General features: G+C 41.0%; 74 protein-coding genes and 1 tRNA gene. 46 read left to right on the forward strand and 29 right to left on the reverse strand.

The window, feature by feature from the left end:
• Positions 1 to 124 precede the first annotated feature (124 nt).
• The 4 genes from GQR47_RS07180 (at position 125) to GQR47_RS07195 (ending at position 6,156) form a co-directional block, all read left to right on the forward strand.
• Positions 125 to 1,186 (forward strand): OmpA family protein, encoded by a 1,062-nt coding sequence (locus tag GQR47_RS07180; protein WP_165723671.1) that lies wholly within the window; start codon positions 125 to 127, stop codon positions 1,184 to 1,186.
• A 292-nt stretch (positions 1,187 to 1,478) separates the two neighbouring features.
• Positions 1,479 to 4,076 carry a bifunctional aconitate hydratase 2/2-methylisocitrate dehydratase gene (gene acnB / locus GQR47_RS07185; protein ID WP_039488618.1) on the forward strand — a complete coding sequence of 866 codons (2,598 nt, stop codon included), beginning with the start codon at positions 1,479 to 1,481 and terminating at the stop codon, positions 4,074 to 4,076.
• 200 nt (positions 4,077 to 4,276) lie between these two features.
• Entirely contained in the window at positions 4,277 to 4,909 is a 633-nt protein-coding gene (locus tag GQR47_RS07190) for a 2OG-Fe dioxygenase family protein (RefSeq protein WP_002958808.1), read from the forward strand.
• 11 nt (positions 4,910 to 4,920) lie between these two features.
• A complete protein-coding gene (locus GQR47_RS07195) occupies positions 4,921 to 6,156 on the forward strand; it encodes a cysteine desulfurase-like protein (RefSeq protein ID WP_165723672.1) in 1,236 nt (411 codons plus the stop codon).
• A gap of 20 nt (positions 6,157 to 6,176) precedes the next feature.
• On the opposite strand, the gene GQR47_RS07200 is transcribed toward GQR47_RS07195, so the two are convergent.
• Complete coding sequence (locus GQR47_RS07200; RefSeq protein ID WP_165723673.1) at positions 6,177 to 6,881, reverse strand: 2OG-Fe(II) oxygenase; 705 nt, start codon at positions 6,879 to 6,881, stop codon at positions 6,177 to 6,179.
• Positions 6,882 to 6,914: 33 nt separating this feature from the next.
• Between GQR47_RS07200 and GQR47_RS07205 the strand changes: the two genes are divergently transcribed.
• The 7 genes from GQR47_RS07205 (at position 6,915) to GQR47_RS07235 (ending at position 18,065) form a co-directional block, all read left to right on the forward strand.
• Complete coding sequence (locus tag GQR47_RS07205) at positions 6,915 to 7,313, forward strand: acyl-CoA thioesterase (protein WP_024597218.1); 399 nt, start codon at positions 6,915 to 6,917, stop codon at positions 7,311 to 7,313.
• A gap of 363 nt (positions 7,314 to 7,676) precedes the next feature.
• A complete protein-coding gene (locus GQR47_RS07210) occupies positions 7,677 to 8,651 on the forward strand; it encodes an aldose epimerase family protein (protein ID WP_024597219.1) in 975 nt (324 codons plus the stop codon).
• A gap of 187 nt (positions 8,652 to 8,838) precedes the next feature.
• Positions 8,839 to 11,586, forward strand: a complete 2,748-nt coding sequence (locus tag GQR47_RS07215; RefSeq protein ID WP_024597220.1) for a TonB-dependent receptor — start codon at positions 8,839 to 8,841, stop codon at positions 11,584 to 11,586.
• 192 nt (positions 11,587 to 11,778) lie between these two features.
• Complete coding sequence (locus GQR47_RS07220) at positions 11,779 to 13,305, forward strand: tryptophan halogenase family protein (RefSeq protein ID WP_154903749.1); 1,527 nt, start codon at positions 11,779 to 11,781, stop codon at positions 13,303 to 13,305.
• A gap of 12 nt (positions 13,306 to 13,317) precedes the next feature.
• Positions 13,318 to 14,079 carry a SapC family protein gene (locus GQR47_RS07225; RefSeq protein ID WP_024594649.1) on the forward strand — a complete coding sequence of 254 codons (762 nt, stop codon included), beginning with the start codon at positions 13,318 to 13,320 and terminating at the stop codon, positions 14,077 to 14,079.
• 53 nt (positions 14,080 to 14,132) lie between these two features.
• Positions 14,133 to 15,611 carry an SLC5 family protein gene (locus tag GQR47_RS07230; protein ID WP_002958818.1) on the forward strand — a complete coding sequence of 493 codons (1,479 nt, stop codon included), beginning with the start codon at positions 14,133 to 14,135 and terminating at the stop codon, positions 15,609 to 15,611.
• Between the two features lie 321 nt (positions 15,612 to 15,932).
• The gene (locus tag GQR47_RS07235; RefSeq protein ID WP_024595829.1) at positions 15,933 to 18,065 is read left to right on the forward strand and encodes an alpha-galactosidase; all 2,133 of its coding nucleotides are present in this window, start codon (positions 15,933 to 15,935) and stop codon (positions 18,063 to 18,065) included.
• 160 nt (positions 18,066 to 18,225) lie between these two features.
• On the opposite strand, the gene recG is transcribed toward GQR47_RS07235, so the two are convergent.
• From recG to asnC, 3 genes are read right to left on the reverse strand one after another with little or no spacing between them, the layout of a single operon-like run.
• A complete protein-coding gene (recG, locus tag GQR47_RS07240) occupies positions 18,226 to 20,307 on the reverse strand; it encodes an ATP-dependent DNA helicase RecG (protein ID WP_024595830.1) in 2,082 nt (693 codons plus the stop codon).
• Positions 20,308 to 20,365: 58 nt separating this feature from the next.
• A complete protein-coding gene (trmH, locus tag GQR47_RS07245; protein WP_007580009.1) occupies positions 20,366 to 21,052 on the reverse strand; it encodes a tRNA (guanosine(18)-2'-O)-methyltransferase TrmH in 687 nt (228 codons plus the stop codon).
• Positions 21,053 to 21,093: 41 nt separating this feature from the next.
• A complete protein-coding gene (asnC, locus tag GQR47_RS07250) occupies positions 21,094 to 21,552 on the reverse strand; it encodes a transcriptional regulator AsnC (RefSeq protein ID WP_024595831.1) in 459 nt (152 codons plus the stop codon).
• Positions 21,553 to 21,749: 197 nt separating this feature from the next.
• Here asnC and asnA point away from each other — a divergent pair, with 197 nt between their 5' ends.
• On the forward strand, positions 21,750 to 22,745 hold the full coding sequence (gene asnA, locus GQR47_RS07255; protein ID WP_165723674.1) for an aspartate--ammonia ligase: 996 nt from the start codon (positions 21,750 to 21,752) through the stop codon (positions 22,743 to 22,745).
• 39 nt (positions 22,746 to 22,784) lie between these two features.
• On the opposite strand, the gene GQR47_RS07260 is transcribed toward asnA, so the two are convergent.
• The 5 genes from GQR47_RS07260 to gmk all read right to left on the reverse strand — a co-directional run bounded on the left by GQR47_RS07260 (position 22,785) and on the right by gmk (position 28,462).
• A complete protein-coding gene (locus tag GQR47_RS07260; RefSeq protein ID WP_165723675.1) occupies positions 22,785 to 24,392 on the reverse strand; it encodes a FapA family protein in 1,608 nt (535 codons plus the stop codon).
• A 151-nt stretch (positions 24,393 to 24,543) separates the two neighbouring features.
• Positions 24,544 to 24,936, reverse strand: coding sequence for a RidA family protein (locus GQR47_RS07265; protein WP_002958826.1), 393 nt, complete (start codon positions 24,934 to 24,936; stop codon positions 24,544 to 24,546).
• Between the two features lie 12 nt (positions 24,937 to 24,948).
• Complete coding sequence (spoT, locus tag GQR47_RS07270; RefSeq protein ID WP_002958827.1) at positions 24,949 to 27,054, reverse strand: bifunctional GTP diphosphokinase/guanosine-3',5'-bis pyrophosphate 3'-pyrophosphohydrolase; 2,106 nt, start codon at positions 27,052 to 27,054, stop codon at positions 24,949 to 24,951.
• Between the two features lie 387 nt (positions 27,055 to 27,441).
• Positions 27,442 to 27,717 carry a DNA-directed RNA polymerase subunit omega gene (gene rpoZ / locus GQR47_RS07275; protein WP_002958829.1) on the reverse strand — a complete coding sequence of 92 codons (276 nt, stop codon included), beginning with the start codon at positions 27,715 to 27,717 and terminating at the stop codon, positions 27,442 to 27,444.
• 124 nt (positions 27,718 to 27,841) lie between these two features.
• Entirely contained in the window at positions 27,842 to 28,462 is a 621-nt protein-coding gene (gene gmk / locus GQR47_RS07280; protein WP_024596677.1) for a guanylate kinase, read from the reverse strand.
• A 239-nt stretch (positions 28,463 to 28,701) separates the two neighbouring features.
• Between gmk and GQR47_RS07285 the strand changes: the two genes are divergently transcribed.
• Positions 28,702 to 30,177, forward strand: a complete 1,476-nt coding sequence (locus tag GQR47_RS07285; protein WP_165723676.1) for an NAD(P)H-hydrate dehydratase — start codon at positions 28,702 to 28,704, stop codon at positions 30,175 to 30,177.
• Between the two features lie 22 nt (positions 30,178 to 30,199).
• On the opposite strand, the gene GQR47_RS07290 is transcribed toward GQR47_RS07285, so the two are convergent.
• The 4 genes from GQR47_RS07290 to GQR47_RS07305 form a co-directional block, all read right to left on the reverse strand.
• Entirely contained in the window at positions 30,200 to 30,616 is a 417-nt protein-coding gene (locus GQR47_RS07290) for a VOC family protein (RefSeq protein ID WP_165723677.1), read from the reverse strand.
• 510 nt (positions 30,617 to 31,126) lie between these two features.
• Positions 31,127 to 32,767: a chaperonin GroEL gene (gene groL / locus GQR47_RS07295; RefSeq protein WP_165723678.1), complete on the reverse strand. Its 1,641-nt coding sequence runs from the start codon at positions 32,765 to 32,767 to the stop codon at positions 31,127 to 31,129.
• 48 nt (positions 32,768 to 32,815) lie between these two features.
• A complete protein-coding gene (locus tag GQR47_RS07300) occupies positions 32,816 to 33,103 on the reverse strand; it encodes a co-chaperone GroES (protein ID WP_002958836.1) in 288 nt (95 codons plus the stop codon).
• A gap of 110 nt (positions 33,104 to 33,213) precedes the next feature.
• Positions 33,214 to 33,690: an FxsA family protein gene (locus GQR47_RS07305; RefSeq protein ID WP_002958838.1), complete on the reverse strand. Its 477-nt coding sequence runs from the start codon at positions 33,688 to 33,690 to the stop codon at positions 33,214 to 33,216.
• Between the two features lie 178 nt (positions 33,691 to 33,868).
• On the opposite strand from GQR47_RS07305, the gene cutA reads away from it, so the two are divergent.
• The 5 genes from cutA to accC all read left to right on the forward strand — a co-directional run bounded on the left by cutA (position 33,869) and on the right by accC (position 38,569).
• Positions 33,869 to 34,189, forward strand: coding sequence for a divalent cation tolerance protein CutA (gene cutA / locus GQR47_RS07310; RefSeq protein WP_002958839.1), 321 nt, complete (start codon positions 33,869 to 33,871; stop codon positions 34,187 to 34,189).
• Positions 34,189 to 36,018 (forward strand): protein-disulfide reductase DsbD, encoded by a 1,830-nt coding sequence (locus tag GQR47_RS07315; RefSeq protein ID WP_165723679.1) that lies wholly within the window; start codon positions 34,189 to 34,191, stop codon positions 36,016 to 36,018. Before cutA ends, GQR47_RS07315 begins: the two co-directional genes overlap by 1 nt.
• A gap of 228 nt (positions 36,019 to 36,246) precedes the next feature.
• Positions 36,247 to 36,699, forward strand: a complete 453-nt coding sequence (gene aroQ / locus GQR47_RS07320; RefSeq protein ID WP_002958841.1) for a type II 3-dehydroquinate dehydratase — start codon at positions 36,247 to 36,249, stop codon at positions 36,697 to 36,699.
• 38 nt (positions 36,700 to 36,737) lie between these two features.
• Positions 36,738 to 37,202 carry an acetyl-CoA carboxylase biotin carboxyl carrier protein gene (gene accB, locus GQR47_RS07325; RefSeq protein ID WP_002958842.1) on the forward strand — a complete coding sequence of 155 codons (465 nt, stop codon included), beginning with the start codon at positions 36,738 to 36,740 and terminating at the stop codon, positions 37,200 to 37,202.
• Positions 37,203 to 37,228: 26 nt separating this feature from the next.
• The gene (gene accC / locus GQR47_RS07330; RefSeq protein ID WP_002958843.1) at positions 37,229 to 38,569 is read left to right on the forward strand and encodes an acetyl-CoA carboxylase biotin carboxylase subunit; all 1,341 of its coding nucleotides are present in this window, start codon (positions 37,229 to 37,231) and stop codon (positions 38,567 to 38,569) included.
• Positions 38,570 to 38,777: 208 nt separating this feature from the next.
• Here accC and GQR47_RS07335 read toward each other — a convergent pair whose 3' ends face one another.
• Positions 38,778 to 39,479, reverse strand: a complete 702-nt coding sequence (locus GQR47_RS07335; protein WP_024596672.1) for a FadR/GntR family transcriptional regulator — start codon at positions 39,477 to 39,479, stop codon at positions 38,778 to 38,780.
• 199 nt (positions 39,480 to 39,678) lie between these two features.
• On the opposite strand from GQR47_RS07335, the gene GQR47_RS07340 reads away from it, so the two are divergent.
• Positions 39,679 to 40,437, forward strand: a complete 759-nt coding sequence (locus GQR47_RS07340) for an SDR family NAD(P)-dependent oxidoreductase (RefSeq protein ID WP_165723680.1) — start codon at positions 39,679 to 39,681, stop codon at positions 40,435 to 40,437.
• A gap of 3 nt (positions 40,438 to 40,440) precedes the next feature.
• A complete protein-coding gene (locus GQR47_RS07345) occupies positions 40,441 to 41,391 on the forward strand; it encodes a 2-dehydro-3-deoxygalactonokinase (protein WP_165723681.1) in 951 nt (316 codons plus the stop codon).
• Between the two features lie 59 nt (positions 41,392 to 41,450).
• Here the strand turns inward: GQR47_RS07345 and glpD are convergent, their stop codons facing one another.
• From glpD to galE, 7 genes are all read right to left on the reverse strand, one after another.
• On the reverse strand, positions 41,451 to 42,956 hold the full coding sequence (gene glpD, locus GQR47_RS07350; protein ID WP_165723682.1) for a glycerol-3-phosphate dehydrogenase: 1,506 nt from the start codon (positions 42,954 to 42,956) through the stop codon (positions 41,451 to 41,453).
• Positions 42,957 to 43,167: 211 nt separating this feature from the next.
• Positions 43,168 to 44,667, reverse strand: a complete 1,500-nt coding sequence (gene glpK / locus GQR47_RS07355) for a glycerol kinase GlpK (RefSeq protein WP_033013631.1) — start codon at positions 44,665 to 44,667, stop codon at positions 43,168 to 43,170.
• A gap of 207 nt (positions 44,668 to 44,874) precedes the next feature.
• Complete coding sequence (locus GQR47_RS07360; RefSeq protein ID WP_165723683.1) at positions 44,875 to 46,197, reverse strand: dienelactone hydrolase family protein; 1,323 nt, start codon at positions 46,195 to 46,197, stop codon at positions 44,875 to 44,877.
• 29 nt (positions 46,198 to 46,226) lie between these two features.
• Positions 46,227 to 47,231 (reverse strand): Gfo/Idh/MocA family oxidoreductase, encoded by a 1,005-nt coding sequence (locus GQR47_RS07365; RefSeq protein ID WP_165723684.1) that lies wholly within the window; start codon positions 47,229 to 47,231, stop codon positions 46,227 to 46,229.
• A gap of 19 nt (positions 47,232 to 47,250) precedes the next feature.
• A complete protein-coding gene (gene galK, locus GQR47_RS07370; RefSeq protein ID WP_165723685.1) occupies positions 47,251 to 48,399 on the reverse strand; it encodes a galactokinase in 1,149 nt (382 codons plus the stop codon).
• Positions 48,389 to 49,453 (reverse strand): UDP-glucose--hexose-1-phosphate uridylyltransferase, encoded by a 1,065-nt coding sequence (locus GQR47_RS07375; RefSeq protein WP_165723686.1) that lies wholly within the window; start codon positions 49,451 to 49,453, stop codon positions 48,389 to 48,391. Before GQR47_RS07375 ends, galK begins: the two co-directional genes overlap by 11 nt.
• Before the next feature lies 1 nt (position 49,454).
• Positions 49,455 to 50,468 (reverse strand): UDP-glucose 4-epimerase GalE, encoded by a 1,014-nt coding sequence (gene galE, locus GQR47_RS07380; RefSeq protein WP_165723687.1) that lies wholly within the window; start codon positions 50,466 to 50,468, stop codon positions 49,455 to 49,457.
• Between the two features lie 267 nt (positions 50,469 to 50,735).
• Between galE and GQR47_RS07385 the strand changes: the two genes are divergently transcribed.
• Positions 50,736 to 51,566: an SDR family NAD(P)-dependent oxidoreductase gene (locus tag GQR47_RS07385; RefSeq protein ID WP_165723688.1), complete on the forward strand. Its 831-nt coding sequence runs from the start codon at positions 50,736 to 50,738 to the stop codon at positions 51,564 to 51,566.
• Complete coding sequence (locus GQR47_RS07390) at positions 51,566 to 51,922, forward strand: antibiotic biosynthesis monooxygenase (RefSeq protein ID WP_165723689.1); 357 nt, start codon at positions 51,566 to 51,568, stop codon at positions 51,920 to 51,922. Before GQR47_RS07385 ends, GQR47_RS07390 begins: the two co-directional genes overlap by 1 nt.
• Before the next feature lie 61 nt (positions 51,923 to 51,983).
• Here GQR47_RS07390 and GQR47_RS07395 read toward each other — a convergent pair whose 3' ends face one another.
• The gene (locus GQR47_RS07395; protein WP_002958856.1) at positions 51,984 to 52,226 is read right to left on the reverse strand and encodes a YdcH family protein; all 243 of its coding nucleotides are present in this window, start codon (positions 52,224 to 52,226) and stop codon (positions 51,984 to 51,986) included.
• A 549-nt stretch (positions 52,227 to 52,775) separates the two neighbouring features.
• Between GQR47_RS07395 and GQR47_RS07400 the strand changes: the two genes are divergently transcribed.
• The 8 genes from GQR47_RS07400 to speD all read left to right on the forward strand — a co-directional run bounded on the left by GQR47_RS07400 (position 52,776) and on the right by speD (position 60,614).
• Entirely contained in the window at positions 52,776 to 53,357 is a 582-nt protein-coding gene (locus tag GQR47_RS07400; RefSeq protein ID WP_024596662.1) for an aminodeoxychorismate/anthranilate synthase component II, read from the forward strand.
• Positions 53,358 to 53,400: 43 nt separating this feature from the next.
• Positions 53,401 to 54,561 (forward strand): HDOD domain-containing protein, encoded by a 1,161-nt coding sequence (locus GQR47_RS07405; RefSeq protein WP_165723690.1) that lies wholly within the window; start codon positions 53,401 to 53,403, stop codon positions 54,559 to 54,561.
• 379 nt (positions 54,562 to 54,940) lie between these two features.
• Positions 54,941 to 56,146 carry an aspartate aminotransferase family protein gene (locus GQR47_RS07410; protein ID WP_165723691.1) on the forward strand — a complete coding sequence of 402 codons (1,206 nt, stop codon included), beginning with the start codon at positions 54,941 to 54,943 and terminating at the stop codon, positions 56,144 to 56,146.
• 85 nt (positions 56,147 to 56,231) lie between these two features.
• Entirely contained in the window at positions 56,232 to 57,248 is a 1,017-nt protein-coding gene (gene astA, locus GQR47_RS07415; RefSeq protein ID WP_165723692.1) for an arginine N-succinyltransferase, read from the forward strand.
• 15 nt (positions 57,249 to 57,263) lie between these two features.
• Positions 57,264 to 58,733, forward strand: a complete 1,470-nt coding sequence (astD, locus tag GQR47_RS07420) for a succinylglutamate-semialdehyde dehydrogenase (protein ID WP_165723693.1) — start codon at positions 57,264 to 57,266, stop codon at positions 58,731 to 58,733.
• Between the two features lie 132 nt (positions 58,734 to 58,865).
• Positions 58,866 to 59,213, forward strand: coding sequence for a DUF3802 family protein (locus GQR47_RS07425; RefSeq protein WP_002958862.1), 348 nt, complete (start codon positions 58,866 to 58,868; stop codon positions 59,211 to 59,213).
• A gap of 86 nt (positions 59,214 to 59,299) precedes the next feature.
• On the forward strand, positions 59,300 to 59,713 hold the full coding sequence (locus GQR47_RS07430; protein WP_002958863.1) for an OsmC family protein: 414 nt from the start codon (positions 59,300 to 59,302) through the stop codon (positions 59,711 to 59,713).
• A gap of 88 nt (positions 59,714 to 59,801) precedes the next feature.
• Positions 59,802 to 60,614 (forward strand): adenosylmethionine decarboxylase, encoded by an 813-nt coding sequence (gene speD / locus GQR47_RS07435; protein ID WP_024597058.1) that lies wholly within the window; start codon positions 59,802 to 59,804, stop codon positions 60,612 to 60,614.
• Between the two features lie 103 nt (positions 60,615 to 60,717).
• Here the strand turns inward: speD and GQR47_RS07440 are convergent, their stop codons facing one another.
• On the reverse strand, positions 60,718 to 62,001 hold the full coding sequence (locus GQR47_RS07440; RefSeq protein ID WP_024603811.1) for an aromatic amino acid transport family protein: 1,284 nt from the start codon (positions 61,999 to 62,001) through the stop codon (positions 60,718 to 60,720).
• A 446-nt stretch (positions 62,002 to 62,447) separates the two neighbouring features.
• On the opposite strand from GQR47_RS07440, the gene GQR47_RS07445 reads away from it, so the two are divergent.
• Entirely contained in the window at positions 62,448 to 63,245 is a 798-nt protein-coding gene (locus GQR47_RS07445) for an alpha/beta hydrolase (protein ID WP_165723694.1), read from the forward strand.
• Positions 63,246 to 63,630: 385 nt separating this feature from the next.
• A complete protein-coding gene (locus GQR47_RS07450) occupies positions 63,631 to 64,116 on the forward strand; it encodes a hypothetical protein (RefSeq protein WP_165723695.1) in 486 nt (161 codons plus the stop codon).
• Between the two features lie 131 nt (positions 64,117 to 64,247).
• Here GQR47_RS07450 and cysQ read toward each other — a convergent pair whose 3' ends face one another.
• The 6 genes from cysQ to cysG are packed head-to-tail and all read right to left on the reverse strand — an operon-like array spanning position 64,248 to position 71,210.
• Positions 64,248 to 65,018: a 3'(2'),5'-bisphosphate nucleotidase CysQ gene (cysQ, locus tag GQR47_RS07455; RefSeq protein WP_165723696.1), complete on the reverse strand. Its 771-nt coding sequence runs from the start codon at positions 65,016 to 65,018 to the stop codon at positions 64,248 to 64,250.
• Between the two features lie 9 nt (positions 65,019 to 65,027).
• Positions 65,028 to 65,621, reverse strand: a complete 594-nt coding sequence (gene cysC, locus GQR47_RS07460; protein ID WP_007378439.1) for an adenylyl-sulfate kinase — start codon at positions 65,619 to 65,621, stop codon at positions 65,028 to 65,030.
• Between the two features lie 32 nt (positions 65,622 to 65,653).
• The gene (locus GQR47_RS07465; RefSeq protein WP_165723697.1) at positions 65,654 to 67,378 is read right to left on the reverse strand and encodes an SLC13 family permease; all 1,725 of its coding nucleotides are present in this window, start codon (positions 67,376 to 67,378) and stop codon (positions 65,654 to 65,656) included.
• Between the two features lie 31 nt (positions 67,379 to 67,409).
• Positions 67,410 to 68,834, reverse strand: a complete 1,425-nt coding sequence (cysN, locus tag GQR47_RS07470; RefSeq protein WP_024603862.1) for a sulfate adenylyltransferase subunit CysN — start codon at positions 68,832 to 68,834, stop codon at positions 67,410 to 67,412.
• The gene (gene cysD, locus GQR47_RS07475) at positions 68,834 to 69,733 is read right to left on the reverse strand and encodes a sulfate adenylyltransferase subunit CysD (RefSeq protein ID WP_002958873.1); all 900 of its coding nucleotides are present in this window, start codon (positions 69,731 to 69,733) and stop codon (positions 68,834 to 68,836) included. Before cysD ends, cysN begins: the two co-directional genes overlap by 1 nt.
• A gap of 49 nt (positions 69,734 to 69,782) precedes the next feature.
• Positions 69,783 to 71,210 (reverse strand): siroheme synthase CysG, encoded by a 1,428-nt coding sequence (gene cysG / locus GQR47_RS07480; RefSeq protein ID WP_165723698.1) that lies wholly within the window; start codon positions 71,208 to 71,210, stop codon positions 69,783 to 69,785.
• Positions 71,211 to 71,660: 450 nt separating this feature from the next.
• Between cysG and deoC the strand changes: the two genes are divergently transcribed.
• From deoC to GQR47_RS07550, 14 genes are all read left to right on the forward strand, one after another.
• On the forward strand, positions 71,661 to 72,404 hold the full coding sequence (deoC, locus tag GQR47_RS07485) for a deoxyribose-phosphate aldolase (protein WP_165723699.1): 744 nt from the start codon (positions 71,661 to 71,663) through the stop codon (positions 72,402 to 72,404).
• A gap of 148 nt (positions 72,405 to 72,552) precedes the next feature.
• A tRNA-Trp gene (locus GQR47_RS07490) sits at positions 72,553 to 72,629 on the forward strand.
• Between the two features lie 132 nt (positions 72,630 to 72,761).
• On the forward strand, positions 72,762 to 73,139 hold the full coding sequence (gene secE / locus GQR47_RS07495) for a preprotein translocase subunit SecE (RefSeq protein ID WP_002958877.1): 378 nt from the start codon (positions 72,762 to 72,764) through the stop codon (positions 73,137 to 73,139).
• Positions 73,140 to 73,143: 4 nt separating this feature from the next.
• On the forward strand, positions 73,144 to 73,707 hold the full coding sequence (gene nusG / locus GQR47_RS07500; RefSeq protein WP_002958878.1) for a transcription termination/antitermination protein NusG: 564 nt from the start codon (positions 73,144 to 73,146) through the stop codon (positions 73,705 to 73,707).
• Positions 73,708 to 73,921: 214 nt separating this feature from the next.
• Positions 73,922 to 74,350, forward strand: a complete 429-nt coding sequence (gene rplK / locus GQR47_RS07505) for a 50S ribosomal protein L11 (protein WP_002958879.1) — start codon at positions 73,922 to 73,924, stop codon at positions 74,348 to 74,350.
• Between the two features lie 3 nt (positions 74,351 to 74,353).
• A complete protein-coding gene (rplA, locus tag GQR47_RS07510; RefSeq protein WP_165723700.1) occupies positions 74,354 to 75,058 on the forward strand; it encodes a 50S ribosomal protein L1 in 705 nt (234 codons plus the stop codon).
• Positions 75,059 to 75,381: 323 nt separating this feature from the next.
• Complete coding sequence (rplJ, locus tag GQR47_RS07515; RefSeq protein WP_002958881.1) at positions 75,382 to 75,876, forward strand: 50S ribosomal protein L10; 495 nt, start codon at positions 75,382 to 75,384, stop codon at positions 75,874 to 75,876.
• 76 nt (positions 75,877 to 75,952) lie between these two features.
• On the forward strand, positions 75,953 to 76,315 hold the full coding sequence (rplL, locus tag GQR47_RS07520) for a 50S ribosomal protein L7/L12 (protein WP_002958882.1): 363 nt from the start codon (positions 75,953 to 75,955) through the stop codon (positions 76,313 to 76,315).
• A gap of 271 nt (positions 76,316 to 76,586) precedes the next feature.
• Positions 76,587 to 80,612 carry a DNA-directed RNA polymerase subunit beta gene (rpoB, locus tag GQR47_RS07525; protein WP_024597281.1) on the forward strand — a complete coding sequence of 1,342 codons (4,026 nt, stop codon included), beginning with the start codon at positions 76,587 to 76,589 and terminating at the stop codon, positions 80,610 to 80,612.
• A gap of 104 nt (positions 80,613 to 80,716) precedes the next feature.
• Entirely contained in the window at positions 80,717 to 84,892 is a 4,176-nt protein-coding gene (gene rpoC, locus GQR47_RS07530) for a DNA-directed RNA polymerase subunit beta' (RefSeq protein ID WP_002958884.1), read from the forward strand.
• 195 nt (positions 84,893 to 85,087) lie between these two features.
• On the forward strand, positions 85,088 to 85,462 hold the full coding sequence (rpsL, locus tag GQR47_RS07535) for a 30S ribosomal protein S12 (RefSeq protein WP_002958885.1): 375 nt from the start codon (positions 85,088 to 85,090) through the stop codon (positions 85,460 to 85,462).
• Between the two features lie 97 nt (positions 85,463 to 85,559).
• Positions 85,560 to 86,030 carry a 30S ribosomal protein S7 gene (gene rpsG, locus GQR47_RS07540; RefSeq protein WP_010555004.1) on the forward strand — a complete coding sequence of 157 codons (471 nt, stop codon included), beginning with the start codon at positions 85,560 to 85,562 and terminating at the stop codon, positions 86,028 to 86,030.
• Positions 86,031 to 86,057: 27 nt separating this feature from the next.
• Entirely contained in the window at positions 86,058 to 88,172 is a 2,115-nt protein-coding gene (gene fusA, locus GQR47_RS07545; protein ID WP_002958887.1) for an elongation factor G, read from the forward strand.
• A gap of 62 nt (positions 88,173 to 88,234) precedes the next feature.
• Positions 88,235 to 88,323, forward strand: an 89-nt coding sequence (locus GQR47_RS07550; protein WP_233997923.1) for a GTP-binding protein, incomplete at its 3' end; no start/stop codon positions are given.

Here is an 88,323-nt window from a genome sequence, read left to right on the forward strand (position 1 = left end):
AAAAAGTAATAAACTTTATTTTTCGTTAAGTATTGATTAACAAAGGCTCAGTTAGTCTATATAAAACTGATTGAGCTAGTATCGATTAGCTACAATTTACAATTGTTCAAATGGGAAGAAAACAATGAAATTAAAATCACTTACAATTGCAATCGCGTTGGCTGCAACTAGCGCATCTACATTCGCTGCTGATAAAGAAGAAGGTTTCTACATTGGCGCATTTGGCGACTACTATGACGCATCTTGGAAAAACATGCGTGACCAAGCTGGTCTTGACGTAAACGAATCAACTGGCTGGGGTGTTGAAGCTGGTTACCGTTTCAGTGATTACTGGAGCGCACGTCTTGAATATGCAGACATGGATTTTAATGCTTTTGATAAAGTTGCTGGCAACCGTAACAATATTGATGGCGAGCGTTACGGTATTGATGCTCTTTACCATTTAGACGGCGGTCCTTTCTATGGTCTTTTCGGTATTAAAGAAATTGACGTAGTTGATGACAACACATTCTTAAATGCAGGTGTTGGTTACCAACATTTCATTACAGATGGCTTATTTGTAAATGCTGAAACAGCTGTATACCAAGGTCTTGATCGTGGTTACACAGATGTTGGTGCTAAAATTGGTATTAACTACTTATTTGGCCAAAACTCTGCTCCTGTAGAGCCAGTAAAACCAGCTCCAGAGCCTAAAGTAGTTGAAGTAGCTGTAGCTCCTGTAGACAGCGACAACGATAACATTCTTGACGCAGATGATAAGTGTCCTAACACACCTATGACTGATGCTGTAGATGGTACTGGTTGTACTTTATATGAAGATAAAGAAGTAACAGTAAGTTTATTAGTGACTTTCCCTAACAATGCTTCAGCAGTATCTACTCAATATTTAGATGATATTGAAAAAGTATCTGCATTCTTAAAAGAGTACCCAGATACAACAGTACTATTAGAAGGTCACACTTCTGCTGTAGGTAAAGCAACTTACAACAAATGGTTATCTAAAAAACGTGCTGATGCTGTAGCTAAGCAACTTGTTGCTGATGGTATTGCTGAAGACCGTATTACTACAGTTGGTTTAGGTGAAGAGCGTCTTAAAAATGATGCAAACACTAAAGCTGCAAACGCAGAAAACCGTCGTGTAGAAGCGCATATCAAAACTATCAAAAACGTTAAAGTTTTACGTTAATTAAATAGTTTGTAATAAAAACCCAGCCAAGTGCTGGTTTTTTTTATGCCTGTAATAAATTAATATTAGTTAATGGTAATGATTCTTACTTAATAAGTATTCATGAAAATAGTTTTTACCACAACCACTATTCATAGTATTTATAATCGGTATAATCAGTTGCGCAACTGGATGGATTTTCATCTATCCATAAAAGCTTTATAATTACGCGTTAGAATACTATAAGTATTGGGTAACTTATTTGCGCCCAAAGCGCTACCGGATACTTTCACGTCACCAAGAGGGCAATATTGTGCTACAAGAATATCGTAAACACGTAGAAGAACGTGCCGCGTTAGGTATCGTACCAGCGCCATTAGATGCTCAGCAAACTGCTGATCTTATTGAATTAATAAAAAACCCACCTGCAGGTGAAGAAGAATTCATTTTAGATTTGTTCATTCAGCGTATACCAGCTGGTGTTGATGATGCTGCTTATATTAAAGCGGGATTTTTAGCAGCTGTAGCTAAAGGTGAAGCTAATTCTCCACTTGTTTCTAAAGAAAAAGCGGCAGAATTATTAGGTACAATGCTGGGCGGTTACAATATCGCGCCAATGATTGACCTACTTGATGACGAAACACTTGCACCAATCGTAGTTAAAGGCCTTTCAAATACATTACTTATGTTTGATGCGTTCTACGATGTTGAAGAAAAAGCAAAAGCGGGTAATACATTCGCTAAGCAAATTATTGAGTCTTGGGCAAATGCAGAATGGTTTACTAATAAGCCAGCTGTTGCTGAAAAGATCTCAGTTACTGTATTTAAAGTAACTGGCGAGACAAATACTGATGACTTATCACCAGCACCAGATGCATGGTCTCGTCCAGATATCCCACTTCATGCTTTAGCAATGCTAAAAATTGAACGTGATGGAATTACACCAGACAAACCAGGCGAAGTAGGTCCAATCTCTCAGCTTGAAGAATTAAAAACTAAAGGCTTACCACTTGCATATGTAGGTGATGTTGTTGGTACTGGTTCTTCTCGTAAGTCTGCAACTAACTCTGTACTTTGGTTCATGGGCGATGATATCCCATTCGTACCAAACAAGCGTGTTGGCGGTGTATGTCTAGGTAATAAAATTGCTCCAATCTTCTTCAATACAATGGAAGATTCAGGCGCATTACCAATCGAATTAAATGTTGATGAGCTTAACATGGGTGAGCAAATCGATATTTACCCGTACGAAGGTGTTGTTAAGAGCCACGGTACTGACAAAGTAATCTCAACTTTTGAACTTAAATCTGATGTAATTTTAGATGAAGTTCGTGCTGGTGGTCGTATACCACTTATCATTGGTCGTGGTTTAACTGATAAAGCACGTACATCACTTGGCCTAGGTCCAACTGATGTATTTAAAGTACCAACAGTGACAGAAGTGTCTGAAAAAGGCTTCACACTAGCGCAAAAAATGGTTGGTAAAGCGTGTAACGTTCCAGGTATTCGCCCAGGCCAATACTGTGAACCTAAAATGACAACTGTTGGCTCGCAAGATACAACAGGTCCTATGACACGTGACGAACTTAAAGACTTAGCATGTTTAGGTTTTTCTGCAGATTTAACAATGCAGTCTTTCTGTCATACGTCGGCTTACCCTAAACCAATCGATGTAAACACTCACCATACGCTTCCTGATTTCATCATGAACCGTGGCGGTGTGTCACTTCGCCCAGGTGATGGTGTAATTCACTCATGGTTAAACCGTATGTTATTACCAGATACTGTAGGTACTGGTGGTGATTCACATACACGTTTCCCATTAGGTATTTCATTCCCAGCAGGTTCGGGTGCAGTAGCATTCGCAGCAGCTACAGGTGTTATGCCTCTTGATATGCCTGAGTCAATTTTGGTTCGCTTTAAAGGTGAAATGCAACCAGGTATCACTTTACGTGACCTTGTACATGCAATCCCTTACTTCGGTATTAAAGAAGGTTTATTAACAGTTGAGAAAAAAGGTAAAATTAACGAATTCTCTGGTCGTGTACTAGAAATTGAAGGCGTTGAACACCTAACTGTTGAGCAAGCGTTCGAACTATCAGATGCATCTGCAGAGCGTTCTGCAGCAGGTTGTGCGGTTAAACTTTCTAAAGAGTCTATCGCAGAATACCTAGAATCAAACATTGTTATGCTTAAATGGATGATCTCTGAAGGTTACGGCGATGTACGTACTATTGAGCGTCGTATTACTGCAATGCAAGATTGGTTAGCTAACCCAGAACTAATGGAAGCTGACGCTGATGCAGAGTACAAACATGTACTTGAAATCGATTTAGCAGATATTAAAGAGCCAATCCTTTGTGCTCCAAATGACCCTGATGATGCACGTTTATTATCTGATGTTACTGGCGAGAAAATCGACGAAGTATTCATCGGTTCTTGTATGACTAACATCGGTCACTTCCGCGCAGCAGGTAAGTTACTAGATGGCTTTAAAGGTCGTATCCCAACTCAGCTTTGGGTTGCCCCGCCAACTAAGATGGATAAAGATCAGCTTACAGACGAAGGTTACTACGGTATCTTTGGTCGTGTAGGTGCACGTATCGAAACTCCAGGTTGTTCACTATGTATGGGTAACCAAGCACGTGTTGCAGACAAAGCAACGGTTGTGTCTACCTCTACACGTAACTTCCCTAACCGTTTAGGTAATGGCGCGAACGTATTCTTAGCTTCAGCAGAACTTGCTGCAGTAGCGGCTATTTTAGGTAAACTACCTACTCCAGCTGAGTACCAAGAATACGCAGCGAAGATTAATGCAACGGCTGCAGATACTTACCGTTACTTAAACTTCCACCGTATGCCTGCTTACACTAAAAAAGCAGACAACGTGATTATTCAACAAGCTGTATAACTTTTAGAGTTTGTTTAAAAACCCGCTTCGGCGGGTTTTTTATTGGCTAAAACAAATATTAGATAGTTCATGCTTCTTTTTTTATATTATTGTATTAACTCTAGTCTTAAATTGCTTTTAAAGTAATTAATCGCGCAAAAATTCCTATCAAAATGCATTAAAATCCTTATCAATATTCTCATTATTTTAGGCGAGATTTTATGACAGCATTAAACAACCAGAATTTATTGCAACTACGTTTTGTTAACCAAGCAAATATTGATTTGGTTAAACCTTCTTTTGATAACCTTCCTGCAAACCTTTATGCAGATGGTGCCTTTCGTAAACGTCGTTATTCAGTAGTAAAAATGCAAAATGGTGAAATAAAGCTACAGCAAGCCAAAGCATTTGTTCAAGATGATTCAATTAATACTTTTCAAGGCAATGTAGAGCGTACTTACGAAAATTTAGAGCAAAGTTTACTTGAGTCAGAGGGCATGAAAAGCATTGTAAATGAGTTTCGCCAACTTACCGGTATTGATGAGCAGCGTGATATTGAAATTCATCAGTTCCGTATGCTTGCCATCGATAGCGATACACCTGCAGCGCCAGAAGGCGTGCATCAAGATGGTTTTGACCATGTATGTATATGCGGTGTTTCTCACGAGAACTTAGAAGGTGGCGAACTGCTTGTATACGAAAACAAGCAAGCTGAGCCTTGTTTTAAAATGGAAATAAAAGACGGCATGTTTGCATTAATAAACGACCGTCAAGTGTGGCATAACGCAACACCTATGAACAAAATTGATGCTAGCAAACCAGGTTACCTGGATTGTTTTGTATTAACGTCTTAAGGAAGTTAGGCATGAACATAACGCAATTACGTGAGCAGTTTCCAGCATTAATGCAGAACGTTGATGGTAAATCGCCAATATTTTTAGACGGACCAGGTGGCTCGCAGGTACCAACATCGGTGCTTACTGCGATGACAGCTTATTTAGGTCATTATAATTCGAACTTAGGTGGCGCGTTTTTTTCAAGTGATAAAACGGTTGAGTTGATGGCGAATGCGCGCCAAGCCGCCGCTGACTTACTTAATGCACCTAGCTCACAACAAATTGTGTTTGGTCCAAACATGACCAGCCTTACGTTTAGTTTTAGCCGTGCAATTTCACGCGACTGGCAGGCTGGCGATGAAATAGTTGTAACCAATGCCGATCACTTCTCGAATGTATCGTCGTGGCAACAAGCTGCAGAAGATAAAGGCGTTAAAGTTAATACGGCTTTAATTAACGAAGCTGATTGCAGCTTAGATATGGCGCAATTTGAAAGCTTATTAAACAGCAACACTAAGCTTGTAGCGGTAACGTATGCGTCAAATACCACAGGTTCAATTAATAATATTAAACGTATTGTTGAGCTTGCTCACGCTGTAGGCGCACTTGTTTATGTTGATGCCGTACATTATGCACCGCACGAACTTGTTGACGTGCAAGCACTTGATTGCGACTTCTTAGCGTGCTCTGCGTATAAGTTTTTTGGCCCGCATTTAGGTATGGTTTACGGTAAAAAAGAACATTTAGACGGGTTTACGCCTTACAAGGTTGAGCCAGCTAAAGACGTAGCACCAGGTCGCTGGGAAACCGGCACGCAAAGCTTTGAAGCAATGGCTGGTTTTATCGCGGCTGTTGATTACATTGCGGCGATTAGTGAGCTTGATAATAGCCACTCACGTCGCGAAAAGTTAAGTGTGGCTTTTGCTAAAACTAAGCAGCACGAAATGGCGCTTAGCGAACACTTTTTAACGCGCTTAGTTAATTATCCACGTATTAAGTTATTTGGTATTGATGATTTTGATCGCTTAAATGAGCGTACACCTACTTTTGCTTTAATTTTTGAAGGGCTTGAGCCACGCGCCGTTTCAGAATTTCTAGGTAAGCAGCATATTTGCGTGTGGGATGGTAATTTTTACGCGCAAGGGTTGTGCAAGCAATTAGATGTGCTTGATAAAGGCGGTGTAGTGCGCATTGGTTGTATGCACTACAACACCATTGAAGAGCTAGATCAGTTGTTTAATTTATTTGATGAACTGCTTGGTTAAATAATACTGATTTTGGTGCGCTAACTCTTAGGCGCACCATATATTTGTTCTGCACGGTTAAACAGTACCCACGAGGTTAAAATATACTTATCGTTTGATACTGGCTTATTGCCTCTATGAGTATGTGTAAAGTAGCCAGGTGCTATTACCATAGTGCCTTTTTTAGGGGCGATTTTACGGTTTTGATAATAAAACTCTGTTTCACCACCTTTCTCTACATCGTTTAAGTAAAACATAAATAACAACACGCGATGCAAAGCTTCATTGTGCTGGAGCTGCGGATAAACCTCACTGTGCCAGTAAGGGTAGCCACCTTTGTTTACTTCGTATTTTTGCGCTTGAATGTTACCGAGTCTAAAAATTTGCTGAACTAAAACGGGTAACTGCGGTTTACCCACTTCTTCAAAATTCTCTTGGGTTAAATCGACTACCTCACCTGTTTTTGGATGGTAAACCTTTAAGCCAAATGCCCCAATCATCATAAAAATATGCTCTTCAACATACTTAAAAACATGCTGTGCAGTCGTTTGTTGTATATGTTTTAATTGTTGTGCATATTCGGGGTGATTATTTAAGTGTAGGTCGTGGCTGTCTTTTTTCTTTAAGTCGACACCGCCCGATGTTACCCCTTGTCTTACATGCGGGCTTTGCGCGAATGTGGAAATAAATTCATCGCAAAACTCATCGCTTAATGCGTTATCAATAACGCGTATAAAGTCCGTCATGGTTTACCTTTGTATAATTATTATTGGATTTTTATGTTTATTGAAAAAGTGATGCCGCGCTTTAGCGAAACAGATGCACTCGGACACATTAACAATACCGTACTCCCTGTATGGTTTGAAGTCGCACGTGGACCTATTTTTAAGTTTTTTACACCGGACTTAAATCCACATGATTGGAAATTGATTATCGCCAAAGTTGAAGTGTCGTTTGTAGGCGAATTATTTTATGGCCACGAAGTGACCGTAAAAACCTCTGTAGAGCATATAGGGATTAGTTCTTTTACACTTAGGCAAGAAGCATGGCAACACGATAAATGCTGCGCAATAGGAAAAGCTGTGATGGTGAGGTACGATTTTATTGCTAAATCAAAGCAAGCGCTTAGCATTGACGAAAAAGCGGCGCTTAACGAGCATATTTACCAAGGGAGTTAACCTTACAAAGCTTATATTTTATATAAGCTCATGCTGAGCTGGATTAGTGTAAATAAATAATGGCAGCTGTAATACCTATCCTCAATAATACTTAATCAATTTGAGGGATTAAATCTGACGATAACTGCGTTAAAAATTTCTGATATAGAACAATTAAATAACGAAATTTTTGCCTTGTTATCAACACGATTTTCTTTCCTCAAAATAGATCACTTAATTAAGTGAAGAGGTATAAATTTTTGTCGAGAAATTTTAACGCATTTAGATTGAGTTACAGGCTTCAGTTATATACTATTTATAATATATATTGTTGCGCCGTTATAACAGGAAATGTTAATTCGGTAATTTGATTGGAGTATGCGTGTGACATCTATTGCCAGTGACCAACCTTTACAAGTTATTCAGCTTAGTGATGGTCAAAATTTAATAGCTGAAATTTTGCCATTTGGCGCAATAATAAAAAGCATTAAATTTAAAAAACAAGAAATGACGCTTAGCGTCGATGACCCTCAATACTATCTTGAAAACCCATTTTACTTAGGCGCTACAGTAGGTCGATACGCTAATCGTATTGCAAAAGGGCGTTTTAGCTTATCTGGTACGCAGTATCAACTAGAGGCAAATAACGGTCCTAATAGCCTACATGGCGGTGTTAAAGGTTTTAATAAAGTACTTTGGCAAGTAACCAAACAAACTGAAAGTGAAGTTGAGCTTTATTATTGCTCGCCCGACGGCGAACAAGGTTTCCCCGGTGAGTTGCAGGTTTGGCAAACTATTAGCGCTAAAAACGGCGAGCTTACTCTGCACTTTAAAGCGATAACGAATAAAGAAACGCTCGTTAACTTTACCAACCATTGCTATTTTAATCTTGATGGCAGTGAGTCAATTAATGAGCATTTCGTTCAAATTAATACCGATCGTTACCTTCCTATTGATACAACTAGTATTCCACTTAATGAAGCCGCTTTAGTTTGCGGTACCTGCTTTGACTTTACTAAGCCAGCTCAAGTTGGTGAGGCCTTAAGCGCCGTTCATCCTCAGCTAGAAGCTGGAAATGGCTTTGATCACTGCTATATTTTTAATGATGACAGCAGCTTAAAGACGATGGCTACATTAACTTCGCCACACACGAACGTTAGTTTAACCCTTAAAAGTACGCAGCCAGGCATGCAGCTTTATACCGCAAACTTTGTTGGTTCGCCTTTTAAAGCACGGCAAGCTTTGTGTTTTGAAGCGCAAAATTGGCCAGATGCGCCAAATCGTGAAAATTTTCCAAAGGCTAATTTATTGCCAGCAGAGAAATACGAACAGGTTATTATTTACGCTTTTTCTGAGTGAATACAGCTCTTTAATGTTAATTAAAAGAAAATCAAAAGAAAATATACGGTAATTAAATGCTATCCATAATTAAGGAAAAGGTTGCACTTTTTGCCGGTTTAAAGTATTTATAATATAAATAGTATTTGAAACTATACGCACTACCACAACGACACAACGACTACACACAATCAGGAGTTTTTAAAAAATGATAATTAACAATAAGTTATCGTTCAACAAGAAAACCGCGCTCAGTATTGCTATCACTAGTATATTGGCAAGCGGAAGCGTTGCAGCTCAAGGCGCTGAAGGCAATACGCCTACAGTAGTAAATGAAGATGTTGAAGTTATCGCAGTAACGGGTATCCGCAGCAGCTTACGTTCATCAATGTTAGATAAAAAAGCATCTAATGTTGTTACAGACGGGATTAAAGCAGAAGATCTTGGTAAATTTCCTGATTTAAACGTAGCAGAGTCTCTGCAACGTATTACAGGTGTAGCAATTGACCGCAGTGGTGGTGAAGGCCAAGCGGTAACTATTCGTGGTTTTGGTCCACAATTTAATACTGTACTTGTTAATGGTCGTCAAATTGCGACAGACAGTGCAGGTCGTGAATTTAATTTTGATGTATTAGCGGCAGATCAAATCACCGGTGCTGATATTTATAAAAGTAATACAGCAACGCTTCAAGAAGGCGGCATTGGTGGTACGGTTAACGTAACTACAGCACGCCCTTTTGATTTTGGTGGTTTACATATTTTAGGTTCAGTTAAAGGTATGTACGAAAGCCTTTCTGAAGAAGTATCTCCATCAACATCATTTTTAATAAGTAATACGTTTAACGATGACAAGCTAGGTGTGCTTTTTGCCATCACTAATCAACAACGTAAACTTCAAAATAACCAAATTTTAACGGCAGGTTGGCGCGGTGGCCAAACAATATCTAACCCAACTGATGGTGTATTGTTTGAAAATGCCTACATTCCACGTAACTGGGACCAAGTAGTTGATGAGCAAGACCGTGAACGTACAAACGCAAGTTTAGTACTTCAATATGCACCATCTGACGATGTTACGATTACGGTTGATGGAATGATTTCAAAATTTGAAGTTGATTCGTCAGTGCGTGATTTAGCATCTTGGTTCGAACCAGACCGTGTAGGCAGCGCAACAATTGATGCTGAAACGGGTACGCTTTTAACTTTCTCTCAAGAAGTTGGCTTAGGCGCACCAAGTGGCGACCCTGCAAGCGACTTTGTATCACATACACGTAACTCACGTGACGTAACTAATAAAGCATTTGGTATTAATGTAGATTGGCAAGTAAACGAGTCACTAAAAGCAAAATTTGATGTATCTCGCTCAACAGCTGAAAACGACCGTGCAGGTAATGATCGTTTTAACGTAGTGGGTATTATTAACAGCTATACTTTTGACGGTACAGGCAGCATTCCTACCGTACAGCATGATGGCTTTGAAAATGGTTCATTGCCAGATCCAAGCCTAGCGCGTCTTCACTACAACGAAATTGGTAATCAATTTACTGATGAAGATGAAATCACTGAAGTAAAAGCCGATTTTGAATACGTGCCAGATAAAGGCCCAGTAGAGCGTATTAACTTTGGTGCTTATCGCCAAGAGCGTGAAAAATCTAGCTTCCAAATTTTTGGTAGCCAATGTCAATTTTGTGGTTACGGTACACAAGCACCGCTTGATGAAATTGATTTTGAAGCATACACAGCGAGTAATTACTTCCCTGGTTTGATCGATACATTTTATAGCTACGATGGCGATAAAATGCTTGATTACTTAGCCGATCAAGGTTTCCCAGTAGAGCCAACGCTACAAAATAACCGTTACACAATTAACGAAGACATCACTAGTTTATACATGGACTTTACGCTTGGTTTTGATTTAGCTGATATGCCAGTAACCGTTAATATGGGTGCTCGTTACTCAGAAACTGATATTGAAGTTGCTGCAATACAAAGCTTTATTAGCGATGTAGTTCCAACTTCAGATGCAACATTGTTTGCTAACGTATTTGGCCCTGCGACTAATATTGAACAAGGTACTAGCTACTCAAACTTACTACCGTCTTTCAACGTTAAGCTTGAGCTACAAGATAATATGATTTTACGTTTTGCCGCGTACGATAGTATTACTCGTCCAACTATGTCTCAGTTATCTCCTGCGACAAACTTTAACGAACCACGTCGTCAAAACTTAACGGCAAGTGGTGGCAATCCAGCACTTAAACCATTCCAATCAGAAAACTGGGATATCTCTTACGAGTGGTACTACAACGATGCTAACTTATTTAGCTTTGCAGTATTTAGTAAAGAAGTTGACGACTTTATTGTTACGTTAACGGGTGCAGAAACATACGAAATGTCTGACCGTTCAGGTCCTGATTTTGCGTGTACTACATGTACAGACCAAACAGATGACGAACTTATTGGTAGCTCAGAAGTTTACACTGTAAGCCGTCCTCAAAATGGTGAGTCTGCAACCGTAACAGGCTTCGAAGTGGGTGTTACTCACATGTTTGAAAATGGCTTTGGCTTTATTGCCAATGCGACTGTTGTGAATAGCGACATTAGTGTAGGTGATGATACAACTCAAACATTTGCACTTGAAGGTTTGGGCGATTCACAAAACTTAGTATTGTTTTATGAGCAAGACAACTGGCAAGCACGTGTTGCATTTAACAACCGTGAAGGCTTTTTACGCTTAGTTGATAACGGCTTCAATGGTGAACCAGTGAACGTAGAAACGTACGGCCAGTGGGATATTAGTGCAAGCTACGATATTAACGAAAACTTCACTATTTTTGCAGAAGGCATCAATATCACTGAAGAAGAGTTAGTACAAACAGGTCGTTTTGCTAACCAAATTTATTCAGTGGAAGATAATGGCTCACGTTACGCGTTTGGTATTCGCGGATCGTTTTAATTAATGTTTGAGGCGAACTTCTCGCCTCTTGTTTCATTGCAGTACATTAGTGCTAATACCAATTAGGTTAATTTAACAGTAATGTATATTAGTTAACCTAATTGGCTAAAATGAAGCCACATTAAATCCAAATGCCCTACCGGGCATTTGTTGTATAAAACGTTATCAAAGATACTCAAAGAGTAGTCCATTATGAATAAAACAATAAAAACAATCGCAGTAATTGGTGGCGGCACAGCAGGATGGTTGAGCGCTGCAATTATAGCTTCGTATCACCAAGGTAAAAATGGTGATGGCTTAAAAGTGATGTTGGTTGAATCGTCAGATATTCCAACAATTGGTGTAGGTGAAGGTACCTGGCCCACGATGAAAAACACACTTCAGCAAATAGGTTTGCGTGAAGTTGATGTATTTAAAGCCTGTAACGCTACCTTTAAGCAAGGTGGTAAATTTGTAAATTGGACGCACGGCAACAACGACTTTTACTACCATCCATTTACTGTACCGCTAGGCTACGGCCGCATAGATTTAGCCCCTTATTTAGATAATGTTGAAGACTTTGCACAGCAAACTAATTTTCAACATGATATTTGCGAAGCAAGCTTAGCCCCAAGAGGTATAGCGCAAGGTGAATATCAAGGTAACTGTAATTACGCTTATCACTTAGATGCCGGCGCTTTTGCAGAAATGCTTAAACAACATTGTAAAAGTAAGCTTGGTGTAGAGCATATTATTGGTACTGTTGATCAGGTAAAACTTGATGACGATGGTGCAATAAATGAGCTTACTCTAAAAGATCAAACCCGCATTATAAGCGCCGATTTATTTATAGACTGTACTGGTTTTTCATCATTGTTATTAGGCCAAGCGCTCAACGTACCGTTTAAAAAAATGGACCACGTGCTATTTAACGACAGCGCACTGGCGATGCAAGTCCCTTACGATGAAAACGATGACTCCTTAGCCAGCCATACCATAGCAACAGCGCAAAACGCTGGATGGATTTGGGATATAGGTTTAACGCATCGCCGTGGTGTAGGGCATGTATATTCAAGCAAATTTTTATCAGACGATGAAGCAGAGCAAAACTTACGAAACTATTTAGGCGATGCAGCAAACGGTTTAACTGCCCGTAAAATTAGCTTTGAGTCGGGCTACCGTGAGAAGTTTTGGCATAAAAACTGTGTTGCAGTGGGTATGTCAGCAGGGTTTGTAGAGCCGCTTGAAGCAACCGCTATTATGCTTGTTGAAATTTCAGCACGCTTTGTAGCAGAGCACATGCCAGCAGATACACAAGTAATGCCTATAGTAGCTAAACGCTTTAACGAGCAGATGGATTACCGCTGGCAGCGTATTATCGACTTTTTAAAGCTGCATTACATGCTAACCAAGCGCCCAGAACCTTACTGGCAAGCACATGTACAGCCCAATACTATTCCACAAACCCTGCAAGAAGATTTACTGCTTTGGGGAAGCCGTGGCCCGCTTATTCAAGATTTTCATGGCGCATTAGAGTTATTCCCAGCCGCCAGCTACCAGTACGTTTTATATGGTATGGGCTTCAAACCAGACTTTACTAAACAGGCTTATTTGTATTCACAAGACGCGCAAGCCAAACAAATAATTGAACGTAACAGCCAGCTTACACAGCAGATGTTGCAAACTTTGCCGCCACACCGCGCTTATATTGAGCAGTGGTTAGCGGCTAACCCAGTTTAAGGATGTGTAACTATGGCTATTAGTGAACTAGTAAACACCAAACACCAAACATTAAAAATTAACCCTAATGCAGGTGTTGAATATGCAAAAACGCAGCATTTAGTTAATTTAAGAGCTAACGAAGTGGCAAAAGCAGCCTGCGACTTACCTATTTTTTTAGCACGTAATACACAAAATGGTAGTTATACCGTATCAGCGTTAACCAGCTTTAGTGCAGGTCAAAGTTTATTGGTTAATAACAACCAATGGCAGGCACTTTACACACCGGTATGTATACAAACTCACCCTCTTTATTTAATGACCCGTGAAGCAAATAGCAGCGACTACTTTATTGCGATTGATGATCAAAGCTCAGCCGTAAATACGCAGCAAGGCGAGGCACTATTTGATGCTAAAGGTAAGCCAAGCTTATTTTTAAATTCACAGCAAAAGCTACTTGAGAGCGATTTAAAAAATGATTATCAAACGTATCAATTTACCCAAGAAGTAGCGCGCTTAGGGCTTATTAAAAACATAGATATTGTATTGCAGTTTGAACAAGGCGAAACCCAAACTATTCAAGGTTTGAGCACCGTTGATGAAGACAAACTGCAAACTTTAGATAGCGATACCGTTGCAAACTTACACAAGCAAGGTTACCTAAGTGTGCTTAACAGTATGCTTATTTCACTGTTTCAGTTAAATGCATTGGTAAAGCTGCACAACCAACGTCCCGAACTTATGCCTTTAAAGCAAATTAAGTTAGAACTAAGTCGAGATGCGCACGCGCTGTAGCGTGCACTTTTTTATTACACAGACATTGCGCGTAACGCGTAGGAGACACACACATGTCAGATAACATTTTACAGCTGGTGGTTTTTGTTTTTGTCACCGCTTTAATTGGTGGCCTTACTTATTGGAAATGCCGAGGCCAAAATCGTAATAACGGACAAAGCCAAACCAAAGAGTATTTTTTAGCGGGCGGTGGCCTTACTTGGATGTTTGTTGCAGGTTCAATAACACTTACTAACTTAAGTACCGACCAACTAGTGGGTATGAATGGTAACCAAATGGCTTTGCTTGTTTGGTGGGAGCTTGCGGCGATTATTGGCTTAATTATTTTAGCCAAAGTGTTTATTCCTGTTTATTATAAATACAACTGTACAACGACCACAGAGCTTTTAGAAAAGCGCTATAACAACAAACATATTCGCGCTGTTATTGGGGGATTATTCTTTTTAGGTAATGCACTTATTTACATGCCAGCGGTAATTTACTCAGGTGCGCTGTTTATGCAAACCATGTTTAAGGTTGATATTCCGCTAATGTATATTGCCACCGCATTTGCCATTGTAGGTGCTATTTATGCGTTTTTTGGTGGTCTACGTGCAGTTGCAGTGTCTGATACTTATAACGGCTTACTGGTACTGGGTATGGCTGTTTTAGTGGTGTTTTTAGCACTAAATGCGATTGATTATGACTTTACGGGTATTCCTGAGGAGCGCTTAACACTCATCGGCGATGCTGATTCACCTATTCCATGGCCAACACTTTTAACCGGTATGATCTTTATTCAAATGTATTACTGGGGTACTAACCAAACAATTACGCAACGAGCCATGGCTGCTCCTAATGTTAAAGAAGCGCAAAAAGGTATATTTGCCGCAGCGGGAATTCGTTTTTTAATCGTCCCTGCCATTGTGGTATTACCGGGTATCATTTCGTTTAAACTTTACGGCGATATTGGCGACGCTGCTTATGGTCGAATTGTAGGTGATGTAATGCCAGCATGGTTAACCGGTGTGTTTGCAGCGGCAATGGCAGCCGCTGTACTCTCTACTTACAACAGCTTATTAAATTCAGCTACAGCACTATACGTGTGTGACATTCACGAAGCTTACTTTAATAAAGAGCCAAGTGTTGTAAAGCTAAGCGGTTACGTAACATTGCTACTAACAAGCTTAACACTGGTACTTGTACCAATTTACCAGCAAGCAGACAGTATTATTAACTTGCTACAGCAATTAAACGGCTTATTAAGTATGCCTATATTCTCAATTTTTGTAGTGGGCTTATTATTTAAAAATGTTGATGCACGTGCAGGTATTGCAGCAGTAATTTTAGGTGTTGTAATGTACGGCATGCTTACGTTTGCAAACTCACCACTACATACTGACATTCATTACATTCATTTAATGCCAATTACACTGATTGTATGTGTAGCTTTTGCATTGATAGTAAATAAAGTGGTATTTGGTTTGAATGCGCAGTGGGCAGGTAAAACACCGGCACTTGATGACGCAGGACAAGTACAAGTACAAAAATAGATTGTAAATAGTTTAAGCTGACAAAATCGGTCATGGGGCAACTCTGGCCGATTTTTTATATATATTAAAAGCAATAACAGAATTTTAAAGTAAAGGTTAGTTTAATAACTTTTATTACAGTGGTACTTCCAGTGAGTTTATCTGACTATTTGCGATGTAAAGACTATCAAAACCTAATTTGTATGATATATACTATTATTATTGAGTGTCACCATCTGATAGATTGTGGCTCAAGCAAAGAGATACATTTAGTAAATAGTGTAGCTTACTAATTTTCGTTATATTTATAACTCACACAATGAACAAGAGGATAGGAAAATCATGGCCGACACTAAATCATTTTATCGATTAGACAGTGTAAACAGCACCGTTATTTTCGACTGCCAGAGCAAAACACCGGCGTTACTGTACTTTGGTAAACGCCTATCTGAGCAAACAACAGAAACAATGCTTACTCAGCTTGCTACCCGTCAAGAGGTAAAATGTGCCGTGGTTGAAGAAGCGCCTATTTCTCTATCTCCTTTATTAGGCGAAGGCTTTACTGGCGCGCCAGGGCTTGAGCTAGTAAATGATTCAATCGCATGGTCAGTTGGGCCAGAGCTTCAAGAAGTGCGTCAGCCTTCAAGTGCGACTGTTGAGTTTGTAAGTGTAGATAAGCTTCGTGGTATTGAAGTCGTGCACAGCATTACGCTTGACAATAACAGTGACGTACTAAGTGCACATACTGTATTAACTAATTTAGGTGACTCACCACTGAGCGTTAATTTTTGCGCCGCGCCAACATTTCAATTGCCAGATAGCGTAAGCAAAATAGTGAGCTTTGAAGGTCGTTGGTCAAACGAATTCCAGCGTCAATCTGTTGATTTAGTGCTCGGGAGTTTTGTACGCGAAAACCGTAAAGGCAAAACATCACACGATGTGTTTCCTGGTTTATTAGTGCATAACGAAAATGCAGGCGAGCAACACGGCGAATGTTACGGCTTTCATTTAGGTTGGAGCGGCAACAATAAACTACGCGCAGAGCTTTTAGCTGAAGGTCGTCGTTATGTACAAATGGGTGAGCTATTACTTCCTGGTGAGCTTACACTTGCTAAAGGTCAAACGTATCAAAGCCCGAGCATTTATGGCTCGTTTTCAAGTGAAGGTTTTAGTGCGCTTTCTCGTAATTTCCATCGTTTTGTTAAAGCTAATTTACTTAGCCAAGCTCAACGTGAAAAAGCGCGCCCTGTGCATTACAACACGTGGGAAGGTATTTACTTTGATCACGACGTAGACACGCTTAAGCAACTAGCCGACAAAGTAGCGCCGTTAGGTATTGAGCGTTTTGTACTTGATGATGGCTGGTTTAAAGGCCGCCGTGGCGACAATGCAGGCTTAGGTGATTGGACAGTAGATTACAAAATTTACCCTGATGGTTTATCGCCAGTCATTGATCATGTTAATAGCTTAGGTATGGAGTTTGGTATTTGGTTTGAACCAGAAATGGTTAACCCAGATAGTGATTTATACCGCGCGCATCCTGATTGGGTTTTAGGCTCAGAAAATAACGAGCAGTTAAGCTTTAGAAATCAGCTAGTACTTGATTTAACGCGCTCTGAGGTTGTTGAGTACCTATACAAAGCGATTGACGATATTTTAGTTGAATACCCAACTATTAAGTACATTAAATGGGATATGAACCGCGATATTAACCATGCGGGTAATTTTGATGGCAAGCCTGCTGTGCATCAGCAAACATTGGCACTTTATCGTTTAATTGACCGTATTAAAGCGGCGCACCCTGGTCTTGAAATAGAAAGCTGTTCGTCAGGTGGTGCACGTGTAGATTACGGCGTACTTGCACACACAGATCGTGTATGGACGTCAGATTCAAACGATGCGCTAGATCGCCTTGAAATACAGCGTGGATGTTCTTTCTTTTTCCCATCGTCGGTTATGGGTGCACACGTAGGCCCACGCGATTGTCATATCACAGGGCGTAATGTAAGTATTGAAATGCGTGCTGCGGTATCAATGTTTGGCCACATGGGAATCGAAATGGACCCACGTGAACTGACCGATCACGAATACAATGCACTTAAAGCGGCAATAGCACTTCATAAAGAGCATCGTGAGTTTATTCATGCTGCCGATTTATACCGCCTAGATAGCGACGATTTATCAATTAACTTTGGTTTAATTGATGCGCAAAAAACAAAAGCGTTATTTGCCTATAACAGCGTTCGCGAAACACCGCGTACAGCGCCTAATAAGCTTCGTTTTGTTGGCCTAGATGCCGATGCGCAGTACACGCTTAATTTAGTGTGGCCGGTAAAATTTGAAGAGTATCGCCCATCTTCTATTGCTGCGGTAAATGGTCAAACATTTACAGGTGAAGCGCTAATGCAGTTTGGTTTACAAATGCCAATTTCATTCCCGCAAACATCGCTTATATTTGAGCTTAATAAAGCTTAAATTTAACTAAGAGCAGTAAAGGGCGAAAATCGCTTTTATGCTGCTCTATTGAGATATCAGAAGTCAGCTCTATATTGTTTAGAGCTGACTTTTTTATATCCTTAGTAAGCTAATTTAGTAAATTAACTTAGTAAACTCAAAAATATAGAAAATAGAGTGGTTACGCTTGCGCGTAATTTTGCTTATTACCCAACCAACGTTGAATTAGCGGGTCAACAACCTCTGGGTGTTGCTTAAGCATTTGCTGTGCAATCGGTCTAACTTGGTTGAGGATGTGCTTATCGCGGGTAAGATCGGCAATTTTAAACTCGGCTAACCCTGTTTGTTTTGTACCAAGTACTTCACCAGGGCCACGAATTTCTAAATCGCGCTCTGCTATCACAAAGCCATCGTTACTATCGCGTAGTACACCTAATCGCTTTTGAGCGGTATGAGACAGTGGTGCGTGGTATAAAAGCACGCAATGCGATGCAGTAGCGCCACGGCCAACTCGCCCACGTAACTGATGCAGCTGTGCTAAGCCTAAGCGCTCAGGGTTTTCTATAATGATTAAGCTCGCATTAGGGACATCTACACCAACTTCAATAACCGTCGTGGCAACTAAAACATGTATATTACCTGCCTTAAACTCGCTCATAATGGCTTGTTTTTCAGCTGATTTCATTCGCCCATGTACTAAGCCTACGTTTAGCTCTGGTAATGCTTCTTTTAACTGTAGTGCACTGTCTTCGGCGGCTTGGCATTGCAGTACTTCAGATTCATCAATAAGTGTACACACCCAATAAACTTGGCGGCCTTGCTCGTTACACGCTAATTTAACGCGGGCAATAATATCGTCTCTGCGAGTATCAGGAAGTGCCACTGTTGTGATTGGCGTACGCCCAGGTGGCAGCTCGTCAATCACAGAGGTTTCTAAGTCGGCATAGGCGGTCATAGCGAGTGTACGTGGGATAGGTGTTGCGGTCATAACTAGTTGATGAGGGTAACAATCACCAAACTTACCCTTTTGGCGTAGTGATAAACGCTGGTGGACACCAAAGCGGTGTTGTTCATCAATAACGATAAGCACTAAGTTATTAAACTTAACTTCATCTTGAAATAAGGCGTGAGTACCTACAATCATTTGCGCTTCACCAGAGGCTATTTTTTCAAGTGTTGCTACGCGCTCTTTGCCTTTTGTTTTACCGCCAAGCCAAGCAACTGTTATACCTAGTTGATTAAACCACGTTGTAAAATTAACACCATGTTGCTCTGATAAAATTTCAGTAGGAGCCATTAAAGCGACTTGAAAGCCCTGCGCAATGGCTGTTAGTGCACTAAGTGCTGCTACTAGGGTTTTACCAGAGCCTACATCGCCTTGTACTAAACGCATCATGGGATACGCGTGTTGCATGTCACCTTTAATTTCAGCAACTACGCGGCTTTGCGCATTTGTGGGTGCAAAAGGAAGTTGCTCTAAAAACTGGCTTTCTAATGTGTTTACCGGATTTAATGCCACGGCTTTAACTTGTTGTCCTTGCTCTCGTACTTTTAATAAGCTGAGGTTTTGAGCAAGTAACTCCTCAAATACAAGGCGCTGTTGAGCAGGGTGAGTACCTTGCTCTAATGCAGTTACATCAACATCATTTGGTGGGCGATGCAGTAATAATAAGGCGTCACTTAGCGGCATATTTGATGGCTGCCACTGTGAAGGCAGTAGTTCTTCTACTGAGTATTTATTTAGTAAATCAATAGCCTGTTCGCTTAAAGCTCTAATCGATAGTTGCTTTAAGCCTTCGGTTGTTGAATAAACGGGCGTTAATGTTGTCGCTACCGGCTGCTCGTTAGAGGTATCGCTGATGCTGTATTCAGGATGACTCATTTCAAAGCCAACACGGCCACGGCGCACTTCACCAAAACAACGTATTATTTTGCCAGCGCTAAATGCGTTTTTTTGTGCGGCGGTAAAATTAAAAAATCGTAGTGTTAGCCTGCCAGTACCATCATTGATTTGGCAAACAAGCATGCGCCTTTTTCCAAACGTGATTTGGCTTGTTTCAATTGTTGCTTCAACACTCACGTGGCTCTGCAGTGACAACTCATTAATCGCGTATAAGCGAGTGCGATCTTCGTAGCGAAGTGGCAAATGAAAAAGCATATCTTGCACAGTTAAAATACCTAGCTTTAACAAACGCTCAGCCATTTTTGGGCCGACCCCTTTGAGCTCTGTAATTGGGTATTGATTTAAGCTAGGTTTAGACAAATTATATCAATCTTATTATTTGTGAATAAGTTAAGTGTACTTACAGAGCTTTAGTCCATCAAGTATGTTTTAAAGCTTGCCAAAATTGCTCGTCAGCGACTATTTCGCCGTTTTCATCAAGTGCAGGATAAGGTAATTTTTTTTGTTTACACTGCCTTGCGATAATAGGGTGGCAGCCTTCAAAGTAGAGTGGATGTTTAACTTCGGCGCTCAACATATCTCTATTATATAAACCAGCCAGCTCGCGTTGGCGCTGTGCTTCAAACAATATTAGCGCAGCAGCAACTGAAACATTTAGCGATTGCACCATGCCTTGCATTGGAATAATAATATTTTGATCGGCATATTCTAGGGCTTTTTCTGATATTCCTGTTTTTTCTTGTCCAACAATAATAGCCGTTGGCTTGGTGTAATCTACTTCTCTAAAATCAACGGCATCTTCTGATAAGTGAGTCGCTAATATTTGTATTTCTGGATTGCGTTCACGCATTGCAGTAACTGCATCATCAATATTTCTATGTAAGTGCGTCTCTAGCCAGTTTTTACTGCCACCTGAGGTATTATTTGTTAGCCATTTTTGCTTTTCAGGCCATACAGCATGTACGTGATGACAACCAACCGCATCAGCACTTCGTACTATTGCAGATAAGTTATGGTGTTTGTGCACGTCTTCTAAGCACACGGTTAAGTCTGTTTGACGGCGCGAAAGTACGTCTTCGATTCTTTGATAGCGAGTTTGCTGCATGGTTATCCTCTTTTTTCGGCAATTATACGAGATTTTTGCAGTTAAGGCATTACCGTACGGCTAATTGGATTTTGTAGAGAAATCAGTGTTTCTGTTGATTGAATGGCTTCTATTGCCTGTATTTTATTAATCAGCACATCTTGTAAGTGATCAATAGATTTTGTCATTACCTTTATAAATATACTGTAGTTACCTGTTGTGTAATAAGCCTCTACCACTTCCTCCAATGCTTCTAGCTTTATAAGTGTTTGTGGGTAATCACGTGCGTTATTTAAATTAATACCTATAAAACAACACACATCGTAGCCTAGCTGTTTAGTATTAATCGTTAATTGGGTGCCTGTAATGATTCCTGCTTGCTTCATTTTTTCAATTCTTACGTGAATTGTCCCAGCGCTTACATTAAATCTTTTTGCTAATTCGGCGTACGCAGTACGGGCATTCTCCATTAATGCATGAAGTATCTGTTTATCGAGATTATCGATTAAATAATTTTCCATTATATTTTTCTCATAAAATTATCGAATATATGATTTTTATACCACTTAATTGATGATTTTAATATGTTAAGGCTATTTTTATTGTGGGATGTTGAATTAATTCATCAAATCGTTACATTAACCTCATTAAAGGCGCTCGTTAGGGCGCTTTTTATCAATTAAGCAAGTAACAATAACTGGGAATGAGGCCAATTATTATGAGTTCACACTATGTGCAGCAACAGCAGCAAATAAGTAAAGTTAAGCAATTTTTTTCACAGCAACTAGAAACCCAACTTGGGCTGGTTGAGGTTCAAGCCCCTATTTTGGCTAAAGTAGGTGACGGCACGCAAGATAACTTAAGCGGCCATGAAAACGCAGTTGCTGTAAATGTAAAAGCGATTACAGATAGCCGCTACGAAGTGGTGCATTCATTGGCTAAGTGGAAACGTAAAACACTAGCAACTTATGGCTTTGGTGTTGGTGAGGGTATTTACACTCAAATGAAAGCTTTGCGCCCAGATGAAGATTCATTAAGTCCTATTCATTCTGTATATGTTGATCAATGGGATTGGGAAAAAGTAATTAACGAAACCACAGAGCGTTCGCTGGCAACACTAAAGCAAACTGTTCAATCTATTTATAAAGGGATAAAAGAGACGGAAGCTTTTGTAAGTGAGTCTTATGGTTTGACGCCTTTTTTACCGGACGACATTAAGTTTGTGCACAGTGAAGAGCTACGTAAAATGTACCCTGACTTTAGCGCTAAACAGCGCGAAAAAGCCATTGCACAAGAATATGGTGCTGTATTTTTAATTGGTATTGGTGGCGCGCTTGGTGATGGCAAAATCCATGATGTAAGAGCCCCAGATTACGATGATTGGTCTACGCCAACATGCGAGCAATACATGGGTTTAAATGGTGATATTTTAGTATGGAACCCAGTACTTGAAGACGCATTTGAAATTTCATCAATGGGTATACGTGTAAGTCCTGAGGTTTTAAAAGCGCAGTTAAGTACAACTGGAGATGAAGACCGCTTAGAGTTTGATTGGCATAAAGCGCTACTACAAAGTAAATTTCCGCAAACAATTGGCGGTGGAATAGGGCAGTCGCGCTTGGCTATGCTCTTGCTACAAAAACAGCATATTGGTCAAGTACAAGTGGGTGTATGGCCGCAGCAAACACATGCTGAGGTAAGCGGTTTACTTTAAATGTGAATAAATTTGAGTGCTCAATAGAGCACTCAGTTATTAGCTTGTTTTGAACTCTATTTCAATTTTGTTATTCAAAAGTTTAACGTTGCACGGAGGGTAATTGCGGATTGTTTTAAGTACTTTATCAAAAATATGAATCTCTACACCTGAATGCAAAACAGAATTTACCGCTAAATTAGCGTCGTTAAGTAAATCGTGTAAGTCGTGATCTAAGTTTGAAAGACGTTTTTCTAATTGCTCTGCCTGCTCACAATAATGCTTTTGAGTAGCACCAATTTTAGTAATTAATAGTTTTTTCTTTTCGGCATCTTTCACTAAATCAGTTTTTTCTAGCGCTGCTTGCAACGTGTCTAGCTGTGCATCTGTTTTAGCTAAGTCTTTAAAGCAATTATCAGTATCAGCGGTTATTTCGGCGCCAGAAGCCGCTAGGTTAATAATCATTTTAGCGCCTGATTCATTCCCTATTTCGCCAGCAATGAGGGTCGTTGCATCGAGTATTTCGCCACCAAATATTTTACCCTTAGGTAAGTCGGATTGACCAACTTGCAGTAAGCGTTTAGCTTTCATTACACAGTGGCTTGTTTGGCGATCAATAAAAATATTATTTGCTTCTAGGTAGCAATACTGTGAATGAGAGACGTGAATATCACCTTGCGCAATAAGCTTACAAGACAGTGATTGTTCGTCGGCTTTTTGATGGCCAATAATGCCTTGTTTAACGGTGATGTTTCCGCCTGCGGTAAGCTCTCCTGATTCAACAGTGCCAAATATAGTAATATCGCCTTTGGCTGTTACTTTCATTCCAGGGTCTATATTGCGGGTAACAATAACACTGCCTTGAAAGTCAATGTGGCCGCTTTTTACGTTTACATCTGAAATGGTAAAAATATCGTCGACACGCATACCATTATTAATTTCAACCGGAACACCTGAAATAGTAGAGACTAGTTCAAGCGGATTTAGCTTTGATATTTCGGTGCCTTCGCCTGCTACTAATTGTTTATTTTCTCCGGGTTTTGCGGGCAGTATGTCACCTATTACGGTGAAGCCTTCTTTACCAGGGGTTGCTGGTTGTTGGCGAATAAGCACAGAGCCTGGCTCTACGCTTGCAAGCTTGCCAAAGTCGCGCATATCCACGCTGCCATCTTCTTTGAGCTTGGGAGTTTTTAAACGGTCTTTTAAAGTCTCTACGGTTGTTATTAGTTTAGTGGCCAAACCATCACTTGGTAGCCTACCTTTAGCTAATACTCCCTTAACGACAGAACCCGCTGTATGCTCAAACTGTTTTTGCAGTAGCAACTCTAAAAATGCTTGCTTATAGCCACGCACAATTCCTGCTTTAACGAGTTGTTTTTTTGCATCTTCTAAACTTAATAATTTTCCGCCTTGGGCAAGGGTTAGCTCGCCAATGGCCAGCATTTTATCGTCGCTAATTGTTACATTTAAAGTGGCATTGTGTTTTGTTGCTACAACCAGAGTGTGTTGTGTGTTTTCGTTTTTAAAAAAATCATTAATAGCGTCATGATCTATTTTGCAGTCGCAAAAAGCTGACTTTTCGAGAGCCTCTAAAATAAATGCAGCGCTGGGAGGAATATGTTCTTTTACATCAAGTAAAACATTTCCATTGTTGGCAAGCTTAAACACGAGTTAATCCTTTTTTACTACTTAAGTTAAGTTTGTTTTTTAAAACACAACTACAGATTGCTAGAAATTTACATTTGAGTCAAGAAGTCACAGAGAACGAAGTGCTAAGAGGGAAAAAAAGGCTATAGAGAGGCTCTATAGCCTGTAATACTTAATTGGTAGAAGGAAGTTCCATTATTCCATCTATTTCAACTTGTGCACCTTTTGGAAGTGCACGAACACCTAATGCAGCTCTCGCTGGGTAAGGTTGCTTAAAGTATTGGCTCATAACTTCATTTACAGTCGCGAAGTTAGATAAATCAGTTAGATAAATATTTATTTTCACTAAATCTTGAATTTGCCCGCCAGCTTCTTCACATACCGCAGTGATATTTTTAAATACCTGATGCGTTTGCTCACTAAAGTCTTCTGAAATCATTTCCATCGTTTCTGGCACTAATGGAATTTGACCAGATAAATAAACAGCGGTGCCTACTTTAACTGCTTGGCTGTAAGTGCCAATGGCAGCAGGTGCTTTGTCGGTAGAGATAAATGCTTTATTCATGTGTTTCCTATTTTACTTTTTACGATAGACTTTTTGTACATCAGGCATAACGCGAATGCGGCGCATAATGTTAGCAACGTGGATACGGTTTTTAACGGTAACCCCTAAATCTATCACGTATAAATTACTTTCTTTTTCATCGGTGGTTATTTCTACAATATTGGCTTGGGTTGTAGTAACAACATTGGTTAATTTAGCCAGAGCCCCCTGATGATTAATAATTTCAACTCTCAGAGCTGCAATATATTCTTTCTCTGGGTTATCGTCCCATTTTACAACTAAGTATTTAGAGCGCTCATTTTCCCAGCCACGGATGTTTTTACATTCTTGGCGGTGAACGGTCAGGCCCTTACCTTGGCTTACATGAGCTGTAATAGCATCGCCAGGTACAGGTCGGCAACACTTAGAGTAATTAACTAGCATGCCCTCAGTACCAATAATGGTCGCTTTGGCTTGGCTGGTAATATCAGTTAAGTCGTCGCTGTCATTTTGTAATAGGCGTTTGGCAATTAACATGCTCATTAGGTTACCAGAGCCAATTTCTACAAGTAATTCAAGAAGCGTTGTTAGTTCGTGCTCCTCAAGTACTCTCGCTATATTTTCATCAGCAATGCTATCTAGTTTGTTTTCACCTAATGCTGAATCAAGTAAGCGGCGCCCTAAAAGCATAGCTTCTTCATGATGCTGGCTTCTAAGGTAGTTACGAACGCCCAAACGCGCTTTACCAGTAACAATAAAGTTTAGCCATGTTGCATTAGGGTGAGCGCCTGAGCTTGTTATTATTTCTATAGTTTGCCCTGTATCTAAGGGCCTACTTAAAGGGTGCGGCTTGCGATTAACGCGAGCGCCTACGCAGGTGTTGCCTACATCTGTATGCACGGCATAAGCAAAATCGACTGCGGTAGCACCCATTGGTAGCTCAACAATACGCCCATCTGGTGTAAATACGTAAATTTCTTCTGGGAATAGCTCAGTTTTTACATTTTCAATAAATTCAAATGATGAACCCGCACTTTGCTGAAGCTCTAATAAGCTCTGCATCCACTGGCGAGCACGTTGCTGCGAAGTATTACCTGCGCCATCACCTGCTTTTTTATACATCCAATGCGCCGCTACACCTTTGTCGGCCATATGATCCATATCATGAGTACGAATTTGAATTTCAACAGGTATACCGTGAGGACCAACTAATGAAGTATGAAGCGATTGGTAACCATTTGTTTTTGGTACTGCAATATAATCTTTAAAGCGTGTTTCAATAGGTTTATAAAGACTATGAGCTACACCTAATACACGATAACACGTATCCATAGAGTCAACTGCAATTCTAAACGCGTAAATATCCATAACTTCGTTAAATAGCAGTTCTTTATTAAGCATTTTTTTATAAATACTATATAAATGTTTTTCACGGCCTGACACAGTTGCTTTAATGCCTGATTCTTCAAGACGTGCTTCTATTTCATGTTGGATATTAGTAATAACTTCTTTGCGATTACCGCGTGCTTTAGCAACTTCCGATTTAAGTGCGCGATGACGCATAGGATATAAAGCTTGAAAACCTAAGTCTTCAAGTTCATTTTTAATATCGTGAATACCTAAGCGGTTTGCAATTGGTGCGTAAATTTCTAGTGTTTCACGCGCTATTCTGCGGCGCTTATCTGGGCGCAATGCGCCTAAAGTACGCATATTGTGTGTTCTATCAGCAAGCTTGATTAAAATGACTCGAATATCTTGAGTCATTGCCATAATCATTTTGCGGTAGTTTTCAGCTTGGAATTCTTTTTTATCTTTAAAGCTAAGCTTATCGAGCTTACTCACACCTTCAACTAGCTCTGCAACAGTTTCGCCAAATATCTCGGCTAAATCTTGTTGACTAAAATCAGTATCTTCAATTACATCATGCATTAGCGCGGCCATGAGCGTTTCATGGTCAAGATGCATGCCTGCAAGAATTTGGGTTACTTCTACTGGGTGCGTTATGTAAGGTTCGCCACTCGAGCGAGTTTGTCCTTCATGGGCCTCTCGGGCTACCACGTAAGATTTTTGAACCAGCTCTACATCAGCAGCGGGCAAGTATTCTGAGATTTTCTTTTTAAGACCTTCAAAAAGATACATTCACACTCCAATGTTCTAGGGCCTGTTGACCTTTCAGGATTAAAATTTGTTCAATCTAGGGGCGATTTAATTGTGGCGCGAGGTTTTTAGCCTAGCGGGCTAAGTAAAAATCGAGCAACAAAGAGTAAAGTGCCCCTAGGCAGAACCCTTTAGGCAGCGCATGTTTTGCATTTATGCTGCGTTATCGCCTATTTATGGGGAATAACCACACTACATAGGCTCTGCCTTGCCTAAATACCAAACATACTACTGCAAATTTAACCTCGAAAGATAAACAGCCCTAGTGAAGCAAATTAGGTAAGCTACGAATATACGATGAAAAGAGAGGATTGCCAACGGCTATAGTAGAAATACTGCGCCGTTGGCTAAATCAGACCGGGAGGTCGATTATTGGTTGCCACCAACAATAGCAGCAACAGCAGCTAATTCAGCTGCTTCTTGGTGTTGTTGTTCTTCACGGTCAATTAAGTCCATTGAAGAGCTATCAACTAAACCTAGTTCAATTTCACGTAAAGCAACTACCGTTGGCTTATCGTTTTCAGGGTCTACTAGTGGAGTTTTACCACCAACAGCAATTTGGCGGGCACGACGAGCCGCAACTAAAATTAAGTCAAAACGATTACCAACTGCATCTACTGCATCTTCAACTGTTACGCGGGCCATCACAGCACTCCAAAAATAATTTAAATCAAAGACGTAGTTTACTGCAAGCAGCCACTTTCGCCAATAGCCAGTGTTCAATTTTTATCAGTTTTACTTGTCTAAGCCTGATTTAAATAGACTTAAATTATTTAAGCAGGCTATTTAGTAAAACTTGATGGCGTTCTTCTTGCGCTTTTAGGGTTAAGCGCTGAGCCATTACAATCATTTCTATGTCGCCAAGCGCGCTCTCAAAGTCATCATTAACAATTACATAGTCGTATTCGTTATAATGTGATGTTTCAGATTGTGCTTTTGCCATACGAGAGGCAATAACCTCAGCCGAATCTTGGCCACGATTATTTAAGCGTTGCTCTAACTCTTCTTTTGAAGGAGGTAGTATAAAAATAGTTTTCACGCTTGGCATTATTTCGCGCACTTGTTGCGCGCCTTGCCAATCAATATCTAAAAACACATCAATACCCGCATCAAGTTGCGACTCAATAGCCTGCTTTGATGTGCCGTAGTAATTGTCAAACACTTGGGCCCATTCAAAAAAGTCATCTTTGGCAATAAGCGCTTTAAACTCATCTGTAGATGCAAAGTGATAATGCACACCATTTTCTTCGCCTGGGCGAGGGGCGCGAGTTGTATGTGATACAGATACTTTCATATCAGCGTGTTTTTTTAATAACGCATTGATTAAGCTTGATTTACCAGCACCTGAAGGGGCTGATAAAATAAATAAGTTACCGCGAGTTTGTGCCATGCTTTTCTCTACCTAAAAATAAACAGGCTTGGATTACAAGTAAACCAAGCCTTTAATTAACTGCATTATACTTTAATTAGCTCACCTTGCTCAAGTTAGGCGTGCTCAAGTGAGCTATGCCCAAGTTGAAGCGGGAGTGTTAGACTTTAAATAAAATTGCAGTTTAAATTTATCAACAGAACTAGCCGCTAGATATAAGTATTTGATAAGGTGAAGTATCACCTAGTAAAGGAGCCTTTATGCTTAATAAAACCTTATTTACCGCACAACAAGTAAGAGACAATGAAGCTTTAGCGGCTAAAAACAGTCATTGTGATTTATTTACCCTAATGCAGCGAGCAGGAGAGGCTGTATATAAGCAATGGCAGTTATTTGATGCGCAGCATACATTAGTCATTGTTGGCCATGGTAACAACGCTGGAGACGGTTACGTTGTAGCTAGGCTTATTATGCAATCAGGTAAAAAGGTAACAGTATGCGCTGCTGAACCCGAAAAAACATTAAAAGGTGATGCTGCAAAAGCGCAGCAGCTATGGATAGAAGCGGGTGGGGTGGTTTCTCATTTTACAAAAGATGCTCTTAATGAGTGCGATATCGTTATTGATGCGCTCCTTGGTACTGGGCTTAATAGCGCCGTGCGCGATAATTTTGCGAATATAATTAACGCTGTAAATAACAGTGGTAAGCCTGTAATAAGCATTGATATTCCATCAGGCATTGAAGCAAATACAGGACAGCCTTTAGGGTGCGCAGTACAAGCTACTTCAACCGTTACTTTTGTAGGTATAAAGCAAGGGCTCACAACGACGGCAGGTAAACAATATAGCGGTAAGTTAGTTTTTGATGATTTAGCAATTGGCGATGCGTTTACTTGTATAGCTCAATCATCAGGAACCTTGATAAATATTAATAGCTTTAAAGGAATTGCCACGCGGGCAATCAATAGTCACAAAGGCAGCCATGGCAAGCTTTTATGTGTTGGTGGCAATCAAGGTACTGCAGGTGCAATTAGGTTAAGTAGTGAAGCAGCTCTTAGAACGGGTGCTGGCATGGTAAGGGTGTATACACACGAAAGCTCAATAACACCTATTAGCATTGGCAGACCAGAGCTTATGGTAAGCAGTAATAACCTACATCAAGCGCTAGAGTGGGCAAGCTGTGTTGTTATTGGCCCAGGGCTTGGGCAAGACGAGTGGGCACAACAAACATTCGATGAAGTAATGCAATATTGCCAAAACAATAAAATGCCATTGGTTATAGATGCAGACGCCCTTAATTTACTCGCTAAGCAAGCCTCATCGTATGTGTTAGAGCAATGCGTACTTACGCCACATCCAGGCGAAGCTTCGCGACTGCTAAGTGTTAGTACCAGCGACATAGAATCAGACCGCTTTAATTATGCTCGCCTTTGCGCCAAGCGCTATAACGCGACTTGTGTATTAAAAGGCGCAGGAACATTAATAGATAATGCCCAGCACACGTGGGTGTGTGAAGATGGCAACCCAGCACTGGCCGTTGGCGGTAGTGGCGATGTACTCACTGGTATTATTGGGGCATTACTTGCTCAAGGTTTAACTATTGATGAAGCAGCACGCTATGGCGTAACACTGCACGCTAAAGCTGGTGATATCGCAAGTGAGCGAGACGGGCAAAGAGGAATGCTACCCAGTGATTTATTCGCAATTGTAAGAGAGTTAGTTAATAAAGTGACGTGAGTTAAAGCGTCACTTTACATAACTAATTATTAGGCTGCAGTAAATCCCATTTTGTACCATAGAGGTCTTCAAAAACCACTACGGTGCCATAGGGTTCTACTCTAGGCTCTTCGTTAAATGTAACGCCTTTAGAAAGCATTAAATTATAATCTCGCCAGAAATCATTAGTATGCAAAAATAAAAACACGCGACCACCCGTTTGATTACCAATAGCGCTCATTTGTTCGGGTGTTGTGGCTTTAGCAAACAGTAGATTAGTCCTGCTCGAATTAGCCCTGTTTGAATTTGGAGGTGAAATTAACACCCAACGTTTACCATCTCCTAAGTTAGTATCCTCGACTAATTCAAAATTTAGCTTTTGAGTATAAAACTCAATGGCATCGTCGTAGTCCTTAACAACTAATGCAATGCTGCCGATATGCTGTTGAACGTTAGTCATATTTGGTTTACTCCGTACTATTAAATAAATGTGCTTTTTATCATATTTAGCAAACGATCAAGTAGGGTATATGCCCGCAGTATGTAATATGAATTAACTTACGAGTTCGTCTTCATCATCGGGTGGATCACCTGAGTCTTCTTTGCGTTTTTTTTGTTCTTGTTTTGCTTTTTGTACATTTTCGTATGTAGGCGGTGGGATAGGAATAATAGAAATAAGCGGAAAGAATGCTAAAAATAAATAAGCCCCTTAGACATACTTTTACCCCACGTGACCATTTTGAGCATAGCCCAAACTACGAATGAAAATAACCCAGTTACAAGGGCAACAAAAACAAAGAAGATGAATATTGTGTTATTACTTAATAAATCCATTTAATATAAATCTTAGTTATACGTAACTTAGGTATGGGTATAAATTAAACAATATCAATGATTTTTATACTAAAAAGCAAAAAACCAGCCGAAGCTGGTTTTTTATATAAGGGAGGTGCTTAAACGGTGATGTTTATCACATCATTCCGCCCATACCACCCATTCCGCCCATATCAGGTGCACCAGCAGATTCGTCTTTAGGGATTTCAGCTACCATTGCTTCAGTAGTGATCATTAGACCCGCAATAGACCCTGCAAACTGTAGCGCAGAGCGTGTTACTTTAGTTGGATCTAGGATACCCATTTCAATCATGTCGTTGTATTCGCCAGTTGCTGCGTTGTAACCGTAGTTACCATCGCCGCCTTTAACTGCGTTAATTACAACTGATGCTTCGTCGCCTGCGTTAGTTACGATTTGACGAAGTGGTGCTTCCATCGCACGAAGTGCAACTTTAATACCGTGGTTTTGATCTTCGTTGTCGCCAACTAAATCAACTAGCTTGCTAGCAGCACGTACAAGTGCAACACCGCCGCCAGGTACTACGCCTTCTTCAACCGCTGCACGAGTTGCATTTAATGCATCTTCAACGCGGTCTTTTTTCTCTTTCATTTCGATTTCAGTAGCAGCACCTACTTTGATAACTGCAACACCGCCAGCTAGTTTAGCCATGCGCTCTTGAAGTTTTTCTTTATCGTAGTCAGATGTAGCTTCTTCAATTTGTGCTTTAATTTGAGAAACACGACCAGTAATACCCGCTTCTTCGCCAGCACCATCAATGATAGTTGTATCATCTTTAGTGATAATTACGCGTTTAGCTGTACCTAGGTCTTCAACTGTTGCTTTTTCAAGCTCTAAGCCGATTTCTTCAGAAATAACAGTACCGCCAGTTAATACAGCAATATCTTGTAGCATTGCTTTACGACGATCGCCAAAGCCAGGTGCTTTAACAGCTGATACTTTAACAATACCGCGCATGTTATTAACTACTAATGTAGCTAGTGCTTCGCCTTCAAGGTCTTCTGCAATGATTAGTAGTGGTTTACTTGCTTTAGCAACCGCTTCTAATGTTGGTAATAATTCACGGATGTTAGATATTTTTTTATCTACAAGTAGAATAAATGGGTTATCTAGTTCAACAGTGCCTTTTTCTGGGCTGTTGATAAAGTAAGGAGATAAGTAACCACGGTCAAACTGCATGCCTTCAACAACATCTAGTTCGTTTTCAAGTGATTGACCTTCTTCTACAGTAATAACACCACTGTTGCGGCCTACTTTTTCCATTGCTTGAGCAATGATATTACCAATCTCTTGATCAGAGTTAGCTGAAATAGTACCTACTTGTGCAATTGCTTTAGTATCAGAACAAGGAACAGATAACGCTTTAAGCTCTGCAACAGCAGCAATAACTGCTTTGTCGATGCCGCGCTTAAGATCCATTGGATTCATGCCTGCTGCAACAGCTTTAAGGCCTTCATTAACAATAGACTGTGCAAGTACTGTAGCGGTAGTTGTACCATCGCCGGCTGCATCATTTGCTTTAGATGCAACTTCTTTAACCATTTGTGCGCCCATGTTTTCAAACTTGTCTTCAAGTTCGATTTCTTTTGCTACAGATACACCATCTTTAGTGATAACTGGAGAGCCAAATGATTTATCTAGTACAACGTTACGGCCTTTAGGACCTAATGTAACTTTTACTGCGTTTGCCAGGATGTTTACGCCAGTTAGCATTTTAGCGCGTGCGTCACCTGCAAAAAGTACTTCTTTTGCTGCCATGTTTTAAATTCCTCTAAATTCTTAAATGTTTATAAACGAAAAGTAGGTTTAGCCTACAATGCCTAAAATATTATCTTCACGCATGATCAGGTACTCTTGACCTTCGATCTTTTCAACTTTTTCAACATATGAGCCAAATAACACAGTGTCACCGGCTTTAACTTCTAACGCTCTCACGTCACCGTTATCTAAAACGCGACCATTACCTACGGCTACAACTTCTCCGCGAGTTGATTTTTCAGCTGCAGAGCCAGTTAATACAATACCGCCAGCAGATTTTGTTTCTTCTTCTAGACGTTTAACGATTACGCGATCTTGTAAAGGACGAATGTTCATGTTTTTTAGTTCTCCTAACAGTTTCTGAACAGTACAGAAAAAAGCTTTTCTAATTTGCATTCATTAATGGGGGTAGAGTGTGAAATTCCAAGAGAAAAAATGATAAATTTTTAATCTTTTCGCTCATATTCGCCATCAATAGTCGTTGGTCGTTCCATTTGCCCTTGCTCTCGTTCAGCATGTTGCTGCCCAGCAAACGGCGATGGCCCTTGTTGCCTACCTGCGCTCATTCTAACAGTTGCTTGGCTAGCAAGGCCTGCGGCCAGTTTGTTACGAATTGCAGGCGTTAATAATAGTAACCCAAACACGTCGGTCATAATGCCAGGGGTAAGTAATAATACCCCTGCAATTACAACGCATATTCCGGTAAATAATTCTTTGGCTGGCATTTGCCCTTGCGCCATTTGCGCTTGTACGTTTTGCAGCGCACCCATACCTTGTGTTTTAACCATTTTGGCACCTAAAATCGCGGTAATAACAACAAGTGCAATTGTTGCAAATCCGCCAATCACATCGCTTACTTGAATCAGCAAAGCGATTTCGATAATAGGGATGATGATAAACAACACAAATAAAAATCTAAACATAGCGCTCTCTAAATAATGACACTCAAAAGAGTTGATGAAATATAAATGAGGGTGACTAGGTCTCTTTTCAAGGTTAGGGCATAGGTATAGTCATTTTACTGATATTTAAGCGTCTACACATTGTATCGGCTATCAGATACTATGAAGCTAGACACTGTCCAATAAGAATAGGTTCATAATGACTACGCATTTTAAAATGATTTTTACGACTTGCAAAGACGAAGCAGAAGCACGCAGCCTAGCAAGGGCGTTGGTAGAAAAAAAGCTAGCAGCTTGTGTAAATATTTTACCTAACATGGGCTCTATTTATATGTGGGAGGGCGAAGTAGCAGAAGCAACTGAAGCCAAGCTACTTATAAAAACAAAAGCAGATAAAATGAACGATGTGTTTTTAACAATAAAAGAGCTACATAGCTACGAAGTGCCGGAGATTCAGGTTGTAGAAGTTTCAACCGGTAATTTGGCGTATTTTAATTGGATGGACGAGGTACTGAATTAATGCGTTTTTTCTTTTTATTGTTGGTTACATTATTAACTGTACCCGTAAAGGCTGCGACTAATAATGTGCTTGGTGATCTACTTGGGCCTCCGCAACAGACTTTTTTACCTGTAGACCAAGCGTTTGTTTTTGATTTTGACCAGCAAGGCAGTACCTTGTTTGTAGGTTGGGATATAGCGCCAGACTATTATTTATATAAAAAGAAAATAGAAATTATCGCCAAAGGTGCAAACATTCAAGTAGGCGACTCTGGCCGTGGCGAAATTATTGAAGATGAATTTTTTGGTAAAACAGAGGTTTTTTTTAATTCCGCGAGTGTTATTAGTAAGCTAAGTAATATAACCGAAGGCGCCGTGGTTAAAGTTCGTTACCAAGGCTGTGCAAAAGCAGGGCTTTGCTATCCACCAGAAGTAATTAGCATCCCACTTAGTGTTATTAGTGGCGCACAGGTTAAAAATGTAGATCAAAATAGCGCCACTGATGAAGCGGCAACTGCGCAAAGTACATTTGCAGCACTCAACGAGCCAACTACTGAACCTACAACAAATTCGGATGATACCGAAAAAGAGCTCACTTTTACTGAGCAATTAGCAAGTCAGGGCTTAATAACTAATTTACTCATATTTTTTGTTGTTGGTGTAGGCCTTGCTTTTACGCCCTGCGTATTCCCTATGTTTCCTATTTTGTCGAGCTTAATTGCGGGTCAGCAAAACCTTTCAACTAAAAAAGCGTTTGCGTTGTCGTTTGTATATATACAAGGTATGGCAGTTACCTATGCAGCGCTTGGTTTAGTTGTTGCGGCGCTTGGTGGGCAAGTTCAGGGGTATTTACAGCATCCATTTGTACTAGTTAGCTTTAGTTTACTATTTGTATTATTGGCTATGTCGATGTTTGGTTGGTACGAAATAAAACTGCCAAGCAGTATGATGAGCAAGCTAACCCAAGTAAGTAACAATCAAAAAGGCGGCAACTACGTTGGCGTATTTTTAATGGGCGTACTGTCGGGGCTAATTGCATCACCGTGTACTACAGCGCCACTGTCGGCGGCGCTCTTATTTGTTGCGCAAAGTGGTGATTACTTAGTAGGTGGTTTAACACTATACGTGCTTAGTTTAGGTATGGGGTTACCACTTTTATTACTTGGTACATCTGGCGGTAAATTGCTGCCTAAAGCAGGTGGTTGGATGGAGCAAGTTAAAACCTTGTTTGGTTTTGTGATGCTCGTTGTGCCGCTTATATTACTTGAGCGACTAGTGAGCGCCGACATTATATTATTAATGGCCGGTGTGCTTGCATTAGCAACGGCACTTTACCTACATCACTGGCAAAGTAGCCAAACACAAAGCAAGTTAAAAACTGCATTGTGGTTTGTTGCAACGCTATTAGTTATGACAGGGTTTACGTTAACTAAAAACTACTTTTGGTCAGTACAAGCTGTGCAAGTAAACTCACAAAGTAATGAGTTTAAAAAGGTGGCGGATTTAGCTGAGCTAAAAGAGGCCGTAGCGCAAGCGAGTAATGAAGGTCGAATGGTTATGGTCGACTTATATGCTGACTGGTGTGTGGCGTGTAAAGAGTTTGAGCATTACACGTTTCCAGATGCCAAAGTGCAAAGTGAATTTAGCCATTATCAGCTAATTCAAGTTGATTTAACTAACAGTGACAATAAAACAATTGAGTTAATGGAAGAGTACACCGTGTTTGGTTTACCTAGTATTTTGTTTTTTAACAGCCAAGGTAAAGAGCTAACTACACAACGTGTAACCGGCTTTTTAAACGCAGAAGATTTTGCTAAACACCTTGCTACAGTGCGCGCCAGCGCACAATAATAGTGCAATAGAGCCACTTGGATATACCAAGTGGCTTACGACTCCCTCCTAGTTATTCGTTCCCAAAATAGAGATTGGACCAGTATTTTGCTGCTATTTACATCGAAATCACTATAATAGTTGGTTAACGTGAGAATTTGTTGCTACATTACTTTTTTCTGCTTACTTAAAAGCGAAAAACTACTTAGCAACCGCTTAACTCATTACTTATAGGATATATCGCGTATTATGGCTGCAAAATTTAACCTTTTAGTTATAAATGGTCCAAATTTGAACATGCTTGGCAAACGTGAACCGGATAAATACGGTTTTCAAACGCTAAGTGAAATTATGAGCGAACTAACCAGTGCCGCTGATAGTCTAGATGTTGAGTTAGCACATTTTCAAAGTAATAGTGAGCAAGCCCTCATTGAGCGAATACACAGTGCTTGGCAAGCGGTTGATTACATAATAATTAACCCTGCTGCATTTACGCATACAAGCGTTGCATTACGTGATGCATTGCTAAGTGTTGATATTCCGTTTTTTGAAGTGCACTTAAGTAATGTGCACGCACGTGAAGCCTTTCGTCATCATTCGTATTTTTCTGATGTGGCACAAGGCGTGATATGTGGATTAGGTGCAATGGGTTACCACGCAGCATTAAATGCAGCTGTGAGCCGGTTGAAAAACTCGATTTAATTTTAAATTAACACACAAACAAACAGGCGGGTCGTGTAATGGATATTCGCAAGATAAAGAAGCTTATCGAATTAGTAGAAGAATCAGGTATTGCTGAGCTAGAAATCACTGAAGGTGAAGAATCAGTACGTATTAACCGTAACAACATGAGCGCAGGCCCTGGTTACCCGCAATTTGCTCCACAGCAATATGCACCAGCGCCAGCAGCCCCTGCTCCAGTTGCAGCAGCTCCTGTAGCAGTTGAAGCAGCAGCTCCAGCAGAACCTACTGGCCATCAAGTTAAATCACCAATGGTTGGATCTTTCTATGCAGCAGCGTCTCCTGAAGCTCCAGCGTATGTAGAAGTTGGTCAGCAAGTTAAAGTTGGCGATACGCTTTGTATTATCGAAGCTATGAAAATGATGAACCAAATTGAGTCAGATAAAGCCGGTACAGTAAGAGCTATCTTAGCTGAAAATGGCGAGCCAATAGAATTTGATCAACCTCTATTCATCATTGAATAATAGCGTAACCTAAAAGGCCAACTCTAATGTTAGATAAAGTAGTCATTGCAAACCGAGGTGAAATTGCACTTCGTATATTGCGCGCCTGCAAAGAGCTTGGGATCAAAACGGTTGCTGTGCATTCAACGGCGGATCGCGATCTTAAGCATGTATTGCTTGCAGATGAAACCATCTGTATTGGTAGACCATCAGCAACTGAAAGTTATTTAGATATCCCGCGCATTATTGCTGCGGCTGAAATAACTGACGCTGTAGCGATTCATCCAGGTTACGGTTTCCTTGCAGAAAACGCTGATTTTGCCGACCAAGTTGAGCAAAGTGGTTTTGTATTTATTGGTCCAAAAGGTGACACTATTCGCCTTATGGGTGATAAAGTTTCTGCTATTTCAGCAATGCGTAAAGCAGGCGTTCCATGTGTACCAGGGTCTGATGGTCCGGTATCAGATGATAAAGAACGTAACATGCAAATCGCTAAACGAATCGGTTACCCGGTAATCATCAAAGCCGCTGGTGGCGGTGGTGGTCGTGGTATGCGTGTTGTTCGTAGCGAATCTGAACTTATTGATTCAATTGCATTAACACAGCAAGAAGCTAAGCAGTTCTTTGGTAATAGCATGGTTTACATGGAGAAATTCCTTGAAAACCCACGCCATATCGAAGTTCAAGTATTAGCAGATGGCCAAGGTAATGCAGTACATTTAGGTGAACGTGATTGTTCTATGCAACGTCGTCACCAAAAAGTAGTTGAAGAAGCACCAGCGCCAGGTATTACTGCAGAAACACGTAAATTTATTGGTGAACGCTGTACACGTGCATGTATCGAAATCGGTTACCGCGGTGCAGGCACGTTTGAGTTTTTATACGAAAACGGCGAGTTTTACTTCATCGAAATGAATACACGTATTCAGGTTGAACACCCTGTAACTGAAATGGTTACTGGTATTGATTTAATCAAAGAGCAGTTAAAAATTGCTGCGGGTCAACCATTATCATTCACGCAAGACGACGTTGTTATTCGTGGTCATGCTATTGAGTGTCGTATTAATGCTGAAGACCCTGAAACGTTTATCCCTTCACCGGGTAAAATTACACGTTTCCATCCTGCTGGTGGCTTAGGTATTCGTTGGGACAGCCATATTTACGCTGACTATACGGTTCCACCACATTACGATTCAATGATTGGTAAGTTAATCACTTACGGTGAAAACCGTGACGTAGCTATTGCCCGCGCGCGCAATGCACTTAACGAGCTAGTAATTGACGGAATTAAAACTAATACTCCTTTGCATAAGAGAATTCTTGCAGATGAAAACTTCCAAAATGGTGGTACTAACATCCACTATCTTGAGAAGAAATTAGGATTGTAATTCTAGCTTGTAAAAAGGCGTTTTATCTTAGTTAATAACCCGAGTTATTAAGCTGATTTAAATAATTGAAAATCCGATATCAGGAGATTGATATCGGATTTTTTAATGCCTGTAATTTAAGTTTTATAGGCAATAAAAAAGTCCATAAAATATACTGAAAAGAGTAAATTCGATGGACTCAATATTTATATAATATGTTGAACTAACATTACACTAATTTAGATTCAATTAACTGTAGTGCTTCTTCTAAAATTGTTTCTACTGCTTTTTTAGCGCGCTCAGGATCGCGTGACTTTATAGTCTCTAAAATATCAGCGTGCTTAGCAACATCTGCGCCCGGTACACCTTTAATGTGGTTTGTATAACGAATACTTACTCTAAGAGCTGTACTAATAAACTCAGTTAACTGCACAAAAAAGCGATTGTTACTGGCCACTAATATGCTGGTATGAAAAGCAATGTCGGCTTCTAATGGGTCGTCTAAGCCTTCGTCTGCTTCAGCCATACGGGCTAAGGCACTATCTATATCAGCGAGTTGTTCAGCAGTTGCATTTAGTGCTGCAAGAGCGGCCGCTTGTGGTTCAAGGGCTACGCGTACTTGAGTAAACTCTTTTAATAACGACAGTGATGGCTTACTGCTTAAAATCCAACGTAGTACGTCGGTATCAAACATGTTCCAGCTACTTTCAGGTAATACACGAATACCTTGCTTAGGACGCGATGAAATTAACCCTTTAGCAGAGAGCATTTTTACCGCTTCGCGGGTAGCGCTGCGACTTACATCATACTTTATACATAAATCGGCTTCAGAAGGCAGGCCTTCGCTTACAGGGTAAACACCACGCACAATAGCAAAACCCAAATCGTGGGTTAATTGTTGTGTTAAATTTTGACGGGGTTGGCTTTTCATTGCGCAGGATTCCGAGTTGATATATTGCTTTATTATATATCATATATCATATTAATGTACTTAAGGATATGATATAAACTTTTAATTAGTTAAATATTTTAGCACAGCAATAACAACTTAGTTTGGCTCTTTATACTGTAAATGTAAGTTTATAAAGGGTTTAATTAAAATTGAAAATGCGCTGTATGGAGAGTTGAATTTGAACACCCTAGCTCAATATCATAGTCTTTCTGGTAAAGTTATTTTTATTACAGGCGGTGCATCAGGCATTGGTAAAGCAATGGTTAAATCCTTTGTAAACCAAAATGCAAAAGTAGCATTTATAGATATTGATGATAAGGCTGCGCAATCGCTTATTCGTGATTTACCCAATGCAAAACTATGGTATAGGCAAGTTGATGTAACTGACTCTCATGCACTTCAGCAATCACTTGTGGATGCATGCGCCGCTTTTGGTGCCATTAATGTACTAGTTAATAATGTAGCGAACGATCGCCGTCAAGCAAGCGAAGACGTTACAGTGCAAGACTGGGATCAGTGCTTACAAATAAACTTAAACCCTGCATTTTTTGCCTCTCAAGTTGCTATGTCTTTTATGAAGGGCGATGGAGCGGGCAGTATCATTAACTTTAGTTCTATTAACGCTATTATGGGGCAACCTCAAATGGCAGGCTATGTAACCGCAAAAGCAGGCCTAATAGGTATGACTAAGGCACTGGCTCGCGATTACGGCGAGTTTGGTATTCGCGTTAACGCTATTTTACCAGGGTGGGTGGCTACCGACCGTCAACTAGCAAGCTGGTTTACCGAAGAAGAGCAAGTTAAGTGGATGGAAGCCATGGCGCTTAAAAAATTAGTAACTCCTGAAGATGTTGCCAATTTGGCACTCTTTTTAGCCGCCGATGAAAGCAGTATGATCACAGGGCAAAGTATTAAAATTGACGGTGGGAGGCTTTAAAGCTTGGCTACTTCATCTCTTTTTATTGCTGTTGACTGGGGCACGAGCCATTTACGCGCTTATTTGTGCGAAGTACAAGCGCAATCAACACTTAAACTATTAGCACAACGTGATGGCCCTGGCGTTGTTAAGGCAAATCAAAATTTTGAGCAAACCCTAATCGACACCATTGCAGTGTGGAAGCAAGAATATGGCAGCTTACCTATATATATTGCTGGGCAAATTACCTCAAGCATCGGCTGGCACGAAACACCTTATTTAGAATGCCCAATTAATCCCGAAGGGTTACTTAATGCTGCGGTTAGCTTTGATTGCGATGGACATATTATTAAAGCGTTACCTGGCACAAAGTGTACGCTGCAAAATGGCTTGTTTGATGTAATGCGCGGTGAAGAGCTGCAAATTTTAGGGTTTTTAAAGCAAAACCCAGAGTATCAACAAGGTAAAATATTACTCTGTTTGCCTGGCACACATACCAAATGGGTGCTTATAAACAATGGCGAAATCATTTGCTTTAAAACAGCCATGACCGGTGAGTTATATGATTTGTTATGTCATCAAAGTGTTTTAATTCCTAACGACTGTGCAGAAGGTGAGTTTGACTTTAAAGCATTTGAGCAAGGCTGTGAGCTAACTTTAGGTAGTGATAGCGGTAACTTGGCACATGGTATTTTTAGTGTGCGTACCCGCCAGCTTTCAAAGGAGTTAACGCCAGTACAAGCTAAAGCCTATTTGTCGGGTGTATTAATTGGCAGCGATGTACGAGCAGCTCGCCACGCTAGTGAATGGCAATTATTAAGTGATACACAAGTTGTGGTGATTGGCACAAAGCAGCTGAATAAGTGTTTTACTACGGCGCTTAACCAAATAGGTGTGAAGTGTGTTGAATTTGATATTAAAACAGCGACGCTTAGTGGCTTTAATTATTTATTTAATTTAGAGTCAAAAAAATAAACCCCTTTATAACGGTTAAATTATAAAGGGGTTAACAGGAAGCTATTATAACTTGATAGTTAAGCGCTTTTAGCTGCTTGGTTATGCTCAATATAATCATTAAGCGCAGCAACTTGCGCCTCATTAAAACGTAGTCCTAATTTACTGCGGCGCCATAAAATATTGTATGCGTTTTCTGCCCACTCTTCATTTAGCAAGTAATCTACTTCTGCTGCAAATAAACCATGGCCAAAATCCTGGCCTAAATCACTCAGCCCAGTTGCACTACCTAAAATATGTTTAGCACGAGTACCATAAGTGCGTACAAAGCGTTTAAGTGTTATTTCAGGTAGCCATTCGTATTTTGCTTTTAGCTCTGATTTAAGTGCTTCTACAGAGCTAAAATCACCACCAGGGAGCGGACTATGTTTGGTCCACGCATTGCTCATTTGCGGATAAAAATCTTCAAGCTTATTAACCGCAGCTTCGGCAAGTTTGCGATAAGTTGTAATTTTTCCGCCAAACACACTCAGTAGAGGTGTTTGCTTAGCATCACTCGAAAGCTCTAATTTATAATCGCGAGTAACGGCTTGTGCATTAACTGATTCGTCATCAAGTAATGGGCGTACACCAGAAAAGGTATGTACTATGTCTTCGCGTTTAATCGGTTGTTTAAAGTAGGTATTAGTAATATCAATTAAGTAATCAATTTCTTCATCACTAATTTTAACGTCTTGTGCTTCACCTTTGTGTTCTACATCGGTTGTGCCAATAAGTGAGAAGTCATCTTCAAACGGAATAACAAACACAATACGCTGATCTTTATTTTGTAAAATATAAGCTTGTTTTTCATCGTGAATACGAGGCACTACAATGTGGCTACCTTTTACAAGGCGAATATTTTGTGGTGATTTTTCTGTTAGTGCTTCGTCAAATAATTTAGCAACCCAAGGACCCGCAGCATTAACAATCCCTTTGGCAGAAATGGTGTATTTAGCTTTACTCTTTTGTTGCTCAAGGGTTACCTGCCATTTACCTTGCTCACGTTTAGCATGTACACACTTAGTTTGCGTGGTAATAACAGCACCTTTTTGCTGCGCTGCTAGGGCGTTTAAAACGACTAGGCGAGAGTCATCAACCCAGCCATCTGAGTATTCAAAACCTTTAGTAATAGAGGGTTCTAAAACGCTATTTTCACCAAATTTAATGCTTCGAGAACCCGCTAGTGTTTCGCGTTTTGCTAGGTTGTCATACATAAACAAGCCAATACGAATCATCCACGCAGGGCGGAGGTGTTTTTGATGCGGCAATCTAAAGGTTAGCGGCCACATAATATGAGGTGCGTTTTTAAGTAGCACTTCACGCTCTGCTAGCGCTTCTTTTACTAATCTAAATTCGTAATGCTCAAGGTAGCGCAGACCGCCGTGGATCAGCTTAGAACTGTTTGAAGATGTTGCACAGGCAAGGTCTGATTGTTCGCACAATAGAACTTTTAACCCTCTGCCAGCTGCATCAGCTGCTATTCCAGTGCCGTTTACACCGCCACCGATGACTAGTAAGTCATATTCGTTATCTGCTAATTCCACCGAGCTAACCTTTTTATTTGTAATATAAATAAGATATAAACATCATAAAGCTGCTGTTTTCATTTGACAATAGAAAACCCAGTTTTTTATTCGTTAATTTTGACGCCAATCCATTTTCAATTTAAAGCAGTAAAACATGCCTTTTAAATCTAGCATGTAGCTAAGTTAAAAAAGCAAAGTGGCTAAAGTACTGGCCTTAACCACTTAGTATTTACTGCGGGCAGTTTTTATTCGTTAAGCACACTTGAGCTACGCAGTGCTGCCATTTTGCGTATAGATCGTTACGCTCGTCGGCACTCATGGTGGGCTCAAAGCGACGGTCGCATGTCCACATTTTAGATAACTGTTCAGTTGACTCGTACACACCTGCTTGCAAGCCTGCTAAATAAGCGACCCCTAAAGAGGTGGTTTCGGTCACTGTTGGTCGCTCAACTGTTGCACCTAAAATATTTGATAAAAAGGTCATAACCCAATTATTTTTTACCATACCGCCATCTACACGAAGCACACTTGGGCGAAGGCCATCACGCTCCATCGCTTTTTGTAAATCTTTGGTCTGGTAGCCAACTGATTGCAGCGCTGCAGCAACAATAGTGCTAATACCAGAGTCGCGTGTTAGCCCTAAAATAGCGCCACGTGCATTAGGGTCCCAATAAGGAGCGCCTAAACCAGTAAACGAAGGCACTAAAAATACACCATGATCGAGCGGTACATCTTTAACCATCGACTCACTTTCGCCAGCATGGCTAAGTAGTTTTAAGCCTTCAACAATCCACTGCATAGTTGCGCCAGCCATAAATATACTGCCTTCAATGGCGTAAGTTGGCTTGCCGTTTAATCTATAAGCAACAGTGGTCAGTAAGCGGTTTTCTGAGGTCAGTGCTTTTTCGCCAGTGTTAAGCATTAAAAAACAGCCAGTACCGTAAGTACTTTTAGCCATGCCTTGTTCAAAACATGCGTGTCCTACAAGCGCAGCTTGTTGATCGCCTGCAATACCACAAACACGAATTGGCGCGCCAAAAATGTCAGCGCTGGTTGAACCAAACTCGTCAGCTGAATCCATTACTTCTGGCAGCATAGATTCTGGAATATCGAATAACTCTAAAAGCTCTTGATCCCACTGCTGGGTATGAATATTAAATAACATGGTGCGCGATGCATTGGTTGCATCGGTTCGGTGCTCTTTACCGCCAGTTAGCTGCCAAAGTAGGTAAGTGTCAACCGTACCGAAGGCGAGTTCGCCTGCAAGGGCTTGTTCGCGTGCGCCTTCAACGTTATCTAAAATCCAACGAACTTTAGTGGCCGAAAAATAAGGGTCGAGTAATAAGCCTGTTTTATCGCTTATTGTTTGGCAAAGCTCATCAGTTGTTAGGCTTTCGCAATAGTCACTGGTGCGACGGTCTTGCCATACAATAGCGTTATAAATTGTTTTGCCTGTTTTTTTGTTCCATACCAAAGTGGTTTCGCGCTGATTGGTGATACCAATGGCAATAATTTCTTCAGGCTTTACATCGTTTTTAGTTAACACTTCGCGACTAGTGCTAAGCACTGTTTGCCAAATATCGTTAGGGTCGTGTTCTACCCAACCATTTTGTGGAAAATGCTGCGAAAATTCTTGTTGTGCTGTACCAAAAACGTCTGCATCTTTTGTAAACAAGATGGCCCGAGAGCTTGTGGTTCCTTGATCAATTGAGAGTATGTATTTGGACATGATATTTGTGTTATTTATCTTATCTTATATATGACTAGATTGCCTTTAACCGAAGTTAATGGCAATGGTTTTTTCTTAAAATAGCAGATTAAAAAATAAACACGCCAATATTTGCTGGTAACTCTTTTATATAAAAGGCGTTTTATTTTTGCATTATTTTAAGGGCGTATGCGGCTATTGATTAAAACAACCGCTTAAAGCTTATTATTACTTGGTGTGAGGTTTAGCTTGTTGCCAATCCATACCGGTAGAAAAGCGATTATCAAACCCGCGCCACTGTGGCAGCGGCTTACCATCAACAACAGCTTGGTCGCCGTTTTGTGGTAAATCTAAGTATTTACACTCGCTGGCTATGCCTTTTACGTGGCAATCCATCATGGCAAGTACAAAGTGTTTGTTGGTCTCGTTTAGTGTGCGCATAGACCACGAAGGCTCATAGTAATGGCCTATATCTAGCTCACTGCTGCTTTGTGCAATAGCAGGGGCTGGGTGTGGTGCTATATTATGGCGTGCATTTTTGTAAGTAAGCATGTACTTATCTTTGCTGCCTGTTTGTTCATAAAGACTTTTAATGCCTTCATAGCCTGAAATGTCATCTAAGTCACCAGCTACATAAAGCGAAGGTACTTTAATATTTTCCATTGCTTTGGCATCAAATATAGCGTGCTGTCCGCCCCATGGTGCAAAGGCCACCATCGCTTTTATACGAGGGTCTATTTTTGGGTTTTGGTATTGTCCACCAGCGCAGCTGTTTAGTAATTGCTGTACTTTTTTAATTTGAGCTGGGTCTTTCATACCCGTAAACATAGCCGTAGTTTGCTCATTAAAAGCGTAACAACCACCTATCGTATTTACCGCGCCATAGCCACCCATTGAGTAACCAATTACACCTGCGCTTTTGTTATCTACCTGCTTGCTGGCAAAGTTGTTTTGCTCATTAAAGTAATTAATTACAAACTGCTGATCGCGTGAGCGATTTATAAGCGTGCTAAAAAAGCCAGAAAACGGTGCGTTTTCAAAATCAACATCGGCATTGGTTGAGTCAGTATGGTCAATAGCTACCACAATGTAACCGTGCGACGCTAAATGCTCGCCAAGGTAGTACATAATTGTACGGTAACCGGTATAACCGTGCGAAAGCACTATCACAGGGTAGTGCTCTTTATTATTAATGGCGACATCACGCATTGCATCGGCTTGCAAAGTAAACTCTTTACCTGAGCGAGTTTCATCTGTGTAGCTGCTAAGTGGCGCTTTTGCTGTATTTGCAGCCGGATACCACACCTCTACTTTTAAAGGACGATCTTTTTGACCTTGTGTAGCGGGGTCAAATTGCGCAGGGTTAACTAAATCAAGTGTTTGCACACCTACATTGTAGCTACCTTTAGCTGCAAGCTCTGGCAGTACTTCGCTAGTGATTGGCGGGTATAGCTGCTCTGGTTTATTAGATTCAGCAACAGCTACACTGGCAGATAAACTGCACGTTGCAAGTAATATGGCTTTTGAAAGCGCCTTGAGTGTGTGTGTCATTGTGTGTCCTTGTTGTGTATTTTTATTTTTTAATTTGTCAGTTCAGCCGACTCGACGACATTGCTATATTGCAGCAGCCACTGTGCTCGCAAGGTATCCATTATGTTCATAACTCGTAAGCTAGTACTGAGGGGCAACACGCTGCTTTGGGTTTGTTTTTGTAATATACACTGCGTTACATGTGCAATTTCAAACTTAAAGTTTTCATCGTCACTAAAGTTGTATTCAAAGTACTGAGGGTCTTGGTCTTTTATGTGTAGCTTTAGCGTTTGTGCACCTACAAACTGAGGTATTCGAATATAGCCAAGCTCACCATTAATACATGCTTCTGTTGGGCCATTTTGCTGCAGTGCGCTGGCAAGAGATGCAAATTGCCCGTTACCGTAATCAACTATAGCAGTGCTTCGCTCATCAACGCCGGTTGTGCTTTTATGTACAAAGGATTTGATGTGTTCAGGGGTTTTATTAAATACCACATCAGCAATCGAAATAGGATAAATACCTAAATCGAGCAGGGCGCCACCCGCTGTTACAGGGTTCATTAATCGGTGAGTGTCGGCAAAGCTGCCAGGTAAACTAAAGTTGGCATTAACACTGTGCACATTACCAATAACACCTTCACTTAGGAGCTGTTGTAATTTTACTATGGCTGGTAAAAACCGCATCCAAACGCCTTCCATTAAAAAGCAGTTTTGTTGCTTGGCAAGCTCAGTGAGACTTTGCAACTGCTTAGCATTAACGGTGATTGGTTTTTCGCTTAGCACGTGCTTATTGTGTTTTAAGCATTGGGCTATCGTTTTAAAGTGTTGATCGTGGGTATTGGCAATATAAATAGCATCTATATTTGGGCATTGCATAAGAGCTTGATAGCTTTCATAGCCTTGAATATTGTACGGTGTGGCAAATTCTTTAGCGCGCTGTATACTCGTTGATGCCGCGCCAATAAGCTGTGCATCACTGCAATGCGCAATGCTTGTAGCAAAGGTGTGAGCTATATTGCCACACCCAATAATTCCCCAATTAACCTTTGCCATGCTTATTCCTTAAGTTTATTTAAAAAGACGTAATTTGTAATCCTGAACCCGCTGAACATACGTAAATATCAGCATTTAAATTAAAGCGTTCAAAGTAATGCTTTTCTACCGCTGCTTTAATTAGTGGTACTTCCGCATCACGACATAAACATACAATTGCGCCACCAAAACCACCCCCTGTCATACGAACTGCGCCACGCTCGCCCATCGCTTCTTTACAAATTTCTACTAAGCCATCGGTTGCAGGTACGGTTACTTCAAAGTCGTGTTTAAGTGATTGATGCGATGCAGCCATTAGCGTACGAAGTGCATCCATATCGTTATTTTGTAGTGCAGTAGTTGCTGCAATTACACGGTCGTTTTCGCTAATTACGTGGTGTGCACGTTTATATTCGTTTTCGCTTAATGTCGCTTTTACTGCTTGCAGGGCAGTCATGGTTGCTTGGCGAAGTGTTTCTACACCCATTTTTACAGCAGCTTGTTCGCAGTCAATACGGCGCTGGTTGTATTCGCTATCAACTAATTTACGCGGGTAGTTAGAGTTAACAATAACAATATTTAAATCATCAGGAACTTTAACTGATTTAGTTGCTAGGTTTTCACAATCAATTAATAGCGCATGCCCGTTTTCGCCTTTGGCTGAAATAAGCTGATCCATAATGCCGCATTGGCAATGCATAAAGTCGTTTTCGGCTTCTTGACCAAATAGCGCAATTTGCTCTGGCGGTAAACCAAGCTGTGCAATATGGTTAAACATACCGCCTACAGCAACTTCTAGTGCGGCCGATGACGACAAGCCACTACCTTGCGGTAAGTTACTGTCAATTAGTAGGTCGGCACCACGCAGAGTGTAACCCGCTCTTTTAAGAACGTAAGTAACAGCACGAATGTAGTTACCCCATTGCGATTGGCCTTCAGTGATTTCTTCATCAACACTAAAGCTGTCTTTTTCGCCTGGGTAATTTAAAGAATGCACAGTAATAATATTGTCGTCGCGCTCTTTAAACATTACTTGGGTACGAAACTCTAACGAACACGGTAAAACAAAACCGTCGTTGTAGTCGGTAAATTCGCCAATGAGGTTTACACGCCCCGGTGCTGCTGCAATACCTTGAGCAGGCGCGCCATACAGTGACAAAAATTGTTGTTGGAATTCGTTAAGCTTCATCTGTGTGTCCTGCTGTATCTTTATAGTGTGTTGTACTGGCTGCTTTTAAAATAGAAGCAGCGGTTTCTGCGCTTAAATCGCGTTGGCTTTCGCCTAGCATTTCGTAGCCTACCATGTGTTTTTTAACAGTAGCAGAGCGAAGTAGCGGCGGATAAAAATGGGCATGCAAACGCCAATGTTGCTCATCAGAGCCTCTATTAGCCGGTGCATTGTGCCAACCCATTGAGTATGGGAAGCTGCAATTAAATACGTTGTCGTACTTAGTGGTTAATACTTTAAGTGCCTGGGCCAAAGAGTCGGTTTGCGCATCGTTTAGCTGGCTAAAGTTTTGAATGTTATCTTTAGTTACTAGCATTGTTTCAAACGGCCACGCTGCCCAAAATGGCACAACAACAAGCCAATGTTCGTTTTCAAATACAACACGTGTTTGATCTGCTTGCTCTTTTTGCGCGTAATCGGCAAGCATGGCTGTGCCATGCTTTTTATAATAGCTAAGCTGCTGGTTATCTTCTGCTTCTATTTCGGTTGATAAATGCGCATGTGCCCATACTTGGCCGTGAGGATGAGGTTGCGAGCAACCCATTATCTCGCCTTTATTTTCAAAAACTTGTACGCATTCGTACTGCTGTGCAAGCTCTGTGTAATTTTGTTTCCAGGTTTTTACTACTTCGTGCAATGCGTTTTGGCTAAGCTCTGGTAGTGTTTTATTATGCTCTGGCGAAAAACAAATTACGCGGCATTCGCCACTGGCTTCGTCGGCAATAAATAAATCGCTGTCTGATTCTAAGCTTTGTAATTGCTCGCTGGCATTAGGTGTGAGTGCACCAAAGTCATTTCTAAATACGTGTGTGTATTTATAATCTGGGTTACTGTCGCCATTTGCACGGGTATTACTTGGGCAAAGTGGGCAGCTTTCATCGTGTTTTGGTAATACGTTTTCGTTAACGGCTTCTGTTGCGCCTAACCATGGGCGGTTATTACGATGTGGTGAAACTAATACCCAACGACCCGTTAGCGGGTTTTTACGTCTGTGAGTACTTTCTAATAAAGCCATGTTAACTCTCCAACCCACTTGGGTAATTAGTTTGCCAGCGCCATGTGTCGTTTGTCATGTCGCTAAGTGTTAGTTCTGCGTGCCAGTTAAGTGTGTTTTGCGCTTTTGTGGCATCGGCGTAATTACAGGCAATATCGCCTGCTCGGCGCGGTGCACTTTTATAAGGAATATCTTTATTGGCTGATGCGCTAAATGCGTTGATCATATCAAGCACTGAATAGCCTTGCCCGGTGCCTAGGTTATAAGCATGAAAGGCGGTATCTGTTTTATGCTGCATAAAAGCGGCAACGTGGCCTTTAGCTAAATCTAAAACGTGAATATAGTCGCGTACGCCTGTGCCATCTTCGGTGTCATAGTCGTCACCAAAAATATTAACCACGTCGCGTTTACCTACCGCTGTTTGAGCAATAAATGGCATTAAGTTGTTAGGAATGCCATTAGGACTCTCACCTAATAAACCACTTGGGTGTGCACCTACAGGATTGAAGTAACGCAGCGCAATGCCCATAAATTTACTGTTGGCATTACATACGTCTTGCATGGCTTGTTCAACCATGACTTTAGTCCAACCATAAGGGTTAGTTGCGCGTATAGGGTGCTTTTCGTCAATAGGGAGGTAGTCGGGTTCGCCGTACACAGTAGCCGATGAGCTAAATATAATGTGGTTAACGTCTGCCTCTTGCATGCTTTGTAACATACTTAATGTGCCCGACACGTTATTTTGATAATAACGCAGCGGTTGCTCGGTAGATTCGCCAACGGCTTTTAAAGCTGCAAAGTGAAAAACAGCTTCGGCTTTAGTGTGTTTTAGAGCGAGCTTAAACTGTTGCTCGTCTTGTATGTCGCCCAAAATAAACTCAAACCGAGTACCCGTAATCTTTTCGAGTTGGTCAAGTACCCGCGCACTTGCATTAGACAAGTTATCATAAATAACAGGCGTAATACCTGCTTCATGCAATGCAATACATGTGTGGCTACCTATGTAACCCATGCCGCCAGTAACTAAAACTTTCATGTTATTTCTCGAAAAGTGTATTTATATGATAAATACTACTATTAAGGTGGTTTAAAAACAATAGTTATGATTGCTGAGTAATTCAAATAAAAGCATAAAAAATATTCAGCTTAAACACTCATCTGCCTTTTAAAGGAATACTTTTATATTAACTAACATAGGCTTAGCTTTATCAATTAATTCTATAAACTGATTCAACTATTGGCCTAATTATCAGCAGTAAGTCGGGGTGCTAATATAGCGAAAATAAAGTAAGGAGAGATCAACATGAACAAAACAATTTTACTTACCGGCGCAACCGATGGCATTGGGCTAGAAACTGCAAAGATGTTATTAGCACAAGGTCATACCGTATTATTACATGGCCGCAGCCAAGCAAAGCTCAATGCGCTACAAGTAGCTTTAACCGAGCAATACCCAAATGCAAGTACACATACTTATATTGCTGATTTAAGCGATATGAGCCAAGTTCAAACTTTGGCAAAAAATGTATTAGCCGATTTGGCCGAAAATAATAACCAGCTTGACGTACTTATTAATAATGCAGGCGTTTATCAATTAGTTGATGCTACAACAATTGACGGCCTTGATGCCCGCTTTGTTGTAAACACGATTGCGCCATATCTTCTTACAAAACTATTATTACCTGTCCTTGGTCATGATTCGCGAGTGGTTAATGTGTCATCAGCTGAGCAATCAAGCGTTAACTTAAATGCACTTATGGGTAACACTGAACTTTCTGATAGTGCGGCTTATACACAAAGTAAATTGGCTATTACTATGTGGTCGCGTCATTTAGGGCTTGAGCTTAAAGATACTGGACCATTAGTTGTATCGGTAAACCCTAAATCTTTACTGGGAAGCAAAATGGTAAAAGACGCTTACGGTATAGATGGTGGGGATTTAAAAATTGGCGCAGATATTTTTTGTCGCGCAGCGCTTAGTGATGAATTTAAAGATGCCGCAGGCCTGTATTTTGATAACGATACAGGACGCTTTGCTCCTCCTCATGTTGATGCACTTGATAATGCTAAAAATCAACAACTAGTAGATACGTTAGACAGTATTTTAGCACAGCTTAAATTAGGTAAAGCATAATGAAAAATCATGTTACCTGGACAGTACAAGGCCAAATTAAAGAAGGTAAATACGATGAGTTTTTACTGGTAATGGCACAATTAGTTACTTTGGCTAAAAGTGAAGCGGGCACTTTAATGTATGAGTGGACAGTAAGTGAAGACAAGCGCAATGTACATATTTACGAGCGTTACCAAGATGAAGATGCTGCTAAAGCGCATCTTGCTGGTTGGGGCGAAGGTGGCCCACTATTTTTAAGCGTAGTTGATATGGATAAAGTAACGGTATTTAGTCAATTATCAGAAGAGTTTGCACAAGCCTTTGCAGGCCCAAGCAGTGTATTTATGAAACCTGTGGGTGGCTTGGTAAAGTTTTAGAGAAAATACCCATTGTTGATCTAAAGAGCTCACCTCATCAGTGAGCTCTTTTTTAGTGGCATTACTGCTCTTGCTGCAAGCGCTCGTATAACCAATCTTTTAATTCTGTACGTTCGTGTTTTAATAGATGCATTTGTTCATCGCTTATGGGCGCATCTTTGAGCTCTAACACTCTAATCTCTTTATCTAGCTTGTCGTACTTATCTGCTTTTTTTGCAAATTCAGTATCGCTTTCATTTAACTCGGCAATGGTCTTTAAGTACTCTGGAAAGTCATTTGTTAATGAGTGGTCTTCGCCTAACATATTCGCTCCTTAGTAGGATATAAATGAGCTCACAAGTAAGTGAGTTGTATAAGTGAATTACTGCCTTTCATATAATACACTGGGGCTTACATAGATATAATTCAACCATCGAGCCGCTAATTTGATGTAGCACAAGCAATCTGTTTATTTTGCTCAGTAAGGTATTTCACCAAAGTATTTAATAGTGCGATCAATAAATGCACGTACTTTAGAGGTCAATAATTTATTGTTGGGGTATACAGCCTACGTAGGTGTATTAACTAATCGTAAAAAGCTTAGGGTTCGATATTATTGCTCAAGGTGCAAGGAATCTCTGGCTAGAGAAAATAAATTTAAATATCATCATGATTCAATACGTTAGTAAATCTCTTAACCAGAGTTCAAGTTAGTAAACCAATACCCGCTAAAGGCTTTTAAGCATTTTAGCTAAAAGAGTTAATTTTTAACGCTTTTTGCTAATTTATGTTGGTTAATTAATAGTGGTAGAATGCAGCGCTTAGTACCACTTGTGTAAAGTAGTGGTCAATAATTTATAAGGTCTGTTGTGTAATGCTGTTGATGATCGACAACTACGATTCGTTTACTTACAACTTAGTGCAATATTTTCAGCGTTTAGATCAAGACGTTTTAGTAAAACGTAATGATGAGCTAAGTATTGCACAAATAAAACAGTTAAACCCGCAGCACATCGTGTTATCGCCAGGGCCATGCACCCCTAACGAAGCGGGTATTTCACTAAATGTTGTTGAGCAACTAAAAGGGCAATATCCTATTTTAGGGATTTGCTTGGGGCATCAAACTATCGCACAAGCTTTAGGTGGAGATGTAATTCGTGCTAAAAAAGTAATGCACGGTAAAACATCACCCATAGTTCATACTAATAAAGGGGTGTTTAAAGGCTTAGCTAATCCGTTAACGGTATGTCGTTATCATTCTTTAGTGGTTAAAGCGCAAACTCTGCCTAAAGAGCTTGAAGTAACCGCATGGACTCAAACTGAGCAAGGCGAGTTTGACGAAATTATGGGGTTGTTACACAATGAACTTGCTATCGAAGGTGTGCAGTTTCATCCCGAAGCTATTTTAACTGCTCAAGGCTTAGAACTGCTTGATAACTTTTTAACTCGCTTCTAATGTTATAATACACATAGCATTTTATACTTTATTAATGGATGTCATGACTGAACTTGTAGCCCAGCAGCGTACTGCCAAAATACTAAGCCAACGAGCTCATGACTTATTGCTTGGGCATAGCTTTGCGCATCAGCAAATTGGTTTCATTCATACATTAGATATAGATTACGGCGAACCCATGAAGCAGCGTACCTTGCTTCAGGTTGAAGTGGCCGCACAGAATAAACGCCAGCAAAGCAGTACTGCACATCATAAGTACCGCGCTCAAGCCAGTGAGCAACTGCACAAAACAATTGAAACAGCTATATATAAGCAGCTCGAAGATATAGATGGCGTAATTCATAGCACCATAGGTATTGAAGATGGCATTGCCAATATACTCGATATATTAGCGGTAAAGTCAGCGTCGGTAGGGCGTTTAGAGCCATTGGTTAATGATATAAGCTGGTTGGGTAGGGAGTTAGTAACGCTCGTTAATTTACCTTACTATCGTAATCAACGTAGTAAAAACACGTCTGTAAAAGTAGATAAGCCATCGCTCGCCCTTCGTTATATTGGCCTTGATAACTTACAGCTAGTTATTCCTACATTTGCTGCCCGCCATTGGATGCCACATAGCACCGAACCATTTTCGTTATTAAAACGTCGGCTACGCGACAGCGCGATGGCAAACGCCATTGCTGCGCAAAAAATTGCACAAATTAATAATGTAAATGACGTACATGCATTTACCCTTGGTATGCTTTTAGATGTAGGGCGAATTGCATTAGTGCGCTTGTACTTAAAAACGTTTGAGCAAATATGGCAACGTAAAGTACAGCTAGCCCGAAATGAAAACCAAAAAGATTTACACACCGCTTTATTAGAGCTTCAGCCCGACCCGCTATTTTTAACTACTCTACTTAGTAATAAATCGATAGAAGTAAGCGCTAAGGTAATAGACAAAATGGCTTTTAAATATTTACCGTTTAAAGGGGTAATGCAGCAGCTAGTAAATGGGGTAGATAAGGGCGAGACATTACTGCCATTAACAGAAGTAATGCTAAAGGCACGGTGCTATTCTCAATATCTTAATTTAAAAGAACATCAACTTATTGAACCTGATGAAGCTCTAAGCTGGTTTTCGCACTTTAAGTTCACTAAAAAGGAACTAAAAACCCTTCAATCGAGTAATTTTACCAATTTAGCTATTCAAATTGACTAAAAATCTGAATTTTTTGTTAATTTTTTTGCGACTAACCATTCATTTTCATCTTATTGTTATATTACATATTTGCCGATTAAAGCGTGTGCGCCTCTGTACTCATGCGGTTAGTTGCCTAAAAATAAGCATAAATAGCTATGCAAATAGTTATTCACTATCTATGAAATAATATCTTTAGCCCTTTATTTTCAAGGGATACATGAAAGTTTTTAACGAGACAGATATCAGTAATTCTGAAATAATGTGCGTCTGAAAATTGAACCACAAAGCAATTTTGCGCAATTATCAGGTTACTGATCTTGCCTATAAAGTTGGTTACAAATATTAACCAAACACCTATTTTGATGTTTTGTGTTGCTCACAATTAAGAGGAAATAAAATGACAGTCAATCGCGAATTATTTGATCACGTAATGGTTCCTAACTACGCACCTTCAAGCGTAATTCCTGTTCGAGGCGAAGGCTCTCGCGTATGGGATCAACAAGGTCGAGAGTTTATCGACTTTGCTGGTGGTATTGCAGTTAACTGTCTTGGCCATTGCCACCCTGCATTAGTAGGCGCATTAAAAGAGCAAGGCGAAAAAATCTGGCATCTATCTAACGTAATGACCAATGAGCCGGCACTTCGCCTAGCTAAAAAAATGGTTGATGCGACATTTGCTGAAAAAGTTTACTTTGCCAACTCTGGCGCAGAAGCAAACGAAGCCGCGCTTAAATTAGCGCGTCGTTTTGCACTTGATAAGTTTGGCGCAGAAAAATCACAAATCATCGCGTTCAACAAAGGTTTCCACGGTCGTACATTCTTTACCGTAACTGTTGGCGGCCAAGCTGCATATTCAGATGGTTTTGGTCCTAAGCCTGGCGACATTGTACATTGTGATTACAATGACCTTGCTGCATTTGAAGCACTTATCAGCGATAAAACATGTGCCGTAATGATGGAACCTCTACAAGGTGAAGGCGGTATTGTTTCACCAACTGATGAGTTTGCTCAAGGCGTTCGCGATTTATGTACTAAACATAACGCACTGCTTATTTTTGATGAAGTTCAAACAGGTGTTGGTCGTACTGGCGATTTATATGCATACCAAGGCTTAAACGTAGTACCTGATATTTTAACTTCGGCTAAAGCACTTGGCGGCGGTTTTCCTATTGGCGCTATGATCACAACAACTGAAATTGCACAGCACCTTAAAGTAGGCACACATGGTTCTACTTATGGCGGTAACCCGCTTGCCTGTGCTGTTGCAGAAGCGGCATTTGATACAGTAAATACCCCAGACGTACTGGCTGGCGTAAAAGAAAAAGCAGCATTATTTAATGAACTACTTAGCGCGGTTAACGAAAAATACAACGCATTTAGCGAAATCCGTGGCCAAGGTTTATTAATTGGTGCAGTAGTGAACGAGCAATACAAAGGTCGTGCAAAAGAGTTTTTAGTGGCAGGTACTGAGCAAGGCCTTATGTCACTAGTTGCCGGTGCAGACGTAATACGTTTCACTCCATCTTTAGTAATTCCTGAAGCGGACATTCGCGAAGGTATGGCACGCTTTGAAAAAGCAGTAGCAAGCGTAGTAAACGCATAAGCGACTTAAGCCAACCAATTAAGGGCAAGCACCGCTTGCCCTGCAATTCCTATTTACCGTTATTTATAAGGGAGCAAGCGGACTCATGATGATCCTTCGCCCAATCCAGCAAAATGATTACTCAGCATTACTGAAAATTGCCCACGAATCTGGGCATGGTTTTACGTCTTTGCCATTAAACGAAGAACTATTGCAAAAGAAAATAGACCATTCTGTAAGTTCATTTGCTAAGCAAACGTCACAACCCGGTGACGAAGGCTACCTGTTTGTTCTTGAAGATAGCGAAACCGGTGATGTTGTAGGTACGTCTGCAATTGAAGCTGCGGTAGGGCTTGATGATGCATTTTATCATTATCACTTAAGTAAAGTGATTCACTCTTCGCGCACATTAAACGTATACAAAGCGGTTGATATTTTAACGCTATGTAACGACTACACAGGCGCTACAGAGCTTTGCACATTGTTTTTAAAAGATGGCTATCGTAAAAATTGTAACGGTAAGCTACTTTCAAAAGCGCGCTTTATGTTTATAAAGCAGCATCAAGAGCGTTTTGCACAAACAGTGATTGCAGAAATGCGCGGTGTGTCTGACGAAAACGGCAGTAGCCCTTTTTGGCAGTGGCTTGAAGAGCACTTTTTCTCAATGGATTTTCCAACAGCCGACTACCTAACAGGTATTGGCCAAAAGGTTTTCATTGCTGAACTAATGCCTAAATACCCAATTTATGTAAATTTGCTAAGTAAAGATGCGCAAGCCGTAATAGGTAAAGTACACGACAACACACGCCCAGCAATCGAGTTATTAAAAAGCGAAGGCTTTACGTTTAATGGCTATGTAGACATTTTTGACGGCGGCCCAACGGTTGAAGCAAAAGTAGATAACATTGCGACGATTCGTAATGCAAATAACTTTAACGTTGAAATTGGCGAAATGACTGGCGACACCATGGTGTTACTAGCTAACGAAAAGCTTGAAGATTTTAGAGCAACCGTTGCACCAATGACATTTGACGAGCGCGCAAAAAGCCTTATTTTATCGCAAGAAGTAGCAGGTGCATTGCATTTGCAAACTGGCGATATTGTTAGTGCAACCACGATTTAATTTAGGAGAAAGTATATGACTCATCCTGCACAATTTATTAATGGTCAATGGTCACAAGGCCAAGGCACAGAATTTAATTCAGTAAACCCTGCAAATAACGACGTTATTTGGCATGCATCATCAGCAACTGCGGCGCAAGTAGACACCGCAGTAAATGCAGCGCGCGAAGCGTTTTATGCATGGGCTGATAAAAGCTTTACTGAGCGTTTAGAAATAATTAAAGCATTCGCAGCGCAATTAAAAGAAAACAGCGAAGAGCTCGCTATTACTATCGCACAAGAAACAGGTAAGCCACTGTGGGAAACGCGCACAGAAGCGGGTGCTATGGTTGGTAAAATTGCCATTTCTGAAAAAGCATTTTTAGAGCGCACTGGCGATGTAGAAAACGCAATGCCACTTGGGCGCGCGATGATTCGTCATAAGCCACATGGGGTTGTAGCCGTATTTGGTCCGTATAACTTTCCGGGTCACTTACCTAATGGCCACATTGTGCCAGCGCTTTTAGCAGGTAACACAGTGGTATTTAAACCGTCTGAACTGACTCCTAAAGTTGCCGAGCTTACGCTTAAACTGTGGGAAAAAGCAGGCTTACCAGCCGGTGTAATCAACCTTGTTCAAGGTGAAGTAGAAACGGGTAAAGCCCTTGCTGCTCACAAAGGGATTGATGGCTTGTTCTTTACGGGTTCTTCGCGTACTGGTCATATTTTACATGAACAGTTTGCGGGTCAACCGGGTAAAATTTTAGCGCTAGAAATGGGTGGTAATAATCCACTTATTATTACTGACGTTGAAGACACTAAAGCGGTTGTTCACGATATTATTCAATCAGCGTTTATCTCAAGCGGCCAGCGTTGTACATGTGCACGTAAACTGTTTTTACCTAAAGGTAGCAAAGGCGATGTAATTTTAGAGCGCCTTATCACTGCAACTAAAGCGATTAAAGTAGGTAACTACGATGATGCAGACCAGCCATTTATGGGCTCTATGATCTCATCAGCGGCAGCAGCGGGCATGGTTAAAGCGCAAAACGAGCTTGTTGAGCTTGGCGCTCAAGTATTAGTAGAGCTTGAGCACACAGCTAATACTGGCTTTGTAACACCAGGTATTATTGAGTGTACAAATATTAGTGACTTCCCAGATGAAGAGCATTTTGGACCACTTTTAAAAGTATTCCGCTTTGACGACTTTGACCAAGCCATTGATAAAGCAAACGATACAACCTTTGGTTTATCGGCTGGTTTATTAAGTGATAGTGCAGCAGATTACGACCATTTTTTACGTCGTATTCGCGCTGGTATTGTTAACTGGAACCGCCCAATTACTGGCGCATCAAGCGCAGCACCATTTGGTGGTATTGGCGCATCGGGCAATCACAGAGCAAGCGCGTATTACGCAGCTGATTACTGTGCATACCCAGTTGCTTCAGTAGAGCTTGAAAAAGTAGCGATGCCAGCAACACTAAGCCCAGGCTTAAAAATAGATTAAGCAGTAATACTACTTAATCATTATAAAAGCAGCTTCGGCTGCTTTTTTTGTATTGCTATCGTACAAGGCTAGTAATTATCGGCTCTTTCTGCTTAAATCAGCATAATTAAATATATTTAGGTGGTTCGCATAATGGTTTTAGATAGGCAAGGGTACGATGATTTGATCATGTATCTAACTCAAAATTTAGCATTGTTTGAGAAGCCAGGCGAAATAAAACCAGGCGCTCCAACAGTAATGGAATTAATCGAAGACGTCATTGCACAAAATGTGATGCTTATTTGCGAGCAGCACACAGACCTCAACACAGAGCAGCGTAGTCAAATTGTACGTGAAGTTGATGGCATAGTTTACGATTTAGAAGAAGTCCTCAGCAGCATCACCTCACAGCCTGTCACGGTTGAACAGCATGCCTTTATAGATGAATTTGCAGGTTTAGTGAAAAACCTCTTTGATAGCGCATTAGCACAACAATCTTAGCCATTTTATAGCCCTGCGTTGCATTTTCATTTGCAACTACGGCTAAGTTGCTTACAATCAAGAAAATATTTTTTTGAGATATAACAATGCAAGCAAATGTAAAATGGGTTGAAGGCGATACGTTTATTGGCCGTTCTAATTCTAACCACAATGTTGTGTTTGATGGCGGTAGCGATAGCGCAGCACCAAGCCCAATGGAAATGGTTTTAATGTCAGTTGGCTGTTGCTCATCAGTTGATGTGGTTAGTATTTTAAAAAAAGCTAAACAAGATTTTTCAGACGTACAAGTGCAACTCAGTGCAGAACGCGCCGAAACAGCACCGCGCGTGTTTACCAAAATCAACTTACACTTTGTTGTTAAAGGCAATAATGTGTCTGAAAAGCACCTTGCACGTGCAGTTTCACTCTCTGCTGAAAAGTATTGCTCGGTTGCATTAATGCTTGATAAAACAGTAGAAATTACGCATAGCCACGAAGTTGTGCAAGATCAAGCAAAATAACGCTTTTTCCACGAGAAGAATTCGTATAAAATCCGCGAACTTTTCATTCTGCAGGTGCAGAACCCACTAATTTATAGGTTGGTTTATTATGAACAAACCCTTCGATAAACTTAAACTTCATGGCTTTAACAATTTAACCAAAAGTTTAAGCTTTAGTATTTATGATATTTGTTACGCAAAGACCGAGCAACAACGTAAAGAATATATTGAATATATCGATGAGCAGTACAGTGCAGATAGACTAACCGATATTTTAGGTGAAGTTGTTGATATTATTGGTGCTAACATTTTAAATGTAGCGCGCCAAGATTATGAACCGCAAGGCGCAAGTGTAACTATTTTGGTTTCAGAAGAACCAGTAGAAGAGCAGCAAAATTACGATGCTGACGAAGCACCAGGCCCATTACCTGATTCAGTTGTTGCACACCTAGATAAAAGCCACATTTGTGTACACACATACCCAGAAGCTCACCCTGATGATGGTATTTGTACATTCCGTGCTGATATTGAAGTATCTACCTGTGGCATTATTTCGCCACTTAAAGCGTTAAACTTCTTAATTCATAGCCTTGAGTCAGACGTAGTAACAATAGACTACCGCGTTCGTGGTTTTACCCGCGACATAAACGGTGTTAAGCACTACATTGATCATGCTATTAGCTCGATTCAAAACTTCATGACAGAAGATACCAAAGAAGCGTACCAAATGATGGACGTGAACGTGTATCAAGAAAACCTGTTCCATACTAAAATGATGTTAAAAGAAACCGACTTAAATACCTATTTATTCGGCCTTTCTACTGATGAGTTATCGGATGAAGAAGAAGACGAAATTCGCTCTAAGCTGACTCGCGAAATGCAAGAAATATTCTATGGCCGTAACCTGCCAGATACAGAATAATAGCAACGAATTAAATTAAAAATGGCGCTCAGTGAGCGCCATTTTTTTATGGCTAAAAAAGCCCAGCTAATTAAATTAGCTGGGCTTTTGAATATATAGCGTATTAATTAATCATGCTGTAAATAAGTGCAAATACAGCAAGTGAGCCAACCGCTAATATAAATAGCGTGCTTAATCGGTTGCGGTATTTATGAAGTGCAGGCACTTTATAAACTGCAATCATTGGCATGATGAATAAAATCATTGCGATGATAGGGCCCGATAACTGATCCATCATGTCTAAAATACTTGGGTTTTTAACAGCGCAAAACCAAATAGCTAAAAACATAATTAACACACCAATTTTATCAGCCGCTTTTGCGCTTAAGCTTGTTTGCTTAGTTACTAAACCCGTAAAGCTTTCACGTGCCCCTAAAAAGTGACCCAAAAACGACGATGTAATAGCAATAAAGGCAACAAGCGGCCCAAGTGTGGCAATAAACGAGTTATCAGTAATATTAGCAAGGTAGGATAAAACCGATACGTTAGCTGCTTTAGCCGCTGCCATTTGCTCGCCTGTAAGCGACAGCACGCAAGAGAACACAAATAACAGTACAAAGGTAATAAGTAGTAAGCTAGTGCGCTTTAAAATCGCCTCAGACTTATGTGTAGCTTGTTCTCCGTAATGACCGCGTTGCACGTTTACAAAGCTTGAGATAGCCGCTGCGTGGCTAAACGAAAATACAATAATAGGAATCGATAACCACAACGTTTTTCCAAAGCTGCCCATTTCAGGCAGTGTCATATCTGGCATTTGCCAGCTTGGGATTAAATAAAGTGATAAAAAGAACAATATACCCACAAGCGGGTAAACTAAAATAGCAAAGGCACGCAGCATTAAGCGCTCGCCGCCCATCATTAAGCTAATCATACCTGCAACTAATACACCCGAAAGCAACACGCGAGAAGGTGATTCCATCCCCATTTGATTAACCATAAAGCTATCAACGGTATTAGTTAAGCCCACACCGTAAATAAGCAAAATTGGGAATATAGATAAAAAGTACAATAAAGAAATTAACCGCCCCGCAGTCACACCAAAGTGCTCTTCAACTACATCGGTAAAATCGGCATCTTTATTTTTTGATGAAAGTACAAAACGCGCTAATCCACGGTGTGCACAAAAGGTCATTGGAAATGCTAAGCATGCCAAAATAATTAACGGCCAAAAACCGCCAATGCCAATATTAATAGGTAAAAATAAAATACCCGCACCAACGGCGGTACCAAAAAGGCTTAAAGTCCACTGCGTATCGTGCAGGTTCCATTTAGAAGTGGGTGTGTTTGAAGGTGTGTGTGCACCTGTTGTTGATGCATTTGAAAGCGTTGCATCTTGAGATGTTGTCATGTGTGTGTTTATCCATTATTTAAATAATAATCGCGCGCAAGAATATAGTTTTTAGCTAAAAATTTCATGTTTTGAGAGGATTTGTAGACTAATTAATTAGACCAAATTGAAGGGTAAGTGTCATGAATACGAAACAGCGGTGTAAAAGTGAGCAACACCCTTAAGCGGCAGCACCACATTATAATTTTAAAGTAGGTTGGTTTGAGGGCAGCGAAACCCAACACGCTATAGTGTCACGCGAGCAGCAAAGCCGAGGTAGGCGGTTTTCATAACGTAAAAATAGGGACTGGTCATTTTTATTAGTTTTCATTTAAAAATCAGAATCTGCACCGAAAAGCTGTTAAGTAGAAGCCATTGATCTGAACTTCATAAGAGATTTTTATTAAACTCCGTTATACTTCCTGCAATTGAATATGCCAAACGAAGTAAATAGGCCACTAACTGCAATGAGCAAAGAGATTCTCTTCCATACTACTTTTGCGCACGAAACCAGTAAAACATGGGTTGTATTTGTCCATGGAGCAGGTGGTAGCTCGGCAATTTGGTTTCGTCAGCTTAAAGCCTATAAAAAAGAATATAATGTATTGCTGCTAGATCTTCGTGGTCACGGTAAATCGAATAACTTAGTACAAAACTTTGTTGATAATAATTATTCATTTAATAATGTCTCTAAAGACATCATTGATGTGTTAGATCATAACAATATCTCCAGCGCACACTTTGTTGGTATTTCATTGGGTACAATTCTTATTCGAAATATTGCTGAAATTGCGCCGCAATATGTTTCTAGCATGGTGCTAGGTGGAGCGGTTACTCGTTTTAATACTCGCAGTAATACATTGGTTTATTTAGGTAATACTTTTAAACACTTCTTGCCTTATATGTGGCTGTATCGTTTATTTGCTTTTATTATGATGCCTAAAAAGCGCCATAAAGAATCTCGACTTTTGTTTGTTCGTGAAGCAAAACGCTTGTGCCAAAAAGAGTTTATAAAATGGTTTAAATTAGCCATGGACGTAAACCCCTTAATGCAGTACTTCAAAGAAAAAGACATTGATATTCCCATTCTGTACATTATGGGCAAAGAAGATCATATGTTCCTTGGCCCTGTTAAAGAAATGGTAAAGCGCCATAAAAATAGCGTACTGCAAACTATTCACCATTGCGGCCATGTTTGTAATGTGGAACGCCCTGACTTATTTAATCAGCACTCGCTTGCTTTTATCGCCCAGCAAAATCGTTAAGGGTTGTTGCTTTTAAAAAGTGTGCAATGAGGGGTAAGTACTTAGTAAATTGGATTAGATCATTCTTTTTGGCTTTCGTCCTAAACTAAAAACAAGACCTAAAGTAATAAAACCCAACACGCCATAGCTCCCGTCAATTCTTACTTTATTTTATAGTTTTTTAGATTTTATCTGAGTAGGTGTGGCAACGGATATCTAGAAGCTTGAGTGTCCTTACTTATTAGGTTTATTTAATTAATAATTATTACTTAACTAATTAAGGGGGAATAGTATGAGTAATAATTCAATAAAGTGGTACGAGAAACCAAGTGGTATATTAGCGTTAAATACTTTAGGTAGCATAATTGCTGCATTCATTTTTACAGTAATATTTTAAAGGTTGGCTATGAAGAGTAAATATCTAGATATTAATGAGCAAACCATTAATGAATTAGAGGAGGCGTGGAAGTACCTCAATAAACATTTTTATAGTGAGTTAAATTTAGAAAGTAATCGCCCTATAGAGTCGGAAAATCCACTTGGTAAACTTGCATATTTTATGGAATTTGGGATTTACCCACCACCTGAATTACTACTAAAAATATCAGAGATTTATGAAGTGTATATGTTACAAGCTGGTAAAGTTGATCTTGAAGAATCATTTTATGGGAAGCCCATTAAAGGTATTGGAAACTTTTCTGGGCGAGAAGCAAAAAAGGAAGACGTTAAATTTTTAGAGATGACATTATCTATGGAAGCCATTGGTAACAAAAAGAAAAAACGTTCGCAATATGAAATAGCCGAAGAATATTTGAGAGCTAAAGGCTCTGACGAAGATCCCGAACACTTGTTAAGAAAGTTGCGAAGATACAGAAATAAGCCTGCAAACTAGAGGCATATAATAAGCGCTTTCAACAGGGTAATAGTCTTCTCAACGTGTAGTTGTCACCTTTTCATAATATGAAGAGAAAAAGCTACCAATTGTCTTTTTAACAACTGATAGCTAACCACTCAAAACTGCTCTTATCCCTCTAAAGCCGAAACCACAAAATACGGATTTAAGTATTCATCTTTGGTGTTATAAATAAGCGGGCTGCCATCAAGCTTAGTGACTTTAGCACCGGCTATTTCGGCGATGGCGTGGCCTGCGCCTGTATCCCATTCGCACGTTGGGCCTAAGCGCGGGTAAATGTCGGCGCTGCCCTCAGCGACTAAACACAGCTTTAGTGAGCTGCCTTTAGACACCATTTCAACCTCGTCAAAGCGTTTTACAAACTCGGCTAAATCGGGTGATGGGTGAGAGCGACTGCCTACAACTCGAATTAACCCTTTGTTAGGTTTGGTAGTTACCTTAAGCTCAATTCGCTCATCGCCTTTATCTTTAAATGCGCCAATGGCTTCGGCGGCTAAGTACGATACGCCAAGGGCAGGTGCATCTACTACGGCTAAAATAGGAATGCCGTTTTTAATTAGGGCGATGTTTACGGTAAATTCACCGTTCTTTTTAATAAATTCTTTAGTGCCGTCGATTGGGTCAACTAACCAGTAGCTTTTCCACGTTTGGCGTACATCCCAGCTTATGTCGGCGTTTTCTTCACTAAGTATTGGAATATCAGGTGTGAGCTGTTGAAGCCCTGCCACAATCACTTTATGAGCTGCTAAATCGGCGTCGGTTACGGGGCTTTCATCGGCTTTGTACTCAACGTTAAAATCCTTTTCGTAAATTCCCATTATCGCTTGGCCTGCTTTGCGGGCAAGGATGAGGGTTTCTTCTAGCAGTTCGGTTTGATTCATGGGGTTAACCTATATTATGTGCTTTTGTTTTAGATACGTTATCAGTTGTGTAACCGATTGGTCTAGGGTGTTTTTACTTGTATCTAAAATTATTTCTGGATTGTTTGGCACTTCGTAGCTTGAATCGATACCAGTGAAGTGTTTTATCTCTCCAGCGCGGGCTTTTTTGTATAAGCCTTTTGGATCGCGGCTTTCGCATACATCCAGTGGGGTATCGATAAATACTTCGATAAATTCGCCTTCGTCTACTAAGCTGCGCACCATGTCGCGTTCTGCTCTAAAAGGCGATATAAACGCAGTAAGTACTAACAAGCCAGCGTCGGTCATTAGTTTTGCGGTTTCGCCTACGCGGCGTATGTTTTCAATGCGGTCTTCGTCGCTAAAGCCTAGATCTTTACACAAACCGTGGCGTACGTTGTCGCCATCGAGCAGGTAAGTGTGCGTACCTTGCTGATTAAGCGCCGCTTCTAGTGCGTTTGCTACGGTGCTTTTGCCAGAGCCTGAAAAGCCGGTAAACCATAAAATAGCGGGCTTATGTTTTTTTTGCTCACTACGCTGTGCTTTTGTAGTTGCGTAGTTATGCCAAACTATATTTTCATCCATAGTGAGAGTCTCTTATGCTGTGAGCGCAGGTATTAAAACGGAAATACCAGCGGGATCAGGGTTAATACCGTGATTGAATAAATAATAGAAAGGGGTAAGCCCATCACTATGTAATCTTTTAAGCGATAGTTACCCGCGCTATAAACCATTAGGTTAGTTTGATACCCAAATGGCGATATAAAGCTGGCTGATGCGCCAAAGGCAACCGCCATAATAAACGGTAGTGGGTCTACATTAAAACCAACCGCGAGCGAGTAAGCAACAGGGAACGACAAGGCAGCTGCTGCGTTATTAGTAATAAGCTCGGTAAATAATACGGTCATTAAAAATATGGCAATAAACGCGCCGTACGGACCAAAGTCGCCAAGTACCATAAACATGGCGTCGGATATTTGCCCGGCAAGTCCGGTGCCTATCATTAATTTAGCAAGGCCAATGGCGCTACCTACAACCACCAATAACTCGATAGGGAAACGGCGTTTTACTTCGTTAAGTTTTATGGTGCCGCTGAGCATTAAGCCAATCAGTAATACTAATAAGCCTTTAACCAGCGGCACTATGCCAATAATGCTTAAACCCAGTACTGCGGCAAAGCTTAGTAGCACAATATTTGATTGCTTAGGTGCAAGGTGGGCTTGTAAGTCAAACCCTGAAATATACACAAATTCGCGCTTTAAATTAGGCAAAGTGTAAAAGTTTTTGCCTGGTGCGAGTATAAGTGAGTCGCCAGCTTGTAATTGCACTTGCCCAAGGCCGCCTTGTAAGCGGTCATGTCCACGGCGAATGGCAATAACAGCAGCATGAAACTGCTCTCTAAAGCGGGCTTCTTTTACGGTTTTACCAATAAATTTTGAAGATTGACTTACAACTACTTCTACTAAGTGTTCTATGTCTTTTTGATGATTTTCGTGTACTACTTTTAGGCCGTCGAAACGGGTAAGTAATGGCACCGATTTTATATCACCTACAAACAGCAGCACGTCGTCTTTTTGAATAATTTGCAGCGGGGTGACTGCGCAAATGCGGCTGCCAGCGCGAATGATTTCAGCAAGGAATAAGTCTTTTAAATCACGTAGGCCGTTTTCTTCTACGGTTTGGCCTATTAATTTTGAGCTTGCTTGTACTTTACCTTCTAGGTAAAAAGGCACGACTTCTTGGTCGCTTTTACCGTTGTCGGGTAAGTATTTAAGCATCACTAAAATGGTAATTAGGCCTACGCTTAACGCGCCTAAACCCACTAAGGTAAAGTCAAAAAAGCCCAGCGGTTCCATACCCGCATCTACTGCAAAGCCATTAACGATTAAGTTGGTTGATGTACCAATAAGCGTGATAGTGCCGCCCAAAATAGCAGTGTACGACAGCGGTAATAATAGCTTTGAAGGGGAGTGATTAGGATTGTCTTTTATCGCGGTAATAAGCGATGCAACAACGGCGGTATTGTTAGTGAACGACGATAAAAAGGCGGTTGATAACCCCAATTTTGTTACCGATTTTACTAAACTACCTTTAGATAGCGATTGCGCTAACTTTTGAATTAGGGTGGTTTTTTCTATTGCGGTCGACACTAACACCAATAGTACTAAAGTGATAAGCGACGGGTTAGCGTAGTTAACTAGCATACTTTCAAGATCGATTAGCCCTGCTAAGTAGCTGGTGCCAATAGCGCTTACAAATAACCATGCTGGATTAATACGGGTGCCAAAAAGGCACCCGACTAAGGTAAGCATAATGCCTGTTAAAACGAGCTGTTCTACCATGCTTTTAAATTCCTAACAGGCTAAAGTTAACTTATAACTTAGAAATATCAAGCGCTTGCCAATGCGGGAAGTGCTTGCGTACTAAGCTGTTAAATTCAACTTCAAATTCGCTAAAGTTACTTTGCTTTGTTTGGCTTTGCAGTACTTGCTCAATCATACCGGCAGCAACAGTTAGGTTTGATAAGCGATCGATTAGGATAAACGAGCCTGTTTCGTGATTGCTGTGGTACTCGTCTGCCAAAATAGTTTCGGTTAGTTCAAGCGTTACAATCGCAATTTCGTTTAACTGCAGTGAGTCGCTAGTGCCGTGCTCAAGCGTGTTTACATCAATTGTGTAGTCAATCTTTTTAACAATAGCTGAGGTGTTTTTGCTACCTAGTTTTAGGTTATAGCTTTTACCTAACACTAATGGCGATTCATGCATCCACACAATTTTAGCTTGCAGCTGGTTAGTTACAGCGGCCGTTGAATTTGCAGGTACGATTACATCCCCTCGGCTAATATCAATTTCGTTATTTAGGGTAACGGTAATTGCTTGGCCTGCTTCGGCGCTGTCCAGATTACCATCAAAGGTAACAATTTCTTTAATGCTTGATGTTTTACCTGACGGTAATACTTTTATAGCATCGCCTACGTGCATCTTGCCCGATGTCAGTGTGCCCTGAAAACCACGGAAGTTTAAGTTAGGACGCACGACATATTGCACCGGTAGGCGCGCTTCAAAGCCTGTATCTGTTTCGGCTGCTGGCGAATCTTCTAGTAATTCTAGTAGCGGCTTGTCGGTGTAATACGGTGTATGTGCAGAGCGTGTTACTACGTTGTCGCCTTTAAGCGCCGACATAGGCACAAACTTAATGTTTGATACGTTAAGTTGCTCAGCAAATTTAAGGTAATCGGCCTTAATTTTTTCATACACGGTTTCGTCAAAATCAACGATATCCATTTTATTAACGGCAACAACAAACTGTTTAATGCCCAGCGAGTCACAAATAAAGCTATGGCGCTTAGTTTGTACTTGTACGCCGTAACGCGCATCAACCAAAATAATGGCGACATCGCTTGTTGATGCACCAGTTACCATGTTGCGCGTGTATTGCTCGTGCCCAGGCGTGTCGGCAATAATAAATTTACGCTTAGCCGTTGAAAAGTAACGGTACGCTACGTCAATCGTAATGCCTTGTTCACGCTCAGCTTGTAGGCCATCAACTAATAAAGCAAGGTCAAGATCTTCACCTGCATTACCTACTTTCTCGTTATCTTTATGAAGGGCTGCTAGCTGATCTTCATAAATTTGGTGGCTGTCGTGCAGTAGGCGGCCAATCAGTGTTGATTTACCGTCATCTACGCTGCCACAAGTAAGCATGCGTAATAAGCTTTTGTCTTGTTGGCGTGCTAGGTAGGCGTCTATGCCTATTTCTTTTACTTCGTTAAATGTATCGTTATTTTGGCTAGACATTAAAAATACCCCTCACGTTTTTTCTTCTCCATTGAGCCGGCTGAATCATGGTCAATAACACGACCTTCACGTTCAGATGACGTAGATAGCAGCATTTCTTCGATGATTTCGGTTAAAGTACTGGCTGTTGATTCAACTGCACCGGTAAGTGGGTAGCAGCCTAATGTACGAAAACGTACAGATTTCATTTGCGGTACTTCACCTTCATTAAGAGGCATACGCTCATCGTCAACCATAATCAAAGTACCGTCGCGCTCAACTACTGGGCGATCTTTAGCTAGGTACAATGGCACCATTTCGATGTTTTCTTGATAAATGTATTGCCAAATATCAAGCTCAGTCCAGTTAGATAATGGGAAAACACGAATGCTCTCACCCGGATTAACTTGGCTGTTGTAGGTATTCCAAAGCTCTGGGCGTTGGTTTTTAGGGTCCCAACGGTGGTGTTTGTCGCGGAACGAATAAACACGCTCCTTTGCGCGTGACTTTTCTTCGTCGCGGCGTGCGCCACCAAATGCAGCATCAAAGCCGTATTTATCTAGCGCTTGTTTTAAGCCTTGGGTTTTCATTATGTCGGTATGTTTACCCGAGCCATGCGTAAACGGGCCTACACCCATTTCAATGCCTTCTGGATTTTTGTGTACCAGTAGATCAAAGCCATATTCTTTAGCTATACGGTCGCGAAACTCGATCATTTCACGAAACTTCCAGTTGGTGTCTACGTGTAATAACGGAAACGGAATTTTTGCAGGGTAAAATGCTTTACGCGCTAAGTGCAAAAGTACCGACGAATCTTTACCAATAGAGTAAAGCATTACTGGGTTCTCAAACTCAGCGGCGACTTCGCGCATGATTTTGATACTTTCAGCTTCAAGTTGCTGAAGGTGAGTTAAAGCCATTGTTAGTCGTCCTACTAAAATGATTAAAAGTTACAAATTTAAAATTCGGTTATGTATTTGATACATCTGTTAGCGGCTGTGCAAAGCTGCTTGTTTGCTCGTTTTTCCCAAACCACGCTAGTTGCGAGTGCAGGGCGGCTACTTCGCCAATAATGAGTAGTGCAGGCGATATAATGCTGTTGCGTTCAATTAAGTCGGCAAGTTCGCCTAATTGGCCTGTTACTACACGCTGATTTTTACGTGTACCGTTTTCGATAATGGCAACAGGGGTGTCGGCTTTGCGGCCATGTTTTAAAAGCTCGCTTTGTATGTGCGGCGATTTAATTACGCCCATGTAAATAGCCAGCGTTTGATTTGCTTTTGCCAGCGATTGCCAATCAAGTTCTTGACCGTCTTTTTTACAGTGGCCAGTTACAAATTGAATGGCTTGTGCATGGTCACGATGCGTTAGCGGAATACCCGCGTAAGCACTACAACCTGCAGCGGCTGTAATACCCGGTACAATTTGATAATTTACGTTGTTAGCAGCCAGTACTTGTACTTCTTCGCCACCACGGCCATAAATAAACGGGTCACCACCTTTAATGCGGCACACTTTTTTGCCTTGTTTAGCAAGGTCGACCAGCATTTGGTTGGTATCTTCTTGAACAACACTATGATCGCCTAAGCGTTTACCTACACAAATAAGGTCAGCATCACGGCGCACTAGTTCCATAATTTCGTCAGAGACTAAAAAGTCGTAAACAACCACATCGGCTTGTTGCATAAGTTGCAGTGCTTTAAGTGTTAAAAGCTCTGGATCGCCAGGGCCTGCACCTACTACGTATACTTCGCCTTCAGGTTCTGCTTTTGCATCTAGCATTTGCTCTAGTTGCTGCTGTGCGGCTTGGGTATCGCCGGTTTGTACTTTACTCACGACAGATGAGTCGAACACGCCTTCCCAAAATTGGCGGCGGTCTGAAAAATGCTTAAAGCGTTTTTTTACTTTTTCTCTAAAGCCACCGACAAGTGTTGCAAGTGGGCCAATATGATGTGGAATAAGTGTTTCGAGCTTTTCGCGTAAGCGACGTGCAAGTACGGGCGCTGTGCCAGCACTTGATATAGCTATCGTAATTGGGTCACGGTCAACAATGGATGGGAATATAAACGTACATTTAGGTTGGTCATCAACCACGTTTACAAACACATTGCGGGCATTGGCAAGTTCAAATACGTTGTTGTTTACTTCATCGCGGTCGGTTGCTGCAATAACGAGCATTTTGCCATCAAGGTGCGATTCATCAAAATAAGCATCAATAAGCGTTACTTCATTATTATGTGCATGCTCTTTTAGTTCGTCGCAAAACCAAGGTGCTACTAAAGTAACGCTTGCTCTCGCTTTTAAAAACGCGCGACATTTGCGTAATGCGACCTCTCCACCGCCAACAACCAATACTGGTTTGTTGTCGAGTTTGGTAAAGATAGGTAAATACTGCACGTTAATAAGACCCCTAAACAAATTCAAATATAAGAAAACGCTTTATTCTGATAAGCAGAATATAGCGGCTATCAATAAGTAAAAAATAATTAAAACCAAGTTGATATAACCAAAAGTTATAATAGGTGGGCTTTTTAGGCCTAAGAGCTAGTTAACAAGGGATTGCGACGAGTTACAAGTAAAATAACCAGCTTATAGTGTTTGGTTATGAGCTATAGCGAGTTTGGTTTAATTTGTTAATATGGATGCATATCAAATTTTGTACTTATACCAATTGCATTAAATTAGTGATCTATTATAGCGACGAGAAAATAGCTCAATAGCAAGGCTAAAATTATGATACATAGTTGTTCTATATAAATAGTTTTTAACGTAGTTAGTGCGTTATTTAATACGCTAAAATGATCATGTTTTTAATAAAATTGGTATTACATAAGCAACGGAGCTCTAATGACACAACACCAAAAAGATGCCGCATTAGCAGTCGCACTGATGGATTTAACAAGCTTAAACACCAGCGATACCACCAAAAGCATTCAAGCACTTGTTGATAGCATAAATCCTACCTTAGGCACGCCTGCCGCTGTATGTGTTTATAGCGACTTTGTTGATGATGCAAAAATAGCACTCGCAGCGCGTGAGCTTAACCATGTTAAAGTCGCAACAGTTACTAACTTTCCAACAGGTGATGCACCACTGAGTGATGTAATTAACGAAACACTTATTGCTATAGAGCGCGGCGCAGACGAAATTGATTTGGTTATTCCTTATAAAAAACTAATAGCGGGCGATGCTCAAACTGTACTTAGCTATGTAAGCGAAAGTAAAAAAGCGTGTGGGTCGCGCGCGCAACTTAAAGTAATAATAGAAAGCGGCGAGCTAAAAACTGACGCGCTTATTACTCAAGCCACGAAACTTGCAATTGAAGGCGGTGCTGATTTTGTAAAAACCAGTACGGGTAAAGTGGCTGTAAATGCCACGCTTGAATCAACAAAAATTATGCTAACAGCCATTAAAAACTCAAACAAACGTGTGGGCTTTAAAGCGGCTGGCGGTGTTAAAACTGTTGCCGATGCTAGTGATTATTTAGCACTAGCACGCGCAATAATGGGTGATGATTATTTGCAAGCAAATACATTTAGGTTTGGCGCTTCAAGCTTGTTAAGTGACGTTTATAAAACCATAGGGAAATAATCAATATCTTTGGATTGTAGGTTTATCTAACCGATTAAATTATTAGCAGTTTAAACAATAATGTAATTAATTAATTAGATTTTCCAATGTGGGTATCTTTTAGGCTTGTGTTAATGAACTGCGTAAGTATAATAGGCATCCACTTTGCAGGGGCGTAGTTCCAATTGGTAGAACAGCGGTCTCCAAAACCGATGGTTGGGAGTTCGAATCTCTCCGCCCCTGCCAGTTTTACTTGTTATTTGAGTAGTCTGAGATTAAAAACCGGTTTAAATTAAGTCTGTTTTTAAGTTTAGATTTTAATGGATTAACCCTGCCGTAGTGTAGGGTTGTTGTGTCTGTAGTTAAGGTAATAATATTATGAGCACGAATGTAGAAACACCATCAAGTGCGATGGAGTCAGTAAAGTGGTTAGTAGCAATCGCGCTACTTGCAGGCGCAGTTGTTGGTAATCACATGTATGCAGATCAATCTGTATTACTACGTGCTATTGGCGTTGTTGTTGCAATAGCGGCCGGATTAGCAATTGCCTCGCAAACATTTAAGGGACGTAACTTTCTTGCTTTCGCTAAAGAAGCTCGAATTGAAGTACGCAAAGTTATTTGGCCAACGCGCCAAGAAACTACCCACACGACATTAATTGTAATGGTTGCAACAGTGATTATGGCACTTATCCTTTGGGGATTAGATGGCATTTTATTCCGCGCTGTAGGCTTTTTAACTGGATTGGAGATCTGATCCCATGTCGGATGAGAACGAGAACAAAGAAATTAAGTTACGTTGGTATGTAGTACAGGCCTTTTCTGGTTACGAAAAGCGTGTAGCTCAAACGTTAATTGAACATATTAAAATCGAAGGTCTAGAATCGAGCTTTGGTGAGATATTAGTACCAACTGAAGAAGTTGTTGAGATGCGCGCTGGCCAAAAGCGTAAATCTGAGCGTAAATTCTTCCCAGGTTATGTATTAGTACAAATGGATATGAATGACGCAAGCTGGCACTTAGTGAACAGCACAGAACGCGTTATGGGCTTTATTGGTGGTACGTCTGATCGTCCTGCTCCTATCAGCCCTAAAGAAGCTGAGCGCATTCTTAATCGCCTACAAGAAAATGCTGAAGCACCTAAACCTGCTACATTATTTGAACCAGGTGAAGTTGTACGCGTTACAGATGGTCCATTTGCAGATTTCAGTGGTGTAGTTGAAGAAGTTGACTACGAAAAGAGCCGCGTAAAAGTATCTGTACTTATTTTTGGTCGTTCTACGCCAGTTGAGCTTGAATTCGGTCAAGTTGAGCAAGATAAGTAATTGATTAAAAAAGCTTCGCTAATTTTTATTTAAATTTTGGCATGAAGCTTGAAAAAGGCCGCTGATTAACTTATAATCAGCGGCCTTTTTGTATTAAGGTAAAATTTATTTTTTACTGTGCAAAAAGTACGAAACCAATTTTTAAACTGGGAAGCCGTTAGAGTACGCGTCCTCGCGCGCACAAGGCTGAGACCCACCAAATGAGGTATTTATAATGGCTAAAAAAGTTGAAGCTCTAATCAAGCTACAAGTTGCCGCTGGTATGGCTAATCCTAGTCCTCCAGTAGGTCCTGCACTAGGTCAACACGGTGTAAACATCATGGAATTCTGTAAAGCGTTTAACGCACGTACAGAGTCTATCGAAAAAGGCGCTCCAGTTCCTGTAGTGATCTCTGTTTACGGTGACCGTTCATTTACGTTCGACATGAAAACGCCACCTGCTGCTTACTTACTTAAGAAAGCTGCTGGTATCAAGTCAGGCTCAGGCCGTCCTAACACTGATAAAGTAGGCACAGTAACTCGTGCTCAACTTGAAGAAATTGTTGAGACAAAACGAACTGACCTTACAGCTGCCGATATGGACGCAGCGGTTCGCACTATCGCAGGTTCTGCGCGTGCGATGGGCTTGAACGTAGAGGACTAAGAAATGGCTAAATTAACTAAACGTATGCGTACTATCCGCGAAAAAGTGGAAGTAACTAAAGATTACGAAATCAATGAAGCAGTTGCTCTTTTAAAAGAGTTAGCGACAGCTAAATTCGTAGAAAGTGTTGACGTTGCCGTTAACCTTGGTATCGATGCTCGTAAATCTGATCAAAACGTTCGTGGTGCTACTGTACTACCTAACGGTACTGGTCGTGACGTTCGTGTTGCTGTATTCACACAAGGCGCTAATGCAGAAGCTGCAAAAGAAGCTGGTGCTGAATTAGTAGGTATGGAAGATCTTGCTGAACTAGTTAAAAAAGGCGAGATGAACTTTGACGTTGTTGTTGCATCACCAGACGCTATGCGTGTTGTTGGTCAACTAGGTCAAATCTTAGGCCCACGTGGTCTAATGCCAAACCCTAAAACTGGTACTGTAACGCCTAACGTTGCAGAAGCAGTTAAAAATGCTAAAGCAGGTCAAGTACGTTACCGTAATGACAAAAATGGCATCATCCATACTACTATTGGTAAGGTTGATTTCACTGCAGAGCAGTTACAACAAAACCTTGAAGCTCTAATTGTTGCGCTTAAGAAGGCTAAACCTTCTCAAGCTAAAGGTGTTTACTTGAAGAAAGTAACTATCTCTACAACAATGGGCGCAGGTGTTTCTGTTGACCAAAACACTTTAAGCACTATTGTTTCTTAATTGAGTGTTTACATGGCGTGAAATTTGTACTATAATTTCGCGCCATTTTGTTGATTAATTTATTAATTTGCAAAGTAAAGAATTCGGGTTGAAGTCCATAATTTCGTTAAGCCTTCGGGGTTAACGATAAATTGGGCTTCCGTCCAAGACCGTAGGTGGCTTCGGCCTTAATATTCACCTACGTAGACGGTGTAGACCCCAGATAGATTTTTCCTAATCCTTCTGGCTCTCGCCGTAAAAAGCATCTCTACCTTGTTTGGTAGGGAAGAGTAGAACAGGGGAATCCGATAATCGGTACCCCCATTAAACCAGGAGTAACACCCATGGCTTTAAATCTTCAAGGCAAAAAAGCAATAGTTGCTGAAGTCAACGAAGCAGCCAATGGTGCTCTATCTGCAGTTGTTGCAGATTCTCGTGGTGTAACAGTTGGCGCAATCACTGCCCTTCGTAAAGAAGCTCGTGCAAATGGTGTTTGGATGAAAGTTGTCCGTAACACTTTAGCAAAACGTGCTCTTGAAGGAACAGATTTTGAGTGTCTTTCTGATTCATTTGTTGGTCCAAGCTTAATCGCTTTCTCATCAGAGCACCCAGGTGCTGCTGCGCGTATCTTTTCAGATTTCGCGAAAAAGAATGAGAAATTCGAGCTTAAAACGGCCGCTTTTGAAGGAAATGTTGTTGATGCAGCAATGCTTGCTACATTACCTACATACGATGAAGCTGTTGCACGCTTAATGAGTGCTATGAAAGAAGCGTCTGCTGGCAAATTGTGTAAAACAATTGAAGCAGTACGTGTACAGAAAGAAGAGCAAGCTGCTTAATTTTAAGCTGTTTAATCTCACTTTCGGTGTAAAATTTATTTGGACTTAATGTCCGTTAATTATTAGGAAATTTGTAATGTCTGTATCTAAAGACCAAATCCTTGACGCAATTGCTGAAATGTCAGTAATGGACGTTGTTGCTCTTATCGAAGCAATGGAAGAAAAATTCGGCGTAACTGCTGCAGCTGCAATGGTAGCTGGTCCAGCTGCTGAAGCTGCTGAAGAGAAAACAGAATTTGACGTAATCCTTACTGGCGCTGGCGCTAACAAGGTTTCTGCAATCAAAGCTGTTCGTAGCGCAACTGGCCTAGGCCTTAAAGAAGCGAAAGCTCTTGTTGAAGCTGCTCCTACACCTGTTAAAGAAGGTGTATCTAAAGAAGAAGCTGAAGCACTTGCAAAAGATCTTACTGAAGCTGGTGCTGAAGTTGAGGTTAAGTAATTTAGCTTTTGCTAAGTTCGCTGCCTGAGAAATCAGGCAAGGGCTGGTGATTATTTAATCACCGGCCTTTTTGCGCTATAGAGTGATGCACTCTTTTAGTTCAAATAAAATCTGATTTTTTCTTTACTTTCAACGCTTTATAGTTTGCTAGTGTTAAAGTGGGATCTAATTAGAACAACAGTTAAATGTTGTAAAATCTTGGCATAGCTGCCAGTTAAGTCTGTTCTTACAAGAACAGGTCGGGTCAAAGATCAGCAAGCTGAGGAACCCCATGGCTTACTCTTATTCTGAAAAGAAACGTATCCGTAAGGATTTTGGTAAACGTCCACAAGTTTTGGATATACCTTTTTTACTGTCTACACAGTTAGAATCGTTTAAAAAATTCTTAGTGCCGGACGCTGATGGCGATCATGGTTTGGAAGCTGCCTTCCGTTCTGTGTTCCCTATTAAAAGCTACTCGGGAAATTCTGAGCTTCAATACGTAAGTTACCGTATTGGTGAGCCAGTTTTCGATGTAAAAGAATGTCAAATTCGCGGTGTGACTTATTCTGCTCCACTTCGCGTGAAACTGCGTCTTGTTGTTATGGACAAAGAAGCACCAGGCACAGTTAAAGACATTAAAGAGCAAGAAGTTTACATGGGCGAAATTCCGCTCATGACAGATACCGGTACTTTTGTAATCAATGGTACAGAGCGTGTTATCGTTTCTCAGCTACACCGTAGCCCTGGTGTATTCTTTGATAACGACCGCGGTAAAACCCATTCATCGGGTAAAGTATTATATAACGCACGCGTTATACCTTACCGTGGTTCATGGTTAGACTTCGAATTTGATGCAAAAGATAACTTATATGTACGTATTGACCGCCGTCGTAAATTACCGGCGTCTATCATCCTACGTGCACTAGAGTATTCTAGCGAAGAAATCCTAGATATGTTCTTCGATAACACTACGTTTGAAGTAACGAATGGTAAAGTTCTTATGGAACTTGTACCTTCGCGTTTACGTGGTGAAACTGCCGCTTTTGATATCAAGAGCGAAGACGGTGAAGTATTTGTTGAAAGCGGTCGTCGTGTTACGGCTCGCCACATCAAGAGCATCGAGAAGAAAGGCATTAAGCAATTAGAAGTACCACATGAGTACATCATTGGCCGTATTGTAGCTAAAAACTATGTTGATGAATCAACTGGTGAAGTTATTGCAAATGCAAATGACGAGCTAACTCTAGAGCTAATGGCTGAATTGGTTAAAGCCGGTCACACTAAAATTGATACGTTATATATCAATGAAGTGGACAGCGGTGCTTACATGTCAAATACATTGAACATTGACTCTTCAAGCAGCCGTTTAGAAGCACTAGTAGAAATTTACCGCATGATGCGCCCAGGCGAGCCACCGACGAAAGACGCGGCTGAAGCCTTATTCCAGAACTTGTTCTTCTCTGAAGAGCGTTATGACTTATCTACTGTAGGTCGTATGAAGTTCAATAGCCGTGTTGGTTACGATACAGACACAGGCCCAGGCACATTAAGCAAAGAAGACATCGTGTCTGTTATGAAAGTATTAATTGCTATTCGTAACGGTCAAGGCGATGTTGATGATATCGATCACTTAGGCAACCGTCGTATACGTAGTGTTGGCGAAATGGCTGAGAACCAATTCCGTGTTGGTCTAGTACGTGTTGAACGTGCTGTACGTGAGCGTTTAAGCTTAGGTGACCTTGACGCGATAATGCCACAAGATCTTATTAACGCTAAGCCTATTTCGGCAGCGGTTAAAGAGTTCTTCGGCTCGTCTCAGTTATCACAGTTTATGGACCAAAATAACCCACTATCAGAAGTTACGCATAAACGTCGTATCTCTGCATTAGGTCCGGGCGGTCTAACTCGTGAACGCGCAGGCTTTGAAGTACGTGACGTTCACGTAACTCACTATGGTCGCGTATGTCCAATCGAGACTCCTGAGGGTCCAAACATCGGTCTAATTAACTCGTTGTCTACGTACGCACGTACAAATGACTACGGTTTCTTAGAAACACCTTACCGCAAAGTGGTAGATGGTGTTGTAACTGATGAAGTTGATTACTTATCAGCCATTGAAGAAGGTCAGTTTGTTATCGCACAGGCGAACTCAAACTTAACTGAAACCAATGAGTTTGTTGATGAACTTATTCCATGTCGTCACAAAGGTGAATCTACCTTTATGGGTCGCATGGACCAGCAGTATATGGATGTATCACCACAACAGGTGATCTCTGTAGCGGCAGCACTTATCCCGTTCCTAGAACACGATGATGCTAACCGTGCATTGATGGGTTCAAACATGCAACGTCAAGCAGTACCAACATTGAAAGCGGATAAACCGTTAGTAGGTACTGGTATTGAGTTAACACTAGCGAAAGACTCTGGTGTAACTATCGTTGCTAAACGTGGTGGTGAAGTAATGTATGCTGACGCAAGTCGCATCGTTGTAAATGTACATGAAGAAGAACGCATCCCTGGTGAAGCGGGCATCGACATCTACAACTTAACCAAATACACACGTTCTAACCAAAATACATGTATTAACCAAAAACCAACTTGTATGGTTGGCGAACCGGTTACTCGTGGTGACGTGTTAGCAGATGGTCCTTCGACTGACTTAGGTGACTTAGCCCTTGGTCAAAACCTTCGCGTGGCATTCATGCCATGGAACGGTTACAACTTCGAAGATTCAATCTTGTTATCAGAGCGCGTAGTTGAAGAAGATCGTCTAACGACTATCCATATTCAAGAACTACAGTGTGTTGCCCGTGATACTAAATTAGGTCCTGAAGAGATCACTGCAGATATCCCGAATGTGGGTGAGTCTGCGCTAGGCAAGCTTGATGAATCAGGCGTTGTATATATTGGTGCTGAAGTTAAAGGCGGCGATATCCTAGTAGGTAAAGTGACTCCTAAAGGCGAGACACAGCTTACACCTGAAGAGAAGCTACTACGTGCTATCTTCGGCGAAAAAGCGTCTGACGTTAAAGACAGCTCTTTACGTGTACCAAACTCTGTAACTGGTACTGTAATTGACGTGCAAGTTTTCACCCGTGATGGTGTTGAAAAAGATAAACGTGCGTTAGAAGTTGAAGATATGCAGCTTCGCGAAGCGAAGAAAGACTTCAACGAAGAGTTCCGTATTTTAGAAGCAGGCGTTTTAGACCGTGCACGCAAGCTACTTATAGCTGCTGGTTTTGATGAAGAAAAACTTGCATCTCTTAATGCTGAAAAAGTACTTACGCAAAGCCTTGCTGAAGAAGACAAGCAAGCTGAGCTTGAGCAACTAGCTGCACAGTACGATGAGCTTAAAGCTGAATACGATAAAAAGTTTGAAAACAAACGTCGTAAAATTACCCAAGGTGATGATTTAGCACCAGGCGTACTTAAGATTGTTAAAGTATACCTAGCTGTTAAACGTCGTATCCAACCGGGTGATAAAATGGCGGGTCGTCACGGTAACAAAGGTGTTATCTCGACTATCGTACCAGTAGAAGATATGCCTTACGATGACAAAGGTCGTACGGTAGATATCGTATTGAATCCACTAGGTGTACCATCGCGTATGAACATCGGTCAGATCCTTGAAACACATATGGGTCTTGCTGCACGTGGTATCGGTGAACGTATTGAAGAGATGATGAAAGAACAACGTGAGCTTCATGAGCTACGTGAATTCATCAAGCAAGCTTACGAAATTGGTGAATCTCGCCAAGTTGTAGACATTGCTAGCTTCACTGATGACGAAATTCGTCGTCTAGCTGAAAACTTAAAAGGTGGTTTACCAATAGCTACTCCTGCATTTGATGGCGCGAAAGAAAGCGAAATCAAAGACATGCTTGAGCTTGGTGGATATCCTCGAAGTGGTCAGGTTACACTTTATGATGGCCGTACTGGCGATCAGTTTGAACGTCAAGTAACTGTTGGTTACATGTACATGCTTAAACTTAACCACTTGGTTGACGATAAAATGCACGCACGTTCTACTGGTTCTTACAGCCTTGTTACTCAGCAGCCGCTGGGTGGTAAAGCACAGTTCGGTGGCCAGCGTTTTGGTGAGATGGAAGTATGGGCACTTGAAGCTTACGGTGCTGCTTACACTCTACAAGAAATGCTAACAGTGAAATCGGATGACGTGAACGGTCGTACTAAGATGTATAAAAACATCGTTGATGGTAACCATAAAATGGAGCCAGGTATGCCAGAATCGTTCAACGTATTGTTGAAAGAAATCCGCTCACTGGGTATCAACATCGAGTTGGAAGAAAATTAAGCCAATTAGATGCTGCAGTTAACGCTGCAGCATCTGTTACGGCTGAATAGAATGTAGGGACGAGACTATCCGTCCTCAAGATTAACTCCGACAGGAGAGCTAAGGTGAAAGACTTACTTAAGTTTCTGAAGCAACAAAATAAGACCGAAGAATTCGATGCAATTCGCATTGGTCTTGCTTCACCAGACATGGTTCGTTCATGGTCATACGGTGAAGTAAAGAAACCTGAGACTATTAACTACCGTACTTTCAAGCCTGAGCGCGACGGCTTATTCTGTGCCCGTATTTTTGGCCCAGTGAAAGATTATGAGTGTTTATGTGGTAAATATAAACGCCTTAAACACCGTGGTGTGATCTGTGAAAAGTGTGGCGTTGAAGTAACACTCACTAAAGTGCGACGCGATCGTATGGGTCATATCGACCTTGCGAGCCCAGTTGCACATATATGGTTTTTAAAATCATTACCGTCACGTATTGGCTTAATGCTAGATATGACGCTTCGTGATATTGAACGTGTTCTTTACTTCGAATCATTCGTAGTAACTGAGCCTGGTATGACAACGCTTGAGCGTGGTCAACTATTAGGTGAAGAAGAATACTTAGATTCACTAGAAGAGCACGGTGATGAATTTGAAGCGAAGATGGGTGCTGAAGCAGTTTTAGACTTGCTTCGTGAACTTGATCTTGCTCAATTAATTGCTGAGATGCGTGAAGAGTTACCAACAATTAACTCTGAAACTAAGCGTAAAAAAATCACTAAACGTCTTAAGTTAATGGAATCGTTCCACCAATCAGGTAATAACCCTGAGTGGATGATCATGACAGTACTTCCAGTATTGCCACCTGATCTACGCCCATTAGTACCATTAGACGGTGGTCGTTTTGCGACATCTGATCTAAACGACCTTTACCGTCGTGTTATTAACCGTAATAACCGTCTTAAGCGCCTACTAGATTTAGCAGCACCAGACATTATTGTACGCAACGAAAAACGTATGTTACAAGAAGCGGTAGATGCGCTACTTGATAACGGTCGTCGTGGTCGTGCAATTACAGGTTCTAACAAACGTCCTCTTAAATCTCTTGCTGATATGATCAAGGGTAAGCAAGGTCGTTTCCGTCAGAACTTACTTGGTAAGCGTGTAGATTATTCAGGCCGTTCTGTAATCACAGTAGGTCCTACTCTTAAGCTTCACCAATGTGGTCTTCCTAAGAAGATGGCACTAGAGTTATTCAAACCATTCATCTATGGCAAATTAGAGCGTCGCGGCATGGCTACGACAATCAAAGCAGCTAAGAAGATGGTTGAACGTGAAGTTCCGGAAGTATGGGATGTACTTGACGAAGTAATTCGTGAACATCCAGTATTACTTAACCGTGCACCAACACTTCACCGTTTGGGTATCCAAGCGTTTGAACCTGTGCTTATCGAAGGTAAAGCGATTCATTTGCATCCATTAGTATGTGCGGCCTACAACGCCGATTTCGATGGTGACCAAATGGCGGTACACGTACCGTTAACAATCGAAGCACAGCTTGAAGCTCGTGCCTTAATGATGTCAACAAACAACATTCTATCTCCTGCGAATGGTGAGCCAATCATCGTTCCTTCACAGGATGTTGTATTGGGTCTTTATTACATGACTCGTGACCGCATTAACGCTAAAGGCGAAGGCGCGATATTTAAAGATCCAAAAGAAGCAGAAAAAGCATACCGCAGCGGCAATGCAGACCTTCACGCAATCGTGAAAGTACGTATTAGCCAATCAGTTAAAAACGAAGACGGCATAGTAGAAGACACTGTTACTGTTATCGATACAACTGTTGGTCGTGCAATTCTGTCTCTAATTTTACCTAAAGGCATGCCGTTTGCGTCAATCAACCAGCCGCTAGGTAAAAAGCAGATTTCTGGCTTATTGAATGAGTGTTACCGTCGTCTAGGTCTTAAAGATACAGTTATCTTTGCTGACCAAGTTATGTACACCGGTTTCCATTATGCAATGAAGTCAGGTGTTTCTATCGGTATTGATGACTTAGTTATCCCACCGATTAAAGCACAGATAATTGAATCAGCTGAAGCTGAAGTGACTGAAATCAACCAACAATTCCAATCAGGTCTTGTAACGGCTGGTGAAAAGTACAACAAAGTTATCGATATCTGGTCACGTGTAAACGAAAACTTATCACGTGAGATGATGGCTAACTTGTCAAAAGACACAGTTATCAATGCAAAAGGTGAAGAAGTAGAGCAACCGTCATTTAACTCAGTGTTTATGATGGCCGACTCAGGTGCTCGTGGTAGTGCTGCACAGATTCGTCAGTTGGCGGGTATGCGTGGTCTAATGGCACGTCCAGATGGTTCAATCATCGAGACGCCAATCACAGCTAACTTCCGTGAAGGTCTAAACGTACTTCAGTACTTCATCTCAACGCATGGTGCGCGTAAAGGTCTTGCCGATACAGCACTTAAAACAGCAAACTCGGGTTACCTAACGCGTCGTCTAGTAGACGTTGCACAAGATTTGGTAATCAATGAAGATGACTGTGGCACAGAAGATGGCTTAACAATGAAACCGCTTATTGAAGGTGGTGATGTTGTAGAAGCACTTCGCGAACGTGTTCTAGGTCGTGTTGTTGCTGAAGATATTGTAATTCCAGGTACTAATACTGTACTTGTTGAACGTAATGTTATGCTTGACGAAAAACTGTGTGACCTTTTAGAAGAGCACTCAGTAGATGAAGTTCGCGTACGTTCTGTTATCACATGTGATAATGACTTTGGTGTTTGTGCTAACTGTTACGGTCGTGACCTAGCACGTGGTCACATCATTAACGCTGGTGAATCAGTGGGTGTTATCGCGGCTCAATCAATCGGTGAGCCGGGTACACAGTTAACAATGCGTACCTTCCACATCGGTGGTGCGGCATCTAGAGCATCTGCAGAAAATAATGTACAAGTTAAAACTAACGGTACATTAAAACTTCATAACTCTAAGTACGTATTAAACACAGACGGTAAGATTGTTATTACCTCTCGTTCTACGGAAATTACTATCATCGATAGTCATGGTCGTGAGAAAGAGCGTTATAAAGTACCTTACGGTGCGGTACTAACAGTGCAAGACAATGCAGAAGTTCAAGGTAACGACATCGTTGCTACTTGGGACCCGCATAGTCACCCAATCGTTCTTGAGCATAAGTCAAAAGTATCGTTCAGCGATATCGATGATTCAAATACTGAAGCACAGACTGATGAACTAACCGGTTTAACCCGTGTAGTTGTAAAAGATCTTGCTAAAGTAAATACGAAAGAACCAAAGCTTATCATTGAAAGTGAAGAGCGCGGTCTGCAAGAAACACGTCTTCCTTCATTCACTACGATTGAAGTTATTGACGGCGTTACAGCAAACCCAGGTGACGTGTTAGCACGTATTCCGCAAGAAGGTTCGAAAACTCGTGATATCACGGGTGGTCTACCACGCGTAGCCGACTTATTTGAAGCTCGTAAGCCAAAAGATCCAGCTATATTAGCTGAAGTAACTGGTACAATTAGCTTCGGTAAAGAGACTAAAGGTAAGAAGCGTTTAGTTATTACTCCAGCTGAAGGTGATCATTACGAAGAGATGATTCCTAAGTGGCGTCAACTTAACGTGTTTGAAGGTGAGCAAGTGTCTAAAGGTGAAGTTATTGCCGATGGTCCTGAATCACCGCATGACATCTTACGCCTACGTGGTGTGACTCATGTTGCTAACTATATCGTTAACGAAGTGCAAGAGGTTTACCGTTTGCAAGGCGTTAAGATCAATGACAAGCACATTGAAACAATTATCCGTCAAATGTTACGTAAATGTACCATTATGCACGGCGGTGATACTGACTTCTTAGCCGGTGAACAAATCGAAGTGGCGCGCGTTAATATCGCAAACCGTGACCTTGAAAAACAAGGTAAGATACCAGCTAAGTTTGAAATCCAGTTAATGGGTATCACAAAAGCATCACTAGCAACAGAATCTTTCATCTCTGCAGCGTCTTTCCAAGAGACAACACGTGTTCTTACAGATGCGGCAGTGAATGGTAAGAGCGATGAGCTTCGCGGTCTTAAAGAAAACGTAATTGTGGGTCGTTTGATCCCAGCCGGTACCGGTTTTGCGTATCATCAAGAACGTATGGCTCGCCGTAAACAAAGCAAAGTAGTAGTAGAAGAGCAAACAGTAAGTGCAGAAGAGGCGACTCAAGCACTTACAGACGCTCTAAATGCTGATTTGTCTGGAAATCAATAAACTGTTCTTAATCAATAGATTAAGTGATCGTAAGGCAGTTATATGCTGTCTTACGATTAGTTTAGGTTGACAGGTTAAACTTTGCTCATTAAAATTCCGCCACCCATTTACTTGTGTGCTTAATGCAGGCTCGTAAATAAAGGGCGGATTTTTTTATTTTTTTCAGTAGTAATTTTAATTTCAGGAGCTATTTAAATGGCAACTATTAACCAGCTAGTGCGTAAGCCACGCCGTAGCAAGGTTACGAAAAGTAACTCAGCTGCACTAAAAGCGTGTCCGCAAAAGCGCGGTGTATGTACTCGCGTATATACAACTACACCTAAGAAACCAAACTCGGCGTTACGTAAAGTAGCACGTGTACGTTTAACTAACGGTTTCGAAGTAACTTCATACATTGGCGGTGAAGGTCATAACCTTCAAGAGCATAGTGTAATCCTAATCCGTGGTGGTCGTGTTAAAGATTTACCAGGTGTGCGTTTTCACACTGTTCGTGGTGCACTTGACTGTGCAGGCGTTAGCGATCGTCGTCAAGCTCGTTCTAAATACGGTGCAAAACGCCCTAAAGGGTAATTGTATTCCGTTAGTAAGGCCAAGCACTAAATATTTATAATTATTGTTTTGGGTGATTGACTCGAAAGAGCAAACCTGAATAAACCGGAGATACAAAATGCCTAGAAGACGCGTAATCGGTCAACGTAAAATTCTTCCAGATCCTAAGTTCGGATCGGAACTTCTTGCTAAATTCGTTAACATCGTGATGTTAGACGGCAAGAAATCTACTGCTGAAAAAATTGTTTATGGTGCGCTAGACGTGGCTGCTGAGAAATCAGGCAAGTCGCACCTAGAAATCTTTGAGACTGCACTTGATAACATCCGTCCACAGGTAGAGGTTAAATCTCGCCGTGTTGGTGGTTCAACTTATCAAGTACCAGTTGAAGTACGTCCAGTTCGTCGTAACGCATTAGGTATGCGTTGGTTAGTAGACGCTGCACGTAAGCGTGGCGAAAAATCTATGGGCTTACGTTTAGCTCAAGAAATCGTTGACGCTTCTGATAATAAAGGCACTGCGGTTAAGAAACGTGAAGACGTTCACCGTATGGCTGAAGCGAATAAAGCATTCGCTCATTACCGTTGGTAATCTGTCTTTAACCTTTAAGAGGATCATATGGCACGTACAACTCCACTTGAGCGCTATCGTAATATAGGTATTGTTGCTCACGTAGATGCAGGCAAAACCACCACAACAGAACGTGTTCTGTTCTACACAGGTCTTTCTCATAAGATCGGTGAAGTACATGATGGCGCTGCAACTATGGATTGGATGGAGCAGGAACAAGAGCGTGGTATCACAATCACTTCTGCTGCAACAACGTGTTTTTGGAAAGGGATGGACGCTCAATTTGACGCCCATCGTATCAATATTATTGATACTCCAGGACACGTAGATTTCACTATCGAAGTAGAGCGTTCTTTACGCGTACTAGATGGTGCGGTAGTTGTTCTTTGTGCTTCATCTGGTGTACAGCCGCAAACTGAGACAGTTTGGCGTCAAGCGAACAAATACGAAGTTCCGAGAATGATCTTCGTAAATAAAATGGATCGCACGGGCGCAGACTTCTTAGCAGTGGTCAGCCAGGTGAAATCTCGTCTTGGAGCAACGCCTGTTCCAATTCAGTTGCCTGTAGGCGCTGAGGACGACTTTAAAGGTGTTATTGACCTTATAAAAATGAAAGTGATTAACTGGAACGAAGCGGACCAGGGTATGACTTTCTCTTATGAGGCAATACCGGCAGAACTTCTGGAATTAGCTGAAGAATGGCGCGCTCATTTAGTTGAAAGCGCTGCTGAAGCAACAGAAGAACTAATGGATAAATACTTAGAAGGTGAAGAGTTAAGTGAAGCAGAAATTAAAAATGCTTTACGCCAACGAACATTAGCAAATGAGATTGTTCCAGTTACTTGTGGTAGCGCATTTAAAAACAAAGGCGTTCAAGCTGTGCTTGATGGCGTTGTTGAATATATGCCGTCACCAGAGCAAGTGAAACAAATCCAAGGTATCTTAGAAAATGGTACTGAGGAAGAACGTCCAGCTAATGATAAAGCGCCGTTTGCTGCACTCGCATTTAAGATTGCAACAGACCCGTTTGTTGGAACCTTGACCTTTTTCCGTGTTTACTCTGGTACTGTTAAACAGGGTGACACGGTATATAATCCAGTAAAAAGTAAGCGTGAGCGACTTGGCCGTATCGTACAGATGCATTCAAACTCTCGTGAAGAGATCAAAGAAGTTTTCGCAGGCGACATCGCGGCAGCTATTGGTCTTAAAGACGTAACAACAGGTGAAACACTGTGTGATCCGAATTCTATTATTACGCTTGAGCGTATGGAATTCCCAGAACCAGTAATCTCTATTGCGGTTGAGCCCCGCACTATAGCTGACCAAGATAAGATGGGTATCGCACTAGGTAAACTAGCTGCTGAAGATCCTTCTTTTCGCGTACAAACTGACGAAGAATCAGGCCAGGTTATAATCTCTGGCATGGGTGAACTTCACTTAGATATCATCGTCGACCGTATGAAACGTGAATTCAGTGTTGAATGTAACGTTGGTAAGCCGCAGGTCTCATACCGAGAAGCTATTCGTTCAACTGTTAAGGTTGAAGGGAAGTTTATACGTCAGTCAGGTGGTCGTGGCCAATATGGACACGTTTGGATTAAACTTGAACCGATGGATATTACGGATGATGAGTCACCAATTTACGAGTTCGTTAACGAAACCGTAGGTGGTTCAGTTCCTAAAGAATTCGTTCCTGCGGTAGACAAAGGTATCCAAGAGCAAATGTCTCAAGGTGTACTGGCAGGCTACCCATTACTTGGCGTTAAAGCGACTTTATATGATGGTTCATTCCATGATGTAGATTCGAATGAAATGGCATTTAAAATAGCAGGTTCACTGGCAATGAAAAACGGGGCGCTTGAAGCTAACCCTGTACTTTTAGAGCCAGTAATGAAGGTTGAAGTACTCACTCCTGATTCAAATATGGGTGATGTAGTTGGCGACTTAAACCGTCGCCGCGGCATAATCGAAGGCATGGAAGATGCATTAGGTGGACTTAAGCAAATTAATGCGCAAGTTCCTCTTTCTGAAATGTTTGGTTATGCAACTGCTTTACGATCTGCAACACAGGGCCGTGCCTCATACTCTATGGAGTTTGTGAAGTACGCTGAAGCCTCTAAAAATGTCGCAGATACAATAATTTCAGCTCGCGCTGTTATATAATTTTAGCTTGTCTGGCTCAATAGTGAGTCAGGCTTTAATTTCTTTATTAGGAATTTTTTAAGATGGCAAAAGAAAAGTTTGAACGCGTAAAACCGCACGTAAACGTTGGTACAATCGGCCACGTTGACCACGGTAAAACTACACTAACTGC

The organism is Pseudoalteromonas sp. Z1A2 (assembly GCF_011378755.1).
GTDB classification, from domain to species: Bacteria; Pseudomonadota; Gammaproteobacteria; order Enterobacterales; family Alteromonadaceae; genus Pseudoalteromonas; species Pseudoalteromonas distincta.

What these genes read in the sequence shown, in the direction of transcription:
- GQR47_RS07180 (WP_165723671.1), top strand. Translation starts at nt 125, where the DNA reads ATGAAATTAAAATCACTTACAATTGCAATCGCGTTGGCTGCAACTAGC.
- GQR47_RS07190 (WP_002958808.1), top strand. Translation starts at nt 4,277, where the DNA reads ATGACAGCATTAAACAACCAGAATTTATTGCAACTACGTTTTGTTAAC.
- GQR47_RS07195 (WP_165723672.1), top strand. Translation starts at nt 4,921, where the DNA reads ATGAACATAACGCAATTACGTGAGCAGTTTCCAGCATTAATGCAGAAC.
- GQR47_RS07200 (WP_165723673.1), bottom strand. Translation starts at nt 6,881, where the DNA reads ATGACGGACTTTATACGCGTTATTGATAACGCATTAAGCGATGAGTTT.
- GQR47_RS07205 (WP_024597218.1), top strand. Translation starts at nt 6,915, where the DNA reads ATGTTTATTGAAAAAGTGATGCCGCGCTTTAGCGAAACAGATGCACTC.
- GQR47_RS07215 (WP_024597220.1), top strand. Translation starts at nt 8,839, where the DNA reads ATGATAATTAACAATAAGTTATCGTTCAACAAGAAAACCGCGCTCAGT.
- GQR47_RS07220 (WP_154903749.1), top strand. Translation starts at nt 11,779, where the DNA reads ATGAATAAAACAATAAAAACAATCGCAGTAATTGGTGGCGGCACAGCA.
- GQR47_RS07225 (WP_024594649.1), top strand. Translation starts at nt 13,318, where the DNA reads ATGGCTATTAGTGAACTAGTAAACACCAAACACCAAACATTAAAAATT.
- GQR47_RS07230 (WP_002958818.1), top strand. Translation starts at nt 14,133, where the DNA reads ATGTCAGATAACATTTTACAGCTGGTGGTTTTTGTTTTTGTCACCGCT.
- GQR47_RS07235 (WP_024595829.1), top strand. Translation starts at nt 15,933, where the DNA reads ATGGCCGACACTAAATCATTTTATCGATTAGACAGTGTAAACAGCACC.
- trmH (WP_007580009.1), bottom strand. Translation starts at nt 21,052, where the DNA reads ATGCAGCAAACTCGCTATCAAAGAATCGAAGACGTACTTTCGCGCCGT.
- asnC (WP_024595831.1), bottom strand. Translation starts at nt 21,552, where the DNA reads ATGGAAAATTATTTAATCGATAATCTCGATAAACAGATACTTCATGCA.
- asnA (WP_165723674.1), top strand. Translation starts at nt 21,750, where the DNA reads ATGAGTTCACACTATGTGCAGCAACAGCAGCAAATAAGTAAAGTTAAG.
- GQR47_RS07265 (WP_002958826.1), bottom strand. Translation starts at nt 24,936, where the DNA reads ATGAATAAAGCATTTATCTCTACCGACAAAGCACCTGCTGCCATTGGC.
- spoT (WP_002958827.1), bottom strand. Translation starts at nt 27,054, where the DNA reads ATGTATCTTTTTGAAGGTCTTAAAAAGAAAATCTCAGAATACTTGCCC.
- rpoZ (WP_002958829.1), bottom strand. Translation starts at nt 27,717, where the DNA reads ATGGCCCGCGTAACAGTTGAAGATGCAGTAGATGCAGTTGGTAATCGT.
- gmk (WP_024596677.1), bottom strand. Translation starts at nt 28,462, where the DNA reads ATGGCACAAACTCGCGGTAACTTATTTATTTTATCAGCCCCTTCAGGT.
- GQR47_RS07285 (WP_165723676.1), top strand. Translation starts at nt 28,702, where the DNA reads ATGCTTAATAAAACCTTATTTACCGCACAACAAGTAAGAGACAATGAA.
- GQR47_RS07290 (WP_165723677.1), bottom strand. Translation starts at nt 30,616, where the DNA reads ATGACTAACGTTCAACAGCATATCGGCAGCATTGCATTAGTTGTTAAG.
- groL (WP_165723678.1), bottom strand. Translation starts at nt 32,767, where the DNA reads ATGGCAGCAAAAGAAGTACTTTTTGCAGGTGACGCACGCGCTAAAATG.
- GQR47_RS07300 (WP_002958836.1), bottom strand. Translation starts at nt 33,103, where the DNA reads ATGAACATTCGTCCTTTACAAGATCGCGTAATCGTTAAACGTCTAGAA.
- GQR47_RS07305 (WP_002958838.1), bottom strand. Translation starts at nt 33,690, where the DNA reads ATGTTTAGATTTTTATTTGTGTTGTTTATCATCATCCCTATTATCGAA.
- cutA (WP_002958839.1), top strand. Translation starts at nt 33,869, where the DNA reads ATGACTACGCATTTTAAAATGATTTTTACGACTTGCAAAGACGAAGCA.
- GQR47_RS07315 (WP_165723679.1), top strand. Translation starts at nt 34,189, where the DNA reads ATGCGTTTTTTCTTTTTATTGTTGGTTACATTATTAACTGTACCCGTA.
- aroQ (WP_002958841.1), top strand. Translation starts at nt 36,247, where the DNA reads ATGGCTGCAAAATTTAACCTTTTAGTTATAAATGGTCCAAATTTGAAC.
- accB (WP_002958842.1), top strand. Translation starts at nt 36,738, where the DNA reads ATGGATATTCGCAAGATAAAGAAGCTTATCGAATTAGTAGAAGAATCA.
- accC (WP_002958843.1), top strand. Translation starts at nt 37,229, where the DNA reads ATGTTAGATAAAGTAGTCATTGCAAACCGAGGTGAAATTGCACTTCGT.
- GQR47_RS07335 (WP_024596672.1), bottom strand. Translation starts at nt 39,479, where the DNA reads ATGAAAAGCCAACCCCGTCAAAATTTAACACAACAATTAACCCACGAT.
- glpK (WP_033013631.1), bottom strand. Translation starts at nt 44,667, where the DNA reads ATGTCCAAATACATACTCTCAATTGATCAAGGAACCACAAGCTCTCGG.
- GQR47_RS07360 (WP_165723683.1), bottom strand. Translation starts at nt 46,197, where the DNA reads ATGACACACACACTCAAGGCGCTTTCAAAAGCCATATTACTTGCAACG.
- GQR47_RS07365 (WP_165723684.1), bottom strand. Translation starts at nt 47,231, where the DNA reads ATGGCAAAGGTTAATTGGGGAATTATTGGGTGTGGCAATATAGCTCAC.
- galK (WP_165723685.1), bottom strand. Translation starts at nt 48,399, where the DNA reads ATGAAGCTTAACGAATTCCAACAACAATTTTTGTCACTGTATGGCGCG.
- GQR47_RS07375 (WP_165723686.1), bottom strand. Translation starts at nt 49,453, where the DNA reads ATGGCTTTATTAGAAAGTACTCACAGACGTAAAAACCCGCTAACGGGT.
- galE (WP_165723687.1), bottom strand. Translation starts at nt 50,468, where the DNA reads ATGAAAGTTTTAGTTACTGGCGGCATGGGTTACATAGGTAGCCACACA.
- GQR47_RS07385 (WP_165723688.1), top strand. Translation starts at nt 50,736, where the DNA reads ATGAACAAAACAATTTTACTTACCGGCGCAACCGATGGCATTGGGCTA.
- GQR47_RS07390 (WP_165723689.1), top strand. Translation starts at nt 51,566, where the DNA reads ATGAAAAATCATGTTACCTGGACAGTACAAGGCCAAATTAAAGAAGGT.
- GQR47_RS07395 (WP_002958856.1), bottom strand. Translation starts at nt 52,226, where the DNA reads ATGTTAGGCGAAGACCACTCATTAACAAATGACTTTCCAGAGTACTTA.
- GQR47_RS07400 (WP_024596662.1), top strand. Translation starts at nt 52,776, where the DNA reads ATGCTGTTGATGATCGACAACTACGATTCGTTTACTTACAACTTAGTG.
- GQR47_RS07405 (WP_165723690.1), top strand. Translation starts at nt 53,401, where the DNA reads ATGACTGAACTTGTAGCCCAGCAGCGTACTGCCAAAATACTAAGCCAA.
- GQR47_RS07410 (WP_165723691.1), top strand. Translation starts at nt 54,941, where the DNA reads ATGACAGTCAATCGCGAATTATTTGATCACGTAATGGTTCCTAACTAC.
- astA (WP_165723692.1), top strand. Translation starts at nt 56,232, where the DNA reads ATGATGATCCTTCGCCCAATCCAGCAAAATGATTACTCAGCATTACTG.
- astD (WP_165723693.1), top strand. Translation starts at nt 57,264, where the DNA reads ATGACTCATCCTGCACAATTTATTAATGGTCAATGGTCACAAGGCCAA.
- GQR47_RS07425 (WP_002958862.1), top strand. Translation starts at nt 58,866, where the DNA reads ATGGTTTTAGATAGGCAAGGGTACGATGATTTGATCATGTATCTAACT.
- GQR47_RS07430 (WP_002958863.1), top strand. Translation starts at nt 59,300, where the DNA reads ATGCAAGCAAATGTAAAATGGGTTGAAGGCGATACGTTTATTGGCCGT.
- speD (WP_024597058.1), top strand. Translation starts at nt 59,802, where the DNA reads ATGAACAAACCCTTCGATAAACTTAAACTTCATGGCTTTAACAATTTA.
- GQR47_RS07440 (WP_024603811.1), bottom strand. Translation starts at nt 62,001, where the DNA reads ATGACAACATCTCAAGATGCAACGCTTTCAAATGCATCAACAACAGGT.
- GQR47_RS07445 (WP_165723694.1), top strand. Translation starts at nt 62,448, where the DNA reads ATGAGCAAAGAGATTCTCTTCCATACTACTTTTGCGCACGAAACCAGT.
- GQR47_RS07450 (WP_165723695.1), top strand. Translation starts at nt 63,631, where the DNA reads ATGAAGAGTAAATATCTAGATATTAATGAGCAAACCATTAATGAATTA.
- cysQ (WP_165723696.1), bottom strand. Translation starts at nt 65,018, where the DNA reads ATGAATCAAACCGAACTGCTAGAAGAAACCCTCATCCTTGCCCGCAAA.
- cysC (WP_007378439.1), bottom strand. Translation starts at nt 65,621, where the DNA reads ATGGATGAAAATATAGTTTGGCATAACTACGCAACTACAAAAGCACAG.
- GQR47_RS07465 (WP_165723697.1), bottom strand. Translation starts at nt 67,378, where the DNA reads ATGGTAGAACAGCTCGTTTTAACAGGCATTATGCTTACCTTAGTCGGG.
- cysN (WP_024603862.1), bottom strand. Translation starts at nt 68,834, where the DNA reads ATGTCTAGCCAAAATAACGATACATTTAACGAAGTAAAAGAAATAGGC.
- cysD (WP_002958873.1), bottom strand. Translation starts at nt 69,733, where the DNA reads ATGGCTTTAACTCACCTTCAGCAACTTGAAGCTGAAAGTATCAAAATC.
- deoC (WP_165723699.1), top strand. Translation starts at nt 71,661, where the DNA reads ATGACACAACACCAAAAAGATGCCGCATTAGCAGTCGCACTGATGGAT.
- secE (WP_002958877.1), top strand. Translation starts at nt 72,762, where the DNA reads ATGAGCACGAATGTAGAAACACCATCAAGTGCGATGGAGTCAGTAAAG.
- nusG (WP_002958878.1), top strand. Translation starts at nt 73,144, where the DNA reads ATGTCGGATGAGAACGAGAACAAAGAAATTAAGTTACGTTGGTATGTA.
- rplK (WP_002958879.1), top strand. Translation starts at nt 73,922, where the DNA reads ATGGCTAAAAAAGTTGAAGCTCTAATCAAGCTACAAGTTGCCGCTGGT.
- rplA (WP_165723700.1), top strand. Translation starts at nt 74,354, where the DNA reads ATGGCTAAATTAACTAAACGTATGCGTACTATCCGCGAAAAAGTGGAA.
- rplJ (WP_002958881.1), top strand. Translation starts at nt 75,382, where the DNA reads ATGGCTTTAAATCTTCAAGGCAAAAAAGCAATAGTTGCTGAAGTCAAC.
- rplL (WP_002958882.1), top strand. Translation starts at nt 75,953, where the DNA reads ATGTCTGTATCTAAAGACCAAATCCTTGACGCAATTGCTGAAATGTCA.
- rpoB (WP_024597281.1), top strand. Translation starts at nt 76,587, where the DNA reads ATGGCTTACTCTTATTCTGAAAAGAAACGTATCCGTAAGGATTTTGGT.
- rpsL (WP_002958885.1), top strand. Translation starts at nt 85,088, where the DNA reads ATGGCAACTATTAACCAGCTAGTGCGTAAGCCACGCCGTAGCAAGGTT.
- rpsG (WP_010555004.1), top strand. Translation starts at nt 85,560, where the DNA reads ATGCCTAGAAGACGCGTAATCGGTCAACGTAAAATTCTTCCAGATCCT.
- fusA (WP_002958887.1), top strand. Translation starts at nt 86,058, where the DNA reads ATGGCACGTACAACTCCACTTGAGCGCTATCGTAATATAGGTATTGTT.